Below are 109,041 nucleotides of genomic sequence, written 5' to 3' on the forward strand. Positions count from 1 at the left end.
CAGGCCACGACCTGCTTCGATACCAGCTTTAGCGAAATGTCCGGCTGTTGGCTTGTTAGTACGATTAGCTTTTTTGCTACCCGTAGTAACTTGAAGCGCTGAATAACCATCATTGTCAACAGTTTTAACCTGAGCAATACGGTTCGCTTCAACTTCTAGGACGGTTACAGGAGTAGATACACCATCTTCAGAGAAGATGCGAGTCATACCCACTTTACGTCCAACTAGACCTATAGTCATGTTAAAACTCCTATTAACCCAAGCTGATTTGAACGTCAACACCAGCTGCTAAGTCTAAACGCATTAATGCGTCTACAGTCTTTTCAGTTGGTTCTACGATATCAATCATGCGTTTGTGAGTACGAATTTCGTACTGATCACGTGCATCTTTGTTAACGTGTGGAGAAATCAAGATAGTGAAACGTTCCTTGCGAGTAGGAAGTGGAATTGGACCACGAACCTGTGCGCCAGTACGTTTAGCAGTATCAACGATTTCAGCTGTTGATTGATCAATCAAACGATGATCGAACGCTTTCAAACGAATGCGAATTCTTTGATTTGACATAAAGACAAATCCCCATTTTAAAGAACAACAAAATACTGCCCATCACCTTTTTTATGTAAAAGGGGGGAGTATCGCTATAACATTCAACTCCAAATCGGAGTTGCTGTGTGTTAACTACTAGAAAAACTAATACATTAACTGATAAAACACGCAGAGCATAGCTCGACGTGGAGGCGTATTATACAGAGAGGGACGATAAATTCAACTATTATCTTTCTATAAGCGTATTCAGCATTTTGTACAGCTTAATGCGCGGCTACTAATTTTTACTTTAACACTTTCACCGTAATTTTTATTTGCATGATTGAATTTCACCCTACTTATATATAGGAAAAAGGATAGATTGAAATTATTTAACGAAAGCTCCTCCCCTCTGATGGGAATATTGGCTAATTTTTATCTCAAGGTTAGGATATTTTGTAAACTTCAATAATTTTTATGTCGATTTCATAAAAGTAATGGTATACTCCCGCGCAAATTTTCATCAATTCCGCGCTATTTGCGGGGTTTAGTCACACATTATATAGAGTAAAATAATGGCAGATTTATCAAAATACAGAAATATTGGTATTTTCGCTCACGTTGATGCGGGTAAAACCACAACAACTGAACGTATCCTTAAATTAACCGGTAAGATCCATAAAACTGGTGAAGTACATGATGGTGAGTCTACTACTGACTTCATGGAACAAGAAGCTGAGCGCGGTATTACTATCCAGTCTGCTGCGACTACATGTTTCTGGAACGATCACCGCATGAACATCATCGATACTCCTGGTCACGTTGACTTCACTGTTGAAGTTTACCGTTCACTTAAAGTACTTGATGGTGGTGTTGGTGTATTCTGTGGTTCTGGTGGTGTTGAACCGCAATCAGAAACTAACTGGCGTTACGCGAACGACTCAGAAGTAGCTCGTTTAATCATGGTTAACAAATTAGACCGTTTAGGTGCTAACTTTTACCGTGTTGTAGATCAAGTTAAAAATGTTCTAGGTGCTAACCCACTTGTTATGACTTTACCAATTGGTGAAGAAGATGGTTTTGTTGGTGTAGTAGACCTTCTTAGCGAAAAAGCTTACGTTTGGGATGACACTGGTCTTCCAGAAAATTATGAAGTAACTGATATCCCTGCTGACTTAGTAGAGAAAGCAGCTGAATACCGTGAAGAGTTAATCGAATCGGCATTAGAAATGGATGATGAGTTATTAGAAGCGTACATGGAAGGCGAAATGCCAACTATGGAACAAATCAAAGCTTGTATCCGTGCTGGTACTCGTGACATGACTTTCTTCCCAACTTACTGTGCATCAGCATTTAAAAACAAAGGTATTCAATTAATTCTTGATGCTGTTGTTGATTACTTGCCGTCTCCAACAGAAGTTGATCCACAACCAATTACTGATGAAGCTGGTGAACCAACGGGTGAAGTTGCTACTGTTTCTACAGACGGTCCTTTACGCGCATTAGCATTTAAAATCATGGATGACCGTTTCGGTGCTCTTACCTTTATTCGTATCTACTCAGGTACGTTGAATAAGGGTGACACTATCCTTAACACCTTTACTGGTAAAACAGAGCGTGTTGGCCGTATGGTTGAAATGCACGCAGATGATCGTACTGAGCTTTCAAAAGCACAAGCTGGTGATATCCTAGCGATTGTTGGTATGAAGAACGTACAAACTGGTCACACATTATGTGATCCTAAGTTCCCTGCGACATTAGAGCCAATGATTTTCCCTGAACCAGTAATCTCTATCTCTGTAACGCCTAAAGATAAAGGTTCTACTGAGAAAATGGGTATTGCTATTGGTAAAATGGTTGCAGAAGATCCAACTTTCCAAGTTGAGACTGACCAAGACTCTGGCGAAACTATCCTAAAAGGTATGGGTGAGCTTCACTTAGATATCAAAGTAGATATCCTTAAGCGTACTTACGATGTTGATTTAGTTGTTGGTAAGCCACAAGTTGCATACCGCGAAACTATCACGCAAGAAATTGAAGATAGCTACACGCATAAGAAACAATCTGGTGGTTCTGGTCAATTTGGTAAAATTGATTACCGCATCCGTCCAGGTGAAGCAAACTCAGGTTTCACATTCAAATCAACTGTTGTTGGTGGTAACGTACCTAAAGAATTCTTCCCAGCTGTTGAGAAGGGTTTCAAAGGCATGATGGACACTGGTGTTTTAGCTGGTTTCCCTGTACTAGACGTTGAAGTTGAATTATTCGATGGTGGTTTCCACGCGGTTGATTCATCTGCTGTTGCTTTCGAAATTGCTGCTAAAGGCGCTTTCCGTCAATCAATTCCTAAAGCTGGTGCACAGTTAATCGAACCTATCATGAAGGTTGATGTGTTCACTCCAGAAGATCACGTTGGTGATGTTATTGGTGATTTGAACCGTCGTCGTGGCATGATCAAAGACCAAGAAGCGGGTGTTTCTGGTGTTCGTATTAAAGCTGACGTACCTCTTTCTGAAATGTTCGGTTACATCGGAACATTACGTACAATGACATCTGGTCGTGGTCAATTCTCAATGGAATTCTCACACTACATGCCTTGTCCAAACAATGTTGCTGAAGCAGTAATTGCTGAAGTTAAAGAACGTGAAGCTGCGAAGAAGAAATAGTTATTAATAACTAGTCTTTACAACTGAACTGAAAAAGGATGCTTAGGCATCCTTTTTTATTACCTAAAATTTTATCTAACAATTGTACAACTTATAGCCATAACGTAAACCGCATGATAAAGTTTTATCCAGTGCTATATTGTTGATTATTTACTAGCGTTAGCACTCTTATACCTTTAATAATAAAAATAATAATCTAGCAGGTACACAATAAGATGCTCAACTTTATACACCGCTCCATAATGCGCCAATTGGTCATTACGATTTCAACTACCGTAGCTATTCTACTGATCATCACATCATTTTTTGTTTTATCTAATGTCAGCGATAATACTCGGAAACAGCTTATTGCTGATATTGAGAGCTTAGTAACGTTGCAATCTACTAAAGTTAAAGACTTCTTTGTTGCCAAAGGGCAAATTAATCACAGTGTGTTTTCTAACCCGCTAGTGATTGATTGGTTTAGTCAATACCAACAGCGACTCAGTAATATTAACGATAACCAATCATACCAAGATGTCACTCGTTACTTTAAATACTTCTCAACCCAAGACCCTGCCATTAAAAGTGTATTTTTCGGTAGCGAAAATACCCACGAATATTTTGATTTAAATGGTAGGTACGACGATGCGGCATATTTCACCAATAAACGTCCATGGTGGGGCAATGGCTTAAGTAAAGGCAAGATGTATGTTACTGAACCAGCAGTTGATAACAATGACGGCTCAGTTTCAGCCACCATAACTTCACCCTACTATTTACCTGATGGCAAATTACTCGGTATCGGCGGTATGGATATTTTAATTACCACTATCGGCAAAGATTTGTTATCAGGCATTAAGTATAAAGGCGAAGGCGATGCTTTCCTTATCACCGACACAGGTAAACTGGTGTTTTTTCCGGGCTTTAACGAAAGTTTTAAACCTGGTAGTAGCATGGAAAGCATTAACACCGTATTTCCGGACACGTCGGGCTTTGACAAACTCCAAGCTACGCTTGCACAAAATGCACAAGGCATAGAAACTGTTACTTGGCGTGGAGCTCAATACCAAGTCATTTTTGACCAAGTGAAAAGTGACTATCCAATGATGAATTGGAAGCTTGGCTTTCTTATACCTGAACGACTTATCGCCGAGCCTGTTGAAGCCGCATTTTGGTCGTCTAGCATTATTGTCATCGCCATTATTATAATGATAGCCATAGTCGTTTGGCTGACAGTACTGCCTTTTGTTAAGCGTATTAAACGCTTACAAAACGCCATGAAAGAAATTGCCGAAGGAGACGGTGACCTAACCCAGAGAATTTCGCCTTTAAAAGATGATGAAATAGGCCAATTAGTCGACGAATTCAATATCTTTGTCGACTCAATTCAACAATTGGTACAAAAAACCGTAGCTATTACCAATGACGTTAACTCCTCGTCAGAAGCAACAGAAAGCATCAGCCGCGACACCGCAAACATCGTTGAGTCACAAAAGCGAGAAATAGATCTCGTTGCAGCAGCAGCGAGTCAATTAGCCCAAACCAGCAGTGAAATATCAAGTAATACCAATCAATCGAAAGAGTTAGTCTCAAGTGCCGAAGAGAAGGTTGCGCTAGGCTCCAATGTTGTCAATCAGGCGACCACAGGTATGCAGCAACTTTCTGACAATGTCGATAACGCTGCCCAAGTTGTCCAGCAGCTAAAAGCAGGCACACAAAGTATTGGTGATGTAGTCACGGTAATTCGTAGCATCGCGGAGCAAACAAATTTACTTGCTTTAAATGCAGCGATTGAGGCCGCCAGAGCCGGAGAGCAAGGTCGAGGCTTTGCAGTCGTCGCCGATGAAGTGCGCACGCTCGCCTCCCGCACACAAGAATCAACCGCAAACATCGAAAATATCATCGAAGAGTTACAAGCCACTGCCGCCAATGCCGTTGACGTAATGGAAAAAAGTTGTAGTGAGGCGGAGAACAGTGTTCAGTTAACGCAGCAGGTACAGCAAGTATTAAGCGATATTGCAACGGTGATCAGTAAATTTCAAAGCCAAACTTTTGAAATTGCCAATGCTGTTGAACAGCAAGCCAATGTTGCTGATGATGTCTCAAAAAACATAGAAAATGTCAGGGCTCTAACCGATGATACTGTTGAAGCCTCTAGTAATATGCGTAATAGTCTTGCTGGTTTATCCAGTCAATCTAACTCACTATCGAATGTAGTGAATCAATTTAACGTCTAATAGAGCTAATTGACTCTTAAAGCTACCTACACCAAAGTGCGAGTAGCAAACTACAATTCACGAATCTAAGGTCACTATCTAGTGGCCTTTTTCCCGCTTTGTTTCAGGATCAAATAGCGGCTTTATACCGTCAGTTTGCTTGGTATTATTTCAATAAACAACAAGCAATAAAAAAGAGCACCTAAGTGCTCTTTATCGATGGTTTAGATGTAAATCTAAATCAAAAACCTACTCTCAAAAGAGAATTAGTCCATGATTTTAGATACAACACCAGCACCTACTGTACGACTCTCAGCTTCGTCGCAGAGCTTCTCGCCAAAATTTACTAAAAACTTGTCCATTGGGACACTTTTCTTGACGCATTTTGTCATCACGGATATTCCATGAATCTGGTCGTATTTTTCATTGGGTATAAAAAAGGCCGCTTTCGCGACCTTTTTTAGTGTTAATCTAAATCAACTATTCTCAAAAGAGAATTAGTCCATGATTTTAGATACAACACCAGCACCTACTGTACGACCACCTTCACGGATAGCGAAGCGTAAACCTTCGTCCATCGCTACTGGGTTGATAAGCTCTACAACAAACTTCAAGTTGTCGCCTGGCATTACCATTTCTACACCTTCAGGAAGCTCTACAGCACCTGTGATGTCGGTTGTACGGAAGTAAAACTGTGGACGGTATCCTTTGAAGAATGGCGTATGACGACCACCTTCATCTTTAGATAGTACGTATACTTCTGACTCAAACTTAGTGTGAGGAGAAATTGAACCTGGAGCACATAATACTTGACCACGTTCTACGTCTTCACGCTTAAGACCACGTAAAAGAACACCACAGTTCTCACCAGCACGACCTTCGTCAAGAAGCTTACGGAACATTTCAACACCAGTACAAGTTGATTTTTGTGTATCACGGATACCAACAACTTCTACTTCTTCACCAACTTTGATGATACCACGTTCAACACGACCCGTTACAACTGTACCACGACCTGAAATTGAGAATACATCTTCGATAGGCATGATGAATGCACCGTCGATTGCACGCTCTGGCTCTGGAATGTAAGAATCAAGTGCGTCAGCTAGTTCAACTACTTTCTCTTCCCATTTAGCTTCACCTTGAAGTGCGCCTAATGCTGAACCTTGGATAATTGGTAAGTCATCACCTGGGAATTCGTATTCGCTAAGAAGTTCACGAACTTCCATTTCTACTAATTCTAGTAATTCTTCGTCATCTACCATGTCACATTTGTTCATGAATACGATGATGAAAGGTACACCAACTTGACGTGATAACAAGATGTGCTCACGTGTTTGTGGCATTGGACCATCTGTAGCAGCAACTACTAAGATAGCGCCATCCATTTGTGCAGCACCGGTGATCATGTTTTTGATGTAATCGGCGTGACCTGGACAATCTACGTGTGCGTAGTGACGAGTTTCTGTATCGTATTCGATGTGAGAAGTATTGATTGTAATACCACGCTCACGCTCTTCTGGAGCATTATCGATTTGTGCGAAATCTTTAACTTCACCACCGTGAACTTTAGTTAATACCGCAGAGATAGCAGCAGTTAAAGTTGTTTTACCGTGGTCAACGTGTCCGATTGTACCAACGTTAACGTGCGGTTTATTACGTTCGAATTTTTCTTTAGCCATTTTTCAATTACCTTAAAGTTTATTAAAAGCCCGGCCAAAAGACCGAGCCAGACTTTCAAAAAGCCTTACTAAGATTCAATTATTTTGTCGGCAACAGCTTTAGGTGCTTCGCTATATTGCTGAAACTCCATAGAGTATGATGCACGACCTTGAGTTGCACTACGTAAAGCCGTAGCATAACCAAACATTTCAGATAGTGGTACAGTTGCATTCACTACCTTAGAACCAGCTGGACCTTCGTCCATGCCATCGATCATCCCGCGACGGCGATTTAAATCACCTACGACATCACCCATGTTTGCTTCTGGCGTAATAACTTCTACTTTCATCATTGGCTCAAGTATTACTGGTGATGCATCAAGCACACCTTGTCTGAAACCCATTGATGCAGCGACTTTAAACGCCATTTCGTTTGAGTCAACGTCATGAAATGAGCCGTCATAAAGAGTGACTTTAATGTCTAATAACGGATAGCCAGCTAATACGCCGCTTTCCATTTGCTCTCTACAGCCCTTTTCAACTGCTGGAATGTATTCCTTTGGAACAGCACCACCAACAATTTCGTCAACAAATTCAAAACCTTCACCTTCTGGTAACGGCTCTAACTTCAACCAAACATGACCAAATTGACCACGACCACCTGATTGACGAACAAATTTACCTTCCACTTCAACAGCCGAACGAATTGTTTCTCGATAAGCCACTTGAGGATTACCGACATTACACTCAACGCTAAATTCGCGTTTCATGCGCTCAACTAAGATATCGAGGTGTAATTCCCCCATACCTGAAATGATGGTTTGACCCGATTCTTCATCAGAGACAACTCTAAATGATGGATCTTCTGCGGCCAACTTACCTAATGCAATACCCATTTTTTCTTGGGCAGCAACGGTTTTTGGCTCAACTGCCACCGAAATAACTGGCTCAGGAAACTCCATGCGCTCAAGGGTGATCACGTGATTTGCGTCACATAAGGTATCACCTGTGGTAACATCTTTGAGGCCAATAGCCGCTGCGATGTCACCCGCATGTACTTCTTTAATTTCCTGACGGTCATTTGCATGCATTTGCACAATACGACCAAGTCGTTCTTTTTTGCCTTTAACAGGATTGTATATACTGTCGCCAGTTTTTACTACACCTGAGTATACGCGAAAGAACGTTAATGTACCGACAAATGGGTCTGTCGCGACTTTAAATGCTAAAGCAGCAAATGGTGCTTTGTCATCAGCCTCACGACTTCCTTCAGTTTCGTCTTTGTCATTGTTAATACCTTTTATCGCTTCAACATCTGTTGGCGAAGGTAAAAATTCAATGACGGCATCAAGTACTGCTTGTACCCCTTTATTTTTGAAAGCTGAGCCACAAGAACAAAGGACAATTTCATTGTTTAGTGTACGAGTACGTAGTGCAGATTTTATTTCTGCTTCGGATAACTCACCTTCTTCAAGGTACTTATCCATTAATTCTTCGGAGGCTTCTGCTGCTTCAGAAACAAGGTTTTCATGCCATTGCTCGGCTTCATCTTGCATATCTGCTGGAATATCTTCATAAGTAAACGTCATGCCCTGGTCACTTTCGTTCCAGTTAATGGCCTTCATTTTAATTAAGTCGATAACACCGGCAAACTCATCTTCCGCACCAATTGCTAAATGAATTGGTACCGCATTGGCTTCCAAGCGAGATTTGAGTTGTTCAACAACCGATAAGAAGTTTGCACCAGTACGGTCCATCTTATTAACAAAAACCATGCGTGGAACAGAGTATTTCTCCATTTGACGCCAAACAGTTTCAGTTTGTGGTTGAACTCCTGAAGAGCCACATAACACTAATACCGCACCGTCTAATACACGTAATGAACGCTCTACTTCAATAGTAAAATCTACGTGACCAGGAGTGTCGATGATATTAATACGATGGTCTTCAAATTGTGCTTCCATCCCTTTCCAAAAACAAGTGGTTGCCGCAGACGTGATAGTAATACCACGTTCTTGCTCTTGTTCCATCCAATCCATGGTGGCTGCGCCATCATGAACTTCACCGATCTTATGTGAAAGACCAGTATAGAAAAGTACCCTTTCTGTTGTTGTCGTTTTACCGGCATCGACATGAGCACAAATACCAATGTTTCGGTAACGCTCAATAGGGGTTATACGTGCCACAATTTCTTCCTCTTTCTGAGAGATTTTCTCAGATTATAAAACAGTTGTGGTTATCACTTTGTATCTAAGTTGATACTAGGAGATAACCACGGCATTACACTTAAAACTATAAAGTTAGCAATATTTGCTAACTCATAGTGCCTACCAACGGTAGTGAGCGAATGCTTTGTTAGCTTCAGCCATACGGTGAACGTCTTCACGTTTCTTAACCGCTGAACCTTTGCTGTCAGACGCATCTAACATTTCGTTAGCTAGGCGCTGAGCCATTGATTTTTCACCACGTTTACGAGCTGCTTCAACTAACCAACGCATGGCTAGTGCATTACGACGCACTGGACGAACTTCAACTGGTACTTGGTACGTAGAACCACCAACACGACGAGACTTTACTTCCACTTGTGGGCGGATGTTATCTAACGCTGTTTCGAATAACTCAAGGTGAGTTTTTTCAGAGTTCTTTTCAGTTAAAATGTCTAATGCACCGTATACGATTTTTTCTGCAGTAGATTTTTTACCATCAACCATAAGGATGTTGATGAATTTTGCTAAAAGTTCGTTATGGAACTTAGGATCTGGCAATATCTTACGTTGCCCTACGACGCGTCTTCTTGGCATCTTAATTCTCCGTTATATTCAGGATAAACCCAAAATGTAATATGTTATTTGGCCTTACTTAACGTTTCTATTCTTTAGCTTTTATAGCTAAGAAAGGGAAACTTAAGATTTAGGTCGTTTAGCACCGTATTTAGAACGGCCTTGTCTTCTATCGCTTACACCTGAACAATCAAGCGCGCCACGAACGGTGTGGTAACGCACACCTGGTAAATCTTTAACACGACCACCACGAATCAAGATAACGCTATGCTCTTGTAAGTTGTGACCTTCACCACCGATGTATGAAGTTACTTCGAATCCGTTAGTTAAACGAACACGAGCTACTTTACGTAGTGCCGAGTTTGGTTTCTTTGGTGTAGTAGTATACACACGAGTACATACGCCACGACGTTGTGGACAAGCTTGTAACGCTGGAACGTTACTTTTTTGTACTTGTTTCACACGTGGTTTACGTACTAATTGGTTAATAGTTGCCATTAAATAGCTCCGATTAGTTAAATTTGTGTAAATTCCAATCAATGGGGAAATTTACACCCTTATAAACGTGAAAATCCGCGACTCTAAATCTCATACGCAAAGGTACAAAATATAGGGTCGCGGAATTCTATAGGTCAAGCTTTAACCTGTCAAGCACATTGTGCGCTTAGAGCAAGTTAAAGCTAATTTTTGCTAATATTGAAGATTACTCTTCGCCACCTAACATATCTGCATTTAATGCATCTGTTAATGCTTGAGCAGCTTCATCAGCTGATACTGTTACTTCTTCTTCAGGAACAGCATTTTTAGCTTTTGCACGTTCTTGATGATAAGCATAACCCGTACCGGCTGGGATTAAGCGACCAACAATGACGTTTTCTTTCAAGCCACGTAGTGTATCTTTCTTACCAGCAACAGCTGCTTCAGTAAGTACACGTGTTGTTTCTTGGAAAGAAGCCGCAGAGATGAATGACTCAGTTGCTAATGATGCTTTAGTAATACCCATCATTTGCATTTCGTATTCAGCTGGTTGTTTGCCTTCAGCTTCAAGTTCACGGTTAGCGATATTGACACGGGCAACTTCTAGGATTTCACCTTTAAGGAAGTTACTATCACCAGCGTCTAAAATCTCACACTTGCGGATCATTTGACGCACGATAACTTCAATGTGCTTATCGTTAATCTTAACACCTTGTAAACGGTATACTTCTTGTACTTCGTTAACAATGTAGTTAGCAACTGGAGCAACACCACGTAGACGTAAGATATCGTGTGGAGACTCTGGACCATCGGCAATAACTTCACCTTTAAGTACAGATTCACCTTCAAACACGTTCAATTGACGCATTTTAGGAATCATCTCTTCGTATACTTCACCACTTGGTTGAGTGATTAATAAACGCACTTTACCTTTTGTTTCTTTACCGAAACCGATAATACCTGTTTTCTCAGCTAAAATAGCTGGAAGCTTAGGCTTACGCGCTTCAAATAAATCAGCAACACGTGGTAAACCACCGGTAATATCACGAGTTTTTGACGACTCTTGAGGAATACGCGCTAGCGCATCACCAATGTTAACTTCGGCGCCATCTTCAAGGTTAACAATCGCGTTACCTGGTAAGAAGTATTGTGCTGGAATTTCAGTACCAGCAATCATCACGTCATTGCCTTTAGCGTCAACTAGTTTAACCATTGGGCGCATTTCTTTACCCGCAGAGTTACGTTGACCAGCTTCTGTAACAACAATGCTTGATAAACCTGTAAGTTCATCCGTTTGACGAACCATAGTTACGCCATCGATAAGCTCAACGAATTGAACCTTACCAGCAACCTCAGTAATAATTGGATGCGTATGCGGATCCCAATTAGCGATGATATCGCCTGAGTTAATCGCTTCACCATCTTTCTTAGAAAGAATAGTACCGTAAGGTACTTTGTAACGCTCTTTCTCACGGCCTAGTTCATCAATTACTGTTAGCTCTGATGAACGTGACGTGATCACTAAGTGATCTTCTGAGTTTGTTACAAATTTAGCGTTCTGTAATTTCAGGGTACCGTTGTTCTTAACTTGTACAGAGTTCTCAGCTGAAGCACGAGATGCCGCACCACCGATATGGAACGTACGCATGGTAAGCTGAGTACCTGGTTCACCAATTGATTGTGCTGCCACAACACCAATGGCTTCACCTTGGTTAATCATATGACCACGAGCCAAATCACGACCGTAACAATGAGCACAAATACCAAAGTCAGTTTCACAAGTAATAATTGAACGTACTTTAATTTGATCAACCGAGTTTTCTTCGATTACATCACATAATGCTTCGTCAATTAATGTGTTACGTGGCAGTAATACTTCTTCTGTACCTGGAATTAGTACATCATCACATACCACACGACCTAGTACACGTTCACGTAACGGCTCAACAACATCACCACCTTCAATCAATGGCGTCATTAATAGACCGTCTTCAGTGCCACAGTCATGTTCTGTAACAACTAAATCTTGTGCAACGTCAACTAAACGACGAGTCAAGTAACCCGAGTTAGCTGTTTTCAATGCTGTATCGGCCAAACCTTTACGCGCACCGTGAGTTGAGATGAAGTATTGTAATACGTTCAAACCTTCACGGAAGTTAGCTGTGATTGGTGTTTCGATGATTGAGCCATCTGGCTTAGCCATCAAACCACGCATACCCGCTAGCTGACGAATCTGAGCGGCACTACCACGAGCACCCGAGTCAGCCATCATAAAGATTGAGTTGAAAGAGTCTTGCTCTTCTGGCTCACCGTCACGGTTAATAACTGTTTCTTTTGATAAGTTGTCCATCATAGCTTTCGAAACTTTTTCGTTGGCAGATGACCAAATATCGATAACTTTGTTGTATTTCTCACCAGCCGTTACAAGACCTTGCTCAAACTGGCTTTGAATTTCTTTAACTTCTTCTTCTGAATCTTCGATGATGGTGTATTTCGCATCTGGAATAACCATATCGTCAATACCAACTGAAGCACCCGCGATCATCGCGTAGTGGAAACCTGTGTACATAATGTGGTCAGCAAAGATAACAGTATCTTTAAGGCCTAAGTTACGGTACGCATGGTTAATCAGTTTTGAAATTGGCTTTTTACCTAACGGTTGATCAATTAAGTCATAAGGCATGCCTTCAGGACATACTTGCCATAAAATGGCACGACCAACAGTGGTATCACGTAAAGTTGTCTTCGCTTCTAATTCGCCTTCAGCATTACGAACATGCTCAGTAATACGGATTTTAACGCGAGCGTGAAGTTCAGCAACACCAGTACGGTAAGCTTTTTCAGCTTCTTTAGTGTCGGTAAATACCATACCTTCACCCAAACCATTTACACGATCACGCGTTAGGTAATATAAACCTAATACAACATCTTGTGATGGTACTATGATTGGGTCACCGTTCGCTGGCGAAAGAACGTTGTTCGTTGACATCATCAACGTACGTGCTTCCATTTGTGCTTCGATTGTCAACGGTACGTGTACCGCCATTTGGTCACCATCGAAATCGGCGTTATATGCCGCACAAACTAGCGGATGAAGGTGAATTGCTTTACCTTCAATTAGTACTGGTTCAAAAGCTTGGATACCTAGTCTATGAAGAGTAGGTGCACGGTTAAGCATAACTGGATGTTCGCGGATTACTTCATCAAGTACATCCCAAACTTCAGCGCCTTCACGTTCAACTAATTTCTTAGCTGCTTTAATCGTTGTCGCTAAACCACGAGCTTCTAATTTACCGTAAATAAATGGCTTGAATAGCTCAAGTGCCATTTTCTTAGGTAAACCACACTGGTGTAAACGTAACGTTGGACCAACGGTAATTACAGAACGACCAGAGTAATCAACACGCTTACCTAGTAAGTTCTGACGGAAACGACCTTGCTTACCTTTGATCATGTCGGCAAGAGATTTAAGAGGACGTTTGTTAGAACCGGTAATAGCGCGGCCACGACGACCATTATCTAGAAGTGCATCAACAGATTCTTGTAACATACGTTTTTCGTTACGTACGATAATGTCTGGTGCAACTAGGTCTAGAAGACGCTTCAAACGGTTGTTACGGTTAATAACACGACGGTAAAGATCGTTAAGATCTGAAGTCGCGAAGCGACCGCCATCTAGTGGTACTAATGGACGTAAATCCGGTGGTAAAATTGGTAGAACATTCATAATCATCCACTCAGGCTTGTTGCCTGAAGCAGCGAATGCTTCCATTAATTTTAAACGCTTAGTGATTTTCTTACGTTTAGTTTCACTACCAATCTCAGGTAATTCTTCACGCATTTGCGCTACTTCACCGTCAAGATCGATTTGTTGTAGTAAAGCTAAAACCGCTTCAGCACCCATTAAGGCGTCGAATTCATCACCGTGCTCTTCTAACGCATCAAGATATTCTTCTTCTGTTAGAATTTGGCTTTTCTCTAATGTCGTCATACCTGGTTCGGTAACAACATAAGATTCAAAGTAAAGCACACGCTCAATATCACGTAACGTCATGTCTAACAATAGACCGATACGAGATGGTAATGATTTTAAGAACCAAATGTGAGCAACTGGACTTGCTAATTCGATATGACCCATACGGTCACGACGAACTTTAGTCAATGTAACTTCTACGCCACATTTTTCACAAATTACACCACGGTGCTTAAGGCGTTTGTATTTGCCACAAAGACATTCATAGTCTTTAACTGGACCAAAAATACGCGCACAGAACAAACCATCACGTTCTGGCTTAAAAGTACGATAGTTAATCGTCTCAGGTTTCTTTACTTCACCAAATGACCATGAACGAATCATGTCAGGTGAAGCTAGCCCGATGCGAATACCATCGAACTCTTCAGTTTGATTTTGTTGCTTAAGAAACTTAAGTAAATCTTTCACACTCTATCTCCTGTCGGAGTTAAATACCGGAAAGAGCAGCCATCTGCTCTTTCCCTGTACTGACTTTCAGCGTTAACTCAAAGTCAGCAATGTAGCTTTAGGTAGCCTATTCCTGATCCAATTCGATGTTGATACCCAACGAGCGAATTTCTTTCAACAATACGTTGAATGATTCAGGGATGCCTGGTTCCATTCTGTGATCACCGTCTACTAAGTTTTTATACATCTTAGTACGACCGTTAACATCATCAGACTTAACAGTAAGCATTTCTTGTAGGGTATAAGCAGCACCGTATGCTTCTAATGCCCATACTTCCATCTCACCGAAACGCTGACCACCAAATTGTGCTTTACCACCTAATGGTTGTTGCGTTACTAAGCTGTATGAACCAGTTGAACGGGCATGCATCTTGTCATCAACTAAATGGTTTAGTTTTAACATGTACATGTAACCAACAGTTACTGGACGTTCAAACTCACGACCAGTACGACCATCTGTCAGCGTAAACTGACCACTTTCAGGCATATCAGCTAGTTTGAATAAGTCTTTAATCTCACGCTCACTTGCACCATCAAATACTGGTGTAGCAATTGGAAGACCGGCACGTAAGTTACCCGCTAAACGCATAATTTCATCATCAGAGAATGAATCAATATCAACGTCTTGGCGCGACTCACCTAAGTTGTAAACTTCTTTTAAGAATTCACGTAATTTGTGAATTTCTTGTTGAGCTTGCAACATACGGTTAATTTTTTCACCGATACCACGAGCAGCCATACCTAAATGCGTTTCTAGGATCTGACCGATGTTCATACGTGATGGTACACCCAACGGGTTAAGTACAACATCAACTGGCACACCGTGCTCATCGTAAGGCATATCTTCAACAGGTACTACGTTTGAAATAACACCTTTGTTACCGTGACGACCAGCCATTTTATCACCTGGTTGAATACGGCGTTTAACAGCTAAGTAAACTTTAACAATTTTCAATACGCCTGGTGCTAGATCATCACCTTGGGTGATCTTGCGACGCTTAACTTCATATTTCTTATCGAAGTCTGCTTTAATGGCATCGTATTGCTCAGCAATTTGCTCAAGTTCAGATTGTTGACCTTCATCAGCCAAGTTTTGAACTAACCACTTGTCACGAGACATGCTGTTAAGATCAGACTCATTTAAGCCAGAAGCTAACAATAATTTCTTCGCACGAGCGTAAATGCCATCTTCAAGAATGCTGAACTCATCACCTAAGTCTTTCTTAACTTGTTTAAGTTGCATTTCTTCAATTTCAACAGCACGAGCATCTTTTTCTACACCGTCACGGGTGAAGATTTGCACATCGATGATAGTACCTGAAACAGAGTTAGGTACACGTAAAGAGCTGTCTTTAACGTCAGCTGCTTTTTCACCGAAGATAGCACGTAAAAGTTTTTCTTCTGGCGTAAGTTGCGTTTCACCTTTAGGTGTCACTTTACCTACTAAGATATCGCCACCGTTAACTTCAGCACCAATGTAAACAACACCCGCTTCATCTAATTTAGATAATGCAGACTCGCCTACGTTTGGAATATCAGCAGTGATTTCTTCACTACCTAGCTTAGTGTCACGAGCAATACAGCTTAATTCTTGAATGTGAATGGTTGTGAAACGGTCTTCTTGTGCAACACGCTCAGATAACAACATTGAATCCTCAAAGTTGTAACCATTCCAAGGCATAAACGCGATACGCATGTTTTGGCCAAGTGCCAATTCACCCATATCTGTAGACGGGCCATCTGCTAACACATCACCACGAACTACTGGCTCAGCCATACGACACAATGGACGTTGGTTGATACACGTGTTTTGGTTAGAACGTGTGTATTTTGTTAAGTTGTAAATATCAATGCCGGCTTCACCAGCTACCATTTCATTTTCATTAACTTTAACAACGATACGAGATGCATCTACGTAATCAACAACACCACCACGTTTAGCAACAACAGTTACACCAGAGTCAACCGCTACGATTTTCTCCATACCGGTACCAACCAGTGGCTTGTCCACTTTCAGTGTTGGTACAGCTTGACGTTGCATGTTCGAGCCCATCAAGGCACGGTTAGCATCATCATGCTCTAGGAATGGAATCAGTGATGCAGCAACAGAAACGATTTGTTGTGGCGAAACATCCATATACTGAACTTGTTCAGCAGACATTAAGGTAAATTCGTTTTTATGACGACAAGGGACTAAGCCATCAACTAATTTACGATCTGAATCAACATCAGCCGTTGTCTTTGCGATTACAAAGTTGCCTTCTTCGATTGCAGAAAGGTAATCAACTTCGTCAGTAACATAGCCGTCAACAATTTTACGATAAGGTGTTTCTAAGAAACCGTAATCGTTAGTACGTGCGTAACATGAAAGCGAGTTGATCAAACCAATGTTTGGACCTTCCGGCGTTTCGATTGGACAAACACGACCATAGTGAGTTGGATGTACGTCACGTACTTCGAAACCAGCACGTTCACGTGTTAAACCACCCGGGCCTAAGGCAGAAATGCGACGCTTATGCGTTACTTCTGATAACGGGTTGTTTTGGTCCATAAATTGTGACAATTGCGAAGAACCAAAGAATTCTTTAACGGCAGCTGAAATCGGCTTAGCGTTAATTAAGTCTTGCGGCATAATCGCATCTAAGTCACCAAGACTTAAACGTTCACGAACAGCACGTTCTACACGAACTAAACCAACACGGAATTGGTTTTCTGCCATTTCACCTACTGAACGGATACGACGGTTACCTAAGTGATCAATATCATCAACTTCACCTTTACCGTCACGAATGGCGATAAGAGTTTTCATTACTGAGATAATGTCATCGTTAGATAAAATTCCATTGCCCACTTCATCAGCATTGCCAACACGACGGTTGAACTTCATACGACCTACCGTTGATAAGTCATAACGTTCAAGTGAGAAGAACAAGTTATTAAATAACGTGTCAGCCGCATCTTTTGTTGGTGGCTCGCCTGGACGCATCATACGGTAAATTTCAACTAAAGCTTCTAAGCGGTTAGTTGAGTTATCTACACGTAAAGTGTCAGACATATATGAACCAACATCAAATTCGTTCATATATAAAGTAGAAAGTACTTTATGACCTGCTTGACTTAATTCAGCCAACATTTCTAAGGTGATCTCAGCATTTGCATCAGCAATCACTTCACCTGTAGATTCATCTATGTATGCTTTAGAAAGTACTTTGCCAACAATGTATTCTGCAGGTACGTCTAAAGTATCAATTTTTTCTTTTGAAAGCGTACGAATATGACGAGCGGTAATACGACGACCCTGTTCAACAAGCACATCACCATTTGGTAATTTAATGTCAAAGGTTGCAGTTTCACCACGTAAGCGTTCTGGAATTAAATCCATTACTAACTTATCGCCCTTAATTTCAAAATTCGTCGTATCGTAGAAAATTGCTAGAATTTCTTCAGTAGAATATTCTAAGGCACGTAAAATGATCGATGCAGGTAATTTACGACGACGGTCAATACGGACGAATAAATTATCTTTTGGATCAAATTCAAAATCCAACCAAGAACCACGGTAAGGAATAACGCGTGCGTTATATAACACTTTACCTGAAGAATGTGTTTTACCTTTATCATGATCGAAAAACACACCTGGAGAACGATGTAATTGTGAAACAATAACACGCTCTGTACCATTAATGACAAATGTACCATTGTCAGTCATTAATGGGATTTCACCCATGTATACTTCTTGTTCTTTGATATCTTTTACTGTGCCGGCAGCTGCTTCTTTATCATAAACAACTAAACGTAATTTCACACGTAATGGCGCAGAGTAAGTTACACCGCGTATTTGACATTCTTTAACGTCAAATAACGGTTCGCCCAAACGGTAACTCACAAATTGTAATTCTGAACTACCAGAATAGGCTTTAATTGGGAAAATAGAACGAAACGCAGCCTCTAGGCCTGTTTCACCTGTTGGATCAATATCAATAAACTTACGGAAAGATTCGAGTTGGATTGATAACAAGAATGGATAATCCATTACTTGCGCACTTTTACCAAAGTCCTTACGAATACGTTTCTTTTCAGAGTAAGAGTAAACCATGGGGTTCCTCAGCTTGCTGGTTATGGCCGAATCTGCCTTAAAATACCAATTGGATTTAAATAATGGCGCTAATTACGAGTAGTAATTGGCAATTATCTAATCCAATTGGTATCAGACAGGATATTGCAGTGATGCTTTTAAAATACTAAGCATCAAATAATGCACTGTTTTGGTTCAAAAAAAAACCACTTTCTTTAGCGCAAAAAGGCCGGTGACGTTTAAATCACCAGCCATTGCCTTTTCAGGCAAATAATCTGTTTAAAAACAGATTATTTGATCTCAACAGAAGCACCTGCTTCTTCAAGAGCTTTCTTAAGTTCTTCAGCTTCAGCTTTTTCAACACCTTCTTTAAGTGCTTTAGGAGCTGATTCAACTAAGTCTTTAGCTTCTTTTAAGCCAAGACCTGTTGCGCCACGAACGGCTTTAATTACAGCAACTTTCTTCTCACCGAAACCTGTTAAGATTACGTCGAATTCAGTTTGCTCTTCAGCAGCAGCACCAGCGTCACCGCCAGCAACAGCAACTGCAGCAGCTGCAGATACGCCGAACTTCTCTTCCATTGCTTCGATTAGTTCAACTACGTCCATTACTGACATTTCAGCAATAGCATTTAGGATATCGTCTTTAGAAATAGACATTATAAATTTCCTGTTTTAAGTAACAGTCTCTATGACTGTTATAAATAACTATAAATACAAAAAGTGCGAATTGTGCTCTTAACATTAAGAGGTAAACAATTATTAAGCAGCTTCTTGCTCTTTCTGATCGCGTACTGCAGCAATCGTGCGGCAAAGTTTGCCAGCAGATGCTTCTTTCATAGCGCTCATTAAACGTGCAATTGCTTCGTCGTAAGTTGGTAGCTTAGCTAACATATTTACGTCTACTGCATTACCTTCAAATGCTGCTGCTTTTAATTCAAAAGCTTCGTTAGTTTTAGCGAAGTCTGTGAATAAACGTGCTGCTGCACCTGGGTGCTCGTTTGAAAATGCAATTAGTGATGGACCAACTAATGTGTCAGAAACACATTCAAAGTCAGTACCTTGTAATGCACGACGTGCTAATGTGTTACGGATAACTTTCATCCATACACCATTTTCACGAGCTTGCTTACGTAATACAGTAATTGCTTCAACTGTAACACCGCGTGAATCCGCGATTACAGCTGACTGAGCGCCACTGGCAGCTTCTTGAACTTCAGCAACAATTGCTTTTTTGTCATCAAGATTGATAGCCATTGGCTTTACTCCTGGTTCACCGGCAATAAAAAACCGGTATTTACTATCCCCAAATTAATAAACATTAACTTAGGCCGTTACGGCGAGGACCAGAATTAGGAAATACTGGGTAATCACCATCTACGTAGGAAAAATTAAGCTTTCTATGAAGGATCATATCGGCTCCTACGGTCTTTGACGGGGTTGTCTTAAGTAAAAAATACTCATTAACAGACAACACCTACCAAAATTTAAGGGGCGAAATTATAGTCTACAATTTCGCCCTTGTAAAGTATCGAAAATCGATGCTTTACAGAAAATTAAGCTGTTAAACTAGCTTGGTTTACCGAAACACCGGCGCCCATAGTAGTTGAAACAGAAATCTTCTTAATAAACTGACCTTTAGCGTTAGCTGGTTTTGCTTTCTTAAGCGCTTCCAATAATGCTTCAAGGTTTTGTTGCAATTTAGCATCTTCGAAATCAGCCTTACCAATAGTAGTATGGATGATACCGTTTTTGTCATTGCGATAGCGGATTTGACCCGCTTTTGCGTTGTTAACTGCAGTAGTAACGTCTGGAGTTACCGTGCCAACTTTAGGGTTAGGCATTAAACCACGTGGGCCTAAGATTTGACCTAGTTGACCAACAACACGCATTGCGTCTGGAGTAGCAATAACTACGTCAAAGTCCATATTACCGGCTTTAACTTGTTCTGCTAAATCTTCCATACCTACAACGTCAGCACCAGCTTCTTTAGCTTTCTCTGCGTTTGCGCCTTGAGTAAATACAGCAACACGAACATCACGACCAGTACCATGAGGTAATACTGTCGCGCCACGTACGTTTTGATCTGATTTACGAGCGTCAATGCCAAGGTTAACAGCAACGTCTACACTTTCACGAAAGTTAGCAGTAGCTAATTCTTTTAATAAAGAAATCGCTTCGTTGATGTCATATTCTTTTAATACGTCTACTTTTTCACGGATAAGACGAGCGCGTTTTGATAATTTAGCCATTGATTAGTCCTCTACCACTAAACCCATTGAACGAGCAGAACCCGCAATGGTACGCACTGCAGCTTCCATTGAACCAGCAGTAAGATCTGGTTCTTTAGTCTTAACGATTTCTTCAAGTTGTGCTGTAGTAACAGTACCAACTTTTTCAGTGTTAGGACGACCTGAACCGCTCTTGATACCAGCCGCTTTCTTAAGTAAGTAAGAAGCAGGTGGTGTTTTTGTATCAAATGTGAAAGAACGATCAGCATATACTGTAATTACTACAGGAACTGGAGCGCCTTTCTCTAATGAATCTGTTTTCGCGTTAAACGCTTTACAGAATTCCATGATGTTCACACCGTGTTGACCTAATGCAGGACCAACTGGTGGTGACGGGTTTGCTGCACCAGCAGCAACTTGTAGCTTGATTAAAGCTGTGACTTTTTTAGCCATGGTTTTAATACCTTTAGTATGGGTTCAAACGCTAATAATAAAATCAGCTCCCCGTTAACAAAAATCGATTTTATCCATAACAAGATAAAATCGGCAGCGGATTATATATTATTCGACGGCAAAAACGCAAGACACAAGATGAACTTTGTTTAAAAAAACAACGAAGATAAGAGTTTAATTTAGTAAACCATATAGACCGACAAAAAGGATCCAGCTGCCCAAAAAGAATTTCAATGGTTTAGCGCCTAGCGCCTGAGCGATAAATCTCGCCAAAAATGCGCCGACGACTGCACCAGGAATAGCAAACATAAGTATGTCAACATGAATTGCCGTACCAGACAGAAAATAAGGTAAGCCAGCCCAAACCGTTAAGCAAGAAACAATAACCCCAGCAGCAACGGAAAACATTATAGAAAAGCCTTGCAACAATAATACAACTGCAAGAATTTCACCGACCCCTACCGATATCCATGCGGTAATCATACCACCTAAAAAGCTACATACTGCAATGGTAACTTGTTCACCTTGCAGTAACTTATTACGCTCATTTTGATACGAGCACTGCTTCACCAGCATACAATGACACAGCACGACAATACCAAAAACGAAGGAAAAAACATTGAAGATATTATCAACAGAAGTTACTGATGGTATTGGTGTGTATTGCACTAACCACAACCCTAATATAGAAAAAGGTACACTCACCCTAAGCACGCGTAAAAGTTGAAATAATGAACTTTGCTTTCGATAAAACCATAACCAAGAAATGCTACCAACGGCCATACCGCAACTTTGAATGGCAAAGCTCGTTGCAATAATCACATCACTTGGTAAGCCAAGTAATCGAAAAGAAGGTACGAAAACAACACCACCACCAGCACCGGTGGCATTTGCCGTTATAGCACCCAAAATACCCAATATAAAAAAGCCGGAATATTCACCAGACCAATCGAAAGATACAATTGCAGCAAGCAGTATAGTCACTGCAATTAAAGTGAAGGTAACGCGTCTTGGCCACTTTTTTTCTACGTACCTGCGATAGTGATGCATAAACTATTTTACCTTCAACCGCTTAAACTTAAAATGGAAGGTTAAGCATACTACGTCAGACACTCTAGCAACAAATAACGGACATAAAAAAACCAGAGTATTAACTCTGGTTTCATTTAAATTATTGGAAGTGCTTATATTAGCCTTTTTCGACTTGGCCAAACTCTAAATCAACTGGTGTTGAACGACCAAAAATAAGTACTGATACTTTAATACGGTTCTTCTCGTAATCAAGCTCTTCAACCACACCGTTAAAGTCAGCAAATGGACCGTCGATAACACGTACCACTTCGCCCGGTTCAAATAATGTTTTAGGTTTCGGCTTATCAGTATCTTCAAGGCGTTGTAAAATGCGATCCGCTTCTTTTTGCGTAATTGGCGCAGGTCTATCTGAAGTGCCGCCAATAAAGCCTAATACGCGTGGTACAGACTTAACCAAATGCCATGCTTCTTCATCCATCGCCATTTGTACTAATACATAGCCAGGGAAGAATTTACGGGCACTTTTACGTTTTTGTCCGGCACGCATTTCAATAACTTCTTCAGTCGGCACTAATATTTGGCCAAATTTGTCTTGTAAGCTGTGAATTTCAATATGTTCAGCTAAAGTCTTTTGTACTCTACCTTCATAACCGGAAAACGCTTGTACAACATACCAACGTAATTTTGGCTTGTTTGTTTCTTCAAGCGACTCTGTGTTTGTAATTTCTTCAGTCATGATATTACCTTTAACCTACTTTTAAGCCAGTAATTAATCCTACTACCCAAAATAGAACTGAATCTAATCCCCAAAGTAGTAAAGACATTATTAATGTTGCCACTAATACGATACCGGTTGTTTGCACTGCTTCTTGGCGTGTTGGCCAAACAACTTTACGTACTTCTGTACGAGATTCTTTAGCAAATGCGACAGCTGAACGACCTTTCACTGTTTGCATAGCAACAAGTCCTGCAATAATAATAGTCGCTACAACGGCTAAAGCACGAACAAGAACTGATTGCTCAGCAAAAAAGTAGTTACCCACTACTGCACCAGCTAAAAGAAGAACAATTATGCTCCACTTTAAAAAATCGAGCGAACCACTTGGTTCATGTTCAGTACTTGCGTTCATATTTACTACCTGTAATTACACGTCTAATCTAAGACTAAGCAACTCCGACAGCGTCGAAGCTAAATTCTAAAGCACGAATAAGTTAAGACATTCGCACTTTACTCAAAAAATGGCAGGGGTAGAGAGATTCGAACTCCCAACCGTCGGTTTTGGAGACCGCTGTTCTACCAATTGGAACTATACCCCTTCAAATTGTACTTACACTTAACGAGTGGTTCTTAGTTGTTTGGGAATTAAGAGTGACTCTAGAAGTGAGGCGCTATTATACTAAGCAAAATATTTTACTCAAGGACTATTTTCAGATTTCAATAATGCTAGTCCTTGGTGGCGATAGCAGCTGAATATAAGCTCTTATAACCTTTTGTAAATATATACGTAGGTCAACATACAAAAAACGTACTGATTTTAAAAAGTTAAACGCAGAAAACAAAAAAGGCCGCTTTCGCGACCTTTTTTAGTGTTAATCTAAATCAACTATTCTCAAAGAGAATTAGTCCATGATTTTAGATACAACACCAGCACCTACTGTACGACCACCTTCACGGATAGCGAAGCGTAAACCTTCGTCCATCGCTACTGGGTTGATAAGCTCTACAACAAACTTCAAGTTGTCGCCTGGCATTACCATTTCTACACCTTCAGGAAGCTCTACTGCACCTGTGATGTCGGTTGTACGGAAGTAAAACTGTGGACGGTATCCTTTGAAGAATGGCGTATGACGACCACCTTCATCTTTAGATAACACGTATACTTCTGACTCAAACTTAGTGTGAGGAGAAATTGAACCTGGAGCACATAATACTTGACCACGTTCTACGTCTTCACGCTTAAGACCACGTAAAAGAACACCACAGTTCTCACCAGCACGACCTTCGTCAAGAAGTTTACGGAACATTTCAACACCAGTACAAGTTGATTTTTGTGTATCACGGATACCAACAACTTCTACTTCTTCACCAACTTTGATGATACCACGCTCAACACGACCTGTTACAACAGTACCACGACCTGAAATTGAGAATACATCTTCGATAGGCATGATGAATGCACCGTCGATTGCACGCTCTGGCTCTGGAATGTAAGAATCAAGTGCGTCAGCTAGTTCAACTACTTTCTCTTCCCATTTAGCTTCACCTTGAAGTGCGCCTAATGCTGAACCTTGGATAATTGGTAAGTCATCACCTGGGAATTCGTATTCGCTAAGAAGTTCACGAACTTCCATTTCTACTAATTCTAGTAATTCTTCGTCATCTACCATGTCACATTTGTTCATGAATACGATGATGAAAGGTACACCAACTTGACGTGATAACAAGATGTGCTCACGTGTTTGTGGCATTGGACCATCTGTAGCAGCAACTACTAAGATAGCGCCATCCATTTGTGCAGCACCGGTGATCATGTTTTTGATGTAATCGGCGTGACCTGGACAATCTACGTGTGCGTAGTGACGAGTTTCTGTATCGTACTCGATGTGAGAAGTATTGATTGTAATACCACGCTCACGCTCTTCTGGAGCATTATCGATTTGTGCGAAATCTTTAACTTCACCACCGTGAACTTTAGTTAATACCGCAGAGATAGCAGCAGTTAAAGTTGTTTTACCGTGGTCAACGTGTCCGATTGTACCAACGTTAACGTGCGGTTTATTACGTTCGAATTTTTCTTTAGCCATCTTAAAATACCTCAGGGTAGATTAACAAAAATTAAATAATAAGTTTTTTGAGATAGCGAAGAATGTCTTTAGGATGGTGCTGATAGGCAGATTCGAACTGCCGACCTCACCCTTACCAAGGGTGCGCTCTACCAACTGAGCCATATCAGCATATCATTATAAAGATGGAGCGGACGGCGGGAATCGAACCCGCAGCTTTAGCTTGGAAGGCTAAGGTATTACCACTATACGACGTCCGCACATTCTTTTCAAAATCTCAATAAAAATGGTGGAGGGAGGTGGATTCGAACCACCGAAGGCGGAGCCGTCAGATTTACAGTCTGATCCCTTTGGCCACTCGGGAACCCCTCCAATTTTTATCACCCTTTTACATATTCATGTAATAAGAGTATTAATGGTGCCGACTGCCGGAGTCGAACTGGCGACCTACTGATTACAAGTCAGTTGCTCTACCAACTGAGCTAAGTCGGCACTACATTAAGTGGTGCGAATTCTAGAGTAATGTTTTCTAGCATGCAACAGGAAAATGCAAAAAAAAGCATGTTTTTATGCGTTTGATGGTTTTTTATTCGCATTATTGATTTTATTGTCTGAATAACGCCAATTTAACTGGCGTGGAAACAACTTAAACCATGAAATATCAAGCTTGGTGCCAATTCATAATCATCATTGATTAAGTCCGCTAGTTGCTCACTATTACCACCGGTTAACAGTACTTTATTAACTGTTAGCAACTTATTTGCCTGCACAATCGCTTCTTTGATTGCGCCGATAGTCATTGCCCAGACGCCATGATTTAAACATTGTGAGCTATTCTTACCAAATGAAACATTAGCGATGGCAATCGGCTCAGCAACAATTTTTTGCGTATTGCTAAGCAAACCAGTAAACATCGTTTGAACCCCTGGCATTATCCAACCACCAAGGTGCTGGCCATTAGCAGCGAGTAAATCAACCGTTGTCGCGGTGCCAGCGTCAATTATCAAGACATTTTGTTGTGGATAAAGCTGGTGGGCCGCAATTATCGCCAGCCATCGATCAACACCTAAACTTTCTGGCTGAAGATAACTTGAAGAAACACCAAAAGCTTTTGCTTGGCTTTGCACCTGCAAAAATGCAATATTTTGTGCTGATGCCCAAGCCTCGATTTCGACCAGTACGTTATTAGCATGCACATTCGCAACAATAAGCTCTGAAACATCGGCAAAATCTTTTGATGCTAAAGCTTGCAGAAAAAGCTGATAATCAAGATAAACAACGTCACTAAACATTGATTCATCATCTGTTTGCTGAAAAACATATTTTACTTGCGTATTTCCTATGTCAACCAGTAGTCTCATCGCCCACCTCGTAAACTTACCTCACCACCATATACGGGGCCAACCTTACCGTTGACTTCTAACAATAAAGCTCCTTGAGCATTAATACCTCGACTGATCCCGCGCGTTGTTTTTTCACCGGTAATTAAAGCGACTGGTTTATTGAGATAAAAATCTTGTGCTTGCCACTGCGCAACCATAGTATTGATGCCACTTTGACTATGTATACTGAGGCGTTTAAGTAACGCAGAAATAATATTAGCAGCCAGTAAATTTCGATCAATTTCCACACCTAAGGCGCTAGATAAGTCAGTCCAAGGTTGATCAACGAGTTCAGCACTTTTACTCGGCATATTGATATTTAAACCTATCCCGATAACACAATGGCAAGGCTCCATCGCCTGCCCTTCCAAATCAATCAATATACCCGCAAGCTTTACACCGTTAAAATAAATATCATTTGGCCATTTTAACTCCACCTCAATATTATAAAGTGCTTTAATGGCATCACTGACCGCAAGTGCAGCAACAACACTTAAGCCCATGGCTGCTGACATCCCTTGCTCTAAATACCAGTACATAGACATATAAATGTGTGAGCCAAAAGGTGAAATCCATTGTCGGCCACGACGGCCTCGCCCGGCACTTTGATATTCTGCTATGCAAACTTGCCCTAACGTGTTTTGATTGGGTAATCGACGCATTAAATAGCTGTTTGTCGAATCAATAACACTATGAACTTCCACCTTGGGCGTATCATTGCTAGTGGCTAAATGGGCCACTATTGCATCTTCACTTAATAATGCAATGGGTTCAGCTATTCTATAGCCTTTACCGGTAACACTGAAAATATCAAAGCCCATTTCTTGTAAAGCGGCGATATGCTTAGAAATCGCAGCGCGGCTAACCCCTAACTCTTCACCTAATGCCTGACCGGATAGAAAATCACCTTTAACAAGCTTTTGAATTAACGTCTCTCGAATTGCTTTCATTAACTGCACTCTGCTATCAGATTATCTAATTCACCACGCTCACCAATAAAACGCACTTCCGGCACCAGAGTAATCGCAAACTTAGCAAAAACTTGCGTTCGAACATGAGCCGCTAAATTGATTAGATCTTGCCCTGAGCCACTGGCATAATTAACTAAAACTAAGGCTTGTTTGTCGTGCACGCCGACATCTCCTTGACGAAACCCTTTCAAACCCGCTTGTTCAATGAGCCAACCAGCCGCTAACTTAATCTCGCCATTACTTTGCTGATAATGAGGTATGCTTGGGTATTGTAATTGCAATGCTTGGAAGCATTTTTTGCTAACAATCGGGTTTTTAAAAAAACTCCCCGCATTTGCCAATGCAGCAGGATCCGGTAATTTACTTTCGCGTAATTGAATAACTTTCAACATAATGTCTTGTGCACTAATCGGTGACTTTAACTGATTTAAGCCCTGATAACTCAATACCGGCTGCCACAGTTTAGGAAACTTAAAGTGTACATGAGTAATTATCCCACGGCCCTTTAAGATTCCTTTAAAAATACTGTCTCGATAATCAAATTGGCATTGCGAGTGAGTATACTCAACAAGCTTTTGTTTGTTAAAGTCATACCAAGAAACGTGGTCAATAAAATCTCCCACTTCAACACCATAGGCGCCAATATTCTGCACTGGCGCCGCGCCAACACTACCAGGTATTAATGCTAGGTTCTCCAAACCATAAATTTCTTTTTCAATGCAAAATTTGACCAGTTGGTGCCAATTTTCCGCACAAGCAACACTGATATAAAAATAATCGTCATCTTCAATGACTTCAATACCTTTGAAGCTTGGCTTGATAATAACTGGGGTTTGTTGATGACAAAAAAGCGTATTGCTTCCTTCTCCTAAGACATAATAATGAGTCAATTGATTATAGGGAATTTCACTGAGTTCATTAATGCTCGACGGGAAGTAAATGGTTGGTGCTGTCGTTTCTAAATTAAAGCTATTCAAAGCTTGTAACGAAAATTGGCAATATACTTTCATAGTGAAGAATTTAGGAAATTTTCACTATTGTACGCAATTATCGCCACCGCTTAAACTATGCGTGAGGATTAACCGCGTTTTCTTGCTGCCAACTTAATAATATTATTCCGTTCGCTATAATATTTATTTTGATACTTGTCGGTATCAATATTTTCACTGTGATTAATAACTACCCCTTCAATTGGAGCATTGACTTGCTTTAACATCCGCAAGCCAGAGGAGATTTGATCTCGCTTGGTTTTGTTGCCATGCACCACATAAAGTACACTTTCAACCAACTTGGAAATAATTACCGCATCGCTCACCGCATTTACCGGAGGCGTTTCAATAATTATGCGGTCATAAAAGTTACCAAACACTTTAATCAGCATATTAAAGCGTTTCATTGACAGGAATGCCAAAGGATTAGCCGGCGAAATACCTGAAGTTAAAATATCTAATTTGACGTTTTTATCACGAATGATACATTCGTTGATTTGGTGAGTTTTCGCTAGCAAGTTTGAAAGTCCAGGGCGATGCTGGTTCAAATTCATATTTTTCGCAATCGTTGGATGCCGCATATCGGCTTCAATCAACAAGACTTTTTCCATTTCACTAAACGAACGCGCTAAGTGCAATGCTACCGTAGACTTTCCTTCATTTGGCACCGAAGAAGTAACGGCAATAATTTTCGGCGGTGTTTTTTCATTGTTAAATAACAATGCTGTTCGCAAGGTTCGTATCGCTTCAGTAAAGCGATTATCAGAGATATAAGCGTCTTCTTTCTTATCATTGGAGCTGGCTTTAATTTTAGGTAACACCGCTAAAATTGGCGCTTCATTAAAGTTATCTAATTTGCGTCGCGAATTAAGCGTGTCCATTAGCAGCTCACGCATAATAATAATAATCGAGATAAATGCCATTGCCATGACAAAACTAATCATTACCGCTAAAGTTTTATTAGGTGCAAATTGCGATTTAGGCATAATCGCTTTATCAATAAAACGAACATAAAAGTTTGCTTTATAATTACCCATGGCATCAGCTTCTTTTAGACGCACTAAATAATTATTATAAAGCTCTTTATTGGTTTCAACCTCACGGCTTAATTGCGAAAATTTATTTTGTAAGCGACTTAAGCGAATATAGTTTTTCTTTGATTGCGCTAATCGTTGCTCGGTGGCATTAACTTTCTCTACGGCATTGAAATAATCTTTTTCAAACGATGAAACAATCGTTAATATTTGCGAGTCTATGCGTTTTTCCAATGAATTTAATTCTGACTGCACCGCAATTCTTTTTGGATGCTTAGGTCCATAACGCTGTGCCAATTCATTTAACTTTCGTTCAACTTTCTCTTCATTGCGCTTTAGCAACACAAATGAGGATTGGTTATTCACTGCTTGCATTTGGGTTAACTTTTCAAGATCCGAGCGATTTTTTTGAATTTCTTGATAGGTAACCCCTAAATCATCCTTAAGTTTAGCGGCTTTCAATGCTTCCGATGTCAACTCAGAAAGTTGCCCCCCGACTAAACCAACAATACCTTGTATATCAACAATACCTTCCTTTTCACGGTACTCTTGCAAAGATTGCTCGGAAATTTCTAACTTTTTACCGAGTTCTTCTAGTTGATCAACTAACCATTGAGAGGTTGTTTCTTTCGAGGCACTATGAATTTCGTCTTGGTATTGTAAATAGGTAATACCGACTTGGTTGGCCACTTTTTGAGAGAGTTCAGGTGAGTATGAAGAAAAACTAATTTTGACCAGTTCGGTACCAGAAATTGGTGCTATGTTAAGTCGACGTTGAAATCCTAAAACTATATCGCTGACCTTTGGTGCTGTTTTACGTTGGCCAATCTCGGCGAAAAAAGGGATTTTATCATTATATTTACCGCTGTTAAATTCACTGTGCTGAACTAAGTTCAGCTGAGAAATAACTCGTTCGGCAAATTTTCGAGAGCGCAGTAATTCATATTGTGTTTGAATTTGCTCTTTACTGGCATTTGACTCATTAAAGGCATCGTTGATTGATAAGGTGTTAGCTGGCTTATTGCTACCTATTTGCAGTATGGCCGTCGCTTTGTATGATGGTTTTAATAAAGAAACATAAAATGCAACGGTAAAAGAAACCAGTAAGGTAAAAAATACTATTTTCCAACGACGAAGCCAAAGTGGCGTTAAAACTTCTTTTAACGCCACTTCATCATTCACCAATGTTGCATTTTCGTTGTCTAGTGTGTTCAAAAAAAGCTTTGCTCTATCTCGATAATATCATCAGGCAAAATCGAACTTGCTACATTAGCCGAAAATGTATGCTTCACTCCGTCAGTAACGCGAGTGATTTTCCAGTCAGATTTTGACGCTCTTGCTGCTAAGCCACCTGCTATCGCAATGGCTTTATCTAGTGTTAAATCTTCCTGAAATGGGTAACCGCCGGGGCGCTTTACTTGTCCGTGGATAAAAAATGGTCGATAAATAGTAATGGTGACAGCAACTTGAGGAGCGACCAAATAATCTCCACGTAAGCCATCCGCTATTTTTTTCTCTAACGATTTTGTCGACAACCCCAGCACAGATATATCCGATAAAAACGGAAATGAAATCATCCCAGACTTATCAATTTTTACTCGGGTTGTTAAATCCGGCTCACCGTAAACGACAATCTCAATTTGGTCTCCGGAGCCTAAATTATAATCACTTGCCGCTGCCTGACCAATGAGGCACAACAAGCAAAACATCAAAAATCGCATACTTTTCACTCAATTGAATTACAAATAGTAACATTATCTGCTAGCTAAATACTAATTTTCTCATTATTGGACAAGAACGCTCGTTAATATTTAGTCCACTACAATATTGTAACAACCATAATCCTTTAATTAACATGGCACTATCTGAGTAATCAACTATTTATGTAAACTTTCATGCCACTTGTAATTACCTTATTGAAAATATGGCTATTTGATACAAATAAAACAGCTAAGATAAATTAGCAAAAAACTTGATTATTAGCCCTATAATCGCACCTTAACGCCCATTGAGATATTGTTATAACCATAATCAATATCGGCATAGTTAGCGTCTAATGATTTATATCGGTATTGCAAATGAAAACTTAATCTATCATTACGTTGATAATTAAGTTTTAGGGCTGAATTAAGGTAATCTTCTTCCCGTTGGCTGTCCGGCGTAATAAACTCTTCACGGTTTAAGCCAATTAATGCTGTTAAACTAATATGGTCAGTAAAGGCATGTGAGATATCAACTTGATATGTTTCTGCTAATCGGTAAGTACTGGCTAAACGGTCAGTTTCGTCAAACTTGCGATCAGACGCTAGGCGTACTGAGGTAAAATCTGATGGCCGCCACGTATAGTCAAATCGCCATTTTAATGCATCATCATCTTTTAATGTCGCATTTTCAAACTTGATGTTTTGATAGCCAACTAAAAAACTTAGTTCGCTAATCACTGTTGTTTGCCATTTAACCCCAACTAAACCTGTTAAGCTATCGCGATTGAGCGCTGGCTGATTCGGATAATCGACCTGTCTATAGCTAACATCAATTGCCATATAGGTTTTTCCAGAAATTAAATAATCAAAACTGGATTTTAGATCAATCGCTTCAGTGTCCAATTCTCGAGTTATTGCCCGGCGAGTGGTAAATTCTCCTTGCTGATAATTTGCTTCAAAGCTCAACCGACTCAATGAATCTAAATTTCCATACTCAAAACCTATTTGGGCGCCATTGTTTTCTTTTTTATCACCTTCGACTAGGCTTTCTGCCTCACCAAGTGATAAACCAGAGCCTCGATAAATATAATTATTTAACCAATATGCAGACATATATAGCCGCTGATTTTGGCTAAACTTAAATTGATATGTCGGCATTAGCGAAAAGTCAGTATGGTCATCATCTTCAAAATCTTGAAAAATAAATGCATCTACGGTCGCATCGACATTGAAGGCGGACTGATTACTTTTTGACTCAAGCGCAAGCACCGAAGATACAGTATAAAATGCCGTACTTTGCTCATCGTTGGCTTGATATAAAAAATTGTCGATATAGCCTGCCTCCGCTGCCACATCTATATCAAGGTTATTTTCAGATTTAGCAAATACCAAGGTGCTAAAACAGCCACTAGTTACCAAAAGCGAAGCAACCAGTAGAGAAGTTTTTACGGAAAACGGAGGAAAATTCATATCCAACATTGCCTATTATTATTGTAATAATGAAGAATATTGTCAGTATGCACAAAAAAGGATTTCTTTAAAATGCTTTGTTATAAATTTGTTATCAATGAATGGAGACTAAAATAATAAAAGCAACTGGGGACTGTTGCTTTTTAAGTGAATGAAACACTGGCTGAATAGGAGGTTAAATATTTTTACTAAACGCTTTAGACTTTCGCTGTATGTTGTACATTTTCTGTTTGCCTTCCGGCAGATTCTCAATGGCTTGTTCAACATAGCCTTGTTCAATAAACCAATGAGCACTGACTGTGGTCAGAACAAAAATCGACGAAAGCTTTTGCCTTTTAGCCGCTTGCTCCAACGCATTGATCAGGCGAATGCCACGATTACCGCCACGATAATCAGGGTGAATAACCAAGCAGGCTATTTCACCACTGTTTGCTTCAGGGTATGGGTATAGTGCTGCACAGGCAATGATCACCTCTTCTTTCTTAATCACGGTGAAGCGATCAATTTCAACTTCCAGTAATTCGCGTGAGCGCTTGACTAACACACCTTCTTCTTCCAATGGTGCAATTAGCTCTAAAATACCGCCAACATCATCAATATTAGCGGCCGATAATTGTTCCTGATGATCTTTGGCAATCAAAGTGCCAGCGCCATCTCGAGTGAATAACTCTTGTAGTAAGGCACTATCACTGGCGTAACTGACACAATGACAACGCTCTACCCCTTGTTTTGCACTTTGAATTATCGCCTGCAGTAATAGCTGACCAATATAGTCCTCTTGCTCATTAAGTAAATTGGTAACCGTAGCAACACCACAGCTGCGGATCAATTCACCTTGCTTATCAAGTAAGCCTGATTGTTTTGTTAAAGCAATTAATTTATCCGCTTTTAGTGCAATGGCAGTTTTTGCCGCTACGTCTTCCAATGCCAAGTTGAACACTTCACCTGTTGATGAATAACCAACAGGAGACAACAACACAATACTGCCAAAATCGAGCTGGGTTTTTATGCCGTCACTGTCAATACGACGCACACGACCGGTATGCTTAAAGTCAATGCCATCACGAACACCGATTGGCTTGGCAATAACAAAATTACCGGTACTGACACGAATTTGCGCGCCATGCATTGGCGAATTTACCAAGCCCATGGTCAACAACGCTTCAATATGAATACGCAGTGAGCCCGTGGCATCTTTTACCGTTAGCAAAGTATCAGCATCAGTAATACGCAAGTTCTGCTCTATTTGTGGTATTACATTTTGTACTTTTAAACGCTTTTCAATTTGCGGGCGAGCCCCATGAATTAGCACCAACTTAACTCCAAGACTTCTGAGCAAAGCAATATCGTGAATGATGTTGGCAAAGTTAGCATGTTCAACCGCATCACCGCCAAACATCAGCACAAAGGTTTTACCACGATGAGCATTAATGTAAGGCGCGGCGTTTCTAAACCACTTAACGTTATTTTCGTTACTGTTCATATTATCTAACTACTACTTACTCTATAAATCATTTTCATGCTGAAATGAATGCGTTCAGCGTTGAACAATATATTCCATCGCCACTTCATCGGCTGGGTCTTTGTATGGACTTGGTTCACTGTCTTCAATAATATTTTCAGCTAATGAACTTTTCTCAATAACGTTGAAGCCTAACTTAGCAAAATATTGCGGAATATAGGTCAATACGATAATTTGCTGTAACTCCATCTGATGAGCAAACTCAAGTAGGTACTGCACTAGGGCTTCACCCTGACCTTGTTTATGAGCACTTTCTTCAATCACGATTGAACGAATTTCTGCCAAGCTAGTTTGATAAATATATAACGACGCTGAGCCAACCACTTTGCCGTCAATTTCAGCAACAACAAAGTTTTGAATATCGTGAATAATATTGTCACGCGTACGAGGTAATATTTCCCCTTTCGCCGCCCAAAAATCGGTTAAGGCATAAATGCTGTCAACATCTGACATTTTAGCTCGACGTACAGACATTGCCGCCGCTTTTTGTGCATTTAGGCGCTGTTTAACTTGTTTTAATGCCACTTGAGTTTGTTGTTTACCTGGCGCGCCAACAACATTCTCATTAAGAATTTCACTTTCACCTGACTGAATACTCGCTAACGCCTGCTCAACTTGACCACGTGATGTGCCGCCAAGTGCTTCACGTTTATCCAATGTCGATTCAATTGATAGATGTTGATAAACATCTTGGCCAATTTTGTCGCTGTACTCTTGTAATTGCGTTAGCGTTAAATCTTCTAACGGTAAACCTTTATCAATAGCCGCAAGCACGACTTCACCAACAATGTGATGCGCTTCTCTAAATGGAATATCTTTACTGACCAGATAATCAGCTAATTCCGTGGCATTCGAATACCCTTGCTGCGCTGCGGCTAATGTCCGAGAACGATTGACTTTCAAGCCATCAGCTACCAACACTGCCATTTCCATACATTCTTGCCAGGTATCTAAGGCATCAAAAAGACCTTCTTTGTCTTCTTGCATATCTTTGTTGTAGGCAAGAGCAAGAGCTTTCATGGTAGTTAGCATGCCGGTAAGCGAGCCAAAAACACGCCCGGCTTTACCACGAATTAACTCACATGCATCTGGGTTTTTCTTTTGTGGCATTAACGATGAACCTGAGCTGACTAAATCGCTCATTTCAACAAAACCTGCTTCACCAGAATTGTAGAAAATAAGATCTTCGGCAAAACGAGATAAATGCATCATAGAAATACTCGCTGATGCCAGTAATTCAATCACGTGATCTCTATCAGATACCGCATCTAAACTATTTAATGTTGCGGTTCTAAAACCCAGATTTTGCGCTAAATTCTTTCTATCAATTGGGTAAGCTGTGCCCGCTAACGCACCGGAGCCTAATGGTGAAACATCTAAACGATACAAGGCATCTTTTAAACGACCAATATCACGGTTAAACATTTCAACATAAGCTAAACACCAATGACCAAAGGTAATAGGCTGAGCACGTTGTAAATGGGTATAGCCTGGCAGTACAGTATCTTTTTCACGTTCAGCCAAATTCATCATGGCTTGCTGTAAATTCACTAAGGCAAATAGTAATTCACCGCCGGTTTCTTTACACCAAAGCTTTAAATCTGTCGCGACTTGATCGTTACGACTACGGCCTGTATGAAGCTTTTTGCCTAAATCACCAGTTTTTTCAATCAGTGCAATTTCAACCCAGCTGTGAATATCTTCAGCATCAGAGCCTAAAATCTGCTGTGGATTTTCTTCAACTGATGCTTTTAATTCATATAGTGCCGCGGTCAGTTCAGCTAACTCAGCATCATTAATGATGCCAACCGAGTGTATCGCACCTGCCCAAGCAATTGAGCCAACAATATCTTGCACAGCCATGCGGTAATCAACAGGTAGTGAATCGTTGAATTTTTTAAACTGTAAACTTGGTTGTCCTTTAAACCTTCCCCCCCATAAAGCCATGACTAATTATCCTTCTTGTCTGACTGTGAGAGCGCAGTAATTCTGCTTGAAAGACTAAACAAACGAATGAAACCTTCGGCATGTTTTTGGTCATACACATCATCTGCGCCAAAGGTAGCAAATTCTTCCGAATACAAGCTGTTTGGTGAACGACGTTGAATAACCTGCGCCATACCTTTGTAAAGCTTAACAACCACATCACCGGTCACTTTTTCAGCGAAAGATGCTGCAGAAGCTAGTTGGGCTTTAGCAAGCGGCGTAAACCAACGGCCATCATAAATAACATGTGAGAACTCAAGCCCCACTGATTCACGATACTTTAATGATTCTTTATCGAGAATTAATGTCTCTAAGCCTTTATAGGCGGCCATTAATACAGTACCACCTGGAGTTTCATAACAGCCACGCGACTTCATGCCTACTAAACGGTTTTCAACAATATCAATACGACCAACACCATGTGCAGCGGCTTTATCGTTAAGGTACATTAACGCTTCATAAGCACCGGCTCCGTTTTCAGAGAAGTCCTTACCATCGATAGCAACTAACTCACCTTCAACAAAGCTCAATTGCACTTTTTCAGGGACATCTGGAGCATCCATAGGATCAACTGTCATAGTCCACACTTCTTTTGAAGGTTCACACCACGGGTCTTCTAGCTCACCACCTTCATGAGAAATATGCCAGGCGTTAGCATCACGGCTATAAATTTTGGTTAATGACGCTGAACATGGCACATTACGCTCAGCTAAGTAATCTAATAAGTCTTCACGAGACACCATGTCCCACTCACGCCACGGCGCAATAACCGTTAGCTCTGGTGCTAGTGCCGCAAAACAAGACTCAAAACGTACTTGGTCGTTACCTTTACCAGTACAACCATGACAAACAGCATCAGCACCGACTTTCAGTGCTATTTCAATATGCGCTTTAGCAATAATTGGTCGTGCCATTGAGGTACCAAGTAAGTACTGACCTTCATAGACCGCACCCGTTTTTAAAATAGGATAAATATAGTCTTTAACGTATTCTTCTTTAAGGTCAGCAACGTAGCATTCTGATGCACCTGAAGCGATGGCCTTTTCTTTAATACCTTCTAGCTCTTCTTCACCTTGGCCAACATCAGCACAAAATGCGATAACTTCGCAATTATCATAGTTTTCTTTTAACCACGGAATGATTGCTGAAGTGTCTAATCCACCTGAATATGCCAATACTACTTTTTTAATGTTTTTCTTTGCCGCTAAAGCCATGATTTATTCCTTAACAAAATTCTTTAATTTACTTAACGATAAATGGTTATCGCTAAATTGATAATAGTTTCTAAAATGTCTGAGTTCTTATTCGACTAAATTAACTTCTAATCGCCTAAAAGTGTCACTAAAACGGCATTTTGTGCCCACATACGATTTTCCGCTGATTGAAAGACCACTGACATTTCGCTATCGAACAATTCAGTGGTAATTTCTTCTTCAAGGTGAGCCGGCTGACAGTGCATAACAATGCTAGCGCCTGCTTTTGCCATTAATTCATGGTTCACTTGGTAATCAGCGAATGTTGCTAATATTGTCGCCTTTTTACTTGGGTCTTCATCACCCATTGATACCCAAGTATCAGTATAGATAGCATCTTGCTGACCGATAGCATTAATATCTGTGGTGAAGGTAAATGCCGAACCAGTGTTTTTAGCTAACGCTTGAGTTTTCGTTAACATATCATCGCTTGGGCCATGCGCTGGTGGGCAAACCAAGGTAAAATCAACACCTAAGGTTGCTGCCATTAACATTAATGAATTTGAAACATTGTTAGCATCACCAACATAAGCCAATTTCACTTGTGACAAATCTGAGAAGTTTTCTGCTAGCGTGACAAAGTCAGCAAGCGCCTGACACGGATGATACAAATCACACAAGGCATTAATTACCGGTACACTGGCATGTTGTGCTAAACCTTCTATTGAACTGTTTTCGAAAACACGGGCAACAATGGCGTCAGCGTAGCAAGAAAGGTTTTTAGCATAATCACTAACCCGTTCACGTTCGCCCAACTTGCCATTTTGTTGACCTAAATACAGTGCGTGACCACCTAATTTATTAATGCCCATATCGAAACTGACATGCGTTCTTAATGAAGGCTTTTCAAAAATCATCGCTACTGACTTTCCAGCTAAGGCTTGGCTGTAGTTTTTCGGGTGTTGCTTTATATCGATTGCTAAGGTAATTAACGCTAATATTTGTTGCTTGTTTAACTGATCATCAGCAAGAAAATGCTGTAAGTTATTCAATGAGTTCATAGGTGTTCCTGTGCGAAATTTAGTTTACAAAGTAATATTTAACAGCCACTAGGCTGTATGCGGGTGCCAATATTGCCACCGTTTAGCAAATCAACGATTTGCTCTGGCGATTGCCAACTGGCAACCGCGATACTTCGTCGTAACTTATTCGCCGCATGCAAGGCAGCATTAACTTTTGCTGTCATGCCACCAGCAATCACACCGGCTTCAATCAATTCTTGAGCTTGTTGAGGGTTTAAGGTAGTTAGGTATTCACCCGCTGCATCTTTAACACCGTTAACATCTGTTAACAGCAATAAATCAGCATTTAAAAGCTGACAAATAGCAACCGCCGCATCATCGGCATTTACATTCACTAGCTCGCCATTAGCTAGTGCGCCAATAGAAGAAATAATAGGCAAAAATTTTGCTTTCAGTAAAGTATCTAGCAAAGCACTACTATAAGGTTTAGGTTCACCAACTTGTCCTAATTGCAAAGGACTTAATTGACATTGCACCATCTCGCCATCAGTCAGCGACAAGCCCACAGCCGATAAGTTTAAACTTGCAGCACTCGCGACAATGGCTTTGTTAACACTGCCGGCAAGTGCGCCACTAATAATCGGCATTTGTGCCTTAGGCGTAATACGTAAACCTTGCTTTTTCTCAGTAGTAAAGCCTGCTTGAGCAAGCATTTCATCGACAACACAACCACCACCGTGCACTAGCACGACGGGTTGATTTTTTAAGTTAGAAATGACCGTTAGCAAAGCATTTAATGCCGCCACTTTACCTTGGCTGTAACCATCAAGAATAGCGCCACCAATTTTTATTACGATTGGCTTTTTCATAAACTAGCTCCGTTAGGGAGCAAGCTATATTCACTCGGTAAACCTAAACTGATGTTGGCACATTGCACCGCTTGTGAAGCCGCACCTTTTAATAAATTATCAATGGCACAACTCACCACAATCACGTGTTTTTCCTCGTCAACTTGCCAATGAACATCGGCAAATGGTGTATAAGCTACGTTGTCAATTTTTGGCCAAGCACTGACTAATCGTACTAAAGGCTTGTGCTGGTAAGCCTGAGTAAATGCTTCATCAATTTGCTCCGCGCTCACATCGGCTTTTAGTTGCAGTGTTATCGTTGCTAACAAGCCCCGCTTATAAGGGGCTAAATGTGGATTAAAGATGACATCAGCATTGGCTTCCTGACTGATTTCTGGTTGATGTCTATGCTGTAAAATATTGTAGGGGGTTAAGCTGACTTCATAAAAACTAGTCGCTAGTGCTGCTTTTCTACCCGCACCACTAACACCACTAACGCCATTAACGACAATTAATGAATTCTCGATATGAAGGTGATTACTGGTAATTGGTTTTAGCGCTAATAAACTCGCGGTTGGATAACAGCCAGGAACCGCAATTAGCTCAGCGTCAGCGATTTCATGCGCTTGCCATTCGGCTAAGCCATATTGTGCTTTTTGTAATGCCGTTAATGATTGATGTTCAAAACCGTAATGAATTGGGTATTGCTTTGCGTCTTTTAAACGAAAGCCACCTGATAGGTCGAACACTTTAATGTTGGCATCGATAAATGCTTGTGCCCATTGGGTACTAAATTCATGAGGTGTCGCAAAAAATACCGCATCAATATCGTGATTGTCGATACTAATGTTTTGCTCAAACCATTGTTGGGAAAAAGAATGCAAGGGTACAGCACATATCCCTTGCCAGCGAGCATGTAATTCCGCAAAAGTTTTACCACTAGAATCACTGTTTTCTGATACCAACAAATGTTGCAGAAAAATTTTATCATGTTGCGTCAGCAAGCCAATTAATTCAGCTCCGACATAACCACTTGCACCTATAACTACGACGTTCATCTACTTACCATTTCATTCATGACGATAGAATTTACTGCTAACGTGCTATTCACACGCCAATTTTGCAATTCTATTCAACTATTCCCAATTAATTTAAAGATATCAGCATCAATTTTTTTGACTTATCTCTAAAGTAAAACCTTACAAGGCCTATAATTAATACTATCGTCGTCGGCTAGTTGAATACATTACAAACTTTTTCATAGTGTGCTTTAATTAGGCTATTTACATTGTGTGGCTAAAGTATCATCATATAGCTACTTATGCAACTATTTAGCATAAATACCCATAATTATTTTTTAGGTTATTATTTCAATGCAGAAACTCAACAATTCATTACCCAATTTCTCTCAAGCGTTTAGTCAACTAATTGCCCTACCGAGTATCAGTTCATCACAAGCAAGTTGGGATCAGAGTAACCAAGCGGTTATAAACTTGTTGGCGGCATGGTTTGAAACCTTAGGCTTTACTATTACCATTCAAGCTGTTCCAAACGCGGCAAATAAATATAACTTATTAGCAAAAATAGGCTCTGGGGAAGGGGGGCTGCTGTTAGCAGGTCATAGTGACACCGTACCTTTTGATGAGAACCGCTGGCTGTCTGATCCGATGAAAGTTACCGATAAAGACGACAAGCTATTTGGCTTAGGTAGTTGCGATATGAAAGGGTTCTTCGCCTTTATTCTACAGGCCTGCCAGCAAATTGACCTAACCTCACTTAAAAAACCTTTATATGTTTTAGCAACCGCCGATGAAGAAACGACCATGGCGGGGGCGCGCTTCTTTGCCAATAGTGAAGTAATAAAACCAGATGTAGCCATTATCGGAGAGCCAACAAGCTTAATACCGGTTGTGATGCACAAAGGCCATATGTCACACAAAATAACCATTAAAGGACAAGCAGGTCACTCTAGTAAACCAGCAAATGGTGTTAACGCGATAGAAATTATGCATCAGGTGATCAGCCTACTATTTAAGCTCAAAGAACAGTTAGTTGAGCGCTATAAAAATGCTGCTTTTGATGTCCAGTCACCAACGCTGAATTTAGGAGCTATTCATGGCGGCGACAACGCCAATAGAATTTGTGGCCATTGCGAGTTAGATATTGATATCCGCTCATTACCCGGAATGAAGGATGCAGATTTAGTGGCGTGGTTAGCAGAAGCTCTTGCACCAGTAGCAGAGCAATATCCAGGAAGATTAACTATAGCTGAGCTCGATCCAAGTTCGCCAAGCTTCCAACAAAACGCCGAGAGTGAATTAGTGCTAACCGCAGAAAAACTCTCTGGTCATCAATGTTGTGCGGTAAATTACGCCACTGAAGCGCCCTTTATTCAACAATTGGGTTGTCAAACTATCGTTATGGGGCCAGGCTCTATCGACCAAGCACATCAACCTAATGAGTATTTAGCGCACAGTGAAATATTAAAAACGGAACAATTGATAACGCAACTTATTCATCATTACTGTTATTAAACAATAACGCTTAATACCAGCATAAACTCGGCTTCGACAGTTACACTGATTGAATTAACGAGGCCGGTTCCACAGTTTTTGATTGTTCTTCATCGAAAAGTATTCGGTTGGTTGCCAGCACCTTGGTAATAAGTCTAAACTTTGCCTTTCTTGGTAGTTTGATGATAAAAGCTCAAGAATTTCATTCAACCTTTCTTTACTAATGGTCGAGAATTTTTTCGCCGTTTCAACATAGTATAAATTACAACTTCGCTTTATGAGCATGTCATGGCCATGACCAATAAAAGTTAAATTGCGTGTCGCTGAACGACAAATAGGCTCTTCAGGGTTTTCAGGGTAAAGCTGCGTAACTACGCCATATTCATAGCGGACATTCTCATCTATATCACTGGGGATATAAGTTACGCCATAACCTTGAGGGAAGGCGCCGGTAATTTTATAAAGCAAATCAACAATATCTTTTCGACAAATTCCCCGCTCGGCATTTTGGTACAAGGCCTGATAAACTTTAGGTAATAGTTTATAGTTATAGCTTTCCTTGGTAGATAATATAATTGAGGTATAAATTTGCGGAATTTTTAATAAATTACCTAAACCTAGTTTTGGCTGAACACTACTTTTAAGTAAATATTTGATAAATTGAAGTTTGTTATTTTCTTTTTTATTAAATTTATCACGGTCAACTTTTGAATTCCCTATATACATGGCAGCACCAACGCCATCAACAAGGTACTTTACTGTTTCTCGATAATTAATTTGTAATAACGCTTTACGCTCTTCTACATCCAAAGTTCTAAAACCGTCTTTTTTACCATCTGAGCCCAACATAATCTTTTGTGCATCAGGATGATAATTGCCAATATCTTGCAGTAGCGCTGCCATTAATACCGGTATTTTTACTAGCTCGACAAATTTTTGATATGTTTCTTTATTTTCAGTGGCCAAATTAACATAGGCACTGAATTCTTCATTCTTTAAGATTTGATCTATATAGCTATTTGGCATTAGCTTGTTAAGACATAATTGATCCAACAAGCGTAAAGTTAATATCCCTTTATAGAGAGGTTTGCTCACTTCATTAGTTGTCGCTATCTTTTTACCTTCCGTTGGAGACAACAGTTGAATGGTACCTAAAACCTGCGCAGATTTTCGATTGGTATCATCAAAATTTTCGCCTTCGGATAACTCTAAAATTTCTAGGCAAATAGTATGCAAATGTTGAAAACGTTCATGGCGCTCAAATGCTAGCTCTTGATGATATTCACGTTGTTCACGTTCAAGTTTTATAATTCTAATGGACGATTTATCATCTGCTTTTTTCTTTAGCTCAGCAATATTACGCGCTAATTCATCGAGCTTTTCTTGAATAAATTCACGCAGATCATAATATGCTATGGCACGTTCTAATACTGAGTCTTTTAAAGGACTACGCCCATAAATCTTGCCTAACAAGATTTTTAGCTGTCCGGTAAAATTAGTATCACCTTTTGAATATGTTGACATGAGTTCCGTTATATATACCTAATCAATAATTACTATTCAGCTAACAACAATTGAAGTTAACTTAGCCGAACAAATATAAAGCTGCAAAGAAGTAATTAAAGTGTCCATAAATTTTTATAATGTATTTTAAAAGCCACATTTTTTACCTGACTATAACGATTATAGCGCAACGAGCCAAGCTAATAGTTAAATTTGAAAATCAGTTAAACTTGATTCAAGTTATTCATTAGAACATACTCAATGCATAACTTATTTGATAGGCCACTATCAAACCATTGCTTTATCTAAGGACAAATATGAGCACACAAAACTTTAAGGAAACGTTCAAAAGTGTCGGTGCTGCATTTTTTGGTGTGCAAAGTGATAAAAATAGAGAGCGAGATTTCACGCAGGGAAAGTTTAGCTACTTCATCATCGCGGGCATCATCGCCGTCGTACTTTTTATCGCCGTACTAGTCACCATAGTTTCACTTGTTATGCCTAGTTAATACTATCAACTAGGGCTAATACAAGGCTAACAACTCAGAAACTTTATTACGCTTACTCGCTTTTTGACTTATGGTTCTTGAGACTTCGATTGAGTGTTGCTTCTTCGCATGCTCATAAATTTTTCGCGTCCAAATGGTATCATGGTTACTAATTAATACCGAAATTTTACGTTTATGGGTTACCTCTTCCGCAGCATTGGCCAAATCAGCTTGTTCATCTAAACCAAAGCCATTACCAGCATAGCTGGTAAAACTTGCCGTTTTACTTAACGGCACATAAGGAGGATCACAATAAATCACATCACCAGCTTTAGCATGAGCAAAAGTTTGTCGATATCCATCACAAATAAACACCGCTTTACTGGCCTTTTCTGCGAAAAAATTCAATTCTGCTTCAGGAAAATATGGCCGCTTATACTTGCCAAAAGGGACATTATAACCGCCAGATTTATTATACCGGCACAAACCGTTATAACCATGACGATTCATATAAAGAAAGACCAGAGAACGAAAGTAAGGGTCTGCACTGGCATTAAACTCTTTACGCAGTTGATAATAGCTTTCTGCTTGATTATTTTCAGGTGAAAACAATCGACGAGCATCGGCAATAAACTTATCCGGTGTACGCTGTAAAATACGATATAAGTTAATTAAGTCTTGATTAATATCACTGAGTAAATATTCATCAAAATCACTATTTAAAAATACCGAGCCGGCACCGACAAAGGGTTCAATAAGACGATTCCCCTTAGGTAACATGGTATTAATGACATCGCTAAGAGCATATTTCCCGCCTGCCCATTTTAAAAACGCTCGATGTTTTTTCTTCATTATCGCCACAAACCCAAAAATTCAGCATCAGATAGCTAGCATCTGAAAAGTAAGCGGGGATTGTATCCTGATTTAAACCTTATTGGGAGTCTTGAAATGCATTGATTTCGCTATTAATTTGCTGAAGAGATTTAATCCAAGGTTGACTCGCAATAATTTCTGCCGGCAGAGTCAATATTCCTTGTTTTGCCGAGGCTTTATCACTAAAGACGCGGCTAGTGATAACAAAAACAGGGCTATCATTAAGCATGCGTTGATAAACATGGTAATCAACATCTGCCAAGCTCGCGATAAACTCCGCTGGTAAGGTAACATCGCTAAATGCAGCAATTTGAATAACAAAGCCGTGACTCCGTTCAAGGTAATAGCTAGTGTCAACTTTTAAAACATTGTCGTCTTGCACATTTGCACTTATTGACGGCTGAATGATACTTGTCTGAGGCTGTTTTTGGCTTGAATTTAATGATGTCACAGCGTCATTTTTTGCACCTTCAGCTGTCATCGTAAATGACGTCATTGCCAGCATAATATCATTTGCGGTAGCTGGTTCAGCTAACTCACGGGTAACGGTTGCAATTTCATCTGACTTTGTTGCAGTTAATGAATTATAGATGTCAGCTGGTTCAGCACCTTTAACTGCTGCATTTTCTACTCTAGTCAACACGGTCGCTTGTGGCTCCGTAAGTGCGGTACTTAACGCCGTTTCCGGCTTATTACTCGATTTAAGCGCTGCCGTAAAATTAAAGCTGTCTTGTTGCAACAACACAAGTACTAGTGCGCCTAAGGCAAATAAAAATACCAAGGCCAAGAGTAGCCACTTATTTAATTGAATTGTGTACCATTTTATTTCTGGCTTATTGAAAATGGCCGCGTTCGCCGCTAACAACTGCCCTGATTGGGCAGAAAGTAAAGTCAACTTGTTATGAAAAAGGTTTTTGTTGTCTTGAACTTGAAAGCCCGCTTGCGGTGAGCCAAACATAATGACATTAACCACAAGATTAGCTTTTTTAGCAATTGCCGTTAGTTGCGCTACTTCATGTAAGATCTGTAAAGAAATATGCTGAGCATTATCTAAAACTATGCTGATGGCTTGTCGAGGTTTTTTTGCTAAATTGATGATGCTAACGGCTAAAGAGACTTCTGGGTCAAATAATTCACCAGCCGATAATTGCTCAATTATACGGCAACGAATTTGAATATCATTAAACTGCGCTGATAAAGCAATAAAAGCGATATTATGCTGTTCAGGGATTGTTGCAATAAATTGATTGGTGATTTGGGCATTTTGCTCGACACTTTCATCAATCACTAATATTGCTTGCTTAGAAAAGCGGAGAATATAATCGATGCGCGCGTTAGCACTAATTTTAGTTACACTGGTGTTATCGTCGGATAAGCCAATAGTATTCATTAACGCAGACATGCTTCACCTATTCTGATTTAAATTACAGAATTTGCTGAAGTAGTTCCTCACTAACGTCATCGTTAATTTCAGATTGGCCGATGGCTGTCGGTAAAATAAAACGTAGCTTACCAGCTAAGTTCTTCTTATCACGACGCATATGGCAGATAAACTCTTCAAAACCCATATTTTCTGGCGCCACTAAAGGTAAGTCAAACGCAAAAAGCAGGGTTTCAATGCGACGAAGATCTGACACTTCAAGCAAATTCATTGCGACTGCCAGTTTAGCAGCAAGTACCATGCCAGTAGCAACCGCTTCGCCATGCAACCATTTACCATAACCTTGGTCTGCTTCAATGGCATGCCCAAAAGTATGCCCTAAATTTAATAATGCTCGCACACCTGATTCAGTTTCGTCGGCCGCAACAATATCAGCTTTGCACTGACAGCAACGTTCGATCATATGCGCTAAGGTATCGCTGTCACCGGCCTTAATTGAGTCTATGTTCTGCTCTAGCCAAGTAAAAAACTCACCATCACCTAAGATGCCATATTTAATCACTTCGGCAATACCGGCATTAAATTCACGCACAGGTAAGCTTGATAAGGTTAACAGATCAATAATAACTGCTTTCGGCTGATAGAAAGCACCGATCATATTCTTACCTAAAGGGTGATTAACTGCAGTTTTTCCGCCAACAGAGGAGTCTACTTGCGATAATACTGTGGTTGGCACTTGAATAAAATCAATACCACGTTGATAACATGCAGCAGCAAAGCCTGTTATATCGCCAATAACACCGCCACCAAGTGCAATCAAGGTGGTATCTCGACCGTGATTGCCAGCTAATAAGTGTGACATTATGCGTTCAAAATTCGCTAAGCTTTTTTCCGCTTCCCCATCAGGTAAGATAACTTCATCGACATCATAGCGTTCTAAGTTCTTTTTTAACGCATCGCAGTAAAGTGGTGAAACGATATCATTTGAGACAATACAAACACGTTTACTGCGGATGTGACGAGACAGCAGCTCACTATTGGATAGTAGTCCACTGTCGATATAGATTGGATAACTGCGACTGCCAAGTTCAACCTGAAGTGTGGTCATGCAAGTACCGTTTAAAAGTCCAGACGTTCGACTATTTTACTTGCCACAACTTTGGCACTTTGATCATCCGTTTGCACAATAACATCGGCAATTTCTTCATATAACGGATTACGCTCAACGGCCAAGTTTTCAAGTACTTTTCTTGGTTCTTCATCGGTTTGTAATAGAGGACGACGTCTATCTCTTTGGGTACGCGCGACTTGCTTATCAATTGTTGTTTCTAGATAAACCACAATACCGCGAGCGGATAAGCGATTACGAACTTGGTTGCTGATCACTGATCCGCCACCTGTCGCTAAAACAATACCTTGTTTTTCACTCAAGTCTTCAATAACTGATTCTTCTCTTTTGCGAAAGCCTTCTTCGCCTTCAAGATCAAAAACCCACGCGATATCGGCACCGGTGCGACGTTCAATTTCTTGGTCCGAATCAAAAAACTCTAGATGTAGCTTATCTGCTAATTCTCTACCAATGGTGCTTTTGCCTGCGCCCATAGGGCCTACAAGGAAAATGTTACGTTTTTCTGCCATTAGATTAATTAATACTCGTTTTATTTATTACGTGAACAGGTAAGAGGGAACCTCCCTCGAAAATTTCAAGGGCGCAATTATCGCAATTGTTGGGTACAAATTGCAAGCATGTAAGTTGAAAACACCAACTTACATGCAAATTATCTTAAAATCTTTCAGTAACTATGCGTGGTGTAACAAAAATTAATAACTCTTTTTTCTCATTAAAGTTGCTACTATTTCTAAACATCCAACCAAAATAAGGGATATCACCTAAAACAGGAACCTTAGAAACTGAACTAATTATTTGTTGTTGATAAATACCACCTAATACAATCGTTTCGCCATTATTGACCAAAACTTGCGTACCAATTCTTTGGGTATCAATTGCTGGCGCCGTACCGTTAGTAACATCCGAGACGGTATCTTGCGTAACCACAAGGTCCAAAATAATCCTATCATCCGGAGTAATATGCGGTGTTACTGTCAAACTTAATACCGCTTTTTTAAATTGAGTTGATGTCGCCCCACTGGAAGCGGCTTCTTGATATGGGATTTCAACACCTTGTTCAATGTAGGCTTCTTTTTGATTAGCCGTGGTAATGCGCGGGCTGGCGATAATTTCACCTTTATTTTCTTTTTCCATGGCACTTAATTCAAGGTCAAGAATAGTACCATCAGCAAGTCGCGCCACTTGAAACGCTATACTGCCTGCAGGGTTCGCCACAGGCAAGTTCACGTTTAATCGATCTTCTAAAGATGGTGCGGTGCCGCCGTTAGCGCTATTTGTGGCACCTAAAGAACCAGAAGTAGCTGAATCACTGCCAGTATCCGTTACGCCCCAACGAATACCTAGTTCTTCATTAATATTATCTTTTACCGTAACCATACGCGATTCAATAATTACCTGACGTACAGGAATATCAAGGACAGACACCATCCGCTTAATATCTTCAATGCTATTAGCGGTATCACGAATTAGCAGTGTGTTCGTACGCTCATCGACACTAACGCTGCCACGATCAGATAAAATACTGTTTTCTTCATTTTTAATTAACGAGGCAAATTCTGCGGCTTTGGCATAGTTGACTTGCACATATTCAGAATATAGCGGCGCTAACTCTTCAACCTGTTGTTGTGCCTGTAAATCACGGGCTTCACGCGCAGCCAATTCATCGCTTGGGGCAACCATTAAAATATTGCCTTCCATGCGTTTGTCTAAACCTTTAACTTTTAGAATAATATCTAGCGCTTGATCCCAAGGAACACCATCTAATCTCAAGGTAATATTGCCGGTAACCGTATCACTAGTCACTAAATTAAAACCATTATAATCAGCGATAATTTGCAGCACAGTACGTACCGATATATCTTGGAAATTTAATGAAATAGCGCGACCATTAAAGTCTTCTTTATCATCAAGGTAACCAAGCTCTTTGGCTTTTGCCGAGACCGTGAGTGAAAAGACATCATTTAATTGTTGGTGGCTGAATTCAAAAGCGCCATTAATATCAACAACCAAGCGCGCATTGCGGCCCTCTTTGAAAGTTTCAATCCCAGAAACAAGCGTACCAAAGTCGGTAACATCTAATTTGTAAATGTAATCTTCTAAGATTTCGGTGTTATGAAATTCAATATAAAGCTTGCCAAGTTTATCACTAACATCAACGGCAACTTTACTATCAATAAGCTTCACTAAAAGTTGGCCTTCATTTTGTTGGCCGCGCTTAAAATCAATATTATCAATCTGATTAATAAAACCACTGCCCAGTGGGATAAGTTGTGTGACGTTTTTGCTTACTTCTCCAGTATTCAGAGTTAAAGCAAAACGATTGTTAGTCTGACTAACATCAAAAATTGATAAATGGTTTAAGTTTACCGTGGCAACAACTTTTCCAGCTAACTTTTGCACTTCAATGTTTTTAACGCCAGCATGATCAACTAGCGTTGAGGCAATATTAGAGTTAAAACTGTCAGCATCAAATGTAATTTTAACTTGAGCCGGTGTCATTGATGTCGCAACTTCAGGCTGAATAACAATATCTTCGGCCAGTTCAAAAACGAGTTCGATTTCATTATTTTGAATAGTGTTATAAGAAATCCCTGTTAACTCATTTGCCGAAGAAAAAGTCGAAAATAAGCATAAAAAGGCAATTAGCGTTAAGTTAACTTTATTGCAGTGTGTCATAAGATTTTTAATTTTCATTTTTTTAATTAACAACATTATTTCCTTTGCCCCTCTGCACTTGTCTCAGTCATGGCAACAACAGTTTCACGTTCCACCCAACAACCAGCGCCATCTGGGATTAATTCCAACACTTTTACATTATCCTGACTTACCGCAGTAATACGACCATGAAATAAGCCAACATAACTACCAACAGCCACTCGGTGTAAAGTTCTATCAGAGGCTTCAACTAAGGCCCACGTAACTCCTAGCTCCCCCAAAGTACCACGCATTACCAAGTCACTAAGTGAAAACTTTTCTAGTGGTTGCTTTCTGCGTCGAGGATCAGGGCTTAAACATCCAGACATTTGCTGGATTTTTTCTTGTATTGCTTCCGGTTTTGGTGCATCAAACGGGCTTCTTAGTGTTTGGGCGGAATAATCAAAATGATCAAACACCGTAACAGTAGGCATAGGTGCTATGGTACTACTCGCATTGGCCTGCACATTGGCGATATGTACTTTTAAATCACTCGTATCGTCAAAACACCCTGTCAAAACGAAAACGGCTACTAAAATAAGTTTTTTCATTATTCTGCCGCCTCCCGGTAACGATATGTTTTAGCTTGCAGTTTTAATTTTAACTCTCCAGGACTTTTACCTTTTAGACTGATATCAAAATTATGCAAAGTCACAATTCTTGGCAAACCGGCGATTCGGCTAACAAACTGACCAAATTCGTGATAGTTGCCAATAACTTCAATATCTATCGGCAATTCAATATAAATTTCTTGTTCTATTTCTGGTTGCCAATTCAGTTTGACAAAATCTAAGCCTGTGGTTGTGCCAACAAAGGTAATATCATCAAGCAGGCCAGGAGTTTCATGACTTTCAGGTAAGCTTTTTAATTGATTGGCAAACATAGATTCAGCTTCGATCATTTGTTGCTCGAATAATTCTAAGTTTGCGGCAATATGATACTTGGCTTGATATTGCTGCTTTAAGGTTGTTTCTTCTGCCGTCACCCGTTCCAAGGCTTTAATTTGGTTGCTGATCATCAGCGCATAACCTAAACCTAGCACTAATACCACGATAAATACTGATAATAAAATTTTTGCGGCTTTTGGCCATTGACTTATATTATCTAATTCTAAACCACTAAATTGCTCCATAAACTCCGATAAATCAAAATTCATTATGGTGCCCCCTGTGCTGCAGAGTCATTAAGGTTTATCAAACCTTTTATGCGCACACGCATTTTAAAGTCGCTTAATAATTTACTTCTGGCATCGTTAGACGTTATTGACTCTAGCACCGCATCATCAAATAAATCTGAGCGTTCAATTTCTCGGATCATATTCGCCAAGTGATTGTTGGATTCACTTTTTCCGATAATATTTAAACTGTTATCTTGTTTTTCTAAGCGGGTTAAATAAATGCCGTTAGGTACAACTTTTGCTATTTCGTCTAATACTTGCGTACCGACATTACGGCTTCGTTGCAATTGCTCAACAACACTGGTGCGTTTTTCTAGCTCTTTTTTCTTCTCATTTAATGATTTAATTTTTTCGATACGTAAATCTAGTGTTTGAATTTCATTTTTCAAAAATTGATTACGAGCATTTTGGCCGTCAACACGCATTTGATAAAACTGGTTAACTAAGAAAACCACCGCAAACGCACTCAAAGCCACAGCAGTTAAGGCACTGAAGAAAGCTCGTTGTTTCGCTTTTTCAGCTTCCTCTCGCCATGGTAATAGGTTTATATATGCCATGGAACAAAACTCCTTAAGGCTAAGCCGGCCGCAACCATAAAACGAGGAGCTGTCTGAGCTAACTCCTCTTGATTCACACTGCTCGATATTTCCATACCCTCAAATGGGTTAGCAATAACCGTATGAATGCCCAATTCTTCTGTTAGTAATTGTTCAACCCCCTCAACCAGTGCGCTACCACCAGAAATAACAAGGTAATCTATTCTTTCTTTACCGCTAGTGGTTAAAAACATTTGAATTGCTCGGCGAATTTGTTGCACTAAAATAGTATGGAAAGGCGCCAACACCTCAAAGGTATAATTGGGTGGTAAATCATCACTTAACTTGGCTAATTCCGCCTCTTCAAATGATTTATTGTAATAAGATACGATTGAACGTGTATATTGTTCGCCACCAAATAACTGGTCACGGCTATAAATATGATTGCCCGCTTCATTCACCGAGAATAAAGTCATTGTTGCACCAATATCGACGGTTGCAACAACTTTATCGGCGGCATCATCTGGTAATTGTGCCAAGGTTAAATCATAACCTCGGCTGATGGCATAAGATTCTACGTCAATGACTTTAGTATCAAAGCCCCCTGCTTCCAATGCGGCAACACGAGCCTCGACGGATTCTGTTCTTGCCGCGCTGAGTAAAACATTAATTTTACTGGGGTCCGATTCATTAATGTCTAACGATTCAAAATCTAAACTCACTTCATCAAGCGGATAAGGAATTAAACTGTCTGCTTCAATTTCTATTTGGCTTGCCAGCTCTTGCTCGCTTAACGCAACATCCATATAAATGATTTTAGTGATTACGGTTTGTCCTGAGACTGCCGATGCGGCGTGACTAATAGATGAAGAGATTTTTTTTCGAATTTTTGCGACTACTTTACCAACAGCATCGATGTCTTGAATTTCCCTATCAACGATGGCGCCGCGAGGCATAGGTTCAATAGCGATAGTTTCGAGAACATAGCCGTTATCATTCTGATTTAATAAAACAGCTTTAATAGAATGTGAGCCGATATCAACCCCAACCATTAGCGAGGCTTTCTTTTTCCATAAACTACTTAACATAGAACCCTACTAGAACTTTTTATTATAATAATATTAGGCATAAAATTCGTATAAATACATTTATTACATGCTTTTACACGATATACTAGTACTATTACACCTATTTTTTAACTTTTATTGAGCATTTTTTTGTGTTTTCTATAAAAAAACTATTCAAAGCCACAGCATTATTGATATTTATCGGAATTTTAGCACTGACCGGTATTTACCTATCAATGCGTTCAAGTTTGCCTAGCGTAGATTCACTTCGCGACTTGCAATGGCAAACGCCGATGCAAATATTTAGTGCTGATGGCAAACTCATTTCTCAATTTGGTGAAAAAAAGCGTATTCCTTTGACCTTAGAAGAAATGCCACAGCAATTAATCAACGCGGTATTGGCGACTGAAGATGATAGGTTTTACCTTCATTTTGGCGTAGATCCTATTGGGATGGGGCGCGCGGTTATCGGTCAACTCATGGGGCAAAATAAAGGCGGCGCAAGTACCATAACCATGCAAGTTGCCCGAAACTTTTTTCTCACTAGAGAACAAACCTACGTACGAAAAATTCGTGAAATATTTATTTCATTCCATATCGAGAGCTTACTGACGAAAGATGAGATCCTCTCACTTTATATGAACAAAATATCACTCGGTCATCGCTCATTTGGTTTTGGTGCTGCGGCACAAGTTTATTACGGAAAAGACGTTAACGACTTAACATTAGCGCAAATTGCCGTATTAGCAGGATTACCAAAAGCCCCTTCAACAATGAACCCGATAAGCCGCCCTTTGCGTGCTAAAAATCGCCGAGCCGTTGTATTACAGCGTATGTATGTTGCCGGCTATATCGATTCAGAACAATTATCTATTGCTAATTCAGCTCCAATAACCGCTAAAAAACACGGTGCTGAGATTGAACTGGACGCTCCCTATATTGCGGAAATGGCACACCAAGAAATGATTGAGCGCTTCGGTAAAGAGGCAGCATATACCGGCGGTTATAAGGTATTCACTACCGTACCATCAAAACTGCAACAAGCCGCAAAACAGGCGGTTATTAATAATATTTTTTCCTACGATCAACGTCACGGCTATCGAGGTCCAATCGCCTCGTTGCGTCCCGATAGTGACTTAACTGCTAGCACTGACAACTCGACCATAGCTAATGAAATAGCACCGTTGAGTGAAGAAGAAATACAACAAGCATTAAGCGACATAAAAAGTTATCAATCATTAGTGCCCGCCGTGGTAACGCAGGTCAATGAGCAATCTATATCAGTCAAGCTAAAAGACCAAACAGCAATTGAAATAAACTGGCAGGGATTATCGTGGGCAAGAGCCTATTTGAACGATGATAAACAAGCCGCAGCACCTAAAGTGGCGCAGGATATTGTTCGAATTGGGGATGTCGTGATGATAGCACCAACAGATGTTGGCTATCGTTTGAGTCAGTTACCTGATGTCAGCTCGGCATTGATTTCATTAGCAACAGATAATGGTGCTATAAAGGCAGCCGTTGGTGGTTTTAGTTTTAAACAAAGCCAATTTAATCGAGTCACTCAGGCTAAACGCCAAGTTGGCTCCAATATTAAGCCTTTTATTTATTCGGCGGCATTGGATAATGGCTATACTTTGGCATCGATTATCAACGATACACCGATAAACCAATGGGACAGAAGTACGGGTGTGGTTTGGCGCCCTAAAAATTCACCACCGGTATATAACGGCGAGATTCGTCTTCGCTTAGCCTTAGCTCAATCTAAAAACGTTATCGCTGTGCGCTTATTAAGAGACGTAGGTTTAGATAAAGTCATCCCTTACTTGGCGTCATTTGGCTTTGATCCCGATGGCCTACCTCGCAATGAATCATTAGCATTAGGCTCAGCATCGTTGACGCCGTTAGAAGTCGCGACAGGTTTTGCCACGTTTGCCAATGGTGGCTTTTTGATTGAGCCCTATTTGATTGAGCGTATTGAAGACTCTTTCGGCAAGGTATTATTTCAAGCGAACCCCGCTATCGCTTGCGATGATTGCGAGCTATTCGACAGCGATGAAAGTACAGCCTCTATTGATGAAGCCGCAAGCCAAACTTTTGCCAATAGGCAACTTGATGCCGAAAGCCCCACTAAAGTCATCAATAAGGCGGAGCGTGTTATCAGCGCTCAAAACGCCTTCTTAATTACTGAAGCGCTTAATTCTGCTATTTGGGGGGCTGATTGGAATATAAAACCATTTTGGCAAGGCACTGGATTTCGTGGCCGCGCCCTAAAACGAAAAGACATTGCCGGTAAAACCGGTACCACCAACCAAGCAAAAGATGCTTGGTTTTCCGGTTATAGTCGCAGACTAGTCACTACATCATGGATCGGTTTCGACAACCCCAGCCGCAATTTAGGTCAAACAACTTACAACAGCAACTTAGATAAAGAGCAAATAACCGGTAAAGAGTTCGGGGCAAAATCAGCTCAGCCAGCTTGGATAAGCTTTATGAAAACCGCATTGGCCGAATTACCGATAGAGCCATTTGAACAACCCGAGGCATTAATGTCGGTAAGAATTGATAAAGTTTCTGGCAAGCTAACCACCAAAACGGATAAATCGAGCCGCTTTGAGTACTTTGAATTAGGCTCAGCACCAACAGAATACATCAGCCAAGATCACAGTAGCGAAATATTAGATGGCAATAATAGTGATGACGATTCAGACGATGAGATATTCGACTAACCCCAAAAAGTTTCGTTAGAAAACTCTGCGAATGATAATCTTGCTATCATTCGCAATATTTTTGCAGAAAATTTGATATTTTTTTCAATCAATACATTTCATTTACACTTATATTTTTCTGACCATATGGTCAACCAACACAATACGATAAGTCGCTATATAGTAAAGACTTTTCATTTTTATCATCGAAATTCGTTATCCAAGAAATCGATAACAAATTAATATCTTATTAGTCTTCTATTTCAAATTCTTGAAAGTCCCTCTGAAAACTTTCACAACGAAAGAAAAAAAACTTTCGTTTTACCTCATGATCACCTAAAATTGCGCCCTCAATCGGAATACCGAAACTAATCATTAAAAATCGTCATACTTTTAGGAGCGAATTCGCTATGGCAGCTTTAGAAAACTCAATCGATTTATCTTCATACGGCATCACAGACGTTGCTGAGGTTGTTTACAATCCGTCTTATGAGTTACTTTTTGCTGAGGAAACAAAATCTGATCTCTCAGGTTATGATAAAGGTGTTGTTACCGAACTCGGCGCAGTTTCTGTCGATACCGGTATATTTACCGGTCGTTCACCTAAAGATAAGTATATCGTTCGTGACGATACTACGCGTGATACGGTGTGGTGGTCTGATCAAGGCAAAAATGACAACAAACCTATGACTCAAGAAACTTGGGAAAGCTTAAAAGGTTTAGTTACCACACAATTATCAGGCCAACGCTTATTTGTTGTTGATACCTTCTGTGGTGCCGATGATGCCACACGCTTAAAAGTACGTTTTATTACTGAAGTAGCATGGCAAGCACACTTTGTTAAAAACATGTTTATTCGCCCAACTGATGCCGAATTGGAGAATTACGAACCAGATTTCATCGTAATGAATGGTGCGAAAACCACCAATCCAAACTGGCAAGAGCAAGGTTTAAATTCTGAAAATTTTGTTGCCTTTAACTTAACCGAGAAAATGCAGCTTATTGGCGGAACTTGGTACGGCGGCGAAATGAAGAAAGGCATGTTCTCTATGATGAACTACTTATTGCCTTTAAAAGGCATTGCCTCAATGCATTGTAGCGCTAACGTTGGTGCAGATGGCGACACTGCGGTATTTTTCGGCTTATCAGGTACTGGTAAAACAACATTATCTACCGACCCTAAACGCCAACTAATTGGTGACGATGAACATGGTTGGGACGAAAACGGTGTCTTTAACTTTGAAGGTGGTTGTTACGCAAAAACCATTAATCTTAGCAAAGAAAATGAACCCGATATCTATAATGCTATCCGTCGCGATGCATTATTAGAAAACGTAACCGTTGATGAAAATGGTAAAATTGATTTTGATGATAATTCAAAAACTGAAAACACCCGTGTTTCATACCCAATTCACCATATTGATAATATCGTTAAGCCGGTATCTCGTGCCGGGCATGCGAAAAAAGTTATCTTCTTAACGGCTGATGCTTTTGGTGTTTTACCGCCAGTTGCCAAACTGACTCCAGAGCAAACAGAATACTACTTCTTATCAGGTTTCACTGCCAAGTTAGCCGGTACTGAGCGTGGTATTACTGAGCCAACACCAACATTCTCAAGTTGTTTTGGTGCGGCATTCTTAAGCTTACACCCAACACAGTATGCAGAAGTTTTACGTAAACGTATGCAAGCTGCGGGTGCTGAAGCCTACTTAGTAAACACAGGTTGGAATGGCACAGGTAAACGTATTTCTATCAAAGATACTCGCGCAATTATTGACGCTATTTTAGATGGCTCAATTGATAATGCTGAGACCCAAGTACTTCCGCTATTTAACTTAGACATTCCAACGAGTATTGAAGGTGTTGATGACAGTATTCTTGACCCACGTGATACTTACACTGAACAAGCAGAATGGCACAGCAAAGCAGTTGACTTAGCAAATCGTTTTGTAAGCAACTTTGATAAGTTCACTGATACTGACAATGGTAAATCTTTAGTGGCTGCAGGTCCTAAAGTTTAATCAGCAACTGCAATTTCGATAAAAATATTCATTCATAAAAAAGCCGTCGTATTCACGACGGCTTTTTAATATCTTAAATAACTTTAACACCGATAAGCAAAACCATAGATGTTATTTACAATAACATCACTATTTTAATCATGGCTAATTGGTAAGCACACTTTTGCTCTTAAACCACCTTCGCCTCTATTAGAGAGCTCAACTCGGCCACTATGGGTATCAACAATACGCTTGATAATCGCTAATCCTAAACCGCTACCTTCTGTGCCCCTTGCTTTATCACCTTGGGTAAAAGGTTGAAACAGTCTTTCAATATCAACATCAGGGATACCGGGCCCTTCATCGCAAACACAAAAACAAATTTCTCTTCTTAATTTATCGTGATGAGTTGAAACGACAATTTTACCATCACTATAGCGTAAGGCATTTTGAATTAAATTCGCTAACGCCCGTTTCATAGCTACATAGCGCAGCGGCAGCTTTGGTAACGGTTCAGCATTAAACTCAATATTACGTTCCAATATACTTTCTGATTGCACAACCTCTTCTATCAAGACATTGATGTCAGCGAGCTCTGCTTTGTCTTTACTATCATGGCGAATATAGTCAATAAATTGATCAATGATGGTATTCATATCATCGATATCACCTTCAATGCCATCTTTTAAGAACTCATCTTGCTGCGAAATCATCTCCGATGCTAATCGAATACGTGTCAGCGGTGTCCGTAAGTCATGAGAGATCCCTGCCATTAACAAGTTTCTATCGTCTTCAAGTTGCTTTATGCCTTTGGACATATGATTAAAAGCTCGAGTTACCGCTACGATTTCAGTTGTACCCCGTTCGCTTAAAGGTTCAGGAAAATCACCACGGCCAACATCATGAGCAGCATTTTGCAGTGCACCTAAAGGCCGATTTAATTGTCGAACAAAAAGCCAACCGCCCATAACACTTAGGATACCTAAGATCATCAACACTAAAATCAAGGGCGAAAAGTTCTCTTCTTCTAAGCCATTAATTGGAATTTTAACCCAATAATCAGGAGCTTGTGGTGGCCTTATCCAAAACAAGTATTCATCTCCTTGTGAAATACGTACTTCGGCAGGACCACCCAATAGGTTGGACATTTCAGCGGAACGAAAGGCATAATACACCGCTTGTTCTAAGCCAAGCTTCATAGCTGCAGCTTCTCGATATACACCAATTCCGGTTTCACGAGTAAAAGCGTCTCCCATCGCAGGACTTAACTCTTCGTCAGCAATATCAATAAAAACAACACGCACTTGTTTCGCCAATAATTGGTTCACTTGCTGTGCGTTAGGTTGGATGATATATATCGACATTGATATAAATGAAACAACCTGGTTAATTAATAGCAAGACACCAATTAATAGTACCGTTTGCCCAAACGCACTGCGCGGCAGTATTTTCATAGACTTCTACTAGGTAGGATTCATTTCAAATTTAACTATAGAGATCAGGCAACTGACTTCCCTTCAGGCACAAAAACATAACCGAGTCCCCAAACCGTTTGAATATAACGAGGCTTAGCCGGATCTTCTTCTAGCATGCGGCGCAAACGCGAAACTTGCACATCAATACTGCGTTCTAAAGCAGAATAGTCACGGCCACGCGCTAAATTCATAAGTTTATCACGTGATAATGGCTCTCTTGGGTGTGTGATCAAAGCTTTCAATACCGCAAACTCACCACTGGTCAGTGGCATATTCACGTCACCTTTAAGCATTTCACGGGTTGCAAGGTTTAATTGATAATCACCAAAGGAAATAACATTTTCTTCTTGCGCTGGTGCACCAGGTGCCTCTTGAACACGGCGACGTAATACCGCTTTAATCCGAGCCAAGAGTTCACGAGGATTAAAAGGTTTTGGCATATAATCGTCTGCACCAAGCTCTAAACCAATAATGCGGTCAACTTCATCACCCTTGGCAGTTAGCATAACAATGGGAATATCATTGGAGTTTTGTCGCAAACGGCGACAAATAGACAAACCGTCTTCTCCTGGTAACATGAGGTCGAGCACCAACAAATGAAAATTCTCTCGTTCTAGCAATCGATCCATTTGTTCAGAGTTTGCCGCGCTACGCACCACAAATCCTTGTTCTACTAAATACCGTTCTAGTAATGCTCGCAAACGCATATCATCGTCTACTACCAAAACTTTCGGTGTTTCATGTCCCATAATGCCTATTCCATTGTTTTATTTTTTTAACTTAGCTTAACTATAAGTCATATTGTTATAAATATAAAAACCTGTTCTGTGTCAGTTTCCTAGCATTTGTTACAAATTATGTTAACTGTGAATATTGCTAAGATATAGGATTATATAAAGTTTTCGAATTTTTCAAGTATTTATCGACAATTTAGTAACAAATACCCACAAATAAAGCAATTGTGTTTAAAAAACAAACGTAGAACAAGTTGATGTTAAAGAAATGTTATACACTGGCAATACTTACATTAGATTTGTTATGTGGGAGAATGGTGGTATGAAAATTTGGCTTCACTTTCACAGAGCACCTATTCGTGTTTTGCTTATCAGCAAAAAGCGTAATCATGTGCGTCTAAAAAGAAGCATGCTAAAAATTAAAATAGCATTAGCTCAAGAGAAGGTTGAAACCAAGGAAATGCTAAGTATATATAAACGCTATACCAAGCGTCGAGCAAGCGCTGAAGAAATGCGCATTGCCAATCAGCAATTTATCGATATATTAAAAGGGCTTGGTATCGGTGTCTTCGCAATTTTGCCTTTTTCCCCCATCACCATTCCTATTATGATAAAAGTTGCCCGGATGGTTGGTGTTGAGATCCTTCCCAGTTCATTTGTTGATGACAAAAACACCGAGAAATAGCGTTATTTACTTTAAGTATCCTATTGCTTGATCTGTCACACACTGTGTAAAACTTTTTTGCCGCTCAACCCGAGAAAGCGCTGCAATAGCTTTGGTTACTAAGATCATTTTTTGTTGTTTTTCTGGTAACGATAATGCCGAGAGTTGTTCATGAAAGCAGCCCTTTAAACCATAATTTAGTGCTAGATCAGATTTAACTGATGCACCATCTAAACAGGTAATGAGCTTTTCAGCCAATACATCTCGATCTAATTCAGTAATTAACGCTTTAATTGTTAACTGACTATCGGGCTCTAGGTCTTGCTGACAACTAAAATACATATCTGCAACAGCAACAATTGGGATCAACTTTTCATGTTGCTCGCCAAAGCGTGCTTTTAGCCATTGATCCATATTCGCCGATTGAGATTGTTCAGCTTTTACTGCGGCATTAACACCTAACAATAAAAAACTGTATGTGAATAAATAAATTACCAAGCTAAGTTTTGTTACTAAAAAATTTATTCTATTCATGTCACCCTCCCGATTTACGCCACTAGCTATCATATAAAAAGATATCATCTGTGTCTGTAAGCAAATGTTTAAAAACAGTTTGTAATGGTCAAAGCTAAACCGTAAATTTACTTTGCTACAAGACATAGCCGTGTTTAAATAACCAATAGATAAAGAACATTGATGGCGTAATTAACATTTTGAACATAAAAACTATCCTACTTTTAATCATCTCTCTGATGATCGCCAGCCCCTCCTTCGCTATGCAAACAGCTAAACTGGATACCTTGGAATTATTAACCAAAAAGCTACAAACCCATGCCGGCAATGTTATCTATATCGATTTTTGGTCTTCTTGGTGTGTCCCTTGCCGAAAGTCATTTCCATGGATGAATAAATTACAAGATAAATATAGCCAACAAGGGCTAACAATAATCAGTATTAATTTGGATCATGATCGTAACTTGGCAAACAAGTTTTTAGAGCAGAGCCCCGCGGTATTTCCAATTATTTATGACCCTAAGGGCCATATTGCGAGAAAATATAAACTTAAGGGCATGCCAAGCAGTTTTATAATTGACCGAACGGGTCGTCTTGTTAGTGCTCATGTCGGCTTTAATAAGCAAAAAAGCTTAGCTTATGAACAAGAAATTATTCGCCTTTTAACGCAACCGACCACTATTCAAAGTCCATAACATTTTTCGACTTTACTTATACGTACCGAGAAGTTTTTATACCATTGCTCACGGCCAAGTTTTTGTGCAACCATATGTTGGCTATTTTGTTTCCAACATCGAATGTCAGCTAAACTCCGCCAATAAGAAACGGTAATGCCGATATCTTCCCGAGCTGATTCCATTCCTAAAAAGCCTACTTGCTGTTGCGCAAGCTCCACCATAAGCTCAGCCATATCATGATAGCCGTCATGGTTATCATTCATTGCTGAGCTAAATATTACCGCGTAATATGGCGGTGTTGGTGTTTCAGCAAGTAAACTTTTCATTCTATCGTTTCATTTAACCTAAGTTTTAACTACTTAGGTTGTATCATATGTACATCGCGTTGCGGGAACGGGATAGTAATACCTTCGCGATCAAATGCCAGTTTCACCTCTTCAATCACCCCGAAATACACTGGCCAATAATTTTCAGAATTAGTCCAAGGGCGAACAAGCAAGTTCACTGAACTATCAGCATGTGCCGAAACAAAAATATCAGCGCTCGGTGATTTTAAAATACGTTCATCCGCATCAATAACGCTTTGTAATACCGCTTTCGCTTTCTTAATATCATCGCCATAACTGATACCAAAGGTTAAATCTACGCGGCGAGTCGGCTCAACAAAAATATTTTTAACGCAACCATTTGATAATAAACCATTTGGAATAATCACCCGTTGGTTATCTAAGGTTAGCAATACGGTATTGAAAATTTGAATTTCTTGCACCACACCAACATAGCCTTGCGCGTCGATAACATCTCCCGCCTTAAAAGGTTTAAAGAACAAGATTAATATACCACCAGCAAAATTAGATAAACTCCCTTGCAGCGCTAAACCAACCGCTAAACCTGCAGCACCTAATACCGCAATTAAGGAAGTCGTTTCAACCCCAACCATAGAGGCAAAAATAATGATCAATATAGCCTTGAGCATGATGCCGACAATACTGATTAAAAATTGATGCAGGGTAAGTTCTACATTTTTCTTCTGCATTGCCAAATCAAATAGTTTCAATATACGCTTAACAATCCAAAGTCCGACGATCAAGACAATAATAGCGACGAGTAATTTAGTGCCAAACTGCACGGCTAAATCCCCTAACATAGTGGCATACCTTTCTAAGGTGCTAACATTCATTTCCATAATTTATTCCTGTTTATTGTTATAGTGCAAATAGTAAAACTTATTGCTTTCATCAGTATAGCTATGGTCTTCTATATTTTACATATAAAAAAAGCGAGCTATAAAGCTCGCTTTTTCAATTTCAGACATATGCTCTAGAAGCTATATTTATATCCTAAAGTTACACTGCGAGGTTTACCTACCATAATAGAACCATGTGTGCGTGTTGCCATGTATTCTTTATCTAATAAGTTATCAACATTGAAGGTAATTTCTTGATTGTCTGCAATAGTATAATGGGCGGCCATATCAACAACCGTGCGGCTATCAATAGCTTCATCTGCTATCAAGCTGCCTTGACCTGCGGTAGTGCGCATTTCATCCATATAGCGCACTAAAATATCACTACGCCATTTTTCACCAACCAAACCAACAGTCAATTGCAATTGATTTTCTGGCACATAAGGTAATTCAAAGCCCGCTTCAACGTTACCCCAAGTATCTAAACCTGATTCAAATGAATTTTGGAACTCGGTTTCCGTAAAGGTGTAAGTTAAGCCAACCGGAATAACTACCGAACCGGCAGCAAACTCATAACCTGCTTTGGCTTCTAAACCCGAAACTTTTACTTCACCAGCATTGTATTGATCACCTACATTTTCTTCATCACAACCTTGGCTAGCCGTACAGTTACCGTGCATGTTATCGTAGTCAGAGTAGAAAAATAATGCCTCTGCACTCAATGTATCTTGATTAAAACGTAAACCTAATTCGTAGTTAATACTTTCTTCATTTTCAGCTTTGTCGTTACCTGGTGCTGGTGGCGCAAAACCTTTTTGTACGCCGCCGATAATAACTAAATCATTATTTACACGGTAAGTTACTGCTAATGATGGCAATAAAACATCGACGTCATTGCTGATATCTTTGGTTGTTGGTTCGTTACGGTCAATAATACCTTTCCATTCTTTACGAGAAATAGTCATATCTTCATAACGTAAGCCCGCATTGAAAATAAAATCACCAAAGGTATATTCATCATGAACAAATAAAGCAATCGCTTCAGCTGAATCAATACGATTAGAATCAGCCCCATGAATACCCGCTTCAGTTAAGGTCATTTCGTAAGCCGAGTTATCTAGCGTATATTTATCAACCCATTGGAAGCGATCCATTTCATCTTCATGATAACGGGCACCAAATTTAACTTGATGAGCACCAAAATCCGCATCTAAAACTGTTTGAAGACCTTGTGAAAGATAGTCACGACTATTGGCTTTTACATCAACGCTAATTTCATCATTGGTAAATGAACCGTTATCAAATGCAGCTGCATCGTCAATACCACCACTGCTCAGGCTATTGCCATTAACTTTGCTGGTTTTATACCAGTTACGACTAAACTCATTATAGTAAGCAGTTGTGCCTAGCGTAAAACGATCAGATAACTTGATGTGATGGTTAATTTGCAACTGTTTATGACTGGTATCCATGTTATCAAGTTGAGACGCCGAATAACGTGAATATGGATCAGATTTAAAATCAGCTTCCGTTAACCCCATATAAGTTTCATCTGAATCTTCATCTGAATACTTTAATTTGAATTCTAGCTCTTGATAGTATTTGGCATCATTATCGCTGTTGATCATCACTTTAGCCATGATGTCATTTTTAACAAATCCAGTATCATCACCGGTGTGATTTACATCTTTAAAGCCATCAGCTTGGTAACGGAATACTTCAAATACTGACGATACATTTTGACCGGCACCACCAACATAAGCGTGTGCTTTGCCAAATCCGTCTTCGCCCGCGCTTAAATTAACTTGCCCTGCTAACGCTTGTTCTGGAATGGTACGAGATAGCATGTTAACCACACCACCAGTTGTGCGAGGGCCATACATAGCACTTGACGTACCTTTTAATACTTCAACTTGTTGCATACGGCCTGCGGTTGGAAAGTAGTATGCCGATGGTGCTGAATAAGGAGCAGGAGCCGCTAAAACACCATCTTCCATAATGGTGACTTTTTCACTACGGTTTTGTCCGGTGCCACGCATACCAATATTCGGACGTAAGCCGTAACCGTCTTCTTCCAATACATAAACACCTGGCACAGATGTTAGCGTGCGCATAATATCGGTAAAATCGAATTTCTCTAACTCTGCTTGAGAAATCATATGTGCACTACCCGGCACATCATTAACGGCCTGAGCGCTACCAAAAATAGCTAAGTGCTCCATATCATCATCTGCAATAGCAGAACTGGAAATAGCACTAACAACAGATAAAGCAATGAACGCGGGTTGGTAAAGAGAAGAGATTCGCATAGCTACGCCTATAAAAGAAACAATTATTTTAATTGCGCGCATTAGACCACGAGACTAAACAAGAATCAATATCATTTGCATTATTTATAATATCCAATTGATATAGATCAAAAGGATATTTAACCCGACGGTTTTATATACAGCTAATCTTAAAGTTTCATAATATTGCTTATGGTTTCATTAACCTGATTCACATTAAACTTATTTTCAACTAATGTCCGGCTTCTATTCGCCATGCTTTGCCACTTTTCAGGATTTTCTATAAACCAAATCATACGACTAACCAATACATCAATATTTCGAGCAGGCACTAACCAACCGTTATTGGCATTTTCAACAGTATCTCGGCAGCCAGGAGCATCTGTAGTTAATATTGGCCGCCCAATGCTCATTGCTTCAAGCACTGTTCGAGGTAGTCCTTCATGATAAGATGGCAAAGTATAAATATGGCAAGCTTCGATAAAAGGCTTGACATTTTTTGTTTCACCTAAATATTCGATTTGGCCGCCAGCTTGCCATTGTGTTACTTCTGCGGCACTAATTTTATCTGGCGAGCTATCATAGGGGCCCAGTAACTGAAACTTAGCTTTTGGATACTGCTGCTTAACTATTTTAGCAGCCTTAGCAAACTCTCTAATCCCCTTATCACCTAATAATCGAGCAATAAGTAAAAATGTAGGATCTTTATTCGGTAAAGGTTTCTGCTGATATTCCTCAATATCAACACCAGAACCAAAAACACGATGACATTTATCGGCTTCAGCCAAACCTAAACTAACAAAAAGCTTACGATTATCTTGATTTTGAAAAATGACACTTTTACAGTTTTTTAGGGCAAACTTATACAAGTGCTTCACAATAAAATTAATTGTATTACGCACTAATGAGCCTTTTTCAAACGCATAACCTAAACCAGTTATCATGGCATTAAACCCTTTAAAGCCGATTAAACGAGCCGCAATCCCCCCCCAAATTATCGGTTTAATCGTATAGGCAAGCACATGCTCCGGCTCTATTTCTCTGAGTGCCGATTTAATTGCCACTAAGGTTTTCAAATCTGCGAAAGGGTTTAAACCATTACGTTCAACACTATAAGATCGAAATGACGCTCCTAACGCTTCAACATCGGCCACAATTTCTGGCGTAGCTGCGGCTGTCATCACAGTAACCTCATGGCCCGCATCGACAAAATACCGAATTAATTTACCTCTAAAACTAACGATAGAGTTTGGGTAAGCACCAATAATAAGAATTTTCAAAGACAAAGCCCTACAAATTAAACGAGCTATAATTGATAAAGCTCAATACTAAATAAATCATATCAGTAATAGGGCTTACTTCCGGTAAACCAAACGATTGATTTCTTTACGTTCTTCTGACATTAAGCTAATAAAGTAAGTACATACAATATAAATAAAACCAATAATAAAACAGCCCAATATTAGCCCAGTCCAAGTTGAAGGCAAATAATTAGAAATTAGAAATGCCAATGCACCAGCGATTAGCATTACAGGTAAAGAATGTCGAATTAACTTCCAATAGAAATGAAGCATATTCAGTTTTATCGCGTGATATAAGTAGATATTTACTAATATTAGCTCACCGACAAAAAGTGTTATTGCCGTGCCCCAAGCAGCTCCAACCATCCCCATGCTTTTAACCAATATGATCGAAATAGCAACATTACCTATCGCGGTAAAAAGTAACAGTAGGCTACGCACTTTGTGCTTATTTAATGCTTGAAGCACAGCATTTGTAGACGTTTGCGCTAAGACAAACATAAACGGCAACATGGGAATAATAGCGACCCAAAAAGCCTCTAAAAACTCAGCCCCGACAAATAAAGTTATAAACAACTCTCCCAAAGCTAAAAATATAACAAAAACATAACCCAGCACGATCATCTGATATCTACCTATAGTGCTAAGCTGTGCCATAAGAACCACAGAAGACACATCTTGCTTCACCATTTGAACAATCTTAGGTGTGAAAATGTTAGATATTGCACTCGCAAACGCAATAAAACTGAACACTAATTGACTACCAATATTAAAAATTCCGAGTGTTTTACTGTTAGTTAAAGTTCCAACAATAAGATTATCTACTCGCCAATTAATTTGATTCACAATCACATTCAAGGCAATAAAAAAAGAATAAACAAATATTTCCCTCAAAGTTGCTCTATCTGGTAACACAAGTTTAAAACGTATATCAATATGTTTACGAATATATCTATAGCGTACAAAGGCATGGAGTAAATTTGTAATAGTATCGATAATAACGATAGTCAATACGCCATAATCCAATTGTAAATAGATAACCACCGCAATACAGCGTCCCAAAAACACTATAATTTCAGTCATTTTTTGAAATCTAAATCGCTGGTACGTACTTATAATGCCTGTTAGTGAGTTACTCATTAAGGTAATGACAACATTGAGTAGTAAAACAATAAATGCAGACTGTAGAACATTAATTTCACTTACCGTCATTGCTTGTTGAAATATGCTAGGCAACTTCACCCAAACTACTAAGCCAATGCAAAAAACGAACAAAGTCAAGGCACCATATATTAGAATAATGCTACTTATAAATTCCGTTTCTTTTACTTTATCATTATTGGCTTTATAGACAGACAAAAAACGAATAGTGGTATTGGCTAAACCAAACTCCAAAACAATTAAGTAACCGGCCAAAGCAGAAACTAAACTGTAAATACCATAATCGCTAACACCAAGATGGTTGATTATAAAAGGAATTAATAGCAACGCCATGACATTACGAATGGCAATTGAGCAATAGCTTAGTATCACCCCTACTCGTCTTTCACGACTATCATTTGTCATTTACGGTTCTTTTCTGTAAGTGTTATAAACAATCAACATTAATATAAAATAACTACCATATTTGCCTAAGTTCTGCAGACTAAAGCAATACAATAAAAATACAATAATCGGCAGCCAAGCTAAACGAAATAGTTGAGAGTTACCTGTGCGACTTTTTTCAGCCTGAAAGCCTAAATAGATATAGGCAGCAAATAATAAAAAACCAAGCATACCGAAGCTAACGAGTGCTTCTAACAAAGTATTATGCGGGCCAACAACTTCTGAAAATGTTCCTGCTTGCAGAAAATAGTAATTGTAATATCCTAAGTAACCATTAATACCGGCGCCAAATAAAACAAAGCTATTGGGTAACTCAAAAAAAAGTCGAATATATTCTTGCAAAATGTCACTTCTAGAACCGGTTAAATCCGAGAGATTATCACCACTAAACCTAGCGAATATGTCTAATTCACCAAGAAAAGAGGCGTCACTTACCCAATACAAACAACATATAATAAGTAAGCTATTCAAAGACATTAAAAATCGAACAAAAATATCTCCTAGTGCCGAACGGTAATAAAAAATAAAATAACTGACTAAGCTAAGAGTCGCGACAATAAAAAAGCTCCGAGAAACCGTTAATGACCCAAATGCTAACATCATCAAAATAATTGCATAAGATTTTTTTGAAATATTCTCTCTAGGTATCGTCGGTAAATAAAAATAAATAAGCAGCAAACAATACAAACCAAAATTATTTGGATCTCCTGCACCACCGGCAAAGCGAGCTATAATTTTTGTGGAATAGCTGCTCACTGGAGCAAAGTACTGATGCAATAACCCATAAAGAGTAGATAGAATTAAACCGCATAACAATGCAAAGCGTAATTGTGAAAACGAGCAGTACTTGTTTCGATCAAACATTAATAATGATGTAAAAATAAAAAATATAGACCAACGAACGGTTTGTGTAGACGCCATCACTGGGTTGTAAATAATATGCATTAACTCGTAAAGTAAAACCAGTAGCATCACAAGTAGCCCGGGTTGAAAATATTGAGTCTCTAAAACCTGAGTTAGTAAGTAACGAGCAAAAATAGCCAAGAAAATAAAAGTCAAAAGTGAAATAGAAATATAGGGGGATTGGGTGAATACTTCAGAGCAAGGCAATAAGAAAACAGTTAATTGTATACTGCGGCCAAAAGGCAAAATGATGGCACAAATAATTCCAACGAAGACAACAACTAATAATAATGGCGCACTTGAGGTTATTGCATAAAGAGTAATAAGAAGAGAGATGAGGATAACTTCAACATTAACTAACTGAGTTACCTTATTTACTATCATTTTAACTCACGTAACTTATAAAGTTGAGCTAACTTAGCTAATGCACTTTCTGTCGAGAAACCTTGCCTAAAAAAGGCTTCAGAAATCATTTCATCTGTTAGTTCAGATGCCAGTAGGCTGTTCAATTGCATAAGCCAAGAAGATAGGTTTTCTAAAGAATGAAAAGTAACTAAGCCTAATCCCATATCGGACTCTTTCGCTATAGTATTAGAAATTAAACAGGGTAAAGCTGCAGCTTGAGCCTCAAGTAAAGCGACTGACACACCTTCAAATAAGGAAGGCATAATAAAAGCCTCTGCACACTGCAATAAATCAGGAATATTTGGTGTTGCAGGTAATATGGTAAAGCGAGAAGTTAGCTTTTCATCCGCAATATTTTGTATAAAACCTGCTTTTAATGGCCCTTCCCCTACACAGACAAAATGTATAGACGAACTTAACTCTTTGTCTTTAGCCAATTGCAAAATAAACTGATGGTTCTTAACAGTCGAAAAACGTCCAACATGCAATATCAATGTTTTATCAACAGGTAATGAAAACTGAGCCTTAATTTGCGGACTATTTGCAGAGCCAGTTAAATACCTCTGAACCGAGATAGCGTTATTGATAACCGTAAAAGGCTTACTACCATATAAAAATTTACCGGCACTATCTCCACAGGCAAGATGAACATTACTTGCAGCATTTACAACATATTTAAGTATTCCCATAAAAGGCGTTAAAAATTTATTTTCTACGCCACTGGTATGAGAATGACAAACCCGAATTTTCACTCCTTTACTCTTAGCAATCCAAAGCAAAATGCCGTTTTTAAAACTATTATGAACATGCACTACATCATAGCTTGGCTGTTTTGACAGTAGCCGGTATATCGCCTTTAAATAGGTTAGTGGTTGTTGCTTTATCGTTGGAATAATGTGAATTCCCCCTCCTAATGCAACAATCTCTTCTCGTAAAGGTCCATCATTAAAACTAATAAAATCAAATTGATATTTGCTAGTATCAATATGACGATACCAATTCATCACAACAGAAGATATTCCCCCTAATGTTAGTGCTGGAATAACCTGTAATACTCTAATTTTTTTCATATTTTAAATATGCATCCAAATACCGTTGTCTTGTCGATGACAAACTATAACCTCGCTTTTCAAACTGCTGATTAATGTCCCCTTTGCCTACTATTGGTAGAAGAGATTGATCCTGTATCGCATTGGTCCAAATATCATAATCTGCTTCCAATGAAAGATATCGACAAAGGCCACAACCTATATCAGCTTCTTGTGGAATACCATCGGATAAAAGACAAGGCAATCCAGCGGCTTGAGCTTCTAATGCGGCAACGCCCAGTCCTTCATTTAGAGAGGGCATGACCATAACATCAAATAAAGACAATAATTGATCAACATCGGCCCTTTTCCCCCAAAACCTGACTTTCTTATCTAAGTGTAAGTCCTGCACCTTACTCTTAAGTTCTTCATTTAATTCACCATCGCCAATCAAATGCAAACAAAAATCGTTGCTTTTTTGCGCCATAAATTGCATTAAATTAAGTAAAAACGCGTGATTTTTAACGGCATAGAAGCGGCCAATGCAAACAATATTTAGCAATGTTGAATCAATACAAAAATCTAGTTTATCTTGTGCATCTATATCCCCTCTATGCCTAATTTTTCGAAAATCAAAGGCATTAGGGATGACATCAAAACAAGAATTATTTACTTTTTCTCCATATAAAAAATTACCCGCATCAGATGAAATGGCTAAACGGCTAGTTGCGAAACTTTTAGTCAATAGTCGACCAATTGAAAACATCAATCGAGTAGACAAATTACTTGCCCCAGTACTCGTATTTCGAGCATGGGTTATTCGAGCTCGTATTCTGGCTAAATAAGCAATGAAGACACATAACCCCGAATAATATGATGTATGCGCATGCACTGCGGTGTACTTTGGTTTTTTGCGCAATAATAGGTAAAGTTGCCAAAGGTTTTTAACAAGCCCTTTGCGTGGGCTATCAATAGTATGAATTTTACCACCGCGCGCAAGCACCTCGTCAGTAAAATAACAATGCTCGTCGGTCATAATAACAAAATCATTGACTAGAACATTAGCATCTTGAGTACGAAACAAATCCATAATACGGCTTTCAGCACCGCCAAGGTTCAAATTCATAAAAACATGCAAGACTCGTTTCGGAGTTTCAATAGAGACCATTAGAGGCATTAACCTTTCTTGATAGGTTTAGCTGGAGAACCTACCACGGTTGTGTTTGCTAACACATCGCTTAATACGACAGAATTTGCGCCGATACGGGCGTTATCACCGATAGTCACTGGTCCAAGTATTACCGCGCCAGCACCAATAAAGACATTCTTGCCAATTATTGGAATCCCATTATCAGCCTCTGCTTTTCCATTTCCGCCAATGGTAACATTTTGATATAAGCAGGTGCCCTCACCAATTTTCGCCTCCTTATGAATAACAACACCTAAACCGTTATGAAAAAAACCAACATTTTTTCCAATTTCAGCGGTATATTTAACATCACAAGCAAAAACAATACGGATATAGTAATAAATAAGTTTAGGTAAAATAGGGATTTTTCTTAAATAGCACCAACGCGATAAATAATATAAACGGACTACTGCATGCATAATGAGACTTAGATATGAAAATCAATTTGTTATTATTGTACTGTTCAATTTACTCCTGTTATATTGGAAAATAAAGTCAAAAAGCAAAAATGGAAAATTGCAGCATTAGATTTTCTAGATGCTAGCTCCTCATTATGTATAGAATCATTAAACGCACGATTGATATCTTGGCGTCGGCACTCGCATTGTTCATCCTTTCCCCAATCTATTTAATAGTATCCTATAGAGTCGCCAAAAATTTAGGGACACCGATAATATTTGCACAGAAACGACCCGGTTTAGCAGGGAAAATATTCACGATGCAAAAATTTCGCTCCATGCGTGATGCGTCCGACAAACATGGCACAGCATTACCTGACAGCGAACGCCTAACAGATTTTGGTATCAAATTAAGAAACTCCAGTTTGGACGAATTACCTGGTCTTTGGTCAGTACTAAAAGGTGACATGAGCTTAGTTGGGCCTAGGCCATTATTAGTGGAATATTTACCGCTATACTCGAAAGAACAAGCCCGCAGACATGAAGTAAAACCTGGCATTACGGGTTGGGCACAAGTCAATGGCCGCAATGCCATTAGTTGGCAAGAAAAATTCGAATTAGACGTTTGGTATGTCGATAATCAATCACTATGGTTAGATATTAAAATTATATTGCTTACCATCAAAAAAGTATTTTCACAGTCTGATATCAATGCAGATGGAGAAGCAACCATGGCTAAATTCACAGGTAAAGAATGAATAAACATAAAACATTAGTGATCATAGGTGCGGGTGGCCACGGTCGAGTGGTTGCCGACTGCGCCCAACAAGCCGGTTACCATAAAAATATTTTCTTCCTCGATGATAGTTTTGCAGAACGTAAGCATAACGCGGCATGGGAAATTAAGGGAGCTGTAAGTGATTGGGTGAGATATAGCCAAGAGGCTGATTTTATTGTCGCGCTAGGCAGTAACTTGCTGCGAGCAGAAATACTAACGCAACTACAGGCAGCGAAAGCCAGTATTGCCACTATAATTCACCCTACAGCAGCTATCAGTGAACATTGTCAGATAGGTAAAGGCGTCGTCGTATTTGCTAATGCCGTGGTAAATATCGGAACGGAGATAGCCGACGGCTGCATTATTAATACCGCCGCGACAATAGATCATGACTGCCACATAGCTGCATTTAGCCATATTTCTCCTGGCGCCAACCTTGCCGGCGGCGTTCATGTTGGCAGAATGTCTTGGCTAGGTATCGGCTGCTCAGTCATTGAATGTATCAGCATTGGAGAAAACTGCCAAGTTGGTGCCGGTGCGGTGATTACTCAAAATACTAAAAACAATTTTCTTTATCTCGGCGTACCCGCCAAAGCTATCCGCTCACTACAATCAAAATAAATAGGAATAAACGTGCTAAATACTCAATTTTCACCATGGCCGAGCTTTACTGAAGAAGAAACAGCGGCAGTTACTGCGGTATTACAATCAAACAAAGTAAACTACTGGACCGGCCAAGAAGGTAGAAAATTTGAGAAAGAATTTGCTACATATACCGATAGCAAATATGCCGTTGCAGTTGCTAATGGCACCTTGGCATTAGACCTTGCACTGCAAGCTTTAGATATCAATAAGGGCGATGAAGTTATAGTCACGTCTAGGACTTTTATCGCCTCAATCAGCAGTATTATTAACGCCGGTGCTAAGCCAATTTTTGCCGACGTTGAACTTGATAACCAAAACATCAGCGCCGCAACCATCAAAGCAGTATTAAGCGAAAAAACTAAAGCCATAATCTGTGTTCACTTAGCGGGTTGGCCTTGTGAGATGGATGACATCATGTCGTTGGCTAATGACAACAACCTGTTTATTATCGAAGACTGTGCACAAGCACATGGTACCAAATACAAAGGACGCTCAGTTGGCAGCATTGGTCATATCGGTGCTTGGTCTTTTTGCCAAGACAAAATTATGACCACAGGTGGAGAGGGCGGCATGCTAACCACTAATGATGAAAAACTCTGGCGCAAAGCATGGGCCTATAAAGATCACGGTAAATCTTACGCCGCCGTTTATGAAAAGCAACATCCACCTGGCTACCGCTGGCTACATGAAAGTTTTGGTACTAATTGGCGTTTAACAGAGATGCAATCAGCCATTGGTCGCATTCAACTTAAACACATGCCAAACTGGACAAGAAAACGCAATGAAAATGCGCGGCAAATTTTTCAGGTTTGTCAGCAATACGCTTGGCTGGTAACACCACAAATACCTGAACATATTGTCCATGCTTATTATAAATGCTACGTCATGCTAGATGAAAGTAAAGTTCCTAACGACGTTTCTCGCGACGATATCATCGACGCTATCAATGAGCTTAATGTACCTTGTTATTCGGGCAGCTGTTCTGAAGTTTATAAAGAAAAAGCATTTGATAATACATATCTAAGACCAAAAGCGGACCTAGTAAATGCCAAAAAATTAGGCGAAATTAGCTTAATGTTTTTGGTACACCCTACGCTAACATCTGACGAAATGAATACTATTTGTCAATTACTGAAACAAGCACTCGATAAAATTGATAATCAGAATTAATGTGACAAGTTATTCACATTAATTTAGCAATTAGCTGATGACAATGTAACAATATATTGCAAGAATACAAAATAAAGATCGTTAACGTAGTTCGGCGTTAAAAGCGACGTGTTGTAAGGTGTAGTCCCATGGTAAGACGAATTGATTTAATACCGAGTTCAGTTAAGCTCATGCTAGCTATTGCCTACGATTTAGTAGCCTTGACTATCGCATTTTACCTCGCCTACATTATTAGGTTAGGTGTTGATAGCGTTCAAATTTCATGGCATGAAAATATCGGTTTTATTACCGTTGTCACCTCTACGATAGCCTTATTTTATATCTTTGATGTTTACAATTCTGTTGTAAGGTTTTTTAATGCCAAAGCATTTCTTAAAATACAATTGCTACTGATTGTCGCCAGCACAATCTTATATCTTACCAGTTTTGTTTTTGACGCCTTTGTACCTCGTTCTGTTCCCATTGTTTTCCTGGTACTTGCCAGTATTCAAATTGCCGGAGTCAGAGCTCTAGTTAGTCTTATATCAAAAAAGCATTGGTTCGATGAACGTGAAGCGGTCGTTATTTATGGCGCAAGCAGCGCTGGTCGGCAATTAGTTCATGCACTTTCGCAGGGCAATAAATATCAACCACTAGCATTCTTAGATGAAAAAAAACGCTATGTTGGGCGGCGAGTATTAGGGCTTAAAATCCATTCTCACAAGAATATTGCAAAACTAATAAAAAAATATGGTCAATTCAAAGTGCTTATCGCGATTCCGAAAGTTGATCCTATTCGATTAAAGCAAATTGTTGATAAGCTTGAGCCTTATGCTCTGGAGTTGTTAATAGTTCCTGACATGTCAGATATTGTTTCTGGCAAGCGCAGTATCGATGAACTACGAGAAGTATCCGTCGATGAATTATTGGGACGCAAACCAGTAAAGCCGATACCTGAATTACTCAGTGCAAATATTACAGATAAAATCGTTATGGTTTCGGGTGCTGGTGGCTCCATTGGCAAAGAACTATGTCGCCAGATTGTAACAAACAAGCCAAAAGAACTTATCTTACTTGATGTTAGTGAAGCACTACTTTATGAAATTCATCAAGAACTCAGTGAAGTGCTAAAAGAAACTAACAATGATCTGCACATAGAGCCGCTAATCGGAAACGTACAAAACGGCATGTTAATGACGCATATTTTCCATAAGCATAAAGTGCAAACAATATATCATGCTGCCGCATACAAGCATGTGCCTATGGTAGAAAACAATGTTATTGCCGGTGTCACTAACAACGTTCTCGGTACGCATGAAATCGCTCAAGCAGCAATTTATTGTGAAGTTGAAACCTTTGTCCTTATTTCAACTGATAAAGCGGTAAGGCCAACCAATGTAATGGGAGCAACTAAGCGCTTGGCTGAACTGGTGTTACAAGGTTTCGCTAAAAAAGATCACAATACTCGCTTTGTCATGGTTCGCTTCGGTAATGTCTTAGGCTCATCTGGCTCAGTGGTACCACTGTTTAAAAAGCAAATTAAGCGTGGCGGCCCGATCACCATTACTCACCCAGATATTATTCGATACTTCATGACCATTCCCGAAGCCGCACAATTGGTTATTCAAGCGGGAGCTATGGGCACCGGTGGTGATGTTTTTGTATTAGATATGGGTAACCCGGTAAAAATTGTCGATTTGGCTTATAAAATGACCCATTTAATGGGGCTAACAATTAAAGACGACAGTAACCCAAATGGTGATATTGCCATACAATATAGTGGTTTACGTCCTGGTGAAAAACTCTATGAAGAGCTGTTAATCGATGATAATGCCAAAAAAACCACTCATCAACGCATTTTAACTGCCAATGAACGTTCATTACATTGGAGTGACGTTGCCATCATCATCGACCAATTAAAAGACGCCATGCGTGATGAAAATGAAGCAAAAATTCGTCAATTATTAATTGCCGCACCGCTTGATTATCAACCTGCTCCAAATAACATCGAGACGAATAAAGCAGCTAAGCAAGACGATGTTGCGTAGCTGACAACCTCACTACCGCTACGCTAATGCTTTAACAACATTAACCAAGCATTTGCGTAATCCGGTAGGTGCTTATTCGCCTGATGGTAGTCTTGCCAGCCAAAATAACTATCAACCAATAAATCGAGCTGGAATAAGTTATTGTCAAAAGCGCCACCTTGATCAGATAAAATACCTAAACGAGAGACATTCTCGCCAGCAATATCGTAGCTAACCATAAACAGCTTACCTAACCCCAATTCAGCCACATTACCCGCAAAGGAAACTTGCGGTGCTATTGCAATCTTACTATCAAGCGTTTCACCGTAGCCCATAATGCTAGGCACTTCGGAAAAATACCAATAACGCGCTTGCTCACGCTTTCCTATCGCATAATCATAGGCAATGCCATTATTGCGATGAACATTAAAATAACGACGCTCACCATTAACTTCAACAACACCAGTACCTTGCAATAACACATCATGCAATGCTTCTTCAGTTAGCCATATCAAAGGTTTTGCCAATTTTTTTTCTTCTAATACACCAGCAATCACTTGCTGACGTGTGTATTGATGACGGGCTAGCGATAAATTCTCGTTTGCTTCATTTAATCCTAAACCTTGCTCATCATGAGGTAAGGCGTAAAGTGCCTGACTATATTGCGATGTTTTTACGTCACTAGCAGTTAGCAATTTGGTGTAATACTTGGTTAAGAATATTTTATCTTCAGGTATGGCGTTCAACATTCTAGTTTTAACTTCACTAGTGCTTTTTAGTGCGATAGCACGTGCGGTTTTAACATCAGGAGTCCAACGGTAGAATTCAAAATTTTCACGTAAGAAATTATTATCATGAAGGCGACTATTACGCTTTGCACGAACGTCTTCTCTGTATACTCGACAAATAAATGCCAAGGTCTGCTCTACCCTTTTCAGCGTCACCTTTTCATCAAAAACCGTACCTGCATGCACGGCAAACTTATCTTCAGAAAACTGCGCTAAATAACCTTTAGTTTCATCTGCAACATCACACAAAGCACTGGCTTTAAAACTCGCCATTTTTCCTAACATTGGCGCTTTATCTAAGGTAAAAAAACTGTCGGAAGTTTTCGCCACACAATTAAAACAAACCGTAAGCGAAACGAAAAAATATAAACCAAGGCGCATAGCAGCAAATCATAAGGTTGAAGATAGCACCATGGTATGACAATCCCAAAGGCTGCGCCACTATGGCACTTAAATTATTAATGCAATTTCGTTACTACAACACTTGCAAATATGCTGAGTATTTTATCAATAAACCTTGCTGCCTCGCTAAATATAGTGATAATCGGGCAAGGTTTTATTTGCGTATCGGTTATTAGTGAGTATTAAGTGCAATTATTAGAAATAGAATGTTTAGGGAAAACGCTGCGATTAGAAGGTTCAATGGCTGGGTGGCAGCAGCTATTTTGGGATAATCAATGTGTTTCACAAATTAATGCCAATGCCGACAACGAGTCATTTTTTCATCAATTTGCCTTGCAAACTGAACAAGGCGAATTACCAATTGAACTTAAAGGCTCATTGCAGTGGCAGCCATTCGCATTGCAATTTCAGCTGTTAGTTAATAACGAGCTTGTTCACGACAATTCTCTCGATGAAAAAGACATTGAGCAACGCCAAATCACCAAAGGTGAAAAGCAACCGATCAAATTTAGTTTCATTGGCTTGGCAGGCCTTGGCTTAAAGTTACTAAAAAGCGCTAAAGTAATTAAAGTGCTGTTTGCCACCGGCAGCCTGGCAGCCTATAGCTGGTTATTTTCTATTGAATTTGCCATCGCATTAATTCTTTGTTTGGTTTTTCACGAATATGGCCATATCAAAGCAATGAAATACTTTGGCTTGAAAACCAAAGGCATTTATCTCATCCCCTTTGTTGGTGGCTTAGCACTTAGTGACGACAAAATTAATACCCGCTGGCAAGATATCGTTATTTCCATCATGGGGCCTTTCTTCGGCTTAATACTATCTATCGCCTGCTTAGTAGGTTATTGGCTGACTGATATTGAAATACTCGCCGGCATCGCGGTATTTAATGCCCTACTAAATTTGTTTAATTTGTTACCGATACTGCCATTAGACGGTGGCCACGTACTTAAAAGCATCGCCTTTTCAATTAATTCAAAGTTAGGTTTAGTGGCTTGTATATTAGGCGCAGTATTGGGCATTTATCTTAGTTATCACTTTGGCTTAGCACTATTAGGCTTCTTACTGGCTATTGGTAGCATAGAAATATTCTTTGAATATAAAAGTCGACATTTAAGTCAGTTACTACCACTTAATCGTTATGCACAAATTGTATCAGCCATATGGTATGTGATCACCGTTGGCGGTTTAGCGGCTATTATTTGGCTGGTTGGCCAAACGGGTAACGAGGCATTATCGCTGCCACTTAAAATATTAGGCAGTTAAACAGTTAGTTACGCTAGTAGATAAAAGGAATAGTTGATGATTTCAAAAAAAGTAAGAGAATTATTCGTTTCATTAATGGAAGCAACAAACGATGCTCCTGTTTGCTACGATGTTGAAACTGAGCAATACTGCGGATTTTTCAATACTGCAGTTGTTGATAAGTACATTGAATTAGGCGCACTAGAGCTGGTGGAAGGTGGCAGCAATAGCGCCACCACGATATTGCTTAACAACAGAGGTGATTTTCTCAGCTCGTTCGCCGCCGGTGTAAGAGAAGCAAAAAACGGCGCTGATCAATCTTATGCCGACTATAACGCTAACCCTTTTGCCTTTTCGGTTGGTTATGAACACTTCCACCAAATATCCAAGAAAAAACGCCAGTTAACTAGCTATATTTGCCATGGTTTTGAAAATGATGAAACGGGCTTAATCCACCAACAATAATACTCATTCAGAATAATCGTTACTTATCTTCAAGTAACTCAGTTAAACAGGCTAATTGCTCTGTTAATGAAGCCACTTGTTGCTCCAACTCCGTTACACGCTGAACTAAATGATTATCGCATTCTGCAGGCTTAACCACTGTTTCAGTGTCTTTATATTGTGCTACATAGCTTTCATCAAGATCTGAGAATAAATGCACATAGCGTGATTCTCTCTTACCTGGCTCTCGTTCGAGTTTTTTAACCAGAATTTGATTATTTAAGTTTTGTAACTGGTTTAATGCGGTTTCAACTTCACTAACATCAGCGAAGTCCGCTAAACGATTCGTGCGAGTTCTTAATTCACCCGGCGTTTGCGGCCCCCGTAGCAATAGCACACAAATAATGGCTCTTTGCTGAGGGGTGAATTTCAAATTACTAAACTCAGTATTACAAAAGCGATGAAAATACTTACTGACTCGACCAGAGGCTTTGTGATCTATCATTAACTGGTTCATTTTCACCAGTTCATCAACGCTATTTTGTACGGCAGCTTCTGATAGCGACATCACTGGCTCACGGTTACTTTTTTGGTTACAGCCGGTGGTAATGCCGTTGATAGACAGAGGGTATTGTTCAGGTGTGGTGGTTTCTTTTTCTAGCATTACGCCAATAATGCGGCATTGCTCTGCGGATAGTGTGATCATATAGAAGGCATCCTTAGTAAAGTGCCTAGTTATATCAAGCAATTAACATTTTTACTATGACATCGTGCTTAATTTCCCATAAAAAAAGCCATAGTCTAACAATCAGTAAACTATGGCTTTTTATCATTGAAAACAAATCATTCTATATTCTGGATCTGCTCACGCATTTGCTCAATCAACACTTTTAATTCAACAGCTGAATTGGTGATATCAGCATTAATTGATTTTGAGCCTAAGGTGTTTGCTTCTCGATTAAATTCTTGCATCATGAAGTCTAATCGACGACCTTGTGCGCCACCTTTTTTCAATATACTGCGAGTTTCTTTTACGTGGCTGAATAAGCGGTCAATTTCTTCGTCAACATCCATTTTTTGCGCGAGTAAAACAAGCTCTTGCTCAACACGTGACGATTCAAGCTCAATATTCGCATCAGCAAACTTGTCCGTAATGCGTTTTCGTTGCCATGCAATAACTTCCGGCATATGCCCTTTTACTAATTCCGCTTGCGCGATGATGCCGTCTAGGCGTTGCTCAATAAGCGCTTTCATATTGGCACCTTCATCGGCGCGTGCAGCGATGAAGTCTTTCAGCGCCTGATCAAAGCCAGCAAGAATTTCAGCTTGAATAGCATTCATATCCGATTCTTCTGCTTCCATCACGCCCGGCCAGCGCATGATTTCTACAGGGTTAATTTGGCTATTTAATGTTTGCTCATTGATCCAATTTGCATGCTTTAGCAAATTTTCAGCAAGTGCAGTATTCATTGTTAAATTACTTTTTTCGCCTGCGTTAGCATTAAAACGCAGGTTACATTCAACTTTACCGCGATTTAACTGCTTACGAAAACGTTCACGTAACACTGGCTCTATGCTTCTAAATTGCTCAGGTAAACGAAAGTAAGTTTCGAGAAAGCGTTGGTTTACGCTGCGAATTTCCCATACGGCATTCCCCCATTCCCCCTTGACTTCATGGCGAGCGAATGCTGTCATACTGTGGATCATAGAATTTCCTAAATGCTTATATTTATCTTAAGGGAATTATGCCTGAGGTAGGCACCGGTATCTACTTCAATGTTTTAAATATCCTTTTGTCTAACTATGCTCATAGCGTATTTCAAAGGTTGTTTACAATAAAATGAATGATCAAATAGTAATTTAAAATAAACCGAGGACAATTTAACGGCGATGCAAATAGAAAATAAAGATACTAATAAACAATTAGAGCTATGCAGACAATATTTCGCCTCCGGCCAAATTGATAAACTCAATGAAATTTTTTTACCGCTATTAGACAAAAAAATACCAGAAGCACTGCTGACAAAAGTTGATTTTTTAATGCAGAAAGACCCGAATCAAGGCATAGGATATTTATTACAACTAGCCCAAGAAGGTCTGCAAATGGCCAACTACAAAATGGCAATGCTGTTGTATTTTCATCCCGAGTTAACCTTAGATTTCAATACCTATTTAAAACAAGCTTATAAGCTTAAAGAGGAGCCTGCGATAATCGTTTGCGCCTATTTAGCCTGCGCAAATCAAAAACCTGAACTAGCCCAAGAAATTTTACTTTCTCACGCCGATATTTTTAAAACTAATGAGCTACTCAATGCACTAAATTTAACTAGTCAATGCACTACGACGAAAAAACCTAGCTACCAAAGTTTTAACCGCTCGAATACCCAACATACCTTAAAGTACCATAATCATGAGATTTCACTTGCTACGGTTGATAGTTTCCTTAATGAATTTGAATGTGTATGGCTAAAATATCGGAGTCAAAGTTTTCTAGAGCCGTCAATGGTAGTCGACGGTGAAAGCGGTAAAAGAATACAAAGCCCGATTAGAACTAACCAATTTAGTCAGTTGGTTCCAACGTCCAACGATTGGATATTGCTTGATATCGAGCAACGTATTAGCAAACTCATCAACTTGCCTATTACTCATGGTGAATTAAGTAATATTCTTTATTATCAGAAGGGAAATGAATACAAAGCCCATTATGATTTTTTTCATCCAAAAGATCCTGGCTCTGCATTAGCAATGCAAGATGGAGGGCAAAGAGTGAGAACCGTACTTTGCTATTTATCGCCGGCTGACGAAGGCGGAGAAACCTGTTTCCCACGTATATCAGAGAAGATAGCTGGCCATAGAGGCCAGCTAATTGTATTTGACAACGTCAGCAAGCAATTAAGTCCGTTACCGCCGTCCTTACATCAAAGTTTACCCGTAATATCAGGTGAGAAATGGATACTTAGTAAATGGTACCGGTCCAACGAAACTAGCTATAAAACTAATCTCGTCGAACTGAATTTATAACTAAAATCTAATCAACGCTTTGCTGCCAGCGCTCTTTTATATGATCAGCAACTCGGAATGAGTTGGCATAAATGGTAAATGTGTACGGCACGCTACCTCCGGTTGGCATAAATGAGGCGTCAGTAACAAATAAGTTATCAACTTCATGCGCTTGGCAATTTTTATTCAATACCGACGTTTTAGGATCATCACCAAAACGACAGCCACCGGCCATCAGGTTAGATGCTGGTGCACTACTTATTGAGGACGAAACATTTGTCGCGCCCATTTCAACCAGTAGTTTTTCTGCCTTTTCAGCCAAATACTCACCAACATCTATGTCGTGGTTATGAGCGCCAATACGTATTTTAGCAACTGGATCACCCCACTTATCGGTAACTTCGTCATCTAAACTAACAAAGCAGTTATCCGTTGGTAACCAATCGTTGAATACTTCAAAGCGCAGGGTTTTATAGGTAGTGAATTCAGTTTTCATACTTTGCTTTAATTCTTCACCCCAGATTAATTTTTCGCTATCTAAATTTTCATCATATTGCCATTTTGTACTTTGTGCGCGCGCAATAGGGTTTTGATAGAATAAGAAGTCGACAGTGCCGCCTTTGGCTTTGCCATTACGGTTAACACCAGTAAAAGCTTTGTCGTCAATTTGATACCAGTCTTGTAACGCACGGTTAATAAAAGGCCCGACTTGTTTTAATTGCGCCTGCTTCTCTTTAGTTAAATCTTTATAGAAAAAGTCACCACGGCCAGTGCCACCACCACTAAAAATTAAATTCTTACCCACCAAACCATTATTATTAGCGATACCATTGGGAAATTTTTCGCCTTTTGACGCCAGTAACAAGCGCGAGGTTTCTACCGCTTGGCATGCCACAACATAATATTTTGCTTGCGCAACTTGTTTTCGCCCGGCTTTGTCGTAGTAAAGCACGCCAGATATTTCACCTTGGCTATCGGTTTCAATTTTATATACTTTCGCATGAGGTGTTATGGTGCAATTGCCTGTTGCTACCGCATGATTAAGCAAAGCGGCACGACCACTGCCCTTTGCACCTGAAGAACAGCCGTAACTACTGCAATAGCCTGAATATTCACAACTGTTTCTGCCCATTGCCGGTTGAGACAATATGGCACGCGGCACAGGTACGGCGTGATAGCCTATTTCTTTCGAGCTTGCATCTATCCAAGACGATATGGCGTGTTCAGCAACCGGCGGAAATGGAAAATCAGTCGAACGAGGTTCTTGATGTGGGTGCTTAGAAACACGACCAGAGACTCCAACCACTTTTTCAACTATAGCGTAATAAGGTTCAAGCTCATCATAACTAATTGGCCAATCTTCAACATTAGCGCCTTCAATGGCGCCGAATTCTGTTTTCAAACGAAAGTCGATTGGCTTTAAGCGGTGAAAATAACCGCTCATAAAATTTGATGAGCCACCAACTACTTGGCCATTCCAAAAGCTCCAACCAGACTCACTCGTAGCCTCACCTTGCCAGTAACTTTCGCCGTCATCAGTTTCGTACTCTTCTTCAATAACGTGCTGCTCGTCTTCAAGCTTTGGGTTATAAGCATCGCGCAAACTGATCGCCAATTCGTCTTTATAGAATTCTTTTTCCGTTAACCAAGCCCCTTTTTCTAACACTAACACTTTCGCACCAGCTTTTGCCAAAGTATATGCAACGGGTGACGCGCCTGCGCCACTACCCACTATACAAATATCATATTTCATGCTTTTCGAGTTCCTACTTGCTTGCGGATATATTGCTGATGACTTACCACTTGCATGGCTGTTCCATTGGAAAATGACGCTTGATGACTTAACACAATCGGTTGTTTTCCCGGTAGCTCATAATAACGTTGCCCTGCTTGTGGTAATGGAAAGCCCGCTTGATGCTCTAGCCACTGCCAGCCTATACCATTGGGATTACCACCATAACTAGGCGGTGAAAGCATGGCTTCAAAAATATAGCCCACCAAATTACTTAACCAGTTTTCGCCAGCGGTTGATTTACTGATAGCGCGTAAAATACTTTCTTTTTCATTAAATGTTAACGCGACAAATTTTTTCTTTAGTTGACTGTTACTAAAACCATTTAACCAATCTACGCCTTTATAGATAAACTCAACTTCGGCTGCTTCGGTTGGTTGTTGAAAAACAACATTATATAAATATTGGCTGGCTTGAATTTCTTTTGCACTTGGCCCAGTTGGGGATTCTGGTAATAAATGCGCCAATACCACATCTAAGGTTAGCCATGGGTCAGTTTTCAATGCACCATCAAGCTTAGTAGCTAAACTTGCTGACCAACTACGCATTGGCATGGTTGCCACCATAGTGGCGCCAGCTGCTGATTTTAAAGCGCTACGACGCGAAACCTTTTTTTGCAGCCATTTAGGCGTGCGAAAATTTTCGTCAAAAAATGAATTAACTTGAGACATTGGTTTCACCTTTTACTGTTGACGTGCTGTCATTTATTTTATTATTTCTTGCCTGCCATTTATCTAAAAAGGTTGACCAATATTCTACCGAGTATTCTAAATTATCCAGCAACTCGGCAGTATCTTTTGACAACAACATACGGCCACTATTGGTTGACACATACATGTGCGGGTAGCCCTGTACTGGTGGTAACGACTTCATAAACGCTTCATTTTCATTACTGTCACTAACGCTTATTTTCAATACAACATAATTATCGTGCAGCTGCTTATACACAGCTGGGTTTGCTGCTAAAAAGGCATCCATTTTGTGACACCAAGTACACCAAGTGCCACCTATTTCTATTAAGACATTGCGGTCAGTTGCTTGTGCTAATTTAATTGCTGCTTGCGCGTCTTTAAACGGGTCACGTTTGTCACTAAAAATTTTACTGTATAACGGTAAGTCTATTGCCGACTCAAGCACGGGCTCTTGTGCATTCACTTGGAAAATAACTAATAAACTTGAAAAAAATAAAACAATAAACCGGTGAAATTTCATAAATTTTCTCTATTTTAATAACACTTAATACCGACTGGCGATAAATACTGAATAGAATGACCTTATATTAATTAACTATATTTCAAAATACTTGTTACGTCATTATGTCAAATTGACAGTCGAACGATTATAATGCGCAGCAATTATACTACGATAGGAAATTCCACATGCGTCCAAGCGGCAGAACTTTAGGGCAAATTCGTCCTGTAACCATTACTCGTCAATTTACAGCTCATGCAGAAGGCTCAGTACTTATTGAGTTTGGTGATACCAAAGTTATCTGTACTGCTACCGTTGAAGAAGGTGTACCACGTTTCCTTAAAGGCCAAGGTAAAGGTTGGATAACCGCTGAATACGGCATGTTGCCTCGCTCTACTCACACCCGTATGCGTCGTGAAGCAGCAAACGGCAAGCAAAGTGGTCGTACGCTAGAAATTTCTCGCTTAATCGCACGTTCATTGCGTGCAGCGGTAGATTTAGTCGCCCTTGGTGAAAATACCATTACCGTTGATTGTGATGTAATTCAAGCTGACGGCGGCACTCGTACAGCATCTATTACCGGTGCTTGTGTGGCATTAGTTGATGCATTAAACCATATGCGTGCTAAAGGTATTATCAACAACAATCCACTTAAGCATATGATTGCTGCGGTTTCTGTAGGTATCTACAAAGGTGAAGCGATTGCTGATTTAGAATACCTAGAAGATTCTGCCGCTGATACTGATATGAACGTAGTAATGACCGAAACCGGTAAACTAATTGAAGTACAAGGTACCGCCGAAGAAGAACCGTTTAGCTTCGACGAAATGCAACAAATGCTTAAACTTGCCAACGATGGCATTAACGAGTTATTTGATATTCAAAAAACCGCCTTAAACTAAGCTAAAGATAGGAGCTAATGATGAAAGATTACCAACGCGAATTTATCGAGTTTGCTTTGTCTAAACAAGTTTTACGCTTTGGCGAATTTACTTTAAAGTCTGGCCGCACCAGCCCGTACTTTTTCAATGCCGGCTTATTTAATACCGGTGGTGATTTAGCGCGCTTAGGTCGTTTTTATGCTGCAGCATTGCAAGATTCAAAAATAGACTACAACTTGTTGTTCGGCCCTGCTTACAAAGGCATTCCAATTGCAACAACAACTGCTGTCGCACTGGCTGATGGTTACGATATTGATATGCCGTATTGCTTCAACCGTAAAGAAGCTAAAACGCACGGTGAAGGTGGTAGCTTAGTTGGCTCAGCACTGGCAGGTAAAGTAATGTTGGTTGACGATGTCATCACCGCTGGCACTGCCATTCGTGAATCAATGCAAATTATTCAAGCCCATGGCGCAGAACTTTCAGGCGTACTAATCGCATTAGATCGCCAGGAAAAAGGTCAAGCAGAGCTTTCAGCTATTCAGGAAGTAGAACGCGACTTTAACACTAAGGTGATTTCTATTGTGACCTTAGCTGACTTAATTAGCTATTTAGAAGAAAAGCCAGATATGGCAGATAGCTTAGCTAGCATTAAAAAGTATCGCGAAGATTTCGGTATCTAGAACTTGTTCAAATTAAAAGTAAAAAGCCTGCAATTGCAGGCTTTTTTTTATATGTTAGACAAACTGAATTGTGCTGCGCTATGCCGTTAGTTCAAATTGATAGCGCGCTGGTTTCTCAAAGGCTTGATTAATATTTGAGTAAAACTGCTCAATACGCCCCGCTCTTTCATCGATTTCAAGTGGCCGACTAGGTGCTATGGCTTCTTGAGACGATAAAGTTTGCTCGATAAATTGATCGAAACTTTTACTTTCTCTATTACTGCTCTCCCCCTCTTGAGCAAAGACATCGTTAGGTTTAATCAAACCAACAAAGTCTTTCTTAGCATTGGGGTCTTCTAACGCAATTGCCGCCAATTCAGATTGCGCTTGGGCAATTAGTTTTGCTGCAGAAGCCGCTACACGAGTGTCTTGAATTGATGGATTGGCAGGAGCTAAAGCCGCGGCATGTACCTTTTGCATTTTAGCGATGGTAGCATTTGGATCACCATCTACTGGGGCGAGATCGACAGAAACTTCACCGCCGACTGCATACTTTTTGCCATCAGGGCCCACTTCAAAGGAATAGTTAGGTGCTCCTGTAAAAGGACCACCAACAGCAGCATGAGCTAATTCATGTGAACGAACTTCCTGATCGCGTCTTTTTAAGCTTTTTACTTCTTGTTGCTCAGCAAATATTTCACTATTTGACTTGTTTTCATTACCTTGGGCTTCTGTATCTTCTGTTGTCTCAGCAGAGCCATTTCCGGATTGCTCGCTTTTGCCTTGAGGTGAACCTTCATCGCCCTCTGAGCCGTCCCCTATGACATCGTTTGCTAACTCAGCCTGTTTACGTAAATTTGCAAAATCGACTTGTTCATTATTTTGGGCAGGCGTGCGACCTCGTTCTTTATCTGATGCTACACCTTTTTCAGCCGCTGATTGATTTAACGCTTCAGGTTTAGCAATCACTTCTCTTTGCTGATTATCACGACGCAAGCTATCGGTCTGCAGGTTAACTGCAGTTTGTATGGGTAGGTTATAGCTTTGCGGGGTGACATTCATAATGAGTTAAACGCGCACATCCAATAATGTGCCTAAGTTTTCATCTGCGGACTCGATAACTTCAGCAGAAGATTTTGCTTGGAACTCTGCAACACGTAAATCGACAATAGATTGATTAAGATCTGAAAGTTCACCACTACCTCGATTTTGTTCTGTCGCATTGTCATTGTTTTCTTGGCCGACACCAAAGTCTTCGGGGCTAATGGCAATGTTTGACGCAATGCTTGCAGCGGCTTGGTTAGCATCCTCAGTGGCATTTTGAAAACCTTGCACTCCAGCATTAAAAGCAGATTGAATTTCCATAGAACTCTCCTAAATACATTTCTTAGTTGCAAGCTATGCAACTAAACAACAAATATATTACCTGTAATTACTTGCTTAATTATTAACCAAAAGCAGTAAAAAGTAAACTGTTAGTCCTTTCTAACGTGTTCTAACAACCAATTTTTCAATTTCGTTAAGAACTCAGTCTGATGAGAAATAAATGGCGCATGTGATGCTTGCTCAAAAATAAAGCGTTGGCTATTGGGCGCTATGTCATCCAGTAAGGGAATGACTTGCTTTGGCACTAAGCCATCGAGCTTTCCGTAAAGCCTTAAAAACGGTTGAGTAATACTATTAAGGTCCTCTGTAATATCCGAGGTTTCTAATAGCTTTAACGAGTCATCGAGTACTTGTTGGCTGGGTAAGTCATATTGCATCACCAAATCGCGAATTTTCTTAATGTCTTGGCGGATATGCGGGCTACCCATAGCTTGAATTTTCAAAAAGTTATTAATCGTCTTATTGGTATCTTTTGCCAATTGCTGATGAAACATAGCCAGAACATTTTCTTTAATACCTGGCCAGTTATCTCGTTCGACGAACTGTGGCGAACTAGCGACAGTAACTAAACCGAGTACTTGTTGTGAATAACGAGTAGTTATCTGACTGGCGATGAGTCCACCTAGTGACCAACCAATATACACCGCTGGTTTACCAACCGCTTGTTGAATAGCGGTAGCAATTTCAATTAATGAGTATTCTGCAACTTGGTATGATTTATTAGTGGCAAAGCCAGGAAGGTCAACGGTGATCACTTCAAAGTCAGCTTTTAGTTGCTCAAGGCATGGCTGCCAAACCGCAGAATTTAACCCCCAACCATGAATAAATACCAATGGGAGACCTTGTCCTTGGCTCGCAATTCTCAATCTTTCTGCCATGCTTATAACGCTCAATATCTAGTGGGCGCATAGTTTAACCAATGGGTGCTGAAAATGGAATTTGGCAATAACTTCAATCATGATAATTTTTTAAGCTTAAAGCAAAAATTAGCACTAGCGATCAACAAGGTTAGACTACTAATCAGTTGTTGTACTTTATGTGGTAACACTTGCCAGCAACATCAATTACTTTGCCAGCATTGCCAACAAGACCTACCTTATTTCAAGCGCGAACTACTAGGATACGATTTATTATTGTGGCCAGCGATCAAGCAATTACTACCTAAAGCACAGTTTGACCACTTACTTAGCTTAGGACCGTATCACTGGCCATTTTCACTGTGGATAAGCCAACTAAAGTATCAAGGCAGAACTGAATTAAGTGGGCTATTAGCCTATTTGTTAAATCAACACTGGCAGCAATATTTAGTTGAGACGAACGCAAAAACACCGCCTGAAAATACCGTACTACTCAGTGTACCGCTGCACATCAGTAAATGGCAAAGTCGAGGATTCAATCAAGCACACTTGCTTGCTAAGCGTTTTGCTAAACAATTCAATTATAATTATCAGCCGGAGCTATTAATACGCGAGAAAGTAACCGAAAGCCAAGTGGGAAAATCAGGTGTCGAGCGGAGAAAAAATTTAGCACATGCTTTTGCCATAAATCCAGCGTACAGCCATACGCTTACTGAGCATGTGGTACTTATTGATGATGTGGTAACAACTGGCACCACCGCCAATGCAATTTGCCAGCTGTTAAAAAAAAGAGGAGTGCAAACTATTACACTCCTCAGTATTTGTTTAGCCTTGCCTAGCTAACTTACTAATCTAAAGTTTAATCTGCGGGGTTAGCGCTAAAAGCATTTGCAAAAAATAAGCTATTGGCAATGATTTTCATACTACCTAAAAAATAACCGCGAAATGCTAAATCATCGGTAGTGGCGATAACTTTTCCTTTACCAACATTATGGGCAACCAGTGTTGGATTATTTGCCAAGCGGTTTACCAAATTTTGATCGGTATAGCCGCTAAGCAAAGGGGTATTGCTATATTTAGCGACACTGACAAATGGTGCCGTGGTTTGCTCCATCATAACCGTACTATTACGAAATACAGGTAACGCACTTGCTTGATAACCGTAAGCCAACGGATGACTTGTATCTAACTCGGCTTGAAAAATAGCGCCAGCAATTCGTTTTCTACCCGCCAGCGCTTCTTTATCACCATAAGTTAATTTTTCTGTGTCAAATAATTGATTGAGGTGATCTTTGCTAACAAAGTCCATTTTTAATAGTTCTTTATCAGCTAACCAGCGGGCAGCACGTTTTTGACCGAACACTACACCACCAGCTTCCAACCATGATTTCAGTTTATTTAGCGCACTACCGTTTAACTTATTATACTTACCATCAACCATGATGATATGACTATATTTGGCTAAGTCGATAGCCGCTAAGCGTTGCATTTCAATCACAGTTACCGGAATTTCTAACAAACTATCAATATAATAAAGCATTTCGCCGGCTTCATATTGAGACGCGCCTTTACCACCAATCATTAACACTTTGGGTGTTGATACTGGGCGGAATGAACTACTACCAATATCAATCCCATGTGACGTTAACCCCGTTGTTAATGACGACAATACAATATTGTTTTTAGCTGCAAAGTTAGCGACTAAATCACGCCAATTATTCTCCGTTTGATTGCCTGCAGGTATAATGATGGTGCCTTTAGCAAATGCTCTCGCTTTGCCATTTACTGTCGCAGAAAAAGTTTTCGTTGCTACTTTGGTGTTAATACCAGCTTTAGTCAGCTTATGAAGTAATTTAGGTGCCAAAAAGTCATGCCACTCAAAAGCATAGGCATATGCTGAAGCATCAGCTTGAACAATTGCTACCGCTTCTGCTTGCCAAGGCTGCTTTTCAGTTTTTAAACCCCAAGTGCTGTTCACTTTCGCAAATTGAATATTCATTGCTAACGGTAAGGTCCAGCCGGAAACATCATAAAAGGTATTGTCTTGAAAGTTTTTCTGCTGATTGAACAAGGCTTTAATGACGCGATATTGCGCTTGAGCTAACGGAATATAGTAACTACGTTTCGCCTGATAGTTTTGTTCTTGTACCTTAATATCTTGTGTTACCGGATAGACTTGAATTTGATGCTGCTTGAGCTTAGTTAAAAACGCCCGCAAACGATAATCGTCTTTTGACTCTGTGAAGATATAGCCATTAAAATTTTCATCACTGGCCTGCTGTTTGGCAAGTTGATAAAAATTCTCGCGATAAGCTTTAAATTCAGCTTGATTCTTCCAAGCACCTTCAATCGTTGAAAGTGAGGTTAGTACATGGTTTTTCACGCCATACTCAAAGGTTAATAAACCATTAACTGTGTCTTGCTGAAAACCTCGGCTGCTAGCCTGCTCAAACAATATACCAATACCGCCGTTAATATCAGGATAGGTTGAACCTTTACCGTAATAAAAATCATCAAAGCTTTCTTCGCTGTAATATAGGCGGTCTTCAGCATCGAGCGCTTTAGCGTGATAAGTCGCCAATAATTGTGTTAATTCGGTATTTTTCGCTGGTGTTAACGGATGAGTACGAGTTGGAATGCCAGGCTGAAAAAAATAGCTGCCATTGGCGCCCATTTCATGAAAGTCACCTAACACGTTCGGCTGATATTGGTGAAAATATGGCAGACGATTTTGGCTTTCTTTTTGTGATAACAACAACCAATCGCGGTTTAAGTCAAAGCCAAAATGATTTGTGCGGCCGGTACGCCAATTTTGGTGATGCTCAATATGATTGGGATCTGGATTATCAGTAATACCTCGATGAGTAGTAACCCAGTTAACAAATCTATCCATGCCATCTGGGTTAATACTTGGCTCGATAACAATAATGGTATCGTTTAGCATGTCTTCAACTGCTTTATCTTGAGATGCCGCTAGATGATAAGCAACCACCATTGCCGCATTAGTGCCGCTAATTTCATCTCCGTGAACGCTATAGCCAAGCCAAACAACAAGTGGGTCGTCAGCCGAAGCTTCAATGTCGGAGCGACGCGCTAAAATTTGCTCAAGATTGGTTAAGTTTTTTGGGCTAGAGATAGTAAGCAGAACTTGTGAGCGAAACTGAGTAGTTCTCCCCATTTCTTCTATTTTCACACGCGGTGATGCTGTCGCTACTTGTTTTAAGTAATGCAAAACTTGGTCATGACGCGGATGACGTTCACCAATACCAAAACCTAAAGAAAACTCTGGTGTTGGTACTTTTTCACTATAATTGGCATCATTTGGTAAGTAGGTACTTACATCTGCACTGTACACTTTAAAATTAGCTAAAGCTGCAGTGGTTAGCAACATTAACATCAGAGTTCTCGACAACAATAACGACATACAAGGTTTCCTTATTTTATTGCCCGATAAAATAGCAAAATAATGCGCCATGAACCAGTTATCTGATAAAATCAGCCATTAACAACCATGCGAAAGTTAATTTACTTGCTTTTTGGTATCGACGTATAAATTATGCCAACAAGTACTAGCGCCAAATGACAGAGCAGAGTAAAATACCTATACTTGAGTGAAATAGTCGGGTATTGAACAGTCAATCCCAGAAGTGAAGAGTAAAAAATATGATGATTAACATTTCAGAAACTGCACAAGAGCATTTTGTAAAACTACTTTCTCAGCAAGCTGAAGGTACCAGTATCCGAGTGTTTGTTGTCAACCCTGGCACAGCAAGCGCTGAGTGCGGAGTATCATATTGCCCGGCTGATGCTGTAGAAGCCGACGATATTGAACTAAAATATAAGCATTTTTCAGCCTATATTGATGCTGACAGTAAATCGTTTTTAGAAGAAGCTGAAATCGACTTTACTACTGACCAAATGGGCTCACAACTGACCTTAAAAGCACCAAACGCTAAATTACGCAAAGTAGGTGATGACGCGCCATTGTTTGACCGTGTTGATTACTTCTTAAAAGCTGAAGTGAACCCTCAACTTGCTGGCCATGGCGGCGAATGTACATTAATGGAAATCACTGAAGACGGGTATGCCGTGCTGCAATTTGGTGGTGGCTGTAACGGTTGTGCGCAAATTGATGTCACAGTTAAAGACGGTATTGAGAAACAATTACTAGAAATGATGGCTGGCGAAATTAAAGGCGTACGTGATATGACAGAGCACCAACGCGGCGAACATTCATATTACTAAAGCTGTATAGCATCTGTTAAATACAGTTATGTCATTATTAGAAAAATTAGGCCAAGACCCAAAACGTAGCATGCAGCTATTTTTATGTGGACTTGGTCTTTTTGCTTTCGGCGCCGGCTTAATATTTATCGGTGTATACTACTCTTATATCTGGCAAATCATTGGCATTGTTATCTTAGCAATAGGTTGCTTATTTTCACTCTACGGTTATATCGGCTTGTTTGCCAATCGTTTGTATCATACTTTCAACCGAAGCAAGCGTTAAAAACTCAATCTATTTCGTTGAAAATGCCAAGCTAAGGTAACACCGCGCGCCAGCATAAATACAGAAAACGCCGCCCATAAACCATGATTGCCATAATCTTTTAATAACCACCAAACAGGAAAGAAACAACCAAAAGTGGCAATAAGCATACTATTTCTCATAATGCTGGCCTGCATCAAACCAATATAAATACCATCATAGAGATAACACCAACAGGCCAATAGCGGCAACGCGATAATCCATGCTATATGTCGCTGAGCGTAGTCAACAACGGCTGGAATACTCGAAATAGTAGAAATAAAATAATCACCTGCACTGTAAAATATCAAACTATAACCAAGTGCAAAAATTCCTGTCCATAACAATGCAATGTTGACACTAGCAAACATATCCTGCTGGTTTTTCTGCCCGTTAGCCTTACCAACCATCACTTCTGCTGCATTAGCAATCCCATCCAAGCCGAAAGAAATTAATAATAAGAAATTCATTAAAATGGCATTGGCTGCAACCACGTCATCACCCAAACGAGCGCCTTGAAAGGTCATAAAGACAAAACATATTTCTAAGCACAAGGTTCTGATTAAGATATCGCGATTTAGCTTGAAGTAACTGAGTAATGCAGCACGTTCTATTACCGCAATAAGCACCTGCCGCAAAGTAGAAAAAGCATTAATAAACTTGTCTTTAAAATGATGATAAATCAGCGCAAGACCAATAATTAAACCACTATATTCAGCAAGTAAGGTTGCCAAAGCAACACCTTTTACTTGCCAAGAAAAGCCAATAACAAATATCAGATCAAGCAACAAATTAATCAAGTTAGTGGCAATAACCAACCACATCACTAATTTTGCTTTATGATTACCGAGTAACCAGCCAAGAATAACTAAATTGGCTAATGCCGCCGGCAACCCCCAAACTCGAATAGCGCTATATTCTCGAGCGTAAAACTGTACTTGCTCTGAACCGCCAGCCAAAGACAACGCAATATCTAAATAAAAGCCCTGAAACAGAATAACGAATAGGCCAATGACAAAAGCGACAATAACCCCGCGTAACAATATCAAACAGTTTAGTTGACTATCATTTTTACCAAAAGCTTGCGCCGATAATCCGGTAGTCGACATACGTAAGAAGCCACACAGCCAAGTAATAGCTGTAATGATCATAGCGCCAACGGTGCTGCCACCTAAATAGTAGGCATAATCAAGGTGGCCAATCACTGCTGTATCAACCAAGCCAAGTAATGGCGCAGTAATATTTGACAAAATCATCGGCAAAGCAAGAATAAATAACTGCTTATGACGTTCTATATCATGGAATTTCAAAAAAAGCCGACCTTTGTTGGCAAATGGGCTATATAAATAATGGAAAAAACGTTATTTTAGGCAAGAGCTTGAAGCCCTCTTAATATCTTAGGAAGATTACCATGAAATACCGCTTGTTGGCAGCACTGTGCTATTGTCTTCATATGACGAGTTTTGCCACTGTCATTTTACAATACCATCATGTCAGCGACACTACGCCTGCGAGCACGAGTATTTCTCCCGATCAGTTTTCATTGCATATGCAATACCTTAAAGATCACAATTTTAAAGTAATACCATTATCAGAATTGATGACCGCCATTAAGCAACAACAAGCATTACCAGATAAATCAGTCGTTATCACCTTTGACGATGCTTATTTAGATATTTTGACCAATGGTAAACCTATATTAGACAAGCACGGCTTTCCATTTACCATCTTTGTCAATCCCAGTATTGTTGAACGTAATTCGTCGCGCTATTTGTCTTGGCAACAACTAAAAGCCATGGCAGATGACGGCGTTATTATTGCCAATCATGGTATGAAGCACGATTCTTTAGCTAGGATCCCTGAAGGCTTGTCTGAGCAGGCATGGTTAGCTGAAAATACACAGTCTTTATTAGCCGCAGAGCAGTTAATTAAAGAGAAAACAGGACAAAGCTGGCATTACTTCGCCTACCCTTATGGTGAATACACTCCGGCCATTCAACAATGGGTGCGAGAAAATAACTTTGTCGCCTTTAGTCAGCAATCTGGCGCTGTCGGTTTAGCTACTGACAGCACAGCGATTCCGCGTTTTCCTGCTTCACAACCCTATGATCAAATTTCGAGTTTGCGCGACAAACTAAACTCGTTACCATTTAACATTAACTTGGTAGATGAAAACCAACAAACATTGTTTCAAAAAGGGCAATCGACGTCTGTCACCTTTAACGTTGAAGTTGACGATTTTAACCCAGCACAATTACATTGTTATATCTCAGGTTTAGGTCGTCAGAAAATTGAATGGCAAGGTGATGAAATGTTTACTATCAATTACAGCGCCCCTTTACCTAGTGGCCGTGTACGCTGTAATTGTACTGCACCAAGCCTTAGTGAACCTGGACGTTACTATTGGTTTTCTAAACCTTGGTTTATCCTGAAAGAAAACGGCCAGTGGTACCCGCTTTAATCCTTAATGATTAGCTCAATATAAAGCAACAATTTTTGCAAAATCGCTAACTATTTTATCACCTTCAATAACAGGTACTTTACCCAGTGCCTGTTCAGGTTTAAATATTGCTTCAACATTGCCATTTGGGTTTATTAATACTAAAGATGCACTGTGGTCGACTAAATAGTTTTCTACCGTTTGCCCGTGATCATCTTTCATTGCTTCTTCAGGCTCAGTGATCGCATACATCAAGCCAAGATTTCTAGCGAACGGAAATAACGCGCCATGATCACCACGCAAGGCCTTAAACTCGGGATTAAAGTAAGCTATATAGCTAGCAAGCTTTTCTTGCGTGTCACGTTTAGGATCAACCGAAACTAATAGCACTTGATTATTTTCTGCAATGACTTTTAATTCATCATAAATAAAATTCATTTCTTGCAAAGTGATTGGACAAACATCAGGGCACGAGGTGTAACCAAAAAACACCCAACTCCATTGCCCTTTTAGCGATTCATTGTTGAACACGGTACCGGTATGATCAGTGAGCTGAAATGGTTTTATCACTCGCTCTTGTTGATAATGCAAGGCGAACTCTGCTGGTGCTTGCTTATTTAACTGACCAAACAAAAGCACGCCTGCAATTAGCGCGCCCAATGCAACTATAAGTGTTATAACTTTATTCATTAGCCAGCAACCGGTAATAAGTAGTGATCAAGCAATAGAATGATAAATAGCGCCATTAAATGCACGATGGAAAACTTAAAGGTATCCATGGCAGTGTTTTCATCAGCGTTAAACTTTAATTTCCACGCATAAGCGAAAAATACTAAGTTTAATACCACAGCGCCAATTAAATACAACCAATTACTCATGCCAACCAAATAAGGCAGTAAGCCAACAACAAACAGTAAAACGGTATAAAGTAAAATTTGAGTTTTAGTAAAATTAACGCCATGGGTAACCGGCAACATAGGAATATTTACCTTGGCATAATCATCTTTTCGATGAATCGCTAATGCCCAAAAATGTGGCGGTGTCCAAGTAAAAATCAGCAGTACCAATAGCAAGGCATTTGGGTGTATTTCATTGGTCATGGCTGTCCAACCCAATAACGGTGGTATTGCTCCGGCTAAACCGCCAATAGTAATATTTTGCGGCGTTGCACGCTTTAAGTACATGGTATAAACAAAGCTATAACCCACTAAACCAGAAAATGTTAACCATGCCGTTAATGGGTTTACAAAGCTATAGAGAATCGCAAAACCGGTCACGGCTAGCGTCATGGCAAACATTGAGGCATTTTTAGCGGTAAGCCGACCATTGGGTAACGGGCGATTATGAGTTCTGCCCATAACACTGTCTATGCGTTCATCAACGATATGGTTAATTGCGGCGGCGGCAGATGACAAAAAGCCGATACCAATCATCGACGGAACTAATACTTGCCAAGGAATAATGCCTGGAACCGACAAACACATACCCACCAGTGCCGTTAGTACTAATAATGCCACCACCCGTGGCTTAGTGATTTCATAATAATCACGCCAAATCGGCGTACTAGGTGCGCTATGACTCGCTGCTATTGTGCTACTTTCACTCATAATCTGCCCCTAAATCTTACGTTTTAAACTATATGTCATAGTGATCAATGACATCATTAACATGGCGGCCACAACATTGTGGCTAACAGCAACACTCAGCGGTAAAGAAAACCAAACATTACTGATACCTAAGCCGATTTGTACACTTAAAATAAATCCTAAGCTCATCGCCGCATTTTTGAAAAATGGCGATTGTGCTTTTCGATAAATACTAATGGCCAACCAAAATAAATATAACGCCGTGACAATGGCCCCTAATCGATGCATGACATGAATAGTGACACGAGAGGCGTGATCTAAATGACCAAATTCGTAACTGTCTTTCTCTGGCGGTACTAAGTCAAAAGAATGTTCAAAGGTAAGCTGCTCTAGCCAGTCTGATTGGCAAATTGGTAATTCTGTACAAGTTAGCGCAGCGTAGTTCGATGATGTCCAGCCCCCTAAACCAATTTGCCCCGCTAAAATAAAAATACCGATAACGGCAAACTTAGCATATTTTTTTAGCGCAAAATCACCACCCGGTACTCGGTAGCCACTTATACGTAAATACAATAAAAATAACAAACAGAGGGTGGTGAAACCTCCTAACAAATGCCCCATTACGACAACGGGCATTAACTTCATGGTAACGGTCCACATGCCCAATGCCGCTTGAAATATCACTACGACTAAAATCAGTATCGGTAAACCAACAGGTCCACCTTGAGCCCGTCGTTTAAATGACAAAAGGGCTATGGCTAAAATCAATAACCCTAAGGTTCCTGCAAAGTAGCGATGGATCATTTCATTCCAGGCTTTTTCTGGCTCTACTGGCCGTTCTGGAAACGCTTGTTCCGCGGCAGTAATTTGTTCGGCTGTTTCTGGCACATCAAGTAAGCCATAACACCCTGGCCAGTCAGGACAACCAAGCCCAGCATGGGTTAAGCGGGTATACGCACCTAAACTGACCACTAAAATAGCCAGTAGAATACTGACAAAAACGAGCTTTCTAATATCGGCGAAGCTTTGGGTTCTCATTTAGCCGATCCTCGAATATTTAAGCAGCTTCTTAAAATCAGCTAAAATTGCTTTACCAAATTGTGGTAATTGTTCAGTGCTTGTAGGCGGCAGATGACTAAGGATGACGTTACCTAACGGATCAACGATGAATACTTGAGATCGTGTGATAGCAGTTTTTGCTAATGCTGGCATAGCTTGAACATGCCATTTTTTGATTTGAATTTTATCTGATTGTTCTGTGGTTAAATTTTGTTGAGTTAGCGCTACCGGTTTAACCCGTGGCATTTCTTTACCTAAAGCAATATAGGTATTGTTTACGCTGACTAAGACTTTTTCGCACTGGTCGTCACAATTTTCTGGCAAGCTGTATAACATTAGCCATTGATGATCAAAGTCATCAACGTTCAAACCTAATTTTGCTAAAGTTAATTCGTTCTCTATTAGCTGCCCTTGATTAGTAACACCATAATTGAACCATTGCTGATTTAACGCTAACTTAGCCAACACCACGGGAATGATAAATACCGCTAAGAGAATTAGCATACTGCGGCGCGATTTTTTTAACTCTGAAGAACTCATACAACTCAGCCTTTTATTCTTGTTTTTAGGTGGTGATGTCGGTTTCGATATTTTTCTTACTTATTATTCTGTATTGCTATTTTTACTCATTTTTATGGCTGCCCAAATCATCAAGCTCAACCATGCAAGAGCCAAACTAAACCATTGAAAGGCATATGCTCGGTGTTTTTCTGGAGGCATGACAATCGGCTGCCAGTTCTTTTTATAACCAATAGTCTCTTTTTTATCTAAGTAAACAACAAAGGGCAATAGTTTCTTGCCAATTAATTGTGAAAATTTGTCTAATTCAATTTGTTGTACTCGTAATGGCCACGATGGATTAACAAAATCTTGTGCTTGTAATTGAATACCTATTTCAATTTCTCGTACGTGGCCAGTAATAACATGTTGTCCTGTAATTGCCGTTATTTCTGGTAGTACATTGCGGTCTATTGACCCCTGCACCCAACCCAAATTAACCAATATCGAGTGGTTGTCACTTGCAATTATTTGATAGACACGATACCCGAAACGTCCTTTATCCGGTTGGTTATCTAATAAGAACACTTTATCAGCAACAAATTCACCATTAAGTTCAATAGGTAAGTCATTAATACCATCTTGTAAGCCACTAAGTGCTAATACTTGCGTTAATGAAAGTGCTTGGCGCTGGCTCAATTCACTGATGCGTTGTTGGCGTTGTTCTTTTTCAAGTGCTCTGCTACTTTGCCAAAATCCAAGCTTGATTAATAACGAAAATACTAGCATGGTAAATATAACCATCGGCCAATTAAGTTGTTTTAACTTGTGCTGAAGTGATACCGAATTCATAGACTACCGCATGTTCACTAACTAAAAACAGACTATAAAAGAGAGAATGCTGTGTTAATTAAAATTATTGTTGTCGGCTTATTAGCCTTTATGATTTATAACCTGTTCCGAGCACTATTTATTATGAATAGAAATGATCCAAACAAGCCACCTATGTCGAAATTTATTGGTCGCCGTGTGATTACTTCTGTCATTCTTATACTGTTACTTTTACTGGCGATACTTACCGGTGTTATTACACCTAACCCACGTCCATATTAAGTTATAAGGTACGATAGCTAACATTGTAGATATCGTACCTTAAAGCTCTTATATTCATCAGCCTATAGCGCTAGATAATATAAACAAACACAAACAATAGTACCCAGACTACATCAACAAAATGCCAGTACCAACTTGCTGCTTGGAAAGCAAAATGATTTTTCGGTGTGAAATGACCTTTAAACACCCGAATAAGCATTACCAATAACATGATGGTACCTAAAGTAACATGCATACCATGGAAGCCAGTCAACAAGTAAAAGGTATTGCCATAAATACCACTGTCTAAATACAGTTTCATTTCATCAGCGTAACCATGGGCATACTCTAAGCCTTGGCAATATAAAAACACACAACCTAAGAGTACCGTTAAGCCTAACCAAAATTTCAATAAACCACGTTTTTCTTGCTCTAAACTTACATGAGCAAAATGGGCAGTAACTGAAGAAGTTAACAGTAAAATGGTATTAATCAACGGCAGACCATACCAACCCATAGCCGTTGTTTCAGTACCATCAGGGGTTTTTATTAATGGCCAAGTCGCGGTAAAGTCAGGCCATAAAATCGCAGCGGTTGCGGCATTGTTACCGGCACCATCTAGCCAAGGTACCGAAAAAGTACGGGCATAAAGTAAGGCACCAAAAAAAGCAGCAAAAAACATCACTTCTGAAAAGATAAACCAACTCATACCTTGGCGAAATGAATTGTCCATTTGATGACTGTATTTTCCAGACATTGACTCAGTAATAACATTATTGAACCAACCGAACATCATATAAATAATCAACGCGATACCGGCAAGTAATATCCAACCGCCGCCAACACTGTCAGGATTATTTAAATTTGCTACATAACTGCCTGCACCAACGGCAATTAAAAATAGCGCAATGGCACCAATTATTGGCCATTTACTTTGCGCTGGTACGTAATAACTTTCGTATTCTTTTGTCGTCATTGTTGTTCCCCTCATTTAAGTGCCATGCACTTAAGAATCAACCGAGCTTGTAATATCGTATAAAGTGTAAGATAGGGTGATGGTGGAAACGTCGTCGGGTAAGTCTAAATCAACATAAAACTGTAAACCCATTTCAACATCTTCACTGGCTTTTAACGGCTGATTATTAAAACAAAAGCATTCAATCTTTTGAAAATAAACCGCGGCCCTACCTGGTGAAACTGACGGTACGGCTTGGCCGACAATATCACTTACAGACTCATTTTTGGCATAAAATTTAACGGTTTTTCTTTCACCTGGATGTACCTTTATTTCGTTTATCATTGGCTCAAACTGCCAAGGAATGCCCTTAGCCGTTCGGGTCAAAAATTGCACGGTAATTGTACGTTCGGTGTCTATTGTTGCCGCGTTGTATGTTGCAGCAACATTAGACGGTTTACCGTTTAACCCGGTGATATCGCAAAACACGTCATATAACGGCACCATCGCAAAACCAAAGCCAAACATACCAAACACTATCAACATCAGTTTTTTAACTGTTTTTTTCACTGATGCGTCAGTCGCTTGCACTTGTGTTTGCTCTGAGGTTTTATCTTGCGTTTCGCCGTTATCCATTTTGTCTCCAATTAATCAATTTTTGGTGGTTTTTCAAAGGTGTGATACGGCGCAGGGCTAGGCACTGTCCATTCTAAACCTTCTGCTCCGTCCCAAGGTTTTGCCGGAGCTTTTTCGCCACCTTTAATGCACTTAATCACTAGCACTAAGAAAATTAATTGTGAAAGTCCAAAGGCAAAGCCACCAATACTGACCCATTTATTAAAGTCAGCGAACTGCAAGGCATAATCAGGAATACGACGCGGCATACCGGCTAAACCTAAAAAGTGCATAGGGAAGAACAATAAATTCACTGAAATTAATGAACACCAAAAATGCCACTTGCTTAACGTGTCGTTGTACATATAGCCAGTCCATTTCGGTAACCAATAATAAGCACCAGCAAAAATAGAAAATAAGGCACCAGTTACCAGCACGTAGTGGAAGTGAGCAACAACGAAGTAAGTATCATGATATTGAAAATCCACCGGTGTCATGGCTAGCATCAAGCCAGAGAAACCACCAATAGTGAACAAAATAACGAAGGCAATAGAGAACAACATTGGTGTTTCAAAACTAATCGAGCCACGCCACATGGTTGCTGCCCAGTTAAATACTTTCACACCCGTCGGCACCGCAATTAACATCGTACAATACATAAAGAACAGTTCACCAAATAACGGCATACCTGTGGTAAACATATGGTGAGCCCAAACAATGAACGACAAGAAAGCAATGGATGCTGTCGCGTAAACCATTGAACTATAACCAAAGAGTTTTTTACGAGAAAACGCTGGAATGGTTGTAGAAACAATACCAAAAGCAGGCAAAATCATAATGTAAACTTCAGGGTGACCAAAAAACCAGAAAATATGCTGGAACATTACTGGGTCACCACCACCGGCAGCATCAAAGAAACTCGTACCAAAGTAGGTATCGGTTAATACCATAGTTACGGTACCCGCGAGCACTGGCATCACCGCTATTAGTAAGTAAGCCGTAATGAAGAATGTCCAAACAAACAATGGCATTTTCATGTAAGTCATACCTGGAGCACGCATATTCATAATGGTGACGACAATATTAATCGCTCCCATAATTGATGAAATACCCATGATATGAACAGCAAAAACAAAAAATGCTGTACTACCGTTACTGTAGGTTGTTGATAGTGGCGCGTAGAAGGTCCAACCAAAATTTGGTGCACCGCTTTCCATAAAGAAAGACGATAATAAAATAGCAAAAGCAAATGGTAGAATCCAAAAGCTCCAGTTATTCAAACGTGGCAGCGCCATATCTGGCGCGCCTACCATCATAGGTAACATCCAGTTAGCCAAACCGGTAAAGGCTGGCATTATCGCGCCAAAAACCATAATCAAACCATGTACTGTGGTCATTTGGTTAAAGAAATCTGGCTCAATTATCTGTAGTCCCGGCTGGAATAACTCAGCACGAATAACCAGTGCCATCACGCCACCGGTTAAGAACATAATAAAAGAGAACCATAGGTACATGGAACCAATATCTTTATGGTTAGTGGTATACAACCAGCGCTTAAGGCCAGTCATTTTATGATCATGATGTTCACCGTCATGTGAATCATGCTCGGATTGATCATTAATTACATCTGTAGTCATTTTAACGCCTCCCTACTTCGCGCTAGCAGCAACATCTGCTGGCTGGACTAAATCACCGGTATTGTTACCCCAAGCATTACGCTCGTACGTGACAACTGCAGCAATTTGCGTTTTAGTTAATTGGCCACCAAAGGCTGCCATCGCTGGATTTTTCTTACTGCCGTTAACTACCATATCGATATGTACGGCCATGTCACCTTTAGCAATTACACTGTCTTTTAGGGCAGGAAATACCGGCGCCATACCTTCACCATTGGCTTGATGACAAGCAGCACATGCGCTCATATAAACTTTTTCACCCATGGCCATCAATTCATCTTGGCTATAAACCTTAGATAAATCTTCAGTAGGTATTACTTTCGCCATCTCTTGAGTAATTGCCTGGGTAACCTCTTCTTTTACTTCAGCGGCGGCTTCTTTCACAGCTTCAGTTAAACTTTCTGCTTCACCTCCAACGGCCGTTTTAACATCAGCCGCTTGTACAGCATCGCCGGTATTGTTACCCCAAGCATTACGCTCATAAGTCACAACAGCAGCAATTTCTTTTAAGCTCAATTGCTTGCCATAACCTTGCATACCTGTGCCAGCTTTACCGTTATAAACAATATCTATATGCTCGCTTGCTGGCCCTGTTGTTGCAATAGCGCTGCCTTTAAGTGCTGGGAATGCAGGAGGTAATCCTTGGCCACTCACTTGGTGACAAGCTGCACAATAAGCGGTATAGGTTGTTTCACCTAACTGCATTAATTCATCCATAGAAACTGAGGCATTTAATGACGCCGCTTCAGCCGCCGCCGCGTTAGCTTTTAATTGTTTTTGCTCATCAACCCAAAGTGCATAGTCTGCTTCAGATTTAACTTCAACCACAATTGGCATAAAGCCGTGGTCTTTACCACATAGCTCCGCACATTGGCCGCGATATGTGCCAGGATTGTCAACTTTAGTCCATGCTTCATTAATAAAACCCGGGTTTGCATCTTGCTTAACAGCAAATGCAGGTACCCACCAAGCGTGAATAACGTCATCCGAGGTAATAACAAAACGTACTTTTTTATTGGTAGGAATAACCAAAGGACGATCAACTTCTAGCAGGTAGTTTTCACCTTTTTCTGCTGAACTGCCATTTTGATTTTCATATTGTTCGCGAGGAGTAGAAAGTACTGAATAGAATTCAATATCTTGATCGAAGTATTTATAGTGCCACTTCCATTGAGAGCCGGTAATTTGCACTGTCAGATCCGCATCATCATTATTTTCCATATCAATGAGCGTATAAGTGGCAGGCACTGCCATAGCGATTAGAATTACGACTGGAATTGCCGTCCAAAGAATTTCAACTTTTGTGCTTTCATGAAATGTTGCTGGTTTAACACCTTTTGATTTACGGTGAAATACCATAGACCAAAACATTGCACCAAAGACCACAACACCAATAGCAGTACAGATATAGAGCACTAGCATATGTAAGTCATATACATCTCTACTAACCTCCGTAACACCTTTGGTCAAGTTCAGCGGCATATCTGCCATAACTGAACTAGACAACAAGCCCCCTAGCAACAGCAAACCTAGGTTACGTCTTTTCACTCGACATCTCCTTCACCCTTTAAGGCAAAACAACTAATTAATCATATTTTTATCGTGATAAACCAGTGATTTTGCTCATACATTTATTATTATTTAAGTGGCGTAATATTGAACAGTCGTCAAATACGCCCTATTGTTATATTTGTACGTTTTCTAGACTAGAATTACTTAAAACTTGATCTGGGTCAATTTAAAATTTAAAAAGCATAAAAAATAAAAGTTAATAAATACAATAGAGTAATAACCCTAAACCGGGCTTTTTGTGCATTTTTAAAGGCTTTAGAGATATGTTTAATTTTTATTCAGCATGTGATCATCATACCGAAAATTTAATAAAAGCTTCACATCAGAATCGTATAAAAAACAATCTATTTGAGCGTTTCAGGAGTAAGAATGATAATTATTCTTAAAAAACAAACCTTAAAGAAAGGAAACAAACTTAAAGAAGGGAAAGCGCAGGTTTAAAACATAAGCACCTTTAGAAACCTGCACAATAATAAAACAAAAGTTAACCTTGATAGTAGGAGATAAAATAGAATTTACATCCAATCAGCTGCACGAATAACGCCAACAGCGATCCCTTCAACATTAAAATGTTGACTAGTTAAATCAACTTCGATCGGTTCAAAATCTTCATTTTCTGCATGTAAATAAACCACGTTACCTTCACGTTTAAAGCGCTTAACCGTAACATCATCTTCAACTCGAGCAACAATTACTTGGCCATTTTTCACGTCAGTTGTTTGATGAACCGCTAATAAGTCACCATCCAAGATACCAATATCTTTCATACTTTCGCCGTTAACACGTAGCAGATAATCAGCGACAGGATGAAATAAACTACCGTCAATTTTATAATGATCTTCAACATGCTCTTGAGCAAGTATTGGTTCACCAGCAGCGACGCGACCAATTAAGGGGAGACCATCTTCCTCAACAAACTCTTCCGCTAAACGAATACCGCGGGAGGTGCCTGGTAACATTTCAATATAACCTTTTTTTGCTAACGCTTTTAAATGTTCTTCGGCGGCATTGGCTGATTTAAAACCAAAAAAATCAGCAATTTCTGCTCGTGTTGGTGGCATACCTGTATCAGAAATTTTTTCTCGGATCAGATCAAATATCTGCTGTTGTCTGGGTGTTAAAGGGCGCATATTTTTTCCTTAAGCAACTTATGGTAGCCTGTACTTTTAAACAGTATCACTGTCATTGTATACAGGCTGTAAATAAACGCAAGAATTAATGATGAACAAATAAACAATATAACAAGAAAGGCTTTGATAATAGAATAGGCAATAAATGTAGTGATCGCTAGGTTGAAACGACCCCATATTAGTAGCTACTCTAATAACTTACATTTTACTTAATAGGGTATACATAATTAATCCAACCCATCATTCGCAGTAGAATCCGTCTCATTAAAGAAACATGTAGCGGGTCGCTATCATGATTTATCACCACAGCTTTACCTTGAATACCAAAAGGTAAGCCATAATCCGACAAGTCTTCTTCTAGCTCAATAAGACCAATAGCAAAACCATGCGCAGCAAGTCTATTAGCAGAAATTAGCTGGCCATTAACTTGAAATTCACCTTCTGACATTGCAGGCAATAGCTGAACCAGTTTGCCTTTAAAGACGTGGCCAGGAACGCTGTCTAAAATCACTTCTGCGTCTAGCCCTGCTTTCATTTTTAATAATGAATTTTGCCAAAACAAGCCAGCAAAAACACGTTTTTCATTCGGTATGAAAGTCATTACTGGTCGAAGTGGTAAAGAGGCTGCTCGTACACCTGGTCGTAACGCGACTTGCGTTGCCATGCCGTTTGTTGGTGCGTAAACACGTGTGCTTGCCAAGTCAAACAAGGCTTTGTCTAATTGTGCTTGCAGTTGTGCTACTTGCGGGTTCAAACCTAATATTTCAGCATCGGCAATTAGTTTAACTCTTTTTTCCTCTGACTGAGCGGCAAGTAGTTTTGAGTTAGATGCTTCAAATAGCTGCTTTCTGTTCTCAAGCTCTTGCTCAGTAAAAGGTGAGTTTACACCGGCTTTTTCTTTACCTTTTAGGTAGCGTTGGTAATTTGAATAGTTACGTTCTTTATCAGCTTTCGCTTTAGCAACATTGGCTATTGCGGTTTGAAGTTTTTGATCATTTTGCAAGTCACTACTTTTTGCGTCAGCTAGTAAGGCTGAGACTTGATCAACTTTTGCTTGAAACGGTGTTGGGTCAAGCGTGAACAGTAAATCACCTTTTTGTACGGGTTGATTGGCAATAACATCAACGGTTTTTACCGTACCACTCACATTGGGCACAATAGGAATACTAACAAATACTTCCTTGCCATATTTTGCGTATGGATGGTTGTAATTCATCAACATTAACAACGCACCTAAAATGAACACTCCACCTAAAGCTGCTGTTGGCACTGACCATTTATTTAATGGGATTTTAAATACTTTAAAAATTACTGTACAAATAGCGGTGTAGGTAAGAATAATAATTAAATCCATATTATTGTTCCTCCACAGTTTTAAGCGATTGCTTAATTATATTCAACTCAGCTTTTAGTGATTCAACTTCTTGAGTTAATTGCGCTAGTTCTGAATGACTGCTCTGGGTTTGATGTTTGAAGCCCCAACCTCTATCTTCACGATATAAGGTTGCCCAAATCCATAAAAATGGCCAAAGCACATGCAGTGTAAATAGACTTACCCAACCAGCAACATGCAAGGCATCTTGATGAGGGTGGTTACGATGTACTGCAATTTCATAGGGGATATCATGAATAACGATGATGCCATAAAAAATGACGATGCCGACAAAAAATACTAGAAATAATGCTGCGTAATCCATAAACCCTCTCCTATTTTAAGATCTCAGTTAACGTGCTTTTCATCGTGGTAGCCCAGTTATCTATAAGAGGTTTTACATTGTCTAACGTCAGTGCTTGTTCACTATCATCAAGTTTTTCGCCAAAGCCTTGTTTAATTGCTGCGCCAAGTACTTCGCCTGTTAGTGAGTCAGTTAATTCAGTTTCTATTTGAAATTTCACATCCATTTCACTAAGGCCACCGCTAGCTGCGGTAACAAGAAATGCGATAGGCACGTATTGATACGCTGATAACTTACTGTCGGTAACGTCAATGCTGGTTATCGCCATTTTTACTCGCATTGTTTTAGCGCCGGCCGTTTCGACTAACTTACCTGATTCTTTGGCGACATTTAAAACCGTGTTATTAAAGTAAGCACCGATGTTTGTTAACGCTTTATTAGAAATGGTTTCACTCGCTTTAGGCGCAGGATAAAAAGTGACAGGATCAAGCATGATATTTTCATAACCGTGCTCTTTAATTTTACGGTCAAAAAATCGCAGTAAATCTGAATCATCACCGACATCCACTTTTTTTAGCTGGCTATAATCACTTAAAAAACCGGAGTAGTTAGTTTTTTGGGGTTGGTTTGTGTCTTTTTCTGTAGCGGTACAGGCCGTCAGGCAGATGAGTATAAAGGCGGTAATAAATTTCATTGAATTCCCTTCTTATTGTTATTTATAAAAGCTCATTTCAGCAATAATCGAATATTGTTTAAACCAAGTTTTTATCAATAATGGTTTTATATTCGCTCATTTATTTATAGTAAAGGAACATAAAAAAAGACAATGGAATTAGACATTTGCTTTATAACAAACAATTTAGCAAAGTTTTTACTGATAACTAATCAAGAAATCGTCATTAGCTAATAAGCATGCAATACAGTTATTCGAAAAGTAAGATTTCATTAATGCAAATGAAATTATAAGTAGCCTAGCTTTTAGGTATATATGAGAAGTGGCTAGTTAATAGGAATTTTTTTAATCACAAACAGCAAAAAGCCCGTTACGTT

Annotated in this window: 96 protein-coding genes and 5 tRNA genes (1 of these 101 running past the window's edge); 22 read left to right on the forward strand and 79 right to left on the reverse strand. The window is 39.8% G+C overall.

The window, feature by feature from the left end; translation table 11 throughout:
• Both rplC and rpsJ read right to left on the reverse strand, forming a co-directional pair.
• On the reverse strand, positions 1-240 hold the start of the coding sequence (rplC, locus tag AC27JP_RS15945; protein WP_077287504.1) for a 50S ribosomal protein L3. It extends 399 nt beyond the left edge of the window; only the first 240 of its 639 coding nucleotides appear in the window; its start codon is at positions 238-240; the stop codon falls past the left edge of the window.
• A gap of 13 nt (positions 241-253) precedes the next feature.
• Positions 254-565: a 30S ribosomal protein S10 gene (rpsJ, locus tag AC27JP_RS15950; RefSeq protein WP_118958508.1), complete on the reverse strand. Its 312-nt coding sequence runs from the start codon at positions 563-565 to the stop codon at positions 254-256.
• 536 nt (positions 566-1,101) lie between these two features.
• On the opposite strand from rpsJ, the gene fusA (AC27JP_RS15955) reads away from it, so the two are divergent.
• A complete protein-coding gene (gene fusA / locus AC27JP_RS15955; RefSeq protein WP_487116837.1) occupies positions 1,102-3,192 on the forward strand; it encodes an elongation factor G in 2,091 nt (696 codons plus the stop codon).
• 215 nt (positions 3,193-3,407) lie between these two features.
• Positions 3,408-5,411: a methyl-accepting chemotaxis protein gene (locus tag AC27JP_RS15960; RefSeq protein ID WP_487116839.1), complete on the forward strand. Its 2,004-nt coding sequence runs from the start codon at positions 3,408-3,410 to the stop codon at positions 5,409-5,411.
• A gap of 476 nt (positions 5,412-5,887) precedes the next feature.
• Here the strand turns inward: AC27JP_RS15960 and tuf (AC27JP_RS15965) are convergent, their stop codons facing one another.
• From tuf (AC27JP_RS15965) to argC, 31 genes are all read right to left on the reverse strand, one after another.
• Positions 5,888-7,072 (reverse strand): elongation factor Tu, encoded by a 1,185-nt coding sequence (gene tuf / locus AC27JP_RS15965; RefSeq protein ID WP_487116841.1) that lies wholly within the window; start codon positions 7,070-7,072, stop codon positions 5,888-5,890.
• Positions 7,073-7,140: 68 nt separating this feature from the next.
• The gene (gene fusA / locus AC27JP_RS15970; RefSeq protein ID WP_487116843.1) at positions 7,141-9,237 is read right to left on the reverse strand and encodes an elongation factor G; all 2,097 of its coding nucleotides are present in this window, start codon (positions 9,235-9,237) and stop codon (positions 7,141-7,143) included.
• Positions 9,238-9,378: 141 nt separating this feature from the next.
• On the reverse strand, positions 9,379-9,852 hold the full coding sequence (gene rpsG, locus AC27JP_RS15975; RefSeq protein ID WP_077288472.1) for a 30S ribosomal protein S7: 474 nt from the start codon (positions 9,850-9,852) through the stop codon (positions 9,379-9,381).
• A 102-nt stretch (positions 9,853-9,954) separates the two neighbouring features.
• Positions 9,955-10,329 (reverse strand): 30S ribosomal protein S12, encoded by a 375-nt coding sequence (gene rpsL, locus AC27JP_RS15980; protein WP_487082674.1) that lies wholly within the window; start codon positions 10,327-10,329, stop codon positions 9,955-9,957.
• A 205-nt stretch (positions 10,330-10,534) separates the two neighbouring features.
• Entirely contained in the window at positions 10,535-14,749 is a 4,215-nt protein-coding gene (rpoC, locus tag AC27JP_RS15985; protein ID WP_487116845.1) for a DNA-directed RNA polymerase subunit beta', read from the reverse strand.
• Positions 14,750-14,855: 106 nt separating this feature from the next.
• Positions 14,856-18,884, reverse strand: coding sequence for a DNA-directed RNA polymerase subunit beta (gene rpoB, locus AC27JP_RS15990; RefSeq protein WP_487116847.1), 4,029 nt, complete (start codon positions 18,882-18,884; stop codon positions 14,856-14,858).
• A 269-nt stretch (positions 18,885-19,153) separates the two neighbouring features.
• The gene (rplL, locus tag AC27JP_RS15995) at positions 19,154-19,522 is read right to left on the reverse strand and encodes a 50S ribosomal protein L7/L12 (RefSeq protein WP_487116849.1); all 369 of its coding nucleotides are present in this window, start codon (positions 19,520-19,522) and stop codon (positions 19,154-19,156) included.
• A gap of 102 nt (positions 19,523-19,624) precedes the next feature.
• Positions 19,625-20,119, reverse strand: coding sequence for a 50S ribosomal protein L10 (rplJ, locus tag AC27JP_RS16000; RefSeq protein WP_487116851.1), 495 nt, complete (start codon positions 20,117-20,119; stop codon positions 19,625-19,627).
• A gap of 299 nt (positions 20,120-20,418) precedes the next feature.
• Positions 20,419-21,114, reverse strand: a complete 696-nt coding sequence (gene rplA, locus AC27JP_RS16005; RefSeq protein WP_487116853.1) for a 50S ribosomal protein L1 — start codon at positions 21,112-21,114, stop codon at positions 20,419-20,421.
• A 3-nt stretch (positions 21,115-21,117) separates the two neighbouring features.
• A complete protein-coding gene (rplK, locus tag AC27JP_RS16010) occupies positions 21,118-21,546 on the reverse strand; it encodes a 50S ribosomal protein L11 (protein ID WP_487116855.1) in 429 nt (142 codons plus the stop codon).
• 174 nt (positions 21,547-21,720) lie between these two features.
• Positions 21,721-22,596 carry a sulfite exporter TauE/SafE family protein gene (locus AC27JP_RS16015; RefSeq protein WP_487116857.1) on the reverse strand — a complete coding sequence of 292 codons (876 nt, stop codon included), beginning with the start codon at positions 22,594-22,596 and terminating at the stop codon, positions 21,721-21,723.
• Between the two features lie 139 nt (positions 22,597-22,735).
• A complete protein-coding gene (gene nusG / locus AC27JP_RS16020) occupies positions 22,736-23,314 on the reverse strand; it encodes a transcription termination/antitermination protein NusG (RefSeq protein ID WP_487116859.1) in 579 nt (192 codons plus the stop codon).
• A gap of 10 nt (positions 23,315-23,324) precedes the next feature.
• The gene (gene secE, locus AC27JP_RS16025) at positions 23,325-23,708 is read right to left on the reverse strand and encodes a preprotein translocase subunit SecE (RefSeq protein WP_487116861.1); all 384 of its coding nucleotides are present in this window, start codon (positions 23,706-23,708) and stop codon (positions 23,325-23,327) included.
• Between the two features lie 110 nt (positions 23,709-23,818).
• Positions 23,819-23,895: transfer RNA gene (locus AC27JP_RS16030), tRNA-Trp, on the reverse strand.
• Between the two features lie 303 nt (positions 23,896-24,198).
• Positions 24,199-25,383 carry an elongation factor Tu gene (tuf, locus tag AC27JP_RS16035; protein ID WP_487116841.1) on the reverse strand — a complete coding sequence of 395 codons (1,185 nt, stop codon included), beginning with the start codon at positions 25,381-25,383 and terminating at the stop codon, positions 24,199-24,201.
• 74 nt (positions 25,384-25,457) lie between these two features.
• Positions 25,458-25,533: transfer RNA gene (locus AC27JP_RS16040), tRNA-Thr, on the reverse strand.
• A gap of 15 nt (positions 25,534-25,548) precedes the next feature.
• Positions 25,549-25,622: transfer RNA gene (locus AC27JP_RS16045), tRNA-Gly, on the reverse strand.
• 27 nt (positions 25,623-25,649) lie between these two features.
• Positions 25,650-25,734 (reverse strand) — tRNA-Tyr (locus AC27JP_RS16050).
• A 44-nt stretch (positions 25,735-25,778) separates the two neighbouring features.
• Positions 25,779-25,854: transfer RNA gene (locus tag AC27JP_RS16055), tRNA-Thr, on the reverse strand.
• A gap of 134 nt (positions 25,855-25,988) precedes the next feature.
• A complete protein-coding gene (locus AC27JP_RS16060; RefSeq protein WP_487116863.1) occupies positions 25,989-26,723 on the reverse strand; it encodes a type III pantothenate kinase in 735 nt (244 codons plus the stop codon).
• On the reverse strand, positions 26,720-27,694 hold the full coding sequence (birA, locus tag AC27JP_RS16065; RefSeq protein WP_487116865.1) for a bifunctional biotin--[acetyl-CoA-carboxylase] ligase/biotin operon repressor BirA: 975 nt from the start codon (positions 27,692-27,694) through the stop codon (positions 26,720-26,722). Before birA ends, AC27JP_RS16060 begins: the two co-directional genes overlap by 4 nt.
• Positions 27,694-28,725, reverse strand: coding sequence for a UDP-N-acetylmuramate dehydrogenase (gene murB, locus AC27JP_RS16070; RefSeq protein WP_487116867.1), 1,032 nt, complete (start codon positions 28,723-28,725; stop codon positions 27,694-27,696). The genes birA and murB overlap by 1 nt, the downstream gene beginning before the upstream one ends.
• Positions 28,726-28,793: 68 nt before the next feature.
• Complete coding sequence (locus tag AC27JP_RS16075) at positions 28,794-30,953, reverse strand: GumC family protein (RefSeq protein WP_487116869.1); 2,160 nt, start codon at positions 30,951-30,953, stop codon at positions 28,794-28,796.
• Positions 30,950-31,459: a polysaccharide biosynthesis/export family protein gene (locus AC27JP_RS16080; protein ID WP_487116871.1), complete on the reverse strand. Its 510-nt coding sequence runs from the start codon at positions 31,457-31,459 to the stop codon at positions 30,950-30,952. Before AC27JP_RS16080 ends, AC27JP_RS16075 begins: the two co-directional genes overlap by 4 nt.
• 264 nt (positions 31,460-31,723) lie before the next feature.
• On the reverse strand, positions 31,724-32,911 hold the full coding sequence (locus tag AC27JP_RS16085) for an outer membrane beta-barrel protein (RefSeq protein WP_487116873.1): 1,188 nt from the start codon (positions 32,909-32,911) through the stop codon (positions 31,724-31,726).
• 175 nt (positions 32,912-33,086) lie between these two features.
• Positions 33,087-34,394, reverse strand: a complete 1,308-nt coding sequence (argA, locus tag AC27JP_RS16090) for an amino-acid N-acetyltransferase (protein WP_487116875.1) — start codon at positions 34,392-34,394, stop codon at positions 33,087-33,089.
• Between the two features lie 54 nt (positions 34,395-34,448).
• Entirely contained in the window at positions 34,449-36,380 is a 1,932-nt protein-coding gene (argH, locus tag AC27JP_RS16095; RefSeq protein WP_487116877.1) for an argininosuccinate lyase, read from the reverse strand.
• A 2-nt stretch (positions 36,381-36,382) separates the two neighbouring features.
• Positions 36,383-37,633: an argininosuccinate synthase gene (locus AC27JP_RS16100; RefSeq protein WP_487116879.1), complete on the reverse strand. Its 1,251-nt coding sequence runs from the start codon at positions 37,631-37,633 to the stop codon at positions 36,383-36,385.
• 107 nt (positions 37,634-37,740) lie between these two features.
• Positions 37,741-38,673: an ornithine carbamoyltransferase gene (locus tag AC27JP_RS16105; RefSeq protein ID WP_487116881.1), complete on the reverse strand. Its 933-nt coding sequence runs from the start codon at positions 38,671-38,673 to the stop codon at positions 37,741-37,743.
• 38 nt (positions 38,674-38,711) lie between these two features.
• Positions 38,712-39,503 (reverse strand): acetylglutamate kinase, encoded by a 792-nt coding sequence (gene argB / locus AC27JP_RS16110; protein WP_487116883.1) that lies wholly within the window; start codon positions 39,501-39,503, stop codon positions 38,712-38,714.
• A complete protein-coding gene (gene argC, locus AC27JP_RS16115) occupies positions 39,500-40,540 on the reverse strand; it encodes an N-acetyl-gamma-glutamyl-phosphate reductase (protein ID WP_487116885.1) in 1,041 nt (346 codons plus the stop codon). Before argC ends, argB begins: the two co-directional genes overlap by 4 nt.
• A gap of 315 nt (positions 40,541-40,855) precedes the next feature.
• On the opposite strand from argC, the gene argE reads away from it, so the two are divergent.
• Positions 40,856-42,016 carry an acetylornithine deacetylase gene (gene argE / locus AC27JP_RS16120; protein WP_487116887.1) on the forward strand — a complete coding sequence of 387 codons (1,161 nt, stop codon included), beginning with the start codon at positions 40,856-40,858 and terminating at the stop codon, positions 42,014-42,016.
• A gap of 54 nt (positions 42,017-42,070) precedes the next feature.
• On the opposite strand, the gene AC27JP_RS16125 is transcribed toward argE, so the two are convergent.
• Positions 42,071-43,519: a hypothetical protein gene (locus AC27JP_RS16125; RefSeq protein ID WP_487116889.1), complete on the reverse strand. Its 1,449-nt coding sequence runs from the start codon at positions 43,517-43,519 to the stop codon at positions 42,071-42,073.
• A 296-nt stretch (positions 43,520-43,815) separates the two neighbouring features.
• Between AC27JP_RS16125 and AC27JP_RS16130 the strand changes: the two genes are divergently transcribed.
• Positions 43,816-44,007: a DUF2970 domain-containing protein gene (locus AC27JP_RS16130; RefSeq protein ID WP_487116891.1), complete on the forward strand. Its 192-nt coding sequence runs from the start codon at positions 43,816-43,818 to the stop codon at positions 44,005-44,007.
• A 15-nt stretch (positions 44,008-44,022) separates the two neighbouring features.
• Here the strand turns inward: AC27JP_RS16130 and AC27JP_RS16135 are convergent, their stop codons facing one another.
• The 9 genes from AC27JP_RS16135 to AC27JP_RS16175 form a co-directional block, all read right to left on the reverse strand.
• Positions 44,023-44,838: a Dam family site-specific DNA-(adenine-N6)-methyltransferase gene (locus AC27JP_RS16135; protein ID WP_487116893.1), complete on the reverse strand. Its 816-nt coding sequence runs from the start codon at positions 44,836-44,838 to the stop codon at positions 44,023-44,025.
• 79 nt (positions 44,839-44,917) lie between these two features.
• Positions 44,918-46,261 (reverse strand): hypothetical protein, encoded by a 1,344-nt coding sequence (locus tag AC27JP_RS16140; protein ID WP_487116895.1) that lies wholly within the window; start codon positions 46,259-46,261, stop codon positions 44,918-44,920.
• 22 nt (positions 46,262-46,283) lie between these two features.
• Complete coding sequence (aroB, locus tag AC27JP_RS16145; protein WP_487116897.1) at positions 46,284-47,348, reverse strand: 3-dehydroquinate synthase; 1,065 nt, start codon at positions 47,346-47,348, stop codon at positions 46,284-46,286.
• A gap of 11 nt (positions 47,349-47,359) precedes the next feature.
• Entirely contained in the window at positions 47,360-47,878 is a 519-nt protein-coding gene (gene aroK / locus AC27JP_RS16150; protein WP_487082390.1) for a shikimate kinase AroK, read from the reverse strand.
• Between the two features lie 145 nt (positions 47,879-48,023).
• Entirely contained in the window at positions 48,024-50,081 is a 2,058-nt protein-coding gene (locus AC27JP_RS16155; protein ID WP_487116899.1) for a type IV pilus secretin PilQ, read from the reverse strand.
• Positions 50,081-50,614 carry a pilus assembly protein PilP gene (locus tag AC27JP_RS16160; protein WP_487116901.1) on the reverse strand — a complete coding sequence of 178 codons (534 nt, stop codon included), beginning with the start codon at positions 50,612-50,614 and terminating at the stop codon, positions 50,081-50,083. The genes AC27JP_RS16155 and AC27JP_RS16160 overlap by 1 nt, the downstream gene beginning before the upstream one ends.
• On the reverse strand, positions 50,614-51,219 hold the full coding sequence (locus tag AC27JP_RS16165) for a type IV pilus inner membrane component PilO (RefSeq protein WP_487116903.1): 606 nt from the start codon (positions 51,217-51,219) through the stop codon (positions 50,614-50,616). Before AC27JP_RS16165 ends, AC27JP_RS16160 begins: the two co-directional genes overlap by 1 nt.
• Positions 51,219-51,797 carry a PilN domain-containing protein gene (locus AC27JP_RS16170; protein ID WP_487116905.1) on the reverse strand — a complete coding sequence of 193 codons (579 nt, stop codon included), beginning with the start codon at positions 51,795-51,797 and terminating at the stop codon, positions 51,219-51,221. The genes AC27JP_RS16165 and AC27JP_RS16170 overlap by 1 nt, the downstream gene beginning before the upstream one ends.
• Positions 51,785-52,864, reverse strand: a complete 1,080-nt coding sequence (locus AC27JP_RS16175) for a pilus assembly protein PilM (RefSeq protein ID WP_487116907.1) — start codon at positions 52,862-52,864, stop codon at positions 51,785-51,787. Before AC27JP_RS16175 ends, AC27JP_RS16170 begins: the two co-directional genes overlap by 13 nt.
• Before the next feature lie 131 nt (positions 52,865-52,995).
• On the opposite strand from AC27JP_RS16175, the gene AC27JP_RS16180 reads away from it, so the two are divergent.
• Both AC27JP_RS16180 and pckA read left to right on the forward strand, forming a co-directional pair.
• The gene (locus AC27JP_RS16180) at positions 52,996-55,572 is read left to right on the forward strand and encodes a penicillin-binding protein 1A (RefSeq protein WP_487116909.1); all 2,577 of its coding nucleotides are present in this window, start codon (positions 52,996-52,998) and stop codon (positions 55,570-55,572) included.
• A gap of 389 nt (positions 55,573-55,961) precedes the next feature.
• Complete coding sequence (gene pckA / locus AC27JP_RS16185) at positions 55,962-57,572, forward strand: phosphoenolpyruvate carboxykinase (ATP) (protein ID WP_487116911.1); 1,611 nt, start codon at positions 55,962-55,964, stop codon at positions 57,570-57,572.
• Positions 57,573-57,706: 134 nt separating this feature from the next.
• On the opposite strand, the gene envZ is transcribed toward pckA, so the two are convergent.
• Positions 57,707-59,005, reverse strand: coding sequence for a two-component system sensor histidine kinase EnvZ (envZ, locus tag AC27JP_RS16190; RefSeq protein ID WP_487116913.1), 1,299 nt, complete (start codon positions 59,003-59,005; stop codon positions 57,707-57,709).
• Positions 59,006-59,049: 44 nt separating this feature from the next.
• Positions 59,050-59,775 (reverse strand): osmolarity response regulator transcription factor OmpR, encoded by a 726-nt coding sequence (gene ompR, locus AC27JP_RS16195; RefSeq protein WP_487116915.1) that lies wholly within the window; start codon positions 59,773-59,775, stop codon positions 59,050-59,052.
• 307 nt (positions 59,776-60,082) lie between these two features.
• Here ompR and AC27JP_RS16200 point away from each other — a divergent pair, with 307 nt between their 5' ends.
• Entirely contained in the window at positions 60,083-60,445 is a 363-nt protein-coding gene (locus AC27JP_RS16200; protein ID WP_487116917.1) for a hypothetical protein, read from the forward strand.
• 6 nt (positions 60,446-60,451) lie between these two features.
• Here AC27JP_RS16200 and AC27JP_RS16205 read toward each other — a convergent pair whose 3' ends face one another.
• Complete coding sequence (locus AC27JP_RS16205) at positions 60,452-60,958, reverse strand: hypothetical protein (protein ID WP_487116919.1); 507 nt, start codon at positions 60,956-60,958, stop codon at positions 60,452-60,454.
• A gap of 242 nt (positions 60,959-61,200) precedes the next feature.
• Here AC27JP_RS16205 and AC27JP_RS16210 point away from each other — a divergent pair, with 242 nt between their 5' ends.
• A complete protein-coding gene (locus AC27JP_RS16210) occupies positions 61,201-61,632 on the forward strand; it encodes a TlpA disulfide reductase family protein (protein WP_487117011.1) in 432 nt (143 codons plus the stop codon).
• Here the strand turns inward: AC27JP_RS16210 and AC27JP_RS16215 are convergent.
• The 9 genes from AC27JP_RS16215 to AC27JP_RS16255 all read right to left on the reverse strand — a co-directional run bounded on the left by AC27JP_RS16215 (position 61,620) and on the right by AC27JP_RS16255 (position 71,938).
• Positions 61,620-61,940: an antibiotic biosynthesis monooxygenase family protein gene (locus AC27JP_RS16215; protein WP_487116921.1), complete on the reverse strand. Its 321-nt coding sequence runs from the start codon at positions 61,938-61,940 to the stop codon at positions 61,620-61,622. The two genes, AC27JP_RS16210 and AC27JP_RS16215, sit on opposite strands and share 13 nt — an antisense overlap.
• Before the next feature lie 29 nt (positions 61,941-61,969).
• Positions 61,970-62,800 carry a mechanosensitive ion channel family protein gene (locus tag AC27JP_RS16220; RefSeq protein ID WP_487116923.1) on the reverse strand — a complete coding sequence of 277 codons (831 nt, stop codon included), beginning with the start codon at positions 62,798-62,800 and terminating at the stop codon, positions 61,970-61,972.
• 134 nt (positions 62,801-62,934) lie between these two features.
• The gene (locus AC27JP_RS16225; protein ID WP_487116925.1) at positions 62,935-65,109 is read right to left on the reverse strand and encodes a TonB-dependent receptor family protein; all 2,175 of its coding nucleotides are present in this window, start codon (positions 65,107-65,109) and stop codon (positions 62,935-62,937) included.
• A 149-nt stretch (positions 65,110-65,258) separates the two neighbouring features.
• Positions 65,259-66,368, reverse strand: coding sequence for a glycosyltransferase family 4 protein (locus tag AC27JP_RS16230; protein ID WP_487116927.1), 1,110 nt, complete (start codon positions 66,366-66,368; stop codon positions 65,259-65,261).
• A gap of 75 nt (positions 66,369-66,443) precedes the next feature.
• Entirely contained in the window at positions 66,444-67,955 is a 1,512-nt protein-coding gene (locus AC27JP_RS16235; protein ID WP_487116929.1) for an oligosaccharide flippase family protein, read from the reverse strand.
• Complete coding sequence (locus AC27JP_RS16240; RefSeq protein WP_487116931.1) at positions 67,956-69,281, reverse strand: O-antigen ligase family protein; 1,326 nt, start codon at positions 69,279-69,281, stop codon at positions 67,956-67,958.
• On the reverse strand, positions 69,278-70,372 hold the full coding sequence (locus AC27JP_RS16245; protein WP_487116933.1) for a glycosyltransferase: 1,095 nt from the start codon (positions 70,370-70,372) through the stop codon (positions 69,278-69,280). The genes AC27JP_RS16240 and AC27JP_RS16245 overlap by 4 nt, the downstream gene beginning before the upstream one ends.
• Positions 70,359-71,456 carry a glycosyltransferase gene (locus AC27JP_RS16250; RefSeq protein ID WP_487116935.1) on the reverse strand — a complete coding sequence of 366 codons (1,098 nt, stop codon included), beginning with the start codon at positions 71,454-71,456 and terminating at the stop codon, positions 70,359-70,361. The genes AC27JP_RS16245 and AC27JP_RS16250 overlap by 14 nt, the downstream gene beginning before the upstream one ends.
• Positions 71,457-71,506: 50 nt before the next feature.
• Positions 71,507-71,938: a serine O-acetyltransferase gene (locus AC27JP_RS16255; protein WP_487116937.1), complete on the reverse strand. Its 432-nt coding sequence runs from the start codon at positions 71,936-71,938 to the stop codon at positions 71,507-71,509.
• Between the two features lie 146 nt (positions 71,939-72,084).
• On the opposite strand from AC27JP_RS16255, the gene AC27JP_RS16260 reads away from it, so the two are divergent.
• The 4 genes from AC27JP_RS16260 to AC27JP_RS16275 all read left to right on the forward strand — a co-directional run bounded on the left by AC27JP_RS16260 (position 72,085) and on the right by AC27JP_RS16275 (position 76,537).
• The gene (locus AC27JP_RS16260; protein ID WP_487117013.1) at positions 72,085-72,675 is read left to right on the forward strand and encodes a sugar transferase; all 591 of its coding nucleotides are present in this window, start codon (positions 72,085-72,087) and stop codon (positions 72,673-72,675) included.
• Entirely contained in the window at positions 72,672-73,316 is a 645-nt protein-coding gene (locus tag AC27JP_RS16265; protein WP_487116939.1) for an acetyltransferase, read from the forward strand. The genes AC27JP_RS16260 and AC27JP_RS16265 overlap by 4 nt, the downstream gene beginning before the upstream one ends.
• 12 nt (positions 73,317-73,328) lie before the next feature.
• The gene (locus AC27JP_RS16270; protein WP_487116941.1) at positions 73,329-74,510 is read left to right on the forward strand and encodes a DegT/DnrJ/EryC1/StrS family aminotransferase; all 1,182 of its coding nucleotides are present in this window, start codon (positions 73,329-73,331) and stop codon (positions 74,508-74,510) included.
• Between the two features lie 128 nt (positions 74,511-74,638).
• The gene (locus AC27JP_RS16275) at positions 74,639-76,537 is read left to right on the forward strand and encodes a polysaccharide biosynthesis protein (RefSeq protein WP_487116943.1); all 1,899 of its coding nucleotides are present in this window, start codon (positions 74,639-74,641) and stop codon (positions 76,535-76,537) included.
• A 23-nt stretch (positions 76,538-76,560) separates the two neighbouring features.
• Here AC27JP_RS16275 and AC27JP_RS16280 read toward each other — a convergent pair whose 3' ends face one another.
• On the reverse strand, positions 76,561-77,634 hold the full coding sequence (locus AC27JP_RS16280) for an MltA domain-containing protein (protein ID WP_487116945.1): 1,074 nt from the start codon (positions 77,632-77,634) through the stop codon (positions 76,561-76,563).
• 258 nt (positions 77,635-77,892) lie between these two features.
• Between AC27JP_RS16280 and AC27JP_RS16285 the strand changes: the two genes are divergently transcribed.
• Positions 77,893-78,972 (forward strand): metalloprotease, encoded by a 1,080-nt coding sequence (locus tag AC27JP_RS16285; protein WP_487116947.1) that lies wholly within the window; start codon positions 77,893-77,895, stop codon positions 78,970-78,972.
• Positions 78,973-79,008: 36 nt separating this feature from the next.
• Positions 79,009-79,416, forward strand: a complete 408-nt coding sequence (locus AC27JP_RS16290; RefSeq protein WP_487116949.1) for a hypothetical protein — start codon at positions 79,009-79,011, stop codon at positions 79,414-79,416.
• A gap of 19 nt (positions 79,417-79,435) precedes the next feature.
• Here the strand turns inward: AC27JP_RS16290 and AC27JP_RS16295 are convergent, their stop codons facing one another.
• Both AC27JP_RS16295 and AC27JP_RS16300 read right to left on the reverse strand, forming a co-directional pair.
• Positions 79,436-80,101 (reverse strand): YceH family protein, encoded by a 666-nt coding sequence (locus tag AC27JP_RS16295; RefSeq protein WP_487116951.1) that lies wholly within the window; start codon positions 80,099-80,101, stop codon positions 79,436-79,438.
• A gap of 137 nt (positions 80,102-80,238) precedes the next feature.
• A complete protein-coding gene (locus tag AC27JP_RS16300; RefSeq protein WP_487116953.1) occupies positions 80,239-81,102 on the reverse strand; it encodes a YicC/YloC family endoribonuclease in 864 nt (287 codons plus the stop codon).
• 183 nt (positions 81,103-81,285) lie between these two features.
• Here AC27JP_RS16300 and AC27JP_RS16305 point away from each other — a divergent pair, with 183 nt between their 5' ends.
• Positions 81,286-82,416, forward strand: a complete 1,131-nt coding sequence (locus AC27JP_RS16305; RefSeq protein ID WP_487116955.1) for a 2OG-Fe(II) oxygenase — start codon at positions 81,286-81,288, stop codon at positions 82,414-82,416.
• A 7-nt stretch (positions 82,417-82,423) separates the two neighbouring features.
• On the opposite strand, the gene AC27JP_RS16310 is transcribed toward AC27JP_RS16305, so the two are convergent.
• The 3 genes from AC27JP_RS16310 to AC27JP_RS16320 are packed head-to-tail and all read right to left on the reverse strand — an operon-like array spanning position 82,424 to position 85,399.
• A complete protein-coding gene (locus tag AC27JP_RS16310; protein ID WP_487116957.1) occupies positions 82,424-84,148 on the reverse strand; it encodes a GMC family oxidoreductase in 1,725 nt (574 codons plus the stop codon).
• A complete protein-coding gene (locus tag AC27JP_RS16315) occupies positions 84,145-84,858 on the reverse strand; it encodes a gluconate 2-dehydrogenase subunit 3 family protein (protein ID WP_487116959.1) in 714 nt (237 codons plus the stop codon). The genes AC27JP_RS16310 and AC27JP_RS16315 overlap by 4 nt, the downstream gene beginning before the upstream one ends.
• Complete coding sequence (locus tag AC27JP_RS16320) at positions 84,845-85,399, reverse strand: thioredoxin family protein (RefSeq protein WP_487116961.1); 555 nt, start codon at positions 85,397-85,399, stop codon at positions 84,845-84,847. Before AC27JP_RS16320 ends, AC27JP_RS16315 begins: the two co-directional genes overlap by 14 nt.
• Before the next feature lie 167 nt (positions 85,400-85,566).
• On the opposite strand from AC27JP_RS16320, the gene rph reads away from it, so the two are divergent.
• Complete coding sequence (rph, locus tag AC27JP_RS16325) at positions 85,567-86,280, forward strand: ribonuclease PH (protein ID WP_487116963.1); 714 nt, start codon at positions 85,567-85,569, stop codon at positions 86,278-86,280.
• Positions 86,281-86,300: 20 nt separating this feature from the next.
• On the forward strand, positions 86,301-86,942 hold the full coding sequence (pyrE, locus tag AC27JP_RS16330) for an orotate phosphoribosyltransferase (protein WP_487117014.1): 642 nt from the start codon (positions 86,301-86,303) through the stop codon (positions 86,940-86,942).
• A 78-nt stretch (positions 86,943-87,020) separates the two neighbouring features.
• Here the strand turns inward: pyrE and AC27JP_RS16335 are convergent, their stop codons facing one another.
• From AC27JP_RS16335 to bioH, 3 genes are all read right to left on the reverse strand, one after another.
• Positions 87,021-87,983, reverse strand: a complete 963-nt coding sequence (locus AC27JP_RS16335) for a putative metalloprotease CJM1_0395 family protein (RefSeq protein ID WP_487116965.1) — start codon at positions 87,981-87,983, stop codon at positions 87,021-87,023.
• Positions 87,984-87,989: 6 nt separating this feature from the next.
• Positions 87,990-88,286: a hypothetical protein gene (locus AC27JP_RS16340; protein WP_487116967.1), complete on the reverse strand. Its 297-nt coding sequence runs from the start codon at positions 88,284-88,286 to the stop codon at positions 87,990-87,992.
• A gap of 110 nt (positions 88,287-88,396) precedes the next feature.
• Positions 88,397-89,185 carry a pimeloyl-ACP methyl ester esterase BioH gene (gene bioH, locus AC27JP_RS16345; protein WP_487116969.1) on the reverse strand — a complete coding sequence of 263 codons (789 nt, stop codon included), beginning with the start codon at positions 89,183-89,185 and terminating at the stop codon, positions 88,397-88,399.
• Positions 89,186-89,239: 54 nt separating this feature from the next.
• Between bioH and AC27JP_RS16350 the strand changes: the two genes are divergently transcribed.
• Positions 89,240-90,007: a ComF family protein gene (locus AC27JP_RS16350; protein ID WP_487116971.1), complete on the forward strand. Its 768-nt coding sequence runs from the start codon at positions 89,240-89,242 to the stop codon at positions 90,005-90,007.
• A 16-nt stretch (positions 90,008-90,023) separates the two neighbouring features.
• Here the strand turns inward: AC27JP_RS16350 and AC27JP_RS16355 are convergent, their stop codons facing one another.
• Positions 90,024-92,588, reverse strand: coding sequence for a M14 family zinc carboxypeptidase (locus AC27JP_RS16355; protein WP_487116973.1), 2,565 nt, complete (start codon positions 92,586-92,588; stop codon positions 90,024-90,026).
• Positions 92,589-92,830: 242 nt separating this feature from the next.
• On the opposite strand from AC27JP_RS16355, the gene nfuA reads away from it, so the two are divergent.
• Together nfuA and AC27JP_RS16365 are read left to right on the forward strand one after the other, a co-directional pair.
• Complete coding sequence (gene nfuA / locus AC27JP_RS16360; RefSeq protein WP_487117015.1) at positions 92,831-93,409, forward strand: Fe-S biogenesis protein NfuA; 579 nt, start codon at positions 92,831-92,833, stop codon at positions 93,407-93,409.
• 28 nt (positions 93,410-93,437) lie between these two features.
• A complete protein-coding gene (locus AC27JP_RS16365; RefSeq protein WP_487116975.1) occupies positions 93,438-93,674 on the forward strand; it encodes a hypothetical protein in 237 nt (78 codons plus the stop codon).
• Here the strand turns inward: AC27JP_RS16365 and AC27JP_RS16370 are convergent.
• Positions 93,671-95,002, reverse strand: coding sequence for an MATE family efflux transporter (locus tag AC27JP_RS16370; RefSeq protein WP_487116977.1), 1,332 nt, complete (start codon positions 95,000-95,002; stop codon positions 93,671-93,673). The genes AC27JP_RS16365 and AC27JP_RS16370 overlap by 4 nt on opposite strands.
• A gap of 101 nt (positions 95,003-95,103) precedes the next feature.
• Here AC27JP_RS16370 and AC27JP_RS16375 point away from each other — a divergent pair, with 101 nt between their 5' ends.
• Positions 95,104-96,153, forward strand: coding sequence for a polysaccharide deacetylase family protein (locus tag AC27JP_RS16375; protein ID WP_487116979.1), 1,050 nt, complete (start codon positions 95,104-95,106; stop codon positions 96,151-96,153).
• A gap of 15 nt (positions 96,154-96,168) precedes the next feature.
• Here the strand turns inward: AC27JP_RS16375 and AC27JP_RS16380 are convergent, their stop codons facing one another.
• The 5 genes from AC27JP_RS16380 to AC27JP_RS16400 all read right to left on the reverse strand — a co-directional run bounded on the left by AC27JP_RS16380 (position 96,169) and on the right by AC27JP_RS16400 (position 100,127).
• Positions 96,169-96,822 (reverse strand): SCO family protein, encoded by a 654-nt coding sequence (locus AC27JP_RS16380; RefSeq protein WP_487116981.1) that lies wholly within the window; start codon positions 96,820-96,822, stop codon positions 96,169-96,171.
• The gene (gene cyoE, locus AC27JP_RS16385) at positions 96,822-97,739 is read right to left on the reverse strand and encodes a heme o synthase (RefSeq protein WP_487116983.1); all 918 of its coding nucleotides are present in this window, start codon (positions 97,737-97,739) and stop codon (positions 96,822-96,824) included. Before cyoE ends, AC27JP_RS16380 begins: the two co-directional genes overlap by 1 nt.
• A 9-nt stretch (positions 97,740-97,748) precedes the next feature.
• Positions 97,749-98,732, reverse strand: a complete 984-nt coding sequence (locus tag AC27JP_RS16390) for a COX15/CtaA family protein (protein ID WP_487117016.1) — start codon at positions 98,730-98,732, stop codon at positions 97,749-97,751.
• A gap of 24 nt (positions 98,733-98,756) precedes the next feature.
• Positions 98,757-99,317 (reverse strand): hypothetical protein, encoded by a 561-nt coding sequence (locus tag AC27JP_RS16395; RefSeq protein ID WP_487116985.1) that lies wholly within the window; start codon positions 99,315-99,317, stop codon positions 98,757-98,759.
• A gap of 63 nt (positions 99,318-99,380) precedes the next feature.
• Positions 99,381-100,127, reverse strand: coding sequence for an SURF1 family protein (locus AC27JP_RS16400; protein ID WP_487116987.1), 747 nt, complete (start codon positions 100,125-100,127; stop codon positions 99,381-99,383).
• Between the two features lie 51 nt (positions 100,128-100,178).
• On the opposite strand from AC27JP_RS16400, the gene AC27JP_RS16405 reads away from it, so the two are divergent.
• A complete protein-coding gene (locus AC27JP_RS16405) occupies positions 100,179-100,388 on the forward strand; it encodes a DUF2909 domain-containing protein (protein ID WP_487116989.1) in 210 nt (69 codons plus the stop codon).
• A 70-nt stretch (positions 100,389-100,458) separates the two neighbouring features.
• Here AC27JP_RS16405 and AC27JP_RS16410 read toward each other — a convergent pair whose 3' ends face one another.
• The 8 genes from AC27JP_RS16410 to AC27JP_RS16445 form a co-directional block, all read right to left on the reverse strand.
• Positions 100,459-101,343 (reverse strand): cytochrome c oxidase subunit 3, encoded by an 885-nt coding sequence (locus AC27JP_RS16410; protein WP_487116991.1) that lies wholly within the window; start codon positions 101,341-101,343, stop codon positions 100,459-100,461.
• Positions 101,344-101,373: 30 nt separating this feature from the next.
• Positions 101,374-101,958 carry a cytochrome c oxidase assembly protein gene (locus AC27JP_RS16415; RefSeq protein WP_487116993.1) on the reverse strand — a complete coding sequence of 195 codons (585 nt, stop codon included), beginning with the start codon at positions 101,956-101,958 and terminating at the stop codon, positions 101,374-101,376.
• 11 nt (positions 101,959-101,969) lie between these two features.
• The gene (gene ctaD / locus AC27JP_RS16420) at positions 101,970-103,574 is read right to left on the reverse strand and encodes a cytochrome c oxidase subunit I (protein WP_487116995.1); all 1,605 of its coding nucleotides are present in this window, start codon (positions 103,572-103,574) and stop codon (positions 101,970-101,972) included.
• Between the two features lie 12 nt (positions 103,575-103,586).
• Positions 103,587-105,104 (reverse strand): cytochrome c oxidase subunit II, encoded by a 1,518-nt coding sequence (gene coxB / locus AC27JP_RS16425; RefSeq protein ID WP_487117017.1) that lies wholly within the window; start codon positions 105,102-105,104, stop codon positions 103,587-103,589.
• Positions 105,105-105,700: 596 nt separating this feature from the next.
• The gene (lexA, locus tag AC27JP_RS16430) at positions 105,701-106,315 is read right to left on the reverse strand and encodes a transcriptional repressor LexA (RefSeq protein ID WP_487116997.1); all 615 of its coding nucleotides are present in this window, start codon (positions 106,313-106,315) and stop codon (positions 105,701-105,703) included.
• 205 nt (positions 106,316-106,520) lie between these two features.
• Positions 106,521-107,669, reverse strand: a complete 1,149-nt coding sequence (locus AC27JP_RS16435) for an HlyD family secretion protein (protein WP_487116999.1) — start codon at positions 107,667-107,669, stop codon at positions 106,521-106,523.
• A gap of 1 nt (position 107,670) precedes the next feature.
• Positions 107,671-108,012, reverse strand: a complete 342-nt coding sequence (locus AC27JP_RS16440; protein WP_487117001.1) for a DUF3302 domain-containing protein — start codon at positions 108,010-108,012, stop codon at positions 107,671-107,673.
• A 10-nt stretch (positions 108,013-108,022) separates the two neighbouring features.
• On the reverse strand, positions 108,023-108,685 hold the full coding sequence (locus tag AC27JP_RS16445; protein ID WP_487117003.1) for a DUF3313 domain-containing protein: 663 nt from the start codon (positions 108,683-108,685) through the stop codon (positions 108,023-108,025).
• Between the last annotated feature and the right edge of the window lie 356 nt (positions 108,686-109,041).

It is taken from the genome of Colwellia sp. SU-HH01172 (assembly GCF_057553355.1).

Coding starts and splice junctions, on each gene's coding strand:
- AC27JP_RS16240 (WP_487116931.1), bottom strand. CDS start 69,281: ATGATAGTAAATAAGGTAACTCAGTTAGTTAATGTTGAAGTTATCCTC.
- AC27JP_RS16235 (WP_487116929.1), bottom strand. CDS start 67,955: ATGACAAATGATAGTCGTGAAAGACGAGTAGGGGTGATACTAAGCTAT.
- bioH (WP_487116969.1), bottom strand. CDS start 89,185: ATGGCAGAAAGATTGAGAATTGCGAGCCAAGGACAAGGTCTCCCATTG.
- AC27JP_RS16435 (WP_487116999.1), bottom strand. CDS start 107,669: ATGGATTTAATTATTATTCTTACCTACACCGCTATTTGTACAGTAATT.
- coxB (WP_487117017.1), bottom strand. CDS start 105,104: ATGGCAGATATGCCGCTGAACTTGACCAAAGGTGTTACGGAGGTTAGT.
- AC27JP_RS16215 (WP_487116921.1), bottom strand. CDS start 61,940: ATGAAAAGTTTACTTGCTGAAACACCAACACCGCCATATTACGCGGTA.
- AC27JP_RS15960 (WP_487116839.1), top strand. CDS start 3,408: ATGCTCAACTTTATACACCGCTCCATAATGCGCCAATTGGTCATTACG.
- rplA (WP_487116853.1), bottom strand. CDS start 21,114: ATGGCTAAATTATCAAAACGCGCTCGTCTTATCCGTGAAAAAGTAGAC.
- AC27JP_RS16355 (WP_487116973.1), bottom strand. CDS start 92,588: ATGTCGTTATTGTTGTCGAGAACTCTGATGTTAATGTTGCTAACCACT.
- AC27JP_RS16250 (WP_487116935.1), bottom strand. CDS start 71,456: ATGAATTTGAACCTTGGCGGTGCTGAAAGCCGTATTATGGATTTGTTT.
- nfuA (WP_487117015.1), top strand. CDS start 92,831: ATGATTAACATTTCAGAAACTGCACAAGAGCATTTTGTAAAACTACTT.
- AC27JP_RS16275 (WP_487116943.1), top strand. CDS start 74,639: ATGGTAAGACGAATTGATTTAATACCGAGTTCAGTTAAGCTCATGCTA.
- AC27JP_RS16080 (WP_487116871.1), bottom strand. CDS start 31,459: ATGCGATTTTTGATGTTTTGCTTGTTGTGCCTCATTGGTCAGGCAGCG.
- AC27JP_RS16060 (WP_487116863.1), bottom strand. CDS start 26,723: ATGAGACTACTGGTTGACATAGGAAATACGCAAGTAAAATATGTTTTT.
- AC27JP_RS16170 (WP_487116905.1), bottom strand. CDS start 51,797: ATGGCATATATAAACCTATTACCATGGCGAGAGGAAGCTGAAAAAGCG.
- AC27JP_RS16015 (WP_487116857.1), bottom strand. CDS start 22,596: ATGCATCACTATCGCAGGTACGTAGAAAAAAAGTGGCCAAGACGCGTT.
- AC27JP_RS16265 (WP_487116939.1), top strand. CDS start 72,672: ATGAATAAACATAAAACATTAGTGATCATAGGTGCGGGTGGCCACGGT.
- rpsL (WP_487082674.1), bottom strand. CDS start 10,329: ATGGCAACTATTAACCAATTAGTACGTAAACCACGTGTGAAACAAGTA.
- rpoB (WP_487116847.1), bottom strand. CDS start 18,884: ATGGTTTACTCTTACTCTGAAAAGAAACGTATTCGTAAGGACTTTGGT.
- AC27JP_RS16135 (WP_487116893.1), bottom strand. CDS start 44,838: ATGAAGAAAAAACATCGAGCGTTTTTAAAATGGGCAGGCGGGAAATAT.
- AC27JP_RS16140 (WP_487116895.1), bottom strand. CDS start 46,261: ATGTCTGCGTTAATGAATACTATTGGCTTATCCGACGATAACACCAGT.
- AC27JP_RS16395 (WP_487116985.1), bottom strand. CDS start 99,317: ATGAGTTCTTCAGAGTTAAAAAAATCGCGCCGCAGTATGCTAATTCTC.
- AC27JP_RS16255 (WP_487116937.1), bottom strand. CDS start 71,938: ATGCATGCAGTAGTCCGTTTATATTATTTATCGCGTTGGTGCTATTTA.
- AC27JP_RS16100 (WP_487116879.1), bottom strand. CDS start 37,633: ATGGCTTTAGCGGCAAAGAAAAACATTAAAAAAGTAGTATTGGCATAT.
- AC27JP_RS16380 (WP_487116981.1), bottom strand. CDS start 96,822: ATGAATAAAGTTATAACACTTATAGTTGCATTGGGCGCGCTAATTGCA.
- AC27JP_RS16410 (WP_487116991.1), bottom strand. CDS start 101,343: ATGACGACAAAAGAATACGAAAGTTATTACGTACCAGCGCAAAGTAAA.
- AC27JP_RS16320 (WP_487116961.1), bottom strand. CDS start 85,399: ATGAAATTTCACCGGTTTATTGTTTTATTTTTTTCAAGTTTATTAGTT.
- AC27JP_RS16210 (WP_487117011.1), top strand. CDS start 61,201: ATGCAAACAGCTAAACTGGATACCTTGGAATTATTAACCAAAAAGCTA.
- AC27JP_RS16165 (WP_487116903.1), bottom strand. CDS start 51,219: ATGAATTTTGATTTATCGGAGTTTATGGAGCAATTTAGTGGTTTAGAA.
- lexA (WP_487116997.1), bottom strand. CDS start 106,315: ATGCGCCCTTTAACACCCAGACAACAGCAGATATTTGATCTGATCCGA.
- AC27JP_RS16340 (WP_487116967.1), bottom strand. CDS start 88,286: ATGGAAATTCAATCTGCTTTTAATGCTGGAGTGCAAGGTTTTCAAAAT.
- AC27JP_RS16225 (WP_487116925.1), bottom strand. CDS start 65,109: ATGCGAATCTCTTCTCTTTACCAACCCGCGTTCATTGCTTTATCTGTT.
- AC27JP_RS16440 (WP_487117001.1), bottom strand. CDS start 108,012: ATGGATTACGCAGCATTATTTCTAGTATTTTTTGTCGGCATCGTCATT.
- secE (WP_487116861.1), bottom strand. CDS start 23,708: ATGAACGCAAGTACTGAACATGAACCAAGTGGTTCGCTCGATTTTTTA.
- AC27JP_RS16365 (WP_487116975.1), top strand. CDS start 93,438: ATGTCATTATTAGAAAAATTAGGCCAAGACCCAAAACGTAGCATGCAG.
- AC27JP_RS16415 (WP_487116993.1), bottom strand. CDS start 101,958: ATGGATAACGGCGAAACGCAAGATAAAACCTCAGAGCAAACACAAGTG.
- AC27JP_RS16350 (WP_487116971.1), top strand. CDS start 89,240: ATGGAATTTGGCAATAACTTCAATCATGATAATTTTTTAAGCTTAAAG.
- cyoE (WP_487116983.1), bottom strand. CDS start 97,739: ATGAGTGAAAGTAGCACAATAGCAGCGAGTCATAGCGCACCTAGTACG.
- fusA (WP_487116837.1), top strand. CDS start 1,102: ATGGCAGATTTATCAAAATACAGAAATATTGGTATTTTCGCTCACGTT.
- tuf (WP_487116841.1), bottom strand. CDS start 7,072: ATGGCTAAAGAAAAATTCGAACGTAATAAACCGCACGTTAACGTTGGT.
- ctaD (WP_487116995.1), bottom strand. CDS start 103,574: ATGACTACAGATGTAATTAATGATCAATCCGAGCATGATTCACATGAC.
- AC27JP_RS16445 (WP_487117003.1), bottom strand. CDS start 108,685: ATGAAATTTATTACCGCCTTTATACTCATCTGCCTGACGGCCTGTACC.
- AC27JP_RS16315 (WP_487116959.1), bottom strand. CDS start 84,858: ATGTCTCAAGTTAATTCATTTTTTGACGAAAATTTTCGCACGCCTAAA.
- ompR (WP_487116915.1), bottom strand. CDS start 59,775: ATGGGACATGAAACACCGAAAGTTTTGGTAGTAGACGATGATATGCGT.
- argA (WP_487116875.1), bottom strand. CDS start 34,394: ATGAACAGTAACGAAAATAACGTTAAGTGGTTTAGAAACGCCGCGCCT.
- tuf (WP_487116841.1), bottom strand. CDS start 25,383: ATGGCTAAAGAAAAATTCGAACGTAATAAACCGCACGTTAACGTTGGT.
- envZ (WP_487116913.1), bottom strand. CDS start 59,005: ATGAAAATACTGCCGCGCAGTGCGTTTGGGCAAACGGTACTATTAATT.
- argE (WP_487116887.1), top strand. CDS start 40,856: ATGCAGAAACTCAACAATTCATTACCCAATTTCTCTCAAGCGTTTAGT.
- AC27JP_RS16290 (WP_487116949.1), top strand. CDS start 79,009: ATGATTTCAAAAAAAGTAAGAGAATTATTCGTTTCATTAATGGAAGCA.
- AC27JP_RS16105 (WP_487116881.1), bottom strand. CDS start 38,673: ATGAACTCATTGAATAACTTACAGCATTTTCTTGCTGATGATCAGTTA.
- aroB (WP_487116897.1), bottom strand. CDS start 47,348: ATGACCACACTTCAGGTTGAACTTGGCAGTCGCAGTTATCCAATCTAT.
- AC27JP_RS16205 (WP_487116919.1), bottom strand. CDS start 60,958: ATGAATAGAATAAATTTTTTAGTAACAAAACTTAGCTTGGTAATTTAT.
- rph (WP_487116963.1), top strand. CDS start 85,567: ATGCGTCCAAGCGGCAGAACTTTAGGGCAAATTCGTCCTGTAACCATT.
- AC27JP_RS16200 (WP_487116917.1), top strand. CDS start 60,083: ATGAAAATTTGGCTTCACTTTCACAGAGCACCTATTCGTGTTTTGCTT.
- AC27JP_RS16085 (WP_487116873.1), bottom strand. CDS start 32,911: ATGAATTTTCCTCCGTTTTCCGTAAAAACTTCTCTACTGGTTGCTTCG.
- rpsG (WP_077288472.1), bottom strand. CDS start 9,852: ATGCCAAGAAGACGCGTCGTAGGGCAACGTAAGATATTGCCAGATCCT.
- AC27JP_RS16310 (WP_487116957.1), bottom strand. CDS start 84,148: ATGAAATATGATATTTGTATAGTGGGTAGTGGCGCAGGCGCGTCACCC.
- AC27JP_RS16300 (WP_487116953.1), bottom strand. CDS start 81,102: ATGATCCACAGTATGACAGCATTCGCTCGCCATGAAGTCAAGGGGGAA.
- AC27JP_RS16130 (WP_487116891.1), top strand. CDS start 43,816: ATGAGCACACAAAACTTTAAGGAAACGTTCAAAAGTGTCGGTGCTGCA.
- AC27JP_RS16375 (WP_487116979.1), top strand. CDS start 95,104: ATGAAATACCGCTTGTTGGCAGCACTGTGCTATTGTCTTCATATGACG.
- AC27JP_RS16245 (WP_487116933.1), bottom strand. CDS start 70,372: ATGAAAAAAATTAGAGTATTACAGGTTATTCCAGCACTAACATTAGGG.
- birA (WP_487116865.1), bottom strand. CDS start 27,694: ATGAAAGCAATTCGAGAGACGTTAATTCAAAAGCTTGTTAAAGGTGAT.
- AC27JP_RS16335 (WP_487116965.1), bottom strand. CDS start 87,983: ATGAATGTCACCCCGCAAAGCTATAACCTACCCATACAAACTGCAGTT.
- argH (WP_487116877.1), bottom strand. CDS start 36,380: ATGGCTTTATGGGGGGGAAGGTTTAAAGGACAACCAAGTTTACAGTTT.
- argC (WP_487116885.1), bottom strand. CDS start 40,540: ATGAACGTCGTAGTTATAGGTGCAAGTGGTTATGTCGGAGCTGAATTA.
- rplK (WP_487116855.1), bottom strand. CDS start 21,546: ATGGCTAAAAAAGTCACAGCTTTAATCAAGCTACAAGTTGCTGCTGGT.
- nusG (WP_487116859.1), bottom strand. CDS start 23,314: ATGACTGAAGAAATTACAAACACAGAGTCGCTTGAAGAAACAAACAAG.
- rpsJ (WP_118958508.1), bottom strand. CDS start 565: ATGTCAAATCAAAGAATTCGCATTCGTTTGAAAGCGTTCGATCATCGT.
- pyrE (WP_487117014.1), top strand. CDS start 86,301: ATGAAAGATTACCAACGCGAATTTATCGAGTTTGCTTTGTCTAAACAA.
- pckA (WP_487116911.1), top strand. CDS start 55,962: ATGGCAGCTTTAGAAAACTCAATCGATTTATCTTCATACGGCATCACA.
- rplJ (WP_487116851.1), bottom strand. CDS start 20,119: ATGGCTATCAATCTTGATGACAAAAAAGCAATTGTTGCTGAAGTTCAA.
- argB (WP_487116883.1), bottom strand. CDS start 39,503: ATGAAAAAGCCAATCGTAATAAAAATTGGTGGCGCTATTCTTGATGGT.
- AC27JP_RS16400 (WP_487116987.1), bottom strand. CDS start 100,127: ATGAATTCGGTATCACTTCAGCACAAGTTAAAACAACTTAATTGGCCG.
- AC27JP_RS16305 (WP_487116955.1), top strand. CDS start 81,286: ATGCAAATAGAAAATAAAGATACTAATAAACAATTAGAGCTATGCAGA.
- aroK (WP_487082390.1), bottom strand. CDS start 47,878: ATGGCAGAAAAACGTAACATTTTCCTTGTAGGCCCTATGGGCGCAGGC.
- murB (WP_487116867.1), bottom strand. CDS start 28,725: ATGAAAGTATATTGCCAATTTTCGTTACAAGCTTTGAATAGCTTTAAT.
- AC27JP_RS16155 (WP_487116899.1), bottom strand. CDS start 50,081: ATGTTGTTAATTAAAAAAATGAAAATTAAAAATCTTATGACACACTGC.
- AC27JP_RS16175 (WP_487116907.1), bottom strand. CDS start 52,864: ATGTTAAGTAGTTTATGGAAAAAGAAAGCCTCGCTAATGGTTGGGGTT.
- AC27JP_RS16125 (WP_487116889.1), bottom strand. CDS start 43,519: ATGTCAACATATTCAAAAGGTGATACTAATTTTACCGGACAGCTAAAA.
- AC27JP_RS16220 (WP_487116923.1), bottom strand. CDS start 62,800: ATGGAAATGAATGTTAGCACCTTAGAAAGGTATGCCACTATGTTAGGG.
- AC27JP_RS16160 (WP_487116901.1), bottom strand. CDS start 50,614: ATGAAAAAACTTATTTTAGTAGCCGTTTTCGTTTTGACAGGGTGTTTT.
- AC27JP_RS16295 (WP_487116951.1), bottom strand. CDS start 80,101: ATGATCACACTATCCGCAGAGCAATGCCGCATTATTGGCGTAATGCTA.
- rplL (WP_487116849.1), bottom strand. CDS start 19,522: ATGTCTATTTCTAAAGACGATATCCTAAATGCTATTGCTGAAATGTCA.